The organism is Gymnodinialimonas phycosphaerae, from assembly GCF_019195455.1.
Classification (GTDB): domain Bacteria; phylum Pseudomonadota; class Alphaproteobacteria; order Rhodobacterales; family Rhodobacteraceae; genus Gymnodinialimonas; species Gymnodinialimonas phycosphaerae.
This window is the reverse complement of record NZ_JAIMBW010000001.1, coordinates 3821522-3932667: the sequence shown is the minus strand read 5'-3', so window position 1 is coordinate 3932667 and position 111146 is coordinate 3821522. Positions and strand designations below refer to the sequence as shown.

118 protein-coding genes and 1 tRNA gene (2 of these 119 running past the window's edge) are annotated in these 111146 nt (G+C 63.3%); 64 read left to right on the top strand and 55 right to left on the bottom strand.

Annotated features, from left to right (window positions below; genetic code table 11):
- From xdhA to KUL25_RS19685, 15 genes are all read left to right on the top strand, one after another.
- Nucleotides 1-337, top strand: the 3' end of a protein-coding gene (gene xdhA, locus KUL25_RS19755; protein ID WP_257894455.1) for a xanthine dehydrogenase small subunit. It extends 1106 nt beyond the left edge of the window; the window shows 337 of its 1443 coding nt (coding positions 1107-1443); the start codon falls outside the window, past its left edge; its stop codon occupies nucleotides 335-337.
- Entirely contained in the window at nucleotides 334-2772 is a 2439-nt protein-coding gene (xdhB, locus tag KUL25_RS19750; RefSeq protein WP_257894454.1) for a xanthine dehydrogenase molybdopterin binding subunit, read from the top strand. Before xdhA ends, xdhB begins: the two co-directional genes overlap by 4 nt.
- Complete coding sequence (gene xdhC / locus KUL25_RS19745) at nucleotides 2769-3527, top strand: xanthine dehydrogenase accessory protein XdhC (RefSeq protein ID WP_257894453.1); 759 nt, start codon at nucleotides 2769-2771, stop codon at nucleotides 3525-3527. Before xdhB ends, xdhC begins: the two co-directional genes overlap by 4 nt.
- Nucleotides 3524-5053 carry an ABC transporter ATP-binding protein gene (locus KUL25_RS19740; protein ID WP_257894452.1) on the top strand — a complete coding sequence of 510 codons (1530 nt, stop codon included), beginning with the start codon at nucleotides 3524-3526 and terminating at the stop codon, nucleotides 5051-5053. Before xdhC ends, KUL25_RS19740 begins: the two co-directional genes overlap by 4 nt.
- Nucleotides 5050-6135 (top strand): ABC transporter permease, encoded by a 1086-nt coding sequence (locus KUL25_RS19735; RefSeq protein ID WP_257894451.1) that lies wholly within the window; start codon nucleotides 5050-5052, stop codon nucleotides 6133-6135. The genes KUL25_RS19740 and KUL25_RS19735 overlap by 4 nt, the downstream gene beginning before the upstream one ends.
- Nucleotides 6132-6470, top strand: a complete 339-nt coding sequence (locus tag KUL25_RS19730) for a hypothetical protein (protein ID WP_257894450.1) — start codon at nucleotides 6132-6134, stop codon at nucleotides 6468-6470. Before KUL25_RS19735 ends, KUL25_RS19730 begins: the two co-directional genes overlap by 4 nt.
- Nucleotides 6467-7390, top strand: a complete 924-nt coding sequence (locus tag KUL25_RS19725; RefSeq protein ID WP_257894449.1) for an ABC transporter permease — start codon at nucleotides 6467-6469, stop codon at nucleotides 7388-7390. The genes KUL25_RS19730 and KUL25_RS19725 overlap by 4 nt, the downstream gene beginning before the upstream one ends.
- Nucleotides 7391-7394: 4 nt before the next feature.
- On the top strand, nucleotides 7395-8144 hold the full coding sequence (locus KUL25_RS19720) for an ion transporter (protein WP_257894448.1): 750 nt from the start codon (nucleotides 7395-7397) through the stop codon (nucleotides 8142-8144).
- Nucleotides 8141-9220, top strand: coding sequence for a BMP family ABC transporter substrate-binding protein (locus KUL25_RS19715; protein ID WP_257894447.1), 1080 nt, complete (start codon nucleotides 8141-8143; stop codon nucleotides 9218-9220). The genes KUL25_RS19720 and KUL25_RS19715 overlap by 4 nt, the downstream gene beginning before the upstream one ends.
- A 281-nt stretch (nucleotides 9221-9501) precedes the next feature.
- Nucleotides 9502-10575 carry an NAD(P)/FAD-dependent oxidoreductase gene (locus tag KUL25_RS19710; protein WP_257894446.1) on the top strand — a complete coding sequence of 358 codons (1074 nt, stop codon included), beginning with the start codon at nucleotides 9502-9504 and terminating at the stop codon, nucleotides 10573-10575.
- Between the two features lie 158 nt (nucleotides 10576-10733).
- Nucleotides 10734-11189, top strand: coding sequence for a hypothetical protein (locus tag KUL25_RS19705; RefSeq protein ID WP_257894445.1), 456 nt, complete (start codon nucleotides 10734-10736; stop codon nucleotides 11187-11189).
- Entirely contained in the window at nucleotides 11186-11635 is a 450-nt protein-coding gene (locus KUL25_RS19700; protein ID WP_257894444.1) for a hypothetical protein, read from the top strand. Before KUL25_RS19705 ends, KUL25_RS19700 begins: the two co-directional genes overlap by 4 nt.
- Nucleotides 11635-12309, top strand: coding sequence for a DUF938 domain-containing protein (locus KUL25_RS19695; RefSeq protein ID WP_257894443.1), 675 nt, complete (start codon nucleotides 11635-11637; stop codon nucleotides 12307-12309). Before KUL25_RS19700 ends, KUL25_RS19695 begins: the two co-directional genes overlap by 1 nt.
- Before the next feature lie 109 nt (nucleotides 12310-12418).
- Nucleotides 12419-14224 carry a patatin-like phospholipase family protein gene (locus KUL25_RS19690; protein ID WP_257894442.1) on the top strand — a complete coding sequence of 602 codons (1806 nt, stop codon included), beginning with the start codon at nucleotides 12419-12421 and terminating at the stop codon, nucleotides 14222-14224.
- Between the two features lie 223 nt (nucleotides 14225-14447).
- On the top strand, nucleotides 14448-15449 hold the full coding sequence (locus tag KUL25_RS19685; RefSeq protein WP_257894441.1) for an SH3 domain-containing protein: 1002 nt from the start codon (nucleotides 14448-14450) through the stop codon (nucleotides 15447-15449).
- 90 nt (nucleotides 15450-15539) lie between these two features.
- Here the strand turns inward: KUL25_RS19685 and KUL25_RS19680 are convergent, their stop codons facing one another.
- The 3 genes from KUL25_RS19680 to KUL25_RS19670 form a co-directional block, all read right to left on the bottom strand.
- On the bottom strand, nucleotides 15540-18041 hold the full coding sequence (locus tag KUL25_RS19680) for a GcvT family protein (RefSeq protein WP_257894440.1): 2502 nt from the start codon (nucleotides 18039-18041) through the stop codon (nucleotides 15540-15542).
- A 194-nt stretch (nucleotides 18042-18235) separates the two neighbouring features.
- The gene (locus KUL25_RS19675; protein ID WP_257894439.1) at nucleotides 18236-19066 is read right to left on the bottom strand and encodes a hypothetical protein; all 831 of its coding nucleotides are present in this window, start codon (nucleotides 19064-19066) and stop codon (nucleotides 18236-18238) included.
- A gap of 134 nt (nucleotides 19067-19200) precedes the next feature.
- Nucleotides 19201-20187: a 2-hydroxyacid dehydrogenase gene (locus tag KUL25_RS19670; RefSeq protein ID WP_068352759.1), complete on the bottom strand. Its 987-nt coding sequence runs from the start codon at nucleotides 20185-20187 to the stop codon at nucleotides 19201-19203.
- A 129-nt stretch (nucleotides 20188-20316) separates the two neighbouring features.
- On the opposite strand from KUL25_RS19670, the gene KUL25_RS19665 reads away from it, so the two are divergent.
- Nucleotides 20317-20841, top strand: coding sequence for an SH3 domain-containing protein (locus tag KUL25_RS19665; RefSeq protein WP_068352762.1), 525 nt, complete (start codon nucleotides 20317-20319; stop codon nucleotides 20839-20841).
- Here the strand turns inward: KUL25_RS19665 and KUL25_RS19660 are convergent.
- The 9 genes from KUL25_RS19660 to KUL25_RS19620 form a co-directional block, all read right to left on the bottom strand.
- Nucleotides 20838-21260 carry a hypothetical protein gene (locus KUL25_RS19660; protein ID WP_257894438.1) on the bottom strand — a complete coding sequence of 141 codons (423 nt, stop codon included), beginning with the start codon at nucleotides 21258-21260 and terminating at the stop codon, nucleotides 20838-20840. The two genes, KUL25_RS19665 and KUL25_RS19660, sit on opposite strands and share 4 nt — an antisense overlap.
- Before the next feature lie 60 nt (nucleotides 21261-21320).
- On the bottom strand, nucleotides 21321-23339 hold the full coding sequence (locus KUL25_RS19655; RefSeq protein ID WP_257894437.1) for a M3 family metallopeptidase: 2019 nt from the start codon (nucleotides 23337-23339) through the stop codon (nucleotides 21321-21323).
- Between the two features lie 132 nt (nucleotides 23340-23471).
- On the bottom strand, nucleotides 23472-24269 hold the full coding sequence (locus KUL25_RS19650; RefSeq protein ID WP_068352766.1) for an amino acid ABC transporter permease: 798 nt from the start codon (nucleotides 24267-24269) through the stop codon (nucleotides 23472-23474).
- A 42-nt stretch (nucleotides 24270-24311) separates the two neighbouring features.
- The gene (locus KUL25_RS19645; protein WP_257894436.1) at nucleotides 24312-25100 is read right to left on the bottom strand and encodes a substrate-binding periplasmic protein; all 789 of its coding nucleotides are present in this window, start codon (nucleotides 25098-25100) and stop codon (nucleotides 24312-24314) included.
- Nucleotides 25101-25166: 66 nt separating this feature from the next.
- A complete protein-coding gene (locus tag KUL25_RS19640) occupies nucleotides 25167-26219 on the bottom strand; it encodes a HesA/MoeB/ThiF family protein (protein ID WP_257894435.1) in 1053 nt (350 codons plus the stop codon).
- Nucleotides 26219-26689, bottom strand: a complete 471-nt coding sequence (dut, locus tag KUL25_RS19635; protein WP_257894434.1) for a dUTP diphosphatase — start codon at nucleotides 26687-26689, stop codon at nucleotides 26219-26221. Before dut ends, KUL25_RS19640 begins: the two co-directional genes overlap by 1 nt.
- 29 nt (nucleotides 26690-26718) lie before the next feature.
- A complete protein-coding gene (gene coaBC, locus KUL25_RS19630; RefSeq protein WP_257894911.1) occupies nucleotides 26719-27921 on the bottom strand; it encodes a bifunctional phosphopantothenoylcysteine decarboxylase/phosphopantothenate--cysteine ligase CoaBC in 1203 nt (400 codons plus the stop codon).
- Nucleotides 27922-28012: 91 nt separating this feature from the next.
- On the bottom strand, nucleotides 28013-28777 hold the full coding sequence (locus KUL25_RS19625; protein WP_257894433.1) for a hypothetical protein: 765 nt from the start codon (nucleotides 28775-28777) through the stop codon (nucleotides 28013-28015).
- Between the two features lie 143 nt (nucleotides 28778-28920).
- Entirely contained in the window at nucleotides 28921-29802 is an 882-nt protein-coding gene (locus KUL25_RS19620; protein ID WP_068352780.1) for an RNA polymerase factor sigma-32, read from the bottom strand.
- 102 nt (nucleotides 29803-29904) lie between these two features.
- On the opposite strand from KUL25_RS19620, the gene cobU reads away from it, so the two are divergent.
- The 4 genes from cobU to KUL25_RS19600 all read left to right on the top strand — a co-directional run bounded on the left by cobU (nucleotide 29905) and on the right by KUL25_RS19600 (nucleotide 33391).
- Nucleotides 29905-30456 (top strand): bifunctional adenosylcobinamide kinase/adenosylcobinamide-phosphate guanylyltransferase, encoded by a 552-nt coding sequence (gene cobU / locus KUL25_RS19615; protein ID WP_257894432.1) that lies wholly within the window; start codon nucleotides 29905-29907, stop codon nucleotides 30454-30456.
- Complete coding sequence (locus KUL25_RS19610; RefSeq protein WP_257894431.1) at nucleotides 30450-31025, top strand: histidine phosphatase family protein; 576 nt, start codon at nucleotides 30450-30452, stop codon at nucleotides 31023-31025. The genes cobU and KUL25_RS19610 overlap by 7 nt, the downstream gene beginning before the upstream one ends.
- A gap of 84 nt (nucleotides 31026-31109) precedes the next feature.
- The gene (locus KUL25_RS19605) at nucleotides 31110-31793 is read left to right on the top strand and encodes a glutathione S-transferase (protein ID WP_257894430.1); all 684 of its coding nucleotides are present in this window, start codon (nucleotides 31110-31112) and stop codon (nucleotides 31791-31793) included.
- A gap of 56 nt (nucleotides 31794-31849) precedes the next feature.
- Nucleotides 31850-33391: a YifB family Mg chelatase-like AAA ATPase gene (locus KUL25_RS19600; protein ID WP_257894429.1), complete on the top strand. Its 1542-nt coding sequence runs from the start codon at nucleotides 31850-31852 to the stop codon at nucleotides 33389-33391.
- Here the strand turns inward: KUL25_RS19600 and KUL25_RS19595 are convergent.
- The 4 genes from KUL25_RS19595 to rsmI all read right to left on the bottom strand — a co-directional run bounded on the left by KUL25_RS19595 (nucleotide 33368) and on the right by rsmI (nucleotide 36492).
- Nucleotides 33368-34273 (bottom strand): alpha/beta hydrolase, encoded by a 906-nt coding sequence (locus KUL25_RS19595; protein ID WP_257894428.1) that lies wholly within the window; start codon nucleotides 34271-34273, stop codon nucleotides 33368-33370. The genes KUL25_RS19600 and KUL25_RS19595 overlap by 24 nt on opposite strands.
- A complete protein-coding gene (gshB, locus tag KUL25_RS19590) occupies nucleotides 34270-35208 on the bottom strand; it encodes a glutathione synthase (RefSeq protein WP_257894427.1) in 939 nt (312 codons plus the stop codon). Before gshB ends, KUL25_RS19595 begins: the two co-directional genes overlap by 4 nt.
- Nucleotides 35209-35284: 76 nt before the next feature.
- A complete protein-coding gene (locus tag KUL25_RS19585) occupies nucleotides 35285-35593 on the bottom strand; it encodes a YraN family protein (protein ID WP_257894910.1) in 309 nt (102 codons plus the stop codon).
- Nucleotides 35594-35634: 41 nt separating this feature from the next.
- On the bottom strand, nucleotides 35635-36492 hold the full coding sequence (rsmI, locus tag KUL25_RS19580) for a 16S rRNA (cytidine(1402)-2'-O)-methyltransferase (RefSeq protein WP_257894426.1): 858 nt from the start codon (nucleotides 36490-36492) through the stop codon (nucleotides 35635-35637).
- Nucleotides 36493-36690: 198 nt separating this feature from the next.
- Here rsmI and KUL25_RS19575 point away from each other — a divergent pair, with 198 nt between their 5' ends.
- Genes KUL25_RS19575 through murJ form a run of 3 tightly spaced genes read left to right on the top strand, consistent with a single transcriptional unit; the run spans nucleotide 36691 to nucleotide 42279 of the window.
- Nucleotides 36691-37860 carry an ABC transporter substrate-binding protein gene (locus KUL25_RS19575; protein ID WP_257894425.1) on the top strand — a complete coding sequence of 390 codons (1170 nt, stop codon included), beginning with the start codon at nucleotides 36691-36693 and terminating at the stop codon, nucleotides 37858-37860.
- A complete protein-coding gene (locus KUL25_RS19570; RefSeq protein WP_427854465.1) occupies nucleotides 37820-40657 on the top strand; it encodes a [protein-PII] uridylyltransferase in 2838 nt (945 codons plus the stop codon). The genes KUL25_RS19575 and KUL25_RS19570 overlap by 41 nt, the downstream gene beginning before the upstream one ends.
- The gene (gene murJ / locus KUL25_RS19565; RefSeq protein WP_257894424.1) at nucleotides 40654-42279 is read left to right on the top strand and encodes a murein biosynthesis integral membrane protein MurJ; all 1626 of its coding nucleotides are present in this window, start codon (nucleotides 40654-40656) and stop codon (nucleotides 42277-42279) included. The genes KUL25_RS19570 and murJ overlap by 4 nt, the downstream gene beginning before the upstream one ends.
- Before the next feature lie 4 nt (nucleotides 42280-42283).
- Here the strand turns inward: murJ and KUL25_RS19560 are convergent, their stop codons facing one another.
- Both KUL25_RS19560 and KUL25_RS19555 read right to left on the bottom strand, forming a co-directional pair.
- Nucleotides 42284-42703 carry a hypothetical protein gene (locus KUL25_RS19560; protein ID WP_257894423.1) on the bottom strand — a complete coding sequence of 140 codons (420 nt, stop codon included), beginning with the start codon at nucleotides 42701-42703 and terminating at the stop codon, nucleotides 42284-42286.
- A gap of 11 nt (nucleotides 42704-42714) precedes the next feature.
- A complete protein-coding gene (locus KUL25_RS19555) occupies nucleotides 42715-43398 on the bottom strand; it encodes a rhomboid family intramembrane serine protease (RefSeq protein WP_257894422.1) in 684 nt (227 codons plus the stop codon).
- A gap of 96 nt (nucleotides 43399-43494) precedes the next feature.
- Here KUL25_RS19555 and trpS point away from each other — a divergent pair, with 96 nt between their 5' ends.
- From trpS to KUL25_RS19485, 14 genes are all read left to right on the top strand, one after another.
- Entirely contained in the window at nucleotides 43495-44520 is a 1026-nt protein-coding gene (gene trpS / locus KUL25_RS19550; RefSeq protein ID WP_257894421.1) for a tryptophan--tRNA ligase, read from the top strand.
- Between the two features lie 238 nt (nucleotides 44521-44758).
- Nucleotides 44759-44962, top strand: coding sequence for a hypothetical protein (locus KUL25_RS19545; RefSeq protein WP_257894420.1), 204 nt, complete (start codon nucleotides 44759-44761; stop codon nucleotides 44960-44962).
- Nucleotides 44963-45003: 41 nt separating this feature from the next.
- Nucleotides 45004-45867 (top strand): branched-chain amino acid aminotransferase, encoded by an 864-nt coding sequence (locus tag KUL25_RS19540; protein ID WP_257894419.1) that lies wholly within the window; start codon nucleotides 45004-45006, stop codon nucleotides 45865-45867.
- A gap of 60 nt (nucleotides 45868-45927) precedes the next feature.
- Nucleotides 45928-46383 carry a universal stress protein gene (locus KUL25_RS19535; protein ID WP_068352826.1) on the top strand — a complete coding sequence of 152 codons (456 nt, stop codon included), beginning with the start codon at nucleotides 45928-45930 and terminating at the stop codon, nucleotides 46381-46383.
- A 10-nt stretch (nucleotides 46384-46393) separates the two neighbouring features.
- The gene (locus KUL25_RS19530; protein WP_257894418.1) at nucleotides 46394-46849 is read left to right on the top strand and encodes a DUF2267 domain-containing protein; all 456 of its coding nucleotides are present in this window, start codon (nucleotides 46394-46396) and stop codon (nucleotides 46847-46849) included.
- 101 nt (nucleotides 46850-46950) lie between these two features.
- The gene (locus KUL25_RS19525; RefSeq protein ID WP_257894417.1) at nucleotides 46951-47514 is read left to right on the top strand and encodes a NifU family protein; all 564 of its coding nucleotides are present in this window, start codon (nucleotides 46951-46953) and stop codon (nucleotides 47512-47514) included.
- Complete coding sequence (locus KUL25_RS19520) at nucleotides 47501-47941, top strand: GFA family protein (RefSeq protein WP_282563345.1); 441 nt, start codon at nucleotides 47501-47503, stop codon at nucleotides 47939-47941. Before KUL25_RS19525 ends, KUL25_RS19520 begins: the two co-directional genes overlap by 14 nt.
- A gap of 9 nt (nucleotides 47942-47950) precedes the next feature.
- On the top strand, nucleotides 47951-48586 hold the full coding sequence (gene tsaB, locus KUL25_RS19515) for a tRNA (adenosine(37)-N6)-threonylcarbamoyltransferase complex dimerization subunit type 1 TsaB (RefSeq protein WP_257894415.1): 636 nt from the start codon (nucleotides 47951-47953) through the stop codon (nucleotides 48584-48586).
- 14 nt (nucleotides 48587-48600) lie between these two features.
- Nucleotides 48601-49014: a GNAT family N-acetyltransferase gene (locus tag KUL25_RS19510; protein ID WP_257894414.1), complete on the top strand. Its 414-nt coding sequence runs from the start codon at nucleotides 48601-48603 to the stop codon at nucleotides 49012-49014.
- Nucleotides 49015-49187: 173 nt separating this feature from the next.
- Nucleotides 49188-50183 carry a BMP family lipoprotein gene (locus KUL25_RS19505; protein ID WP_257894413.1) on the top strand — a complete coding sequence of 332 codons (996 nt, stop codon included), beginning with the start codon at nucleotides 49188-49190 and terminating at the stop codon, nucleotides 50181-50183.
- 99 nt (nucleotides 50184-50282) lie between these two features.
- Nucleotides 50283-51839 (top strand): ABC transporter ATP-binding protein, encoded by a 1557-nt coding sequence (locus KUL25_RS19500; RefSeq protein WP_257894412.1) that lies wholly within the window; start codon nucleotides 50283-50285, stop codon nucleotides 51837-51839.
- Nucleotides 51840-51905: 66 nt separating this feature from the next.
- Nucleotides 51906-52991 carry an ABC transporter permease gene (locus tag KUL25_RS19495; RefSeq protein ID WP_257894908.1) on the top strand — a complete coding sequence of 362 codons (1086 nt, stop codon included), beginning with the start codon at nucleotides 51906-51908 and terminating at the stop codon, nucleotides 52989-52991.
- Nucleotides 52992-53627 carry a LysE family translocator gene (locus KUL25_RS19490; protein WP_257894411.1) on the top strand — a complete coding sequence of 212 codons (636 nt, stop codon included), beginning with the start codon at nucleotides 52992-52994 and terminating at the stop codon, nucleotides 53625-53627. It abuts the gene before it with no gap.
- A 3-nt stretch (nucleotides 53628-53630) separates the two neighbouring features.
- Complete coding sequence (locus tag KUL25_RS19485; RefSeq protein ID WP_257894410.1) at nucleotides 53631-54608, top strand: ABC transporter permease; 978 nt, start codon at nucleotides 53631-53633, stop codon at nucleotides 54606-54608.
- A 369-nt stretch (nucleotides 54609-54977) separates the two neighbouring features.
- On the opposite strand, the gene KUL25_RS19480 is transcribed toward KUL25_RS19485, so the two are convergent.
- The 7 genes from KUL25_RS19480 to KUL25_RS19450 form a co-directional block, all read right to left on the bottom strand.
- Nucleotides 54978-56540, bottom strand: a complete 1563-nt coding sequence (locus tag KUL25_RS19480; RefSeq protein WP_257894409.1) for a polyamine aminopropyltransferase — start codon at nucleotides 56538-56540, stop codon at nucleotides 54978-54980.
- The gene (locus tag KUL25_RS19475; protein WP_257894408.1) at nucleotides 56537-56755 is read right to left on the bottom strand and encodes a DUF350 domain-containing protein; all 219 of its coding nucleotides are present in this window, start codon (nucleotides 56753-56755) and stop codon (nucleotides 56537-56539) included. The genes KUL25_RS19480 and KUL25_RS19475 overlap by 4 nt, the downstream gene beginning before the upstream one ends.
- A 48-nt stretch (nucleotides 56756-56803) precedes the next feature.
- A complete protein-coding gene (locus KUL25_RS19470) occupies nucleotides 56804-56983 on the bottom strand; it encodes a hypothetical protein (protein WP_257894407.1) in 180 nt (59 codons plus the stop codon).
- Nucleotides 56983-58263 (bottom strand): DUF4178 domain-containing protein, encoded by a 1281-nt coding sequence (locus tag KUL25_RS19465; protein ID WP_257894406.1) that lies wholly within the window; start codon nucleotides 58261-58263, stop codon nucleotides 56983-56985. Before KUL25_RS19465 ends, KUL25_RS19470 begins: the two co-directional genes overlap by 1 nt.
- Nucleotides 58260-58895: a DUF4178 domain-containing protein gene (locus KUL25_RS19460; protein WP_257894405.1), complete on the bottom strand. Its 636-nt coding sequence runs from the start codon at nucleotides 58893-58895 to the stop codon at nucleotides 58260-58262. The genes KUL25_RS19465 and KUL25_RS19460 overlap by 4 nt, the downstream gene beginning before the upstream one ends.
- 111 nt (nucleotides 58896-59006) lie before the next feature.
- Nucleotides 59007-59528, bottom strand: a complete 522-nt coding sequence (locus tag KUL25_RS19455) for a flavodoxin domain-containing protein (RefSeq protein WP_257894404.1) — start codon at nucleotides 59526-59528, stop codon at nucleotides 59007-59009.
- A 162-nt stretch (nucleotides 59529-59690) separates the two neighbouring features.
- Nucleotides 59691-61061 (bottom strand): aspartate aminotransferase family protein, encoded by a 1371-nt coding sequence (locus KUL25_RS19450; RefSeq protein WP_257894403.1) that lies wholly within the window; start codon nucleotides 61059-61061, stop codon nucleotides 59691-59693.
- A gap of 294 nt (nucleotides 61062-61355) precedes the next feature.
- Between KUL25_RS19450 and KUL25_RS19445 the strand changes: the two genes are divergently transcribed.
- From KUL25_RS19445 to KUL25_RS19425, 5 genes are all read left to right on the top strand, one after another.
- Nucleotides 61356-62534: a M24 family metallopeptidase gene (locus tag KUL25_RS19445; RefSeq protein ID WP_257894402.1), complete on the top strand. Its 1179-nt coding sequence runs from the start codon at nucleotides 61356-61358 to the stop codon at nucleotides 62532-62534.
- Entirely contained in the window at nucleotides 62531-63538 is a 1008-nt protein-coding gene (locus KUL25_RS19440) for a succinylglutamate desuccinylase/aspartoacylase family protein (RefSeq protein WP_257894401.1), read from the top strand. Before KUL25_RS19445 ends, KUL25_RS19440 begins: the two co-directional genes overlap by 4 nt.
- A gap of 196 nt (nucleotides 63539-63734) precedes the next feature.
- On the top strand, nucleotides 63735-64037 hold the full coding sequence (locus KUL25_RS19435; protein ID WP_257894400.1) for a hypothetical protein: 303 nt from the start codon (nucleotides 63735-63737) through the stop codon (nucleotides 64035-64037).
- A 68-nt stretch (nucleotides 64038-64105) separates the two neighbouring features.
- The gene (locus KUL25_RS19430; protein ID WP_257894399.1) at nucleotides 64106-65674 is read left to right on the top strand and encodes an ATP-dependent DNA helicase; all 1569 of its coding nucleotides are present in this window, start codon (nucleotides 64106-64108) and stop codon (nucleotides 65672-65674) included.
- A 50-nt stretch (nucleotides 65675-65724) separates the two neighbouring features.
- On the top strand, nucleotides 65725-66453 hold the full coding sequence (locus tag KUL25_RS19425) for an SDR family oxidoreductase (protein WP_257894398.1): 729 nt from the start codon (nucleotides 65725-65727) through the stop codon (nucleotides 66451-66453).
- A 114-nt stretch (nucleotides 66454-66567) separates the two neighbouring features.
- Here KUL25_RS19425 and KUL25_RS19420 read toward each other — a convergent pair whose 3' ends face one another.
- The 3 genes from KUL25_RS19420 to KUL25_RS19410 are packed head-to-tail and all read right to left on the bottom strand — an operon-like array spanning nucleotide 66568 to nucleotide 68655.
- Nucleotides 66568-66954, bottom strand: a complete 387-nt coding sequence (locus KUL25_RS19420) for a nuclear transport factor 2 family protein (protein ID WP_257894397.1) — start codon at nucleotides 66952-66954, stop codon at nucleotides 66568-66570.
- A gap of 25 nt (nucleotides 66955-66979) precedes the next feature.
- Nucleotides 66980-67735, bottom strand: a complete 756-nt coding sequence (locus KUL25_RS19415; RefSeq protein ID WP_257894396.1) for a TIGR02186 family protein — start codon at nucleotides 67733-67735, stop codon at nucleotides 66980-66982.
- Nucleotides 67732-68655: a sulfite exporter TauE/SafE family protein gene (locus KUL25_RS19410; RefSeq protein ID WP_068352887.1), complete on the bottom strand. Its 924-nt coding sequence runs from the start codon at nucleotides 68653-68655 to the stop codon at nucleotides 67732-67734. The genes KUL25_RS19415 and KUL25_RS19410 overlap by 4 nt, the downstream gene beginning before the upstream one ends.
- 248 nt (nucleotides 68656-68903) lie before the next feature.
- Here KUL25_RS19410 and KUL25_RS19405 point away from each other — a divergent pair, with 248 nt between their 5' ends.
- Together KUL25_RS19405 and KUL25_RS19400 are read left to right on the top strand one after the other, a co-directional pair.
- Nucleotides 68904-69440 carry an RNA polymerase sigma factor gene (locus tag KUL25_RS19405; RefSeq protein WP_257894395.1) on the top strand — a complete coding sequence of 179 codons (537 nt, stop codon included), beginning with the start codon at nucleotides 68904-68906 and terminating at the stop codon, nucleotides 69438-69440.
- A complete protein-coding gene (locus tag KUL25_RS19400; RefSeq protein WP_257894394.1) occupies nucleotides 69437-71524 on the top strand; it encodes a vWA domain-containing protein in 2088 nt (695 codons plus the stop codon). Before KUL25_RS19405 ends, KUL25_RS19400 begins: the two co-directional genes overlap by 4 nt.
- A 55-nt stretch (nucleotides 71525-71579) precedes the next feature.
- Here the strand turns inward: KUL25_RS19400 and KUL25_RS19395 are convergent, their stop codons facing one another.
- The 3 genes from KUL25_RS19395 to KUL25_RS19385 form a co-directional block, all read right to left on the bottom strand.
- The gene (locus KUL25_RS19395; protein ID WP_257894393.1) at nucleotides 71580-72221 is read right to left on the bottom strand and encodes a YdeI/OmpD-associated family protein; all 642 of its coding nucleotides are present in this window, start codon (nucleotides 72219-72221) and stop codon (nucleotides 71580-71582) included.
- 281 nt (nucleotides 72222-72502) lie between these two features.
- A tRNA-Ala gene (locus KUL25_RS19390) sits at nucleotides 72503-72578 on the bottom strand.
- Nucleotides 72579-72659: 81 nt separating this feature from the next.
- Nucleotides 72660-72998: an FYDLN acid domain-containing protein gene (locus KUL25_RS19385; RefSeq protein ID WP_257894392.1), complete on the bottom strand. Its 339-nt coding sequence runs from the start codon at nucleotides 72996-72998 to the stop codon at nucleotides 72660-72662.
- Nucleotides 72999-73239: 241 nt separating this feature from the next.
- Here KUL25_RS19385 and KUL25_RS19380 point away from each other — a divergent pair, with 241 nt between their 5' ends.
- Complete coding sequence (locus KUL25_RS19380) at nucleotides 73240-73824, top strand: M48 family metallopeptidase (RefSeq protein WP_427854464.1); 585 nt, start codon at nucleotides 73240-73242, stop codon at nucleotides 73822-73824.
- Between the two features lie 4 nt (nucleotides 73825-73828).
- A complete protein-coding gene (locus KUL25_RS19375) occupies nucleotides 73829-74482 on the top strand; it encodes a GntR family transcriptional regulator (RefSeq protein WP_282563184.1) in 654 nt (217 codons plus the stop codon).
- Here KUL25_RS19375 and KUL25_RS19370 read toward each other — a convergent pair.
- The 15 genes from KUL25_RS19370 to sucC all read right to left on the bottom strand — a co-directional run bounded on the left by KUL25_RS19370 (nucleotide 74479) and on the right by sucC (nucleotide 88881).
- The gene (locus KUL25_RS19370) at nucleotides 74479-75459 is read right to left on the bottom strand and encodes a Hint domain-containing protein (RefSeq protein WP_257894390.1); all 981 of its coding nucleotides are present in this window, start codon (nucleotides 75457-75459) and stop codon (nucleotides 74479-74481) included. The two genes, KUL25_RS19375 and KUL25_RS19370, sit on opposite strands and share 4 nt — an antisense overlap.
- Before the next feature lie 104 nt (nucleotides 75460-75563).
- A complete protein-coding gene (gene lpdA / locus KUL25_RS19365) occupies nucleotides 75564-76952 on the bottom strand; it encodes a dihydrolipoyl dehydrogenase (protein ID WP_257894389.1) in 1389 nt (462 codons plus the stop codon).
- Between the two features lie 100 nt (nucleotides 76953-77052).
- Nucleotides 77053-77448, bottom strand: a complete 396-nt coding sequence (locus KUL25_RS19360; RefSeq protein ID WP_257894906.1) for an MAPEG family protein — start codon at nucleotides 77446-77448, stop codon at nucleotides 77053-77055.
- 2 nt (nucleotides 77449-77450) lie between these two features.
- A complete protein-coding gene (locus KUL25_RS19355) occupies nucleotides 77451-78020 on the bottom strand; it encodes an HXXEE domain-containing protein (protein WP_257894388.1) in 570 nt (189 codons plus the stop codon).
- A gap of 5 nt (nucleotides 78021-78025) precedes the next feature.
- Complete coding sequence (gene odhB, locus KUL25_RS19350; protein WP_257894387.1) at nucleotides 78026-79531, bottom strand: 2-oxoglutarate dehydrogenase complex dihydrolipoyllysine-residue succinyltransferase; 1506 nt, start codon at nucleotides 79529-79531, stop codon at nucleotides 78026-78028.
- Between the two features lie 4 nt (nucleotides 79532-79535).
- The gene (locus tag KUL25_RS19345) at nucleotides 79536-82493 is read right to left on the bottom strand and encodes a 2-oxoglutarate dehydrogenase E1 component (protein WP_257894386.1); all 2958 of its coding nucleotides are present in this window, start codon (nucleotides 82491-82493) and stop codon (nucleotides 79536-79538) included.
- Nucleotides 82494-82531: 38 nt separating this feature from the next.
- Nucleotides 82532-83107, bottom strand: a complete 576-nt coding sequence (locus KUL25_RS19340) for a hypothetical protein (protein WP_257894385.1) — start codon at nucleotides 83105-83107, stop codon at nucleotides 82532-82534.
- Between the two features lie 47 nt (nucleotides 83108-83154).
- Nucleotides 83155-83574: a DUF805 domain-containing protein gene (locus KUL25_RS19335; RefSeq protein WP_257894384.1), complete on the bottom strand. Its 420-nt coding sequence runs from the start codon at nucleotides 83572-83574 to the stop codon at nucleotides 83155-83157.
- Complete coding sequence (locus KUL25_RS19330; protein WP_257894383.1) at nucleotides 83571-84155, bottom strand: DUF805 domain-containing protein; 585 nt, start codon at nucleotides 84153-84155, stop codon at nucleotides 83571-83573. The genes KUL25_RS19335 and KUL25_RS19330 overlap by 4 nt, the downstream gene beginning before the upstream one ends.
- The gene (locus KUL25_RS19325; RefSeq protein ID WP_257894382.1) at nucleotides 84152-84736 is read right to left on the bottom strand and encodes a DUF805 domain-containing protein; all 585 of its coding nucleotides are present in this window, start codon (nucleotides 84734-84736) and stop codon (nucleotides 84152-84154) included. Before KUL25_RS19325 ends, KUL25_RS19330 begins: the two co-directional genes overlap by 4 nt.
- A 3-nt stretch (nucleotides 84737-84739) precedes the next feature.
- Nucleotides 84740-85621: a succinate--CoA ligase subunit alpha gene (gene sucD / locus KUL25_RS19320; protein ID WP_068352927.1), complete on the bottom strand. Its 882-nt coding sequence runs from the start codon at nucleotides 85619-85621 to the stop codon at nucleotides 84740-84742.
- A gap of 246 nt (nucleotides 85622-85867) precedes the next feature.
- The gene (locus KUL25_RS19315; RefSeq protein ID WP_257894381.1) at nucleotides 85868-86419 is read right to left on the bottom strand and encodes a succinyl-CoA synthetase subunit beta; all 552 of its coding nucleotides are present in this window, start codon (nucleotides 86417-86419) and stop codon (nucleotides 85868-85870) included.
- A complete protein-coding gene (locus tag KUL25_RS19310) occupies nucleotides 86416-87210 on the bottom strand; it encodes a class I SAM-dependent methyltransferase (protein ID WP_257894380.1) in 795 nt (264 codons plus the stop codon). Before KUL25_RS19310 ends, KUL25_RS19315 begins: the two co-directional genes overlap by 4 nt.
- Nucleotides 87211-87236: 26 nt before the next feature.
- Entirely contained in the window at nucleotides 87237-87683 is a 447-nt protein-coding gene (locus tag KUL25_RS19305; RefSeq protein WP_257894379.1) for a hypothetical protein, read from the bottom strand.
- A 4-nt stretch (nucleotides 87684-87687) separates the two neighbouring features.
- A complete protein-coding gene (gene sucC, locus KUL25_RS19300) occupies nucleotides 87688-88881 on the bottom strand; it encodes an ADP-forming succinate--CoA ligase subunit beta (protein ID WP_068352934.1) in 1194 nt (397 codons plus the stop codon).
- Between the two features lie 251 nt (nucleotides 88882-89132).
- Here sucC and KUL25_RS19295 point away from each other — a divergent pair, with 251 nt between their 5' ends.
- Complete coding sequence (locus KUL25_RS19295) at nucleotides 89133-90032, top strand: glycosyltransferase family 2 protein (protein WP_257894378.1); 900 nt, start codon at nucleotides 89133-89135, stop codon at nucleotides 90030-90032.
- Nucleotides 90033-90171: 139 nt separating this feature from the next.
- On the opposite strand, the gene KUL25_RS19290 is transcribed toward KUL25_RS19295, so the two are convergent.
- The 4 genes from KUL25_RS19290 to KUL25_RS19275 form a co-directional block, all read right to left on the bottom strand.
- A complete protein-coding gene (locus KUL25_RS19290; RefSeq protein WP_257894377.1) occupies nucleotides 90172-91053 on the bottom strand; it encodes a hypothetical protein in 882 nt (293 codons plus the stop codon).
- Between the two features lie 3 nt (nucleotides 91054-91056).
- Nucleotides 91057-91515, bottom strand: coding sequence for an FAD synthase family protein (locus tag KUL25_RS19285; RefSeq protein WP_068352943.1), 459 nt, complete (start codon nucleotides 91513-91515; stop codon nucleotides 91057-91059).
- Nucleotides 91516-91646: 131 nt separating this feature from the next.
- Nucleotides 91647-92609: a malate dehydrogenase gene (gene mdh, locus KUL25_RS19280; RefSeq protein ID WP_068352946.1), complete on the bottom strand. Its 963-nt coding sequence runs from the start codon at nucleotides 92607-92609 to the stop codon at nucleotides 91647-91649.
- Nucleotides 92610-92725: 116 nt separating this feature from the next.
- Nucleotides 92726-93058 carry a hypothetical protein gene (locus KUL25_RS19275; RefSeq protein WP_257894376.1) on the bottom strand — a complete coding sequence of 111 codons (333 nt, stop codon included), beginning with the start codon at nucleotides 93056-93058 and terminating at the stop codon, nucleotides 92726-92728.
- 265 nt (nucleotides 93059-93323) lie between these two features.
- Between KUL25_RS19275 and KUL25_RS19270 the strand changes: the two genes are divergently transcribed.
- The 16 genes from KUL25_RS19270 (at nucleotide 93324) to KUL25_RS19195 (ending at nucleotide 105833) form a co-directional block, all read left to right on the top strand.
- The gene (locus KUL25_RS19270) at nucleotides 93324-94181 is read left to right on the top strand and encodes an HpcH/HpaI aldolase/citrate lyase family protein (RefSeq protein WP_257894375.1); all 858 of its coding nucleotides are present in this window, start codon (nucleotides 93324-93326) and stop codon (nucleotides 94179-94181) included.
- Complete coding sequence (locus KUL25_RS19265) at nucleotides 94178-94732, top strand: NnrU family protein (protein ID WP_427854463.1); 555 nt, start codon at nucleotides 94178-94180, stop codon at nucleotides 94730-94732. Before KUL25_RS19270 ends, KUL25_RS19265 begins: the two co-directional genes overlap by 4 nt.
- Before the next feature lie 3 nt (nucleotides 94733-94735).
- On the top strand, nucleotides 94736-94939 hold the full coding sequence (locus tag KUL25_RS19260; RefSeq protein ID WP_068352955.1) for a DUF1737 domain-containing protein: 204 nt from the start codon (nucleotides 94736-94738) through the stop codon (nucleotides 94937-94939).
- Nucleotides 94936-95970, top strand: a complete 1035-nt coding sequence (locus KUL25_RS19255) for a MaoC family dehydratase (RefSeq protein WP_257894373.1) — start codon at nucleotides 94936-94938, stop codon at nucleotides 95968-95970. Before KUL25_RS19260 ends, KUL25_RS19255 begins: the two co-directional genes overlap by 4 nt.
- 101 nt (nucleotides 95971-96071) lie before the next feature.
- Entirely contained in the window at nucleotides 96072-96497 is a 426-nt protein-coding gene (locus KUL25_RS19250) for a DoxX family protein (RefSeq protein ID WP_257894372.1), read from the top strand.
- Nucleotides 96498-96728: 231 nt separating this feature from the next.
- Nucleotides 96729-97112 (top strand): succinate dehydrogenase, cytochrome b556 subunit, encoded by a 384-nt coding sequence (gene sdhC, locus KUL25_RS19245; RefSeq protein ID WP_257894371.1) that lies wholly within the window; start codon nucleotides 96729-96731, stop codon nucleotides 97110-97112.
- A 10-nt stretch (nucleotides 97113-97122) separates the two neighbouring features.
- Nucleotides 97123-97494: a succinate dehydrogenase, hydrophobic membrane anchor protein gene (gene sdhD / locus KUL25_RS19240; protein WP_257894370.1), complete on the top strand. Its 372-nt coding sequence runs from the start codon at nucleotides 97123-97125 to the stop codon at nucleotides 97492-97494.
- Between the two features lie 10 nt (nucleotides 97495-97504).
- Nucleotides 97505-99325, top strand: a complete 1821-nt coding sequence (sdhA, locus tag KUL25_RS19235) for a succinate dehydrogenase flavoprotein subunit (protein WP_068352969.1) — start codon at nucleotides 97505-97507, stop codon at nucleotides 99323-99325.
- A 1-nt stretch (nucleotide 99326) separates the two neighbouring features.
- Nucleotides 99327-99515, top strand: a complete 189-nt coding sequence (locus tag KUL25_RS19230; RefSeq protein ID WP_257894369.1) for a hypothetical protein — start codon at nucleotides 99327-99329, stop codon at nucleotides 99513-99515.
- A complete protein-coding gene (locus KUL25_RS19225) occupies nucleotides 99512-99844 on the top strand; it encodes a succinate dehydrogenase (protein ID WP_257894368.1) in 333 nt (110 codons plus the stop codon). The genes KUL25_RS19230 and KUL25_RS19225 overlap by 4 nt, the downstream gene beginning before the upstream one ends.
- Complete coding sequence (locus KUL25_RS19220) at nucleotides 99844-100173, top strand: hypothetical protein (RefSeq protein WP_257894367.1); 330 nt, start codon at nucleotides 99844-99846, stop codon at nucleotides 100171-100173. Before KUL25_RS19225 ends, KUL25_RS19220 begins: the two co-directional genes overlap by 1 nt.
- A 33-nt stretch (nucleotides 100174-100206) precedes the next feature.
- Nucleotides 100207-101001: a succinate dehydrogenase iron-sulfur subunit gene (locus KUL25_RS19215; protein ID WP_068352979.1), complete on the top strand. Its 795-nt coding sequence runs from the start codon at nucleotides 100207-100209 to the stop codon at nucleotides 100999-101001.
- Between the two features lie 110 nt (nucleotides 101002-101111).
- Nucleotides 101112-101771, top strand: coding sequence for a hypothetical protein (locus KUL25_RS19210; RefSeq protein WP_257894366.1), 660 nt, complete (start codon nucleotides 101112-101114; stop codon nucleotides 101769-101771).
- Nucleotides 101772-102015: 244 nt separating this feature from the next.
- A complete protein-coding gene (creD, locus tag KUL25_RS19205) occupies nucleotides 102016-103440 on the top strand; it encodes a cell envelope integrity protein CreD (RefSeq protein WP_257894365.1) in 1425 nt (474 codons plus the stop codon).
- A complete protein-coding gene (locus KUL25_RS19200) occupies nucleotides 103400-104254 on the top strand; it encodes an urea carboxylase-associated family protein (RefSeq protein WP_257894364.1) in 855 nt (284 codons plus the stop codon). The genes creD and KUL25_RS19200 overlap by 41 nt, the downstream gene beginning before the upstream one ends.
- Nucleotides 104255-104663: 409 nt before the next feature.
- Nucleotides 104664-105833, top strand: a complete 1170-nt coding sequence (locus KUL25_RS19195; RefSeq protein ID WP_257894363.1) for a type III PLP-dependent enzyme — start codon at nucleotides 104664-104666, stop codon at nucleotides 105831-105833.
- Between the two features lie 79 nt (nucleotides 105834-105912).
- Here the strand turns inward: KUL25_RS19195 and KUL25_RS19190 are convergent, their stop codons facing one another.
- The 5 genes from KUL25_RS19190 to KUL25_RS19170 form a co-directional block, all read right to left on the bottom strand.
- A complete protein-coding gene (locus KUL25_RS19190) occupies nucleotides 105913-106908 on the bottom strand; it encodes an aldo/keto reductase (protein WP_257894362.1) in 996 nt (331 codons plus the stop codon).
- Nucleotides 106905-107609 carry a purine-nucleoside phosphorylase gene (gene deoD, locus KUL25_RS19185; protein ID WP_257894361.1) on the bottom strand — a complete coding sequence of 235 codons (705 nt, stop codon included), beginning with the start codon at nucleotides 107607-107609 and terminating at the stop codon, nucleotides 106905-106907. Before deoD ends, KUL25_RS19190 begins: the two co-directional genes overlap by 4 nt.
- The gene (locus KUL25_RS19180; protein ID WP_345791008.1) at nucleotides 107610-107927 is read right to left on the bottom strand and encodes an H-NS histone family protein; all 318 of its coding nucleotides are present in this window, start codon (nucleotides 107925-107927) and stop codon (nucleotides 107610-107612) included. It lies immediately after the preceding gene.
- 110 nt (nucleotides 107928-108037) lie between these two features.
- Nucleotides 108038-110005, bottom strand: a complete 1968-nt coding sequence (locus KUL25_RS19175) for a protein meaA (protein WP_257894360.1) — start codon at nucleotides 110003-110005, stop codon at nucleotides 108038-108040.
- A 140-nt stretch (nucleotides 110006-110145) separates the two neighbouring features.
- The gene (locus KUL25_RS19170) at nucleotides 110146-110721 is read right to left on the bottom strand and encodes a VPLPA-CTERM sorting domain-containing protein (RefSeq protein ID WP_257894359.1); all 576 of its coding nucleotides are present in this window, start codon (nucleotides 110719-110721) and stop codon (nucleotides 110146-110148) included.
- Nucleotides 110722-111069: 348 nt separating this feature from the next.
- Here KUL25_RS19170 and KUL25_RS19165 point away from each other — a divergent pair, with 348 nt between their 5' ends.
- Nucleotides 111070-111146: the 5' portion of a hypothetical protein gene (locus KUL25_RS19165; protein WP_257894358.1), read on the top strand. It continues 493 nt past the right edge of the window; only the first 77 of its 570 coding nucleotides appear in the window; it begins with the start codon at nucleotides 111070-111072; its stop codon lies beyond the right edge, outside the window.

Below are 111146 nucleotides of genomic sequence, written 5' to 3'. Positions count from 1 at the left end.
CAAACTGTCGAAACGGTTCGATCAGGACATCTCGGCCGTCTGCGGGGCATTCAACCTCTCAGTGGAGGGCGGCATGATCAAGACCGCCCGCATCGCCTTTGGTGGCATGGCGGGCACGCCGAAGCGGGCAACGGCTGTGGAGAAGGCACTTTTGGGCGCGGATTTCTCGGAAGCGTCCGCACGTGCGGCGCTGCCTGCTTTCGCCCAGGACTTCGCCCCGCTCTCGGATATGCGCGCGTCCAGCGTTTATCGGTTGGAGGCCGCCCGGAACATGCTCCTGCGTTATGTGGCCGAGATGTCGGGCCAAGCCACCAACGTTCTGGAGGTGCAGCCATGAGCGTGCACAAACCCCTCCCCCACGACGCCGCGCGCCTGCACGTCACAGGCGCCGCGCGCTACGTGGACGATATTCCGACCCCGCCCGATTGCCTGCATCTGGCCTTCGGCTTGTCGACGGTTGCCAAGGGCCATGTCACGGACATGGACCTGCGCGCCACCCGCTCATCCGCTGGCGTCTTCGCAGTTGTGACGGGGGCGGACCTGGCGCAGATCCCCGATTGTTCTCCGTCCAACCATGACGAACCGCTTCTGTCGGACGGCACGATCCACTACGCGGGACAGCCCCTGTTCTTGGTTGCCGCGCGCAGCCATCTGGAGGCCCGCCGCGCGGCTGCCCTGGCGCAGCCTATCTTTCAGGATGAGACACCGATCCTGACCATCGAAGAGGCTCAGGCTGCCAATAGCCGGTTCGAGGACGGGCCGCGCATTTATTCCAAGGGCGACGTGGACGAGGCCCTGCGCATTGCCACTCATGTGGTCGAGGGCCGCCTCGACATCGGCGGGCAGGAGCATTTTTATCTTGAGGGGCAATCCGCTCTCGCCCTGCCGCAAGAAGGCGGCGACATGGTCATCCACTCCTCGTCCCAGCACCCGACCGAGATCCAGCACAAGGTGGCCGATGCCCTTGGCCTGCCGATGCACGCGGTCCGCGTGGAGGTGCGCCGCATGGGCGGAGGGTTCGGCGGCAAGGAAAGCCAAGGCAACCATCTGGCCATTGCCTGTGCCATCATCGCCGCGCAGACCGGGCGGCCCTGCAAGATGCGCTATGATCGCGATGATGATTTCATCATCACCGGCAAGCGCCACGATGCGACAATCGATTACCGCGCGGGTTTCGATGCCGACGGGCGCCTGGTTGGCGTCGATTTCACCCAGCACATCCGCTGCGGGTGGGCGATGGACCTGTCGCTACCCGTTGCCGATCGCGCCATGCTCCATGCCGACAACGCGTATCTGTTGCCTGCCGCCCGGATCACCTCTCACCGCTGGAAAACCAACACGCAGTCCGCCACCGCCTTTCGTGGCTTTGGCGGCCCCCAAGGCATGGTCGGGATCGAGCGGGTGATGGATCACGCCGCCCATCAGTTGGGGATAGAGCCCCTGGCGCTGCGGCGCTTGAATTATTACCGGGAGGCGCCCTTGACCGAGGGCCGAGCCTCCGGCGGGAGTTTTTCTGGCAAGATGAAGGGAGCACGGCTGGAGACGGCGGATCTAAAGGGACGTGGCGCGGTGCGTGTGACCAGCGAAGGGGGCGCGAAACGATTTGGCGGGGCCCATTCGCCCGTTGCGGGGGGGCAAACGCCCAATACGACGCCCTATGGGATGGAGGTGGAAGATTTCCTCCTGAACGAGATGACCGAGCGTTTGGCAGAGCAATGTGATTACACGGCCCGCGTCGCCCGCGTGGACGATTGGAACGCACGCGAACCGGTGCTCAAGCGCGGCATCGCGCTGACGCCGGTGAAGTTCGGCATCTCTTTCACGCTGACCCATCTGAACCAGGCGGGCGCGTTGGTACATGTCTACCAAGACGGCTCGATCCACCTCAACCACGGCGGCACAGAGATGGGCCAGGGCCTTTTCCAGAAGGTCGCGCAAGTGGCCGCGCACCGCTTTGGCGTGGCGCCAGAGCGTGTGAAGATCACTGCAACGGATACCGGCAAGGTGCCCAACACCTCGGCCACCGCTGCGTCGTCCGGAACCGACCTCAACGGGATGGCGGTGCAAGCCGCCTGCGATAAGATCCGTAAACGGATCGCAGAGGGGGTGGCGGCCGAACTGCACGCGGAGCCTGCGGACATCACCTTCGAGGACGGCTTGGTTCGGTCGCCCACCGCCGAAATGCCGTTTGATGAGGCCGTGCAGCGCGCCTATATGGCGCGGATTTCCCTTTCTGCGACCGGCTTCTACAAGACCCCCAAAATCGCCTGGGACCGCCTCAAGGGCCAAGGCCGTCCCTTCCTCTACTTCGCGTATGGCGCCGCCTGTTCCGAGGTCGTCATCGACACCCTGACCGGCGAGAACCGTATCCTGCGCACCGATATTCTCCATGACGCGGGCGCGTCTCTCAACCCTGCGCTCGATATCGGCCAGATCGAAGGCGGCTTCGTCCAGGGCGCCGGATGGTTGACCATGGAAGAATTGGTCTGGGATGCCAAAGGCGCCCTCAAGACCCACGCGCCGTCGACTTACAAGATCCCCTGCGCCTCCGATGCGCCCGATATCTTCAACGTCTCGCTTTACGATGCGGCAAACCGAGAGGACACGATCTACCGCTCCAAGGCGGTGGGCGAGCCGCCCTTCATGCTTGGCATCAGCGTCTTTTCCGCCCTCTCCCACGCCTGCGCCAGCGCTGGGGCGAACTTCCCAGACCTGCAAGCCCCCGCCACGCCAGAAGCCATCCTCGCTGCCGTGGGCCGCGCACGCGCATGACGCCCATTCGTGTCACGATCGCAGAGGTCAAAGGCTCTGCCCCGCGCAACGAGGGCACCTCGATGCTGGTCCATGGCGACCGGATCGAAGGCACCATCGGGGGCGGCGCGCTGGAATGGGAGGCGATGCGCCTCGCCCGCGCCATGCTGGACGGCGGCCCGACCCATGCGCGCCACGTTTTCCCCCTCGGCCCGGCTCTCGGCCAGTGCTGCGGCGGCGCCGTAACACTTGAATTCCAGCCTGCAGCGCGTTGTGCTGAAACAGAAAAGACCGCCCTCTGGATCTGGGGGGCGGGCCATGTGGGGCGCGCTCTTGTCCACAGCCTCTTCCCTCTTCCCGGCTTCGCCCTGACGTGGGTCGACACGGCGCCGGATCGTTTTCCACAGGATATCCCCAGCACCATACACAAGGCCGTCGCCGCCGATCCGCCGCGCCTGATGCCCCACGCGCCGTCCAACGCGCACCATTTGATTGCCACCTACTCCCACGACATCGACCTCGCGCTCTGCCACGCCGCGCTTGCGCACGACTTCGCCACGGCAGGCGTCATTGGCTCCGCCACCAAATGGGCGCGCTTTCGCAAGCGACTCCGGCAGCTTGGCCACTCAGACGCCCAAATTTCACGCATCATGTGTCCAATTGGCGACCCAAGTCTTGGCAAACATCCCCAAGCCATTGCGATTGGCGTGGCCGCACGGCTACTTGGTGGGCAGATGCTGCTAGAATCAGCACAAACTGCGCCCGGGGGGACATGACAACAGCGCTGCTCGACATCCGGGGGCTGACCAAGGCCTATCCCGGCGTCATCGCGAATGACGACGTGTCCTTCGCGATTCAGCCCGGTGAAGTCCACGCGCTTCTGGGCGAAAACGGCGCGGGCAAGTCCACGCTTGTCAAGATGATCTACGGCCTCGTCACCCCCGACAGCGGCACCATGGCGCTGAACGGCGCGCCCTACACCCCGGCCGAGCCGCGCGCCGCGCGCACCTCGGGCGTCGCCATGGTGTTTCAGCATTTCTCACTGTTCGAAGCCCTCACCGTTGCCGAAAACATTGCACTCGGGATGGAGAACCCGCCCAAACCCCGCGATCTCAGCGCGCGCATCACCGAGGTCAGCACCGCCTACGGCTTGCCGCTGGATCCGATAAGCCTTGTGGGCAACCTTTCTGCCGGGGAACGGCAGAGGGTGGAGATCATCCGCTGCCTCCTACAGGACCCCAAGCTTCTGATCATGGACGAGCCGACCAGCGTCCTCACCCCGCAGGAGGTCGAAATCCTGTTTCACACGCTGCGCAAACTCAGCGCCGAAGGCACGGCGATCCTCTATATCTCGCACAAGCTGGAAGAAATCCGCGCGCTCTGCGATGCCGCCACGATCCTGCGCCTAGGCAAGAAAGTAGGCGAATGTGATCCGAAACAGACCTCTGCCGCGCAAATGGCCGAGATGATGGTGGGCAAATCCCTGGCCGTGCCCGCCCGCGCGGCGACCGAACCCGGCGAGGCGCTGCTGTCGCTGAACGCTCTCAGCCAGACCGCTACGAACCCTTTCGGTACCTCACTCAAGGAAGTGTCGCTGGCGGTGCGCGCCGGTGAAGTCCTGGGCATCGGCGGCGTGGCGGGAAATGGTCAGGATGAGTTGCTGGCCGTTTTGTCCGGCGAACGGACAACCCCGCCCGGCACGTTGACGTACCTGGGCCGCGACATCAGCGCAGAGGGGCCAAACGCGCGTCGCGCCAGTGGCCTGCTTTCGGCCCCGGAAGAGCGGTTGGGCCACGCCGCCGCCCCCGACATGTCGCTGACGGAAAACGCCGTGCTCACCGGGCAGGCCCGCAAGGGACTTGCCGCGAAAGGCTTCATCAACTGGCCCAGGGCGCGCGCCTTCGCCGATGACATCATTGCGCAATTCGACGTCCGCACCCCCGGAAATCACGTCGCTGCCCGGGCACTCTCGGGTGGGAACCTGCAGAAATTCGTCATCGGGCGCGAGATCCTTCAGGACCCGAAGATCCTTGTCGTGAACCAGCCCACATGGGGCGTCGATGCCTCCGCCGCCGCCGACATCCGCCAGGCGCTGCTCAACCTGGCCGAGGGCGGTGCCGGTGTCATCGTGATTTCCCAGGACCTCGACGAACTGCTGGAAATCTCTGACCGTTTCTGCGCCCTGAACGAAGGCCGCCTCAGCGATCCCTGCCCCGCGCGCGGCCTCTCCATGGAAGACATCGGCCTGATGCTTGGCGGGGCCCACGGGATGAAAGATGCAAGCCCCGAGGCCCACATATGATCCGCCTCGAAAAACGCCCCACTCCGTCGCGGTTCTGGTCCCTGTCCACCCCGCTTATCGCCGTGATCCTCACGATGATCGCAGGGGGCCTCATGTTCGCGGCCCTCGGCCAGGACCCGTTGGAGGTCATACGCGTGATCTTCTGGGATCCCCTGTTCCACGAACGCTTCGCTGCCTTCTCTCGCCCACAACTGCTGGTAAAAGCCGGACCGCTGATCCTGATCGCCATTGGCCTGTCGCTGGGATTTCGCGCGGGCATCTGGAACATCGGGGCCGAAGGACAGTACATCATCGGCGCGCTTTGCGGTGCCGCGTTCGGCCTTGCCTTCTGGCCGTCCGAGCATCCGCTGATCTTCCCCGGCATGATCGTAGCGGCGCTTGCGGGCGGCATGCTATGGGCGATGATCCCCGCAATCCTGAAGATCAAAGCCAACACCAACGAAATCCTCGTGTCGCTGCTGTTGGTCTACGTGGCCGAGGCCATTCTGGCCTCTGCGGCGACCAATTGGCTGCGTAATCCTGATGGTCAGGGCTTCCCCGGCTCGCGCAACCTGGCGCGCCACGCGGGCACCAACAACCCCGAGATCTGGGACGGCACCGGCATCCACCTTGGTGTTGTTGCCGCCCTGATCGCCGTCATCGCGGCCTACGTCCTGTTCCAAAAACACCTGCTCGGCTACCAGATCAAGCTGGCAGGCCAAGCGCCCCGTGCCGCGCGCTTCTCGGGAGTCAGCCCGGCGCGCATGGTGCTGCTCTGCCTTGGCGTCTCGGGCGCGCTGGCGGGCGTTGCTGGCGTGTTCGAGGCCACAGGCCCTGCCGCTCAGATCACCATCGATTTCAACGTCGGCTACGGCTTTACCGCGATCATCGTGGCCTTCCTTGGCCGCCTCCACCCCATCGGCATCTTGTTTGCGGGCCTGTTGATGGCGCTCACGTATATTGGCGGAGAGCTGGCGCAACTGCTCCTGCAAGTCCCCGCCCCCGCCATCCAGGCGTTCCAGGGCATGCTCCTGTTCTTCCTTCTGGCGCTTGACGTGCTGTCGAACTACCGCCTGCGCATCGGACGGGAGCGCGTGGCATGAGCACCTATCGACCATTCGAGTGTAAAGACATGGTCTGGACCGCCCTGAGCATGGCCCTTGCGCTGTTCTACGGCTTCATGGGCGTCCTCGTGTTATGGTTCGTCCTGTTCGATTTCGGGTGGATGATCTTGCTTCTCGGTCTGCCTTTTCTGCTAGTCCAGCTTGCCGTGATCCTCGGTGCCGACCGCTTCGCAAAATGGCGCCGCCGCAATGATCCGCCACCGCCTCGATCTTCCTGGGCGCGGCACCACGCCCTTTCCCTCGGCGCAAGTGTGGGGGCGTTGGCAGCCTTCGTGTTCCTGTGGGCAGGCATCGTGTTCGGAGCTGGCCGATGATAATTGATCCCGTCACCCTCATCGTGGCCCTTATCACCATTTCCACCCCCGTCCTGCTGGCCGCGCTTGGGGAATTGGTGGTCGAGAAATCCGGCGTCCTGAACCTGGGCGTCGAGGGGATGATGATCATGGGCGCGGTCTGTGGCTTCATCGTGGCGCACAACACCGGCTCGCCCACGCTGGCGTTCATTGCGGGCATGGCGGGCGGCGCGGCGCTGTCGCTGATCTTCGCCTTCCTCACGCAATTCCTGATGTCCAACCAGGTCGCCACAGGCCTTGCGCTCACCCTCTTCGGCCTCGGCCTCGCTGCCCTTCTGGGCGTGGGGTACGAAGGCCAGCCGATCCCCGATGTGGCCAAACCCCTGCCCGAAGCCCTGCGCGAGATGCCCGTCATCGGCCCCATCCTTTTGGGCCATGATCTTGTCACCTACCTGGCCGTGGCCGCCGTTTTCGCGATTGCATACGTGCTGAAGCATACCCGCACGGGCCTGATCATCCGCGCCGTGGGGGAAAGCCACGACGCGGCCCATGCGCTGGGTTACAAGGTGATCCGCATCCGCTGCGCCGCGATTGTCTTCGGCGGGGCGATGGCGGGTCTCGGTGGGGCCTTCCTGTCGATTGTCTACGTCGAGAATTGGGTACAGGGCATGACGGCCGGCGCAGGCTGGATCGCCCTGGCGCTGGTGGTGTTCGCGGCGTGGAAGTCGGGGCGCGTGCTGTTCGGCGCCTGGCTTTTCGGCGGCATCGCGGCGCTGCAACTGCGCCTGCAGGCGGCAGAGGTGCCCGTGCCCGTCGCCCTTCTGGACGCCTCGCCCTACCTTGTGACGATCATCGTTCTGGTCGTGATGTCCTCGGACCGGGCGAAAGCCGCCATCAACGCCCCTGCCTCCCTCGGCAAGACCTTCCATGCGAGCGGTTAAGACGATGAAACGCACGGACATCATCGGCATTCTGGACGGCACGCACCCGCGCTGGGGCCGTGGCGTGGCGCTTGGGATTTACGCCCTGATCTGCGCCTCCGCCGTTGTGATCGCGCTCGAAACGTTACCGGACCTCCCGCCCAGAGTGAACACGGCGCTCGTCATCGCCGAGATCGTGATCCTGAGCCTGTTTGTCGTCGAATATGTCTTGCGCCTGACCTGCTCGGAAAAGCCCCTGAAATATGCGTTCAGCTTCTGGGGCATCATCGATTTCCTTGCCATCGTGCCCGCATTGATCTTCCTGCTGCCGGATTTCGCCACCATCCGCGCCATCCGCCTGCTGCGCATCCTGCGGCTGCTGAAGCTGTTCAAGGCCAATCGTGCGCTGGACCGTATCACCCGCGCGCTGGACCGCGCGAAAACGGAATTTGCGATCTTCTTCTTCATTGCCTGCGTGGCGCTCTATCTGGCGGCCGTGGGCATCTACCATTTCGAGCATGAGGCCCAACCCGATGGCTTCTCCTCGATCCCGGAAAGCCTGTGGTGGGCGATTGCGACCTTCACCACCGTTGGCTACGGCGACGTCTATCCGATTACGGCAGGGGGGCGAATCTTCACCGGCCTCGTCATGCTGATCGGCATCGGCATCATCGCCGTGCCCGCAGGCCTTGTGACGGCGGCCTTGACCGAGGCCAGCCCCACGGACACACCAGAAACCGCAACCGAGACTCCAACAACAGGGGATGACCTATGAAACTGACAACCTCACTACTGGCCGGCGTGGCGCTGGCCACAGGCCTTGCCGGTGCCGCCATGGCGCAAGACGACCCGTTTCAGGTCGGCTTCATCTACATCGGCACGCCCGGTGATTACGGCTGGACCTATGAACATGATCAGGCGCGCCTGGCCGTGGAAGAGCACTATGGCGATGCGGTCGAGACCGTGTTCCTCGAATCTGTGCCGGAAGGTGCCGACGCAGAGCGCGCGATCACCACGATGGTCCTTGGCGGCGCCGACATGGTGTTCACGACGTCTTTCGGCTACGGCGAGGCGACGAACGCCGTCGCGGGCCAGTTCCCGGACGTCTATTTTGAACACGCGACCGGCTACCTGCGCGAGCATGACAACGTCTCCACCTACTCGGCCCGCTTCTACGAAGGCCGCGCCGTCATTGGTCACATCGCAGGCCATCTGACCGAAACCAACATCGTGGGCTACATCGCCTCCTACCCGATCCCCGAGGTCATTCGCGGCATCAACTCCGCCTACCTTCACGCGCGCGAAGTGAACCCCGACATCGAATTCCGCGTCGTGTGGGCCTACACCTGGTTCGACCCGGCTGTCGAAGGCGATGCTGCCCAGGCGCTGATCGACGCAGGCGCCGATGTGCTGATGCAACATACCGACTCGACCGCGCCGCAAGCCGCCGCGCAAGAGGCCGGGATCCTGTCGTTCGGCCAAGCATCCGACATGTTCCAGTTCGCGCCCCGTCCGCGCGTGTCCTCGATCATCGATGATTGGGCGCCCTACTACATCCGCCGCGTCGGCGAGGCGATGGAAGGCACCTGGACGCAATCCGATACCTGGGAAGGTATCGCAGAAGGCATGGTCGCCATTGGCGAAATGACCGAGGCGATCCCGGCCGAAGTCCAGGCGTCGGCCCAAGCGATGATCGATGCGATTGCGGCGGGCGAATACCACCCGTTCACCGGCCCGATCAACCGCCAGGATGGCACCGCATGGCTGGCCGACGGCGAAGTGGCCGACGATGGCACGCTGGCTGGCATGGATTTCTACGTTGAAGGCATCACCGGCGAAATCCCCAACTGATCTCGCTTCCCCGCGAATCCTCACAAGGCCCGCCCCACCCGGCGGGCCTTTCCCATTCGCGGCGCACGAACCGCCGCACCCGGCCGCCGCGCTGCGCACCGCTCCTTCTTTCATCTTGCCAAATACAACTCACCCGCCCTCACCACCCGCAGGATCCGCTGAAACGAAGCGCTGCCCGGAACCACCTGCCATGCCCCCACACTCCATGCCTCCCACTGGCCATGCCCCCACTGACCACGCCCCCCCTTGCCCAAGCCCCCCGCCCATGCGACCCCTTCCCCATGACCTACGATTTCCTGATCATCGGCGGCGGCATTGCGGGCACCTCTGCGGGCGCCCGTCTCGCGGCCCTCGGCACCGTGTGTTTGCTGGAGGCCGAACCCGCGCTCGCGTACCACACCTCAGGGCGCTCTGCCGCCCTATACGAGGCGAACTACGGCCATCCTGTCACGGTTGCGCTCAACAAGGCCTCCGCCCAAGACCACAACACCCTGGATGGCGGGCTGCTGTCGCCCCGGGGCCTCCTGCTGCTTGCGGGTCCCGGCGATGACGACGCAATGGCCCATGACATCGCCACCATGGACCTGACCGAGATCCCGGTCGCCGACGCGAAAGCAATCGTGCCGATCCTCGATACCTCCCACATCAACCGCGCCGCCCACCATGAGGACGCGTTCGATATCGACACCGACCGCATGGTGCAGCATTTCGCCCGTCAGATCCGGGCGAACGGGGCCGTGCACGCGGGCGAAAGGGTCACCGCGATCACCCGCACCGCCCTCGGTTGGGACGTCACAACCCCGACCCAAACGCACCACGCCCGCCATATCGTGAACGCGGCCGGCGCTTGGGCCGACCAGATCGCCACCCTTGCCAACATCGCGCCCCTGGGCCTCACCCCAATGCGCCGCTCCATGGCGCGGATGCCCGCCCCGGGCGGGCATGACGTCAGCACCTGGCCGATGCTGATGGCCCCCGGTGAAAGCTGGTACGCCAAGCCCGACGCCGGTGCCTGGTTGGTGTCCCCCGCCGAGGAAGACCCCACCACGCCCCACGATGCCTTCGCCGATGACATGGTGCTGGCCAAGGGCATTGCCCGCTACCAGCCCTTCGTGACCGAGGAAGTGACCCGCGTCACCGCGACCTGGGCGGGCCTGCGCACCTTCGCGCCGGATCGCTGCCTCGTCATCGGGCCAGACGCGCAAGACCCCACCTTCCTTTGGTCCGCGGGCCAGGGCGGCTACGGCTTCCAGACCGCTCCCGCCGCCAGCCAACTGCTGGCGGACCTCGTTTCGGGCGCGTCCTGCGTGCTGGACGCGGCGACCATCGCGGCCCTCTCTCCCGCGCGCTTCTGATCAAAATGCCGTGTGCGCCAAACCCCGTGCAAAACCGGCACTTTGCGCCCCAAGGTCCCGCGTCAGCACCATGGTGATCGTACAGGTCGGGAAACCCGGAACTTGGAACTCGCCCGGAAGACCCCTATTCTTAGACAAAACGTTATTCGGAGAGATTTATGCCCCGACCCTTCTTGCGTGCCGGCCTTGCCTGCGCCCTGATCAGCCTGCCCTTCGCCGCTGCTGCCCAATCGCAACTTGACCGCTTCGAAGCGTTGAGCGAGCAGATGACAACACTCACCTACGAGGGCCTCGCGGCCCAGTATCCGGTGCTGCAAGGCATTCTGCCGTCCGCCGATTGGGGACGCCCCGAGCGGCGCGCGGGCCGTTGCGCACTGCGTGACTACGAACGCGCCGTCGGAGAAGCCGGGGTCGAAGCCATGCTGGTCGAATTCGAGACCGCCATCGCCAGCGCCCGCCCCTCGGACCTTCTGGACGGCACGTTCAGCGCTGGCGTGCCCGAGGGCCTGACCCCGGCGCAAGTGCAGCAGATCAATACCGAATGCGGCCTTCTGGAGTTGCAAATGCAGCGCCTCGCGGAATCCGGCGCCATGCAGGCGTTGCAAAGCCAATGATCCGCAGCACACTTCTTGCGACAGCGTTCCTGTCTGTCGCCCCGCCCGCCGCCGCGCAGTCCACGTTCGAGCGGTTGGAGGCCGTCGCGGTCACCATCAACGGCATGATGTTCGACACCATGGTGGCCCAGACCCCCGCGCTGGAAGGCAACATGCCCTCGGCCGAGTGGTCTGACGGCCTGCGCGCGGCTTATACCTGCATGTACGACGGCTTCGTGGCCGAAGTCGGCGAGCCCGCCATGGAGGCCATGGTCGCCTCGATGGAAGCGCAACTGGACACGATCACCCCGGAAGAGGTGATGAATGGCAGCGCCGATATCGACAACCCCGAGGGGCTCAGCGACGCGCAAGCCGCCGAAATCGTCGCGGACTGCGGCATGATGGAGGCCTTCATGACACATATGTCCTCTACCGGTGCGTTGCAGATCCTCATGCAGGACGGCTGATGGCCCCGCATCAAGCCGCCGGTGAACCCTCTGCCTATGCCAGCGCGCCCTCGTATGACGATGGGCGGCTGAATGCGCCCGCCGCCCTGCGCAATCGCGATGCGTTGACGGCGGCTCTGTCCCAGGTCGCGCCCCCCTCGGGCCGCGCCCTGGAAATCGCCTCGGGCACCGGGCAGCACGTCATCCGCTACGCCCCTGCGATGCCGGGATTGCAGTGGCACCCTACGGACCCGGACCCAGTGCGGCGCGCGTCGATCTCGGCATGGATCGCGGCAGAACCGTCGCCCAACATTGCCCCGCCCCAGGACCTCGATGCCTGCGCCCCCGGTTGGGCCGCGCAGCACGACCCCTATGCCTTGATCTGCCTCGCCAACCTTTTGCACCTCGTGCCCAAGGAAGCGGCACGGACCTGCCTGACGGAAATGGCGCACGCCCTGCGCCCCGGCGGGCGCGCTGTCGTCTATGGGCCGTTCCTGCGCGATGGCAAAACCACGTCCGAAGGCGACGCGGCATTCGATGCCCGCATCCGGGTGGAAAACCCCGGCGCGGGCTACAAGGATGTCACTTGGGTGCTGGATCAGTGGCGGCGTGCCGGGCTGGAACCAGCCACGCCACAGGACATGCCCGCCAACAATCTGCTGCTGACGGCCGGGAAACCGCCACGAACGACGTAACGTAAAGACACGTTTCGCTTTTTTCTAATCCCGTGTTTAGTATCGTTAAATTCCCGGACCGCGCCTGCGCGCGACCTTACCCCTGACGAGACGACCGGAAAGACGATTGATGCAAAGCGATTTTGCGCCCGAAGGCCTGTTTGATCTGTTACAAGGGCCCGCCTTTGCGCGGTTGTCGCAAACGCCGGTCGAGCGCGGCCACAAGTTGATCACTGCCGGCTCGCCCGCCGAGGCGATGTACCTCGTGTTCTCGGGCCGCTTTCGGGTGGAACGCGACGGCGTGGATCTGGCGGAAATCGGCGCAGGCTCTGTCATTGGTGAGATCGCGTTTCTGACGGGTTCCACCCGCACGGCGGATGTCGTGGCCGCGCGCGACAGCATTGTCTACCGCATCGACCGCCCCGCCTATGACGCGCTCTGCGCCGAGGTCGACGGGTTGCCCCAAGCCATGGCCGCCGAGTTGGCCGACCGTCTCGCCAAGACCTCCGCCCGCGTGATCCCCGATCCGGGCCGCCCGCCCGCGCGCACCTTCTGCATCCTGCCCGCCGCGAATGCCCCCCTGCCGGAACGCTTCGTGCCCGACCTGCGCGCCGCGATGGAAGCCCACCACTCGGTCGCCCTCGTCACCGAGGCCGCCTTCATTGAAGCCATGGGCGCGCGGGCCGACCCCACGAGCCCCGCGTCCATCGCCTGGCTCAACGCGCAGGAACAAAATGCACAGACGGTTCTGTTCGTGGCCAACCCCGACGCCAGCGATTGGTCGAAAGCGGCCCTGAAGCAGGCCGACCAGGCGGTGATCGTGGCACAGGCCGTCCACTACCAGGATCCCTCCGAGTTGGAGGCTTTCGCGCTCCAGATCCTGCCAGAATCGCAACGTCGCCTCGTTTTGTTGCATCCGCACAGGATGCAGAAGGCCCCGGGCACCGGGCGGTGGCTGGATACGCGGCCCGTGTTTTTGCACCACCACGTGGCGCTGACCGGCGATGGCGGCGACATTGCCCGTTTGGGCCGTTTCCTTGCGGGCCGCGCCGTGGGCCTTGTCCTGTCGGGCGGCGGTGCATTCGGGGTGGCCCATGTCGGCGTCTACCGCGCGATGAACGAACTGGGCCTGCCGGTCGACATTGTCGGCGGCACATCGGTGGGGTCCGCCATGGGGGGCGCCATTGCACTGGGGGTCCCCGCCGAAGAAATAGGCCCCCGCGTCGAGCAGATCTTTGTGCGCTCCGGCGCGATGCGCAAGATCACCGTGCCCAAGTTCGCCTTCCTCGATCACAAGGTCCTCGACGCTGCCCTTCAGGAGCATTTCGGCGAAGAACCCATCGAAGACCTGTGGATGCCCTACTACGCTGTTGCCGCCGATCTGTCGGCAATGGACAAGACCGTGATCACTCGCGGCCCCCTTTGGGAGGCGATCCGCGCCTCCTCTGCCATTCCGGGCGTCTTGCCCCCATTCTTTGCCCGTAACGGGCGGATGCTGGTGGATGGCGGCTGCATCGACAATATGCCTTTCCGCACGATGCATGGGATGAAGTCCGGCCCCAACGTAGTGGTCAACGTCCAGAAGGCCACCAACAAGATTGTCCATGTGGACTACGCCAGCCTGCCCGGCCGCGGGCAGCTTTTGCGCCAGACCCTGAACCCCTTCGCCAAGACGCCCCCTCGGGTGCCCGGCGTGATCTCGACGGTCATGCGCTCGCTTCTGGTGGGCCAGTCCGACATGTTGTCCAACCTTGCCCCCAACGATCTGATGATCCGCCCCCCCGGCCTCAAGGGGGCGGGCTTCCTCGCCTGGGGGCAGCACAAATTGTTCTACGAGATGGCCTATAAACACGCGCTCGAGGTCTTCACGGCTCAAGACAGCGACTCGGCAGAGGCCATGGCCGCGCTGCGCACCGCCGCTCAGACGCAAGCCTAAGCACCCGCCAGCCGTGGGCACCCATCGTCCTTCGGCGCAGCGAAATCACGAATTTGCACCACAAAAACAGCCCGACTTGACGCTGCTCAATTCTGACCAGGCCATCTCGGGCGATACTGCTGACCTGCACTGTTTCACCTGCGAATTGAGGCATTCCGCCTCCGCCTGCAGCCTGACGGAGGGTTTCATGCACTACTTATTACCCAAATTTGCACCGTTTCTCTTGGCCACCCTCACAATCGCGTCGGCCACCGCCGCGGTCGCCGAAAATGCCGTAGCTACTACTCATCTCAACGTGCGGTCTGGACCGGGAACTGGGTTCTCGGTGGTCGACACGCTCACCCCCGGTGAGGTCGTGGACATGACCGAATGCCAGCCCAACGGCTGGTGCTACGTCACCCATTCCGGGCCCGATGGCTGGGTCAGTTCCAGCTACCTTACCGCGCCGTCCGGCGCAGGGGTGCCGGGTGCCGGGTGCAGCTTTCAGCTGACCATAGGCCCCGGTGGGCCAGAGTTTTCAATCGTCTGCCCCGGCGGTGTCGACGCCCTGCCAATTCCCGCCGCTGATGATGATGAGGACGAAGCCGGCCCGGTCGTGCCTACCGGCAATCAGGCCTGCTTCTACGATCTGCCCAATTTCACTGGCGGCAGTTTCTGTCGCGGCGTGACCAGGATCGACAACCTGCCACCCGCTGCCAATGACCGTATCACGTCGGTGCAATTGTCCGGCGATGCGCGGGTACGGCTTTGCGTTGATCCGTTCATGTCCGGGTTCTGCCGCAACGTGAACGCCAGCGAGGGCCAGTTAGGCGCCATCATGAATAACGAGGTCTCGTCGCTTCAGGTTTATATCGGCATACCTCCCGGCGGCGTGCCCCCGGTGCTGTCGTCAGGCACGGTCACGATCCCCAACACCCGCCGCGTCGATCTTGATACCGGCAATATCGGTATGGCTGGCTTCGACCTTTGGTACCGGGTGCACGCCCCCGTGGTACCCCGCCTGGCCACCGGCAACGGTGCCCGGATCGGATCGACCCCCGGCCCGGTCTCGAACTACGGCGATTGCCGGGATGCAACCTACAACAGGACTGTCCTGAACATGTCGGATTTCGCTCCCGGCTCACGCATCTGCGTGAGAACCAGCGAGGGCCGCACCGCTATCGTCCGCCGCGACGGGGCGACGCCGTCCAACATCACCCTTTTCTACCGCTTGTTTGACGACTGACCAAAGCTCCGCGCGCGGCACTTGCCTGCGCGCGGAGTATCCCTGCATGTTCATTCGAGCAGACCGTCCAACGCCGCCTCGGCCTTGCGGCTAACCATCCACGCGGATCGTGGCATTGCTCGGATCATAGGGGCTGTCCTCCACCACTTCTGCATCGAACAACTCCCGGAACATGCGCACCTTCAGTTTGGTGCCCACCTCCGCCAGATCGGGCCGCACATATCCCATGCCGATCTGCTTGCCGAACGCGACAGAGTACCCGCCAGAGGTCAAGCGCCCCACCTTTTGCCCATCGACCACAAGCGCCTCACGCCCCCAAGGGTCTGCATCCGCCGGACCGTCGATCAAGACGGTGACGCACTTGGATCGAATGCCCTTCGCGACCATCGCATCCTTGCCGTGGAAGTCCTTCGACAAATCCACGAACCGGTCCAACCCCGCCTCCAGCGGCGTCGCATCCCGGCCCAATTCGGTTCCGAACGCCCGGTACGACTTCTCCTGCCGCAACCAGTTCTGCGCCCTTGCCCCCACCAGCTTCAGCCCGTGTTTCTCTCCGGCATCCATCAATTGATCGAACAGGTAGTTCTGCATCTCCATCGGGTGATGCAACTCCCACCCCAATTCGCCCGTATAAGCCACTCGGATCGCGTTGACCGGGCACATCTTCAACTCCAACCGTCGCGCCGAGAGCCATGGGAATCGCTTGTTCGACAGCACCGTCGACGGCTCGGCGTCGCGGACCAGCTCCTGCAACACATCGCGCGACTTCGGCCCTGCAATCGCGAACACCCCGTGCTGCCCGGTGCAATCGTCCAACCACATCGGGCCGAACCGGTCGACGTTGTCGTTGATCGCCTGCGCCAGGTAGTCGCTGTCATAGGCCTGCCAGGCGCCCGCGCTCACAAGGTAGAACGTGTCCTCGGCCAGCCGCACGATGGTGTATTCCGTCCGCGTCGTACCCGCCGCCGTCAACGCGTAGGTCAGGTTGATCCGGCCCACTTTGGGCAGTCTATTGGTGGTGAACCAATCCAGGAACGCTTCTGCCCCCGGCCCGCGCAACTTGTGCTTGGTGAAGGCCGTGGCGTCGATCAGCCCCGCCGCGCCGCGCACCGCCTCAGCCTCCGCCTTGGCATAGTCCCACCAGCCCCCGCGCCGGAACGACCGCGCGTCGTGGTCAAAGCTGTCGGGCGCGTCCAGCGGCCCGAAATAATTCGGCCGCTCCCACCCGTTCACGCAGCCAAACTGTGCGCCACGCGCCTTCATCCGGTCGTAACTTGGCGCGGTTTTCAGCGGACGGCAGGCGGGCCGCTCCTCATCAGGGTGGTGCAGAATGTAGACGTGGTCATAGCACTCCTCATTCTTGCGCGCCGCGTATTCCGTCGTCATCCAGTCGCCGTACCGCCGCGGATCGAGGCTCGCCATGTCGATTTCCGCCTCTCCCTCCACCATCATCTGCGCCAGGTAATAGCCCGTGCCACCCGCCGCCGTGATCCCGAACGAAAAGCCCTCGGCCAGCCACATGTTCTTCATGCGCGGCGCAGGACCCACCAATGGGTTCCCATCGGGCGTATAGCAAATCGGCCCGTTGAAATCGTCCTTCAGCCCCGATTCCTCACAAGTCGGAATGCGATGGATCATGGCCATGTATTGCTCTTCGATCCGGTCGAGCGCCAAGGGAAACAGATCGGCGCGGAACGCATCCGGCACGCCATATTCAAACCGCGCCGGCGCGTCCTTTTCGTAGACGCCGAGGATCCAGCCGCCGCGTTCCTCACGCACATAACTCTGCGCGTCGGCATCGCGGATCACCGGATGTTCCGCATTGCCCTCAACCCGCCAAGACACCAACGCAGGGTCCTGATCCATGACGATGAACTGATGTTCCACCGGGATCGCCGGGATCTTGATGCCCAACATCTGCGCCGTGCGCTGCGCGTGGTTGCCGCTCGCCGTCACCACATGCTCGGCCGTAATGACCACCTGCTCGTCCGAGGGCACCAGATTGCCCCCCTTCTCCACCATCTTCGTGCAGGTCACTTCCCAGGCCGTGCCGTTCCAATGGAACCCATCCGCCTGCCACTTGCGCACGATTTCCACGCCGCGCTGCCGGGCGCCCTTGGCCATCGCCATGGTCACATCAGCGGGGTTAATATAGCCATCCGTCGCGTGATACAGCGCGCCCTTCAGGTCCTCCGTCCGGATCAGTGGCCAGCGTTCGCCAACCTCGTCCGGCGTCAGGAACTCGAACGGCACGCCCACGGTCTCGGCAGTAGACGCGTAGAGCATATACTCGTCCATCCGCTCATCCGTCTGCGCCATCCGCAAGTTACCCACCACGGCGAACCCGGCGTTCAGCCCGGTCTCTTCCTCCAGCGTCTTGTAGAATTTCACGCTGTAGTCATGGATATGCGTCGTGGCGAAAGACATGTTGAACAGCGGCAACAACCCCGCCGCGTGCCAGGTGGAGCCGGACGTCAACTCGTCCCGCTCCAACAGCATCACATCATCCCACCCGGCCTTTGCCAGATGATAGGCGATCGAGGTTCCAACGGCACCGCCGCCAACAACAAGGGCTTTAACAGTCGTCTTCATGGCGCGCTCCGGCTCAGACAGGATCTCAGGCTCTCATTGCCCTAAAGACACGCCCCGCGCCAAACCCACCCGACCCAAACCCGCAAAAAAGCGACACGCCGGAGATAACGCACGCCGCTCCCCCCTTCATCTTGCCAAATACAACTCAATCCCGTGCGCGCCGCCAGGCACAGCCTCCAGTACGGGATCCGCCCTCACCCCACGCTTTTGCGCAAGACCGCCATCACCGACCACATCAACAGGACGGGCAACACCAACGTGCGCAACACGAAGATCCCGATGATTGTAAGCGTCGCGGAAAACAGCGCATCGGCCTGTTGCGTGAATACGCCCGCCGCCGCGACATAGCTTTGCACCGAGGTCGTCGCATCCGTCAGCGCCCCAAGAAAGCCCGAGAACAAGCCGCCGTCCTCCGCGTCCTCCAGCAATTCCGCCTCGCCCGCGCCAATCAGAACCCGCGCCTCTCCGGTGACCATGTCCAATTCCGCCATCGCCGTGTCCCACTGGGCCGCGGTCGCGCGCTCCCCCAACCAGACGCCGCCTGCGAAGACCAGCGGCAGCACCAGGCCCAAGGCCGCGCCAAGACGCACCGCCCGCAGGCTCGCCGCCGCGACCGAGCCGCCGCCCAAAAATGCCGCCACGCCCATGCCCAACAGGCCAACGCCCAACACCACCAAGCCAATCGCGGCCACCGGCTCCAGCCCGACCGTCACCAAAGCCGCGCCCGCGGCCACCGCGAACACCACATCGGCCACCCGTTCCACGGTGTCATCCACCGGTTCTAACACCTTCAAAGGCTGCAACGAGGCCTGCGCCCCGATCGAGGCGCCGATCTCCACTTCCTGCGCCGCCGAAAGCGCCGCGTTGATCGCCCGCAAGGACACATAGACCCCCGCCGTTACCACGGCGATCTCTTCGGCCGCCTCGACGGCAGGCGGCAGCGCAGGGTTCAACCCGCCGCCGCGCGACAAGTCCAACAACCCCACCGCAAGACAGGCCAGACCCGCCATGACAAACAGGATCATTCGTAGACCGGGCCTTGGCCCGGGACGCCCGGCACCGCTGCGCCGTTCACCCTGCAACCGGGGCCGCGCGGGCTCTGGCGGTCGTTCCGGGGCGTGCAATGGCGGCTCGGGCCGTCTCTCTGGCGGCCGTTCGGTCACAGCATACTCGGCACAACCAGATCAGGCGGTCGGTGCCCATCCGCGAATGTCTTGATATTGATCAGGACTTTCTCCCCCATCTCGATCCGCCCCTCGCGGGTGGCGGACCCCATATGGGGCAGCAACACCACGTTCTGAAGTTCCCGCAACCGTGGGTTCACCTCGCGCCCTTTCTCGAACACGTCCAGACCCGCGCCCGCGATCTCTCCGGCGCGCAGCATCCGAGTCAAGGCGTTCTCGTCGATCACCTCCCCACGAGAGGTGTTCACGATCACCGCCTCCGGTTTCATAAGCTTCAGACGCCGCGCATTCATCAGATGGAACGTCGACGGCGTGTGCGGGCAATTCACGCTGATCACATCCATCCGCGCGATCATCTGGTCGAGGCTTTCCCAATACGTCGCCTCCAGTGCGTTTTCGATGTCCTCGTGCAGCCTGCGCCGGTTGTGGTAATGCACCTGCATTCCGAAGGCCGCCGCCCGCTTGGCCACCGCCTGACCGATCCGGCCCATGCCCAGAATACCCAACCGCTTGCCGCCGACACGACCGCCCATGAACGCCGTCGGGGCCCACCCGGCCCAGTTTCCCTGCTGCATCACGGCCATGCCCTCCGGCACCCGGCGCAGCACGCTCAGGATCAGCGCCATCGCCATATCCGCCGTGTCATCGGTCATCACGCCCGGCGTATTGCTGACCAGAATCCCCCTTTGGCGCGCGGTGGCCACATCGACATGGTCGACCCCGGCGCCATAGTTCGCGATCAGTTTCAGGCGCTCGCCTGCCTGCCCCAACATGCCGCCGTCGATCTTGTCGGCGATGCACGGCACCAGCACGTCGGCGCGGCGCATGGCGTCCACCAATTCGTCGCGGGTCAACGGGCGGTCTTCCTCGCGCAGCTCCACGTTGAACAATTCGCTCATCCGCGTCTCGACGGCTTCGGGTAACCGTCGCGTAACGACAACACTTAATCGCTGAGATGGCATCTGAGGACTCCGTCTTGTGGATTTTTGCCTGTTCCCATGACACTCTCCCATCGTTACCCGAGGCGCAAGATCACGGGAACGATTGAGGACACGTCAGGCCGCCATCGGCCAAGGATTGAGGCAGTACCAATGCGGATCATTCTGATCGGCCTATTCGCCCTGTTCGCGGCGACAGCCGCGCCCGCCACAGCCCAGACAGAGGCCCCGGACGCTGCCTCTCAGGCGCGTGTCGGCCCCGTGACCGGCTTTCCCCTGCCGCGCTACGTCACTATGCGCGCGTCCGAGGGCAATGCCCGCCGCGGCCCCTCGCGGTCCCACCGCATCGATTGGGTGTTCACCCGCCGACACATGCCGATGATGATCGTGGCCGAACACGGCCACTGGCGCCGCGTGGTCGACCGCGACGGCGCGGGCGGCTGGATGCACTACTCGCTCTTGTCGGGTGAGCGCTCCGCCATTGTCGAGGCCGACATGCTGCCACTCTACGCGCGCCCTGACGCAGGCTCCAACATTCGTGCCCATGCCGAGGTCGGCGTGACCGGACACCTGGAGGAGTGCATCCCCGATTGGTGCTTGTTGGAAGTCGGCGGCTATCAGGGCTGGGTCGACGCCAACGCGCTTTGGGGTGTCGAACCCGGCGAGGTCTTCGATTAGGGCCGCGCCCCTGGCTTCAAGCCACCGGCCGCCGCCCGGTCCAGGCAGAAGCGCATCAGCGCAATACGCTCCGGCACAGTTGCCACGACCACGCCGCGCGGGACGATATGGGTCAACGTCGGATCATCGATGCTCGCGCAGGCCAGCACCTCGAACCGATAATCTGGATCGCACCCCGCCGCCTCGAATTCTGGCCCGCCCAAGATGTCGGCCATGATGGCTTCCACGCTGGCGAACGCGCCGAGAGGGCTTGTGCCATCTAACCGCGCAATGGCCTGCGCGATCACCAGCCGCCGACACGCACCACCATCGCCTTCGGCCACCTCCGCGGGGAACCCGTCGTAAGGGGTCTGTTGTGCCGCGATCGGCGCCCCAAGTGCGGCGACGGCCAGCGCGACAATTGCGAATTGATATACCATTGATATACCCCGCGCCCCGTAGACCGGGCTTCAGCCCGGCCTTATCAAGCGTCAGCTACCTCACGCGACCTTGTCCAATCCACGCCCCTTCAGCAGCGCCTCCACCCCCGGCATCCGGCCCCGGAATGCTTTGTAAAGCACGTCTGCCTCTTGGCTGCCACCTGCCGAAAGAATGTTCGTCTCCAGGGACTTGGCCAGCTCTGGGTCGAACGCCCCACCCGCTTCCTCGAACGCTGCGAAAGCGTCGGCGTCCATCACTTCAGACCACATGTAGCTGTAATACCCGCTGGAATAGCCGTCACCGGCGAATACGTGGGCAAACTGCGGCGTCCGGTGCCGCATCTCGATCGCGTGGGGCATCCCCAATCGCTCTAGCGTTTGTCTCTGCGATTCCATGGGGTTGTCGGTCGCGCTGCCGTCGTGAAAATCCAGATCCACAAGGGCAGAGGCGACATATTCGACCGTGGAAAAACCCATGTCATAGGTCTGCGCGGCCAGAAGACGCTCCAACAGCGCCTTGGGCATCGGCTCTCCGGTCTCCACATGAACGGCGAATTTCTCAAGGACTTCAGGGACTTCCAGCCAGTGCTCATACAATTGGCTTGGCAATTCCACGAAGTCCCGCGCGACGGACGTGCCGGAAATCGAGCCATAGGTGACGTCTGAAAGCATCTGGTGCAGTGCATGGCCGAACTCGTGAAACAGCGTCCGCGCATCGTCATATGACAGCAGCGCAGGCTGGCCCTTGGCGAAGTTGCACACGTTCACGACGATGGGCCGCGTATCGCCCCCCAGCTTCTTCTGGGACCGCATGGCAGAGCACCAAGCCCCCGACCGCTTTGATCCACGGGCGAAATAATCCCCAATGAAAACAGCTACATGCTGGCCGTCACGCGTGACCTCCCAGGCCCTTGCGTCGGAATGGTAGAGGGGGATGTCGAGCGGCTCGAATTCCAGCCCGAACAACCGGTTCGCACAGTCAAACGCGGCAGCGATCATCGCATCAAGCGACAGGTAAGGCTTCAACGCCGCCTCATCCAGGTCATGTTCGGCCTTGCGGCGTTTCTCGGAATAGTAGCGCCAATCCCAGGGCTCCAACGGGCCATTCACCCCGTCCTCTGCCATCATGGCGGCCAATTTCTCGCTGTCCGCCTCGGCCTGCGCCTTCGCGGGCTCCCACACAGCCATCAGCAACTCGCGGACCGCATCCGCTGATCCAGCCATTTCGGTTTCCAGCTTGTAGGCCGCAAAATCCTTGTACCCCAACAACTTGGCCCGCTCTTCACGCAAAGCCAGCGTCTCTGCGGCAATCCCGAGGTTATCCGTCTCGCCCCCGTTCGCCCCCCGCGCGCCCCAGGCACGGTAGGCCTTTTCGCGCAGGTCCCGGCGCGGGGAAAACTGCAAGAACGGCACGATCAACGACCGCGACAGTGTTACCACGGGGCCATCCACGCCCTTCTCTTCGCCCGCCGCGCGGGCGGCATCGATGACGAAATCCGGCAGGCCTTCCAAGTCATCCTCCGACAGTTCCATGAACCACGCGCGCTCATCCGCCAGAAGGTTCTGCATGAACGCCGTCCCAAGCACCGCCAACCGAGATTTCACCTCCGTCAACCGCGCGCCTTTCACGCCCTCCAGCGCCGCGCCCGAGCGGACAAAGGAGCGGTGCGTCAGGTGCAACACCCGCGCCTGCTCGGCGTTCAGGCCAAGTGCATCACGGCGCGCCCACAAGTCATCAATGCGTGCGAACAACATGGTATTGTTGGTGATTTCCGAGGAGTACGCGGCAAACTTCGGCGCGTAATCGCGCTGCAACGCCTCGCGTTCCGGCGTTGCATCGGCGCCTGCAAGGTTGAAGAAGACCCCCGCGACACGATCCAGCAACGCATCGGCCAGCTCCAGCGCTTCCACGGTATTCTCAAACGTCGGCGCGGCGTCCTGATCGGCAATCGCCGCGATCCGCGCGCGCCCCTCATCCAGGGCGGCGTCCAGCGCGGGGCCGAAATCCGCGTCCCCGATCCGCTCGAACGGTGGCATCCCGAACGGTGTTTCCCAAGTCTCCAGCAGAGCATTTGTCATCGTGAAATCTCCTTTACGACAGAGATAGCCCCGATCTTCCGCCGCAACACCCCCCATCTTTGTTCCACGAAAATGCCGGGGGGTTCGGGGGGCTGGCCCCCCGTTGCTTCACCACAGTTCGTGCCGCCAGCCCTACCTCCGACCCCCTTGGCGCATCTTCTGTTCCATCCGCCGCAGCAGGATCGAGAGGGTGACTGTGATCGACAGGTAGATCAGCGCCACGACGTTGTAGGTCTCAAAATAGCGGAAATTCGACGCCGCCGTGACCTTGCCTAACTGCGTCACGTCCAACACGCCCAGAACCGACACCAAGGACGAATCCTTCACCATCGCCACGAAATCGTTGCCCAAAGGCGGTAGGATCGTGCGGATCGCCTGGGGGAAGATGATGTGCCGGAACCGGTTCCAGCGGTTGAGGCCCAAGGCATTCGCGGCCTCGATCTGGCCTGGGTCCACCGACTGCAACCCGGCACGGAAGACCTCGGCGATGAAAGCGGAATAGCCCACGGCCAGCGCAATCACCGCGCGCCAGAGCAACGGAAAATCCCTTGTTCTTATGGGATCCAGCCCCACGATTTCCGCCGCCCAATTATAGGCCACAACCACCCCCGGCGCGAACACGAAGGCCACGTAAAGCAGTAGGACAATGATCGGCACGCCGCGTACGACCTCGATATAGAAGCGCGCAACCTGGCGCAGGAACAGGCTGCGCGACAGGCTCATCAGCGCGAGGCCCAGTCCCATAAGGCTTGCCGTCGCGAAGCCCACAAGCGTCACGATCACGGTGATCCAGATGCCCCGCCGCAATGTCGTCAGCACCTGCCAATAGATTTCGCTGGTCCACAGCTGCCAGCCCGCATAGAGGCCCAAGCCGACCAGAGCGACCAGCCACCACGGAAAATCAGTGTCTCGGGGAGAGCGTGAAAGCATCAAAAGCGGCGCGCCAAGGGACCCCGGCGCGCCCGTTTCGGGTTATTGGCCAAGGGCGTAGTCAACGAACCAGCGCTGGTCGAGCGCTTCCAGCGTGCCATCGGCCCGCATGTCTTCCAGGCCCGCATCTATGGCCGCGACCAGGTCACTGTCATTGGGGAAGATGAAGCCGAATTCCTCTGTGCCCAACGGCTCTCCGATCATTTGCAGACGGTCGGGGTTGGCGCTGACGTAGCCTTGCCCTCCCGCGCTGTCGGCCAGCACCATATCCACGTCCCCGGTCAGCAGCGCTTGAATGGCGCCCGGAATGGTCTCCAGCAGGACAAGGCGGGGGTTCGCCTCATCACCGTCCAGCACATCATAGACGCCGACGTAGAACGGCGTCGTGCCCGCTTGGGTGCCGATCAGAAGATCCTCGTCAGCAGCGAATTCCTCGGCCGTGGCGAAGCGCGTCTCGTCAGCCGAGACCAGCATCCGCATCTGGCTGACCATATAAGGCACGGAAAAATCGACCAATTCGTCGCGATCCTCACGGATCGTGATGCCCGTCATGCCCATGTCGAATTGCCCGCCCGAGACGGCAGGGATCATCGCGTCCCAGCTGATATTCTCGATCACCGGGGTGAAATTCAGCCGCTCTGCCAGGATCTCCAGCGCGTCATATTCCCATCCGATGGCCAGGCCCGAGACCGGGTCGATGAACTGCAACGGCGGATAGGCGTTCTCCGTGACAACGACGATTTCCTGGCCCCCGAGGTCAGGCAAATGCCCATCGGCGGCGGCGGTGAAGGGCACAATTGCGGCCAATGCCGCGGCGAGAAAACGAGTCATGTGGAAGCTCCCTGAGGTTTTGCGCCAGTATGGCGTGCCCACGCGCGCCGTCCAGCCCTCGCGCCGCTAATCGGCGCCACAAACCGCGCAATCAGCACGGCGCTGCACAGCAATCACCCGCGCTTCGACGTGCAATGCATCGTAGATCAGCATCCGCCCCCGCAGGCCTTCGCCGGCACCCGTGATCTCCTTGACGACCTCCAGCGCCATCATCGATCCGATAATGCCCGGCAGCGCGCCCACGACACCGGCCTCGGCACAGGTCGCCGACAGCCCCGGCGCGGGCGCGTCGGGGAACACACACGCCATGCAGGGCGCGCCATCGGCGGGATCATAAAGCGTCACCTGCCCCTCCCAAGCCGAGATCGCCCCGGCGATCACGGGGCGGCCCGCCGCCACAGCAGCACGGTTCACCATATCGCGCACGGCAAAACTGTCGGTGCCGTCGACGATCAGGTCATACTCGGCAAACAGCCCCTCGGCGATTTGCGCCGTCAGGGCCCGGTTATAGGGCCGCACATCCACGTGAGGGTTAAGCGCTTTCATCGCGATCTCTGCCGAGAACACCTTGGGCATATCACAGTGCGCATCGGTGTGGATCACCTGCCGCTGCAAGTTCGACAGGCTGACCGTGTCGTCGTCAATCACACCGATCCGCCCAACACCCGCCGCCGCGAGATACAGCAATACCGGGGACCCAAGCCCCCCGGCACCAATGACCAGAACACTGGCGTTCTTCAGCGCCAACTGGCCGCCTCCGCCGATGTCCGGCAAGGTGATGTGGCGCGCGTAGCGCTCCAATTCGACATCAAGAAACGGGCCAGCCGTCGCCGGGGCCTCTGCGTCCCGTGCCGCTTCGATCCCCTCGGCCCGGCCTTTCAGGCGCACCAGCACGGCGCGATACGCCAAGACCAGCGCAAGACCCGCGCCCAAAAGCAACCAAAGCGCGACCGAGCCTCCGGTCAAGGCGCGCACCGGATGCCCATCCGGCAACGCCAGCTGCACCGCCAGAACCGCTACGTAAAGCAGCCCCAAAATGTTCAGCCTCGCCGCGATCGGCACTTTCATCAAGTGGCCAAGCCCCCAAAGAGCCCCCGCCAGAAGCAGCACAAACAGCATCAGCCTGTCCCCGTAGAGCCGAAGCCGCCCCCGCCGCGCGCGGTGGTGTCCAACGCCGCGACCACCTCGAACCGCGCCTGCACCACCGGAGCCACCACCGCCTGTGCAATCCGCGCGCCATGTTCCACCACGAAAGTCTCCGCCCCAAGGTTCACAAGGATCACCCCAAGCGGGCCGCGATAATCGGCATCGATTGTGCCGGGCGCATTGGCCAGCGTGATGCCATGCTTCAAGGCCAAACCGGATCGTGGCCTGATCTGCATCTCGAACCCTTCCGCAATCGCCACCCGCAGCCCCGTGGGCACCAGGGCCCGTACACCGGGTGCAAGGGCAATTCCTTGCCGATCCTCGAAATTCGCGCGCAGATCCGCACCCGCCGCGCCTGCCGTTGCATATTCGGGCAATGCGACGCCGACGTCGGCCCAATCCTCTCGCACCACCTCAACGATCACCACCGACCGCTCCTTCATCTTGCCAAATACAACTCAATCCTGCCCGCTCAACCCGCACCGATCGCTCCCGCGATACGCAGGGCCAGCCGCCGGGCCACTTCCGCCTTCGGCAACCTAGGCCAGATGTCCGCGCCGTCACCATCGATCAACACGATCGCATTCTCATCACCGCCCATGATGCCCGTCTCGGCCGAGACATCGTTGGCCACGATCCAATCACAGCCCTTGCGCAAACGCTTCGCCGTAGCATTGGCGACCACATCATCGGTTTCCGCCGCGAAGCCCACGACCAAACCGGGCCTTCCCGCCCCCATCTGAGACACGCCCGCAAGGATATCCGGGTTCTCCGCGAATTCCAGGGCCGGCGCTTTCCCTGAACCGTCCTTCTTCATCTTCGAGCCGCTGGCATTCTCCACCCGCCAATCGGCCACTGCGGCTGCGAAGACAGCCGCATCGGCTGGATGAGTGGCCTGAACCGCCGCCGCCATCTCGCGCGCTGTCTGCACCCGCACAACGTCCACCCCTGCCGGCGGCGGCACATCCGCCGGGCCGGTCACAAAGGTCACCCGCGCGCCCAAATCGCGCAGCGCCGCCGCCATCGCCGTCCCCTGTGCCCCGGACGACCGGTTGGCGATATAGCGCACCGGATCAATCGGCTCATGGGTCGGCCCGGATGTCACGACCACATGGCGCCCCTTCAGCGGACCGTCCCTCAAGGCCGCGCCGACGGCTGCAATGATGTCCGGCACCTCCGCCATGCGTCCGAGGCCAAACTCGCCGCAGGCCATGTTGCCCGCGTCAGGCCCCACGACCAGCACGCCATCGCCTTGCAAGACGCCCAGGTTTCTCTGGGTCGCCGGATGTTCCCACATCCGCACATTCATCGACGGCGCGATCAACACGCGCTTGTCGGTCGCCATCAAGAGCGTCGAGGCCAGATCATTCGCATGCCCCCCCGCCATCTTCGCCATCAGATCCGCCGTCGCGGGGGCCACGACCACCAAATCTGCGGCGCGCGACAACTCGATATGCCCCATCTCGGCCTCGTCGGTCAGATCGAACAGATCACGGTAGACCTTTTGGGCGGCCAGCGCCGACACACTCAACGGTGTCACGAATTCCTCCGCCGCACGGGTCACGACCGGTACGACGACAGCGCCCGCGTCGCGCAGGCGTCGGATCAAATCCAACGACTTGTAGGCCGCGATGCCGCCCCCGATGATCAAAAGAACTCTCTTGCCCGTCAGCATTTCAAACCGCCCCCCGCTCGACATGTCCAACGGTAGGCGGGCGGCGAGACCCCTTCAATCATAAAAGGTGCGCCGTCATTCCGGGGGCCTGCTATTCGACAACAAGCGCTGGTAGTGTCATGCAACTGCGCGGGTCCCGCATCGGCGCATCCAGACGCAGGAGACGCACCATATCCATGCCGGGCTGCGCCAGAACCATCGTCGCGCACACCCTCTCCACCGGATACGAACCGAAAGTGTCGCGCTGCAACACCGCGCCCGCCATCGCCGCCGCCATCAAATCCGTGTCCGCCGAACCCAATGCCGCAATATCGGGAATACCTTCGCGCACCCAATGCGGCGTGCGCAGAAACGCAATCGGGCCCACCGTCTCGCCGTGGCGCAGATGCGTCATCTCATGCACAAGGTAATACGTCAGGTCGCGCGGATCGGGGATCGGGCCCTCGCTGCCCACTAACCGCCCCGCCTCAAGATCCACATCGCGCAGAAAAATCGTGCGCGTGGACAGGATCGGATACGTTATCCCTCCGGCCCAGGTCGCGGGGCGAAAGAAGACCTGATGCCGCCATCCCGCGCCGCCGGTAACATAGACATCGATCTGGTGGTCGGGTGGGCCGAACGGCGTGTCCTGCATCTCGGCCCAGGCCTCCGCCCCGGCACGCAGGGCGGCCTCTTGCGACAGGGGGCGGGTGGCATGGAACATGATGCGCCCGTCACCTGCGGAATGCGCAAAGGCCAGTTGCGGCGCGGACATCAGGATCGCGACGCCGACCATGACGGATGCGCAAACGCCCCCGACCAGAAGGGCGAGGGCGTTTACAATTCTGTGGGTCCTGCGCGTTATCATCTTACCCATGTGGGGCATCAAGAACGCGAAGTGAAGGCGCTATTCCGACAGGGCGGCGCGCGACAATACGTCGACTGACGCACTCGACGGCGGTGACACAAGCAGCGTCACCGCGAACAACCCGGCAAGCAGTGCCAGCGGCGCGTGATATATCAAACGGCGAGGAATGACCGAACCTCCTTCGACTGTGCTTCAAGGGTCTTGCGCATCTTTCCGAAGGCCGCGGCCTCCAACTGACGCACGCGCTCCTTGGACAGGCCAAGCTCAGTGCCCAGACTTTCCAGCGTCCGGGGGTCTTCGCGCAGCTTGCGCTCGCGTACGATAAACCTTTCCCGCTCGTTGAGGGCATTCATCGACGCGATCAACCATTCGCGCAGCTGTGCGGTGTCGTGGGAATGCTCCACGATATGCTCGGCCTGCTCACCATCGTCTTCCAGCGTATCGATCCACTCACGCCCCTCGTCCTCGGCGGATTGGGTGGCGTTGAGCGAGTAATCGGAGCCCGCCAGACGGCCCTCCATCATCTCCACGTCATGCAGCGGCACGCCCACTTCGGTGGCGATCATCTGGCGCAACTGGTGCTTGTCCAGCGTCTCGCCGGTCTTCATCGCCTCGCGCTCAAGACGGGCCTGGACACGACGCATGTTGAAGAACAGCGACTTCTGCGACGACGTGGACCCGGTGCGCACCATCGACCAGTTGCGCATCACGTGATCTTGAATGCTCGCCTTGATCCACCACACGGCGTAGGTCGAAAAGCGCACGCCGCGGTCCGGGTCGAATTTGTCGGCGGCCTTCATCAGGCCCAACCCGGCTTCCTGGATCAAATCATTCATCGGCGCGCCGTAGCGCTTGAACTTCGACGCCATGGAAATGGCCAATCGCATGTAAGCCGTCACAAGGCGATGCAAGCTCTCCTCGCAACGTTCATCGCGCCACGCGTAGGCCAGCCGCAATTCCGTCTCTGCATCCAACAACTCCGCCTTCATCGCGCGACGAGACAGGTTGTGTTCTCCACCCATATCAAATGCCATAACGACCCCCGGTTTTCTGACTCAGTTCAGACAAGCGTTTACCGCTCGTTCATATGTGTTACGCAGGCATCAGTCGTTTGGATCACGAAACGGGAAAGAAAATTGCGCCTCCCCCCTCTCAGCCTCGTCCTTGGTGGCGCCTCCAGCGGAAAATCGGCCTTTGCCGAACGCATGGTTCGCCAATGCGGCTTGGCCAAGGTCTATGTCGCCACCGCCGAGGCCCATGACGGCGAGATGAACGAGAAAATCGCCACGCACCGCGCAAAACGGGCCGGTCACGGCTGGCGCACGATCGAGGCGCCGCATGAAACCGTTCAGGCGCTGACCCAGATCGAGGCAGGTGAAGTCGTGCTGTTGGATTGCGTCACCTTCTGGCTCACGAACCTGATGATCGATGATGGCGATTGGGATGAAGAATTGGAGATCATGCTCGACGTTCTGGTGCAGATGCGCGCGCCCGTGGTTCTGGTCAGCAACGATGTCTCGGGCGGCGTCGTGCCGGAAAACGCGCTGGCCCGTGCGTTTCAACGTGCACAGGGCGAGGTCAATCAACGCCTTGCCGCCCAGGCCGACCTGGTTGTCCATGTGACTGCGGGCCTGCCGCAGATTCTGAAAGGGCGGCCCATACTCGATGATGTGGATGAACCTTGGTAAGACGCCTGTTCCTGATCCGCCATGGGCCGACCCACCAGACGGTGTTCACAGGCTGGCGCGATGTGCCAGCCGATCTGTCGGATACCGCCGCAGTGGCGCGCATGCGCGACCACCTGCCTGCCTACGCCCCGATCATCTCGTCTGATCTGATCCGATGCGTCGCCACCGCCGACGCCATCGCCGGAGGCCGCGTGCGCCTACCCCATGATGCCAAACTGCGCGAGTTTGATTTCGGTGTTTGGGATGGCTTGGGATTTGAGGAAGTGGGCGCGCGTGATCCCATCCTCAGCCGCGCGTTCTGGGATGATCCGGGCGACGTGACGCCGCCGGGTGGCGAAAGCTGGCATGACGTAGCCGCTCGGGTCAGTGCCTCGATCGACGCTCACATGGCGGCCCACGGCGACCTGATCGTCGTGGCGCATTTCGGCGCGATTCTGTGCCAGATTGGGCACCTCACAGGGCAGCCCCCCAAGCAGATGATTGCCCAGAAGATCGATCCGCTGTCGGTCTCGGAACTGCACTTCGACGGCGTGGCTTGGTCCTTGGCCTCCGTCAATCACAACCCGTGATACTCGGCCCTTATCATTGGCCCTGATCATCCCCATCACGGCCTTTCCATTGACGCGGCAGGCCACCCAACCCTAACTGCGTCCATGACCTATGATCTTCTTATCGGACAACAATCCTATTCCAGCTGGTCCCTGCGCGGATGGCTGGCCTTCGCCCCTTTCGACATCCCCGTCACCCTCCACAAGGTGGAGATCTACGGGCCCACGTTCTACGAGGACGTCGCCGCCTTCGGTGCCGCCCGCACCGTGCCCGCCGCCCGCACGCCCGAAGGCGGGATGCTGACGGATTCCATGGCCATCGTCTGGCATGTGGCCGAGGCCTTTGCAGATCGTGGCGTGATGCCAAAGGGCGCCCAAGAAAGGGCCGAGGCCATGTCGATTATCTCCGAGATGCACGATGGCTTCAAAGCCCTGCGCGCCGCCTGCCCCGTCAACCTGCGTAACGCTTGGGCGGGGTTTGAGGCATCGCCCGAAGTGCTGGCCGACGTCGCCCGGTTCGAGGATATCCTGTCCCGCGTCATCACCCGCTCTGGCGGGCCGTTCCTTTTCGGATCATTCACCTTGGCCGATGCCTTCTACGCGCCGCTGGCCACGCGGCTTTTGACCTATGGCCTGCCCATGTCCAACACGGCGAAGGCCTACGCGAAAGCCATCGTGACCCATCCCTCCTTTGTGGAATGGCGCGAGGCGGGTATGAAAGAGACCCAGGAAATCGCGCGGTATGACAAGGCCCCCCTCGAACGCGTACCGTTTCCGACATTTTCTTAAGGCCGCTGGAGGCACGTTAACCTTTTGCTAACCAAGGAGGGGCAAAGGTTGGCGGCATGTTCGAAGCCGCCAGCCCAGATGCCCTCGCCCTGACCCACACCGTGGCCTTTGAGGGCCTCGATGCCCGCCGGGTCGAGGTGCAGTGTGCCGTGACGGCTGGCCTGCCCGGCTTCGCCATCGTGGGCCTGCCCGACAAGGCCGTGTCCGAGGCGCGCGAAAGGGTGCGCACGGCCCTGCAAGCGATGGCCATCGCCCTGCCCTCGCGCCAGATCACGGTGAACCTGTCGCCCGCCGATATTCCGAAAGAGGGATCTCATTTCGACCTGCCCATCGCCCTGGCCCTGCTGGCAGCGCTTGGGATCTTACCGCGAGAGCGCGTGGAAGGCGCATTGTCGCTTGGGGAACTGTCCCTGAACGGACGGCTGGTGCCGGTCTTGGGCGCCTTGCCCGCCGCCCTCGCGGCGGGGGAGGACAACCGCACGCTGCTGTGCCCCTTAGGCTGTGGCGCAGAGGCGGCTTGGGTAGGCGCGACCCCGGTGTTTGCGGCGGCATCCTTGGGCGATTTGATCGCCCACCTCACGGACCGGGCCCCGCTGGAACCCGCAAAACCGGGCGAAGTCGCCGCCGATCCCGGCCCCAAATGCCTGTCGGAGGTGCGCGGGCAGGAACGCGCCAAACGCGCAATGGAAATCGCGGCGGCGGGGCGTCACCACCTCCTGATGGTCGGCTCTCCGGGGTCTGGCAAATCGATGCTGGCCGCGCGTCTACCGGGCATTCTGCCAGCATTGTCGGCGTCGGAGGCGTTGGAGACGTCGATGATCCATTCCCTGTCCGGGCTGTTGGACGAGGGCGGGATTTCCCGAACCCGACCCTACCGGGCCCCGCATCATACCGCCTCCATGCCCGCGATTGTCGGCGGCGGGCGCGGCGCGAAACCCGGCGAAATCAGCCTGGCGCACAACGGGGTATTATTCCTTGATGAGTTACCGGAATACCCCCGCGCCGTGCTGGAGACCCTGCGCCAACCGATCGAGACCGGCGATGTCGTGGTCGCCCGTGCCAACGCGCATGTGACCTACCCTTGCCGGTTCTTGCTGATTGCCGCTGCCAATCCCTGCCGCTGTGGCAACCTTTATGACGCCGACTCGGCCTGCAACCGGGCGCCGATCTGTGGCCAGGATTACATGGGCAAGATTTCGGGGCCCTTGATGGATCGGTTCGATCTGCGACTCGAAGTGCCACCTGTGGCCTATTCGGACCTCGATCTGCCCGCCTCCGGCGAAACCAGTGCTGTGATCGCTGCGCGTGTGGCAAAGGCGCGCGACGTGCAGTCGGCGCGCTTCTCCGCGCTTGGCGCATCGGCGCGGGTGAACGCGGACGCGGAAGGCGCGCTGCTGGATCAGATCGCAACGCCCGATGCCGAGGGCAAGGCCCTTCTGCTACAGGCCGCCGACAAGTTCAAACTGACCGCGCGGGGATATCACCGCGTGATGCGGCTGGCGCGGACGATCGCGGACCTTGACGGGGTCGAGACCGTCAGCACCCCGCATATCGCCGAGGCCATCGGCTACCGTCTAATCGGCGCGCGGGAGGTCTAGCGCGGCGCGGATGAACGTGGCCGCCTTGGTGATCGCGTCGCGCGCCTCGGGCACGGCCTCTCCAAAAACTTGCCACGTGTGGGGCGCATGGGGCCAGCTCTGCAGCTCGACCCGGCCTCCGGCGGCGCGCAAGACATCTGCCATGCGCAAAGCGTCGTCGCGCAGAATCTCTGTGAGGGCAAATTGGATAAGGGTCGGCGCCGGGTCTTGGAAACTGGCGAAAAGCGGCGAAAGGCGCGGGTCAGTCAGATCCGCGTCGCCCGCCGCGAAACCAATCAGCTCCGGCAAGCGCTCGGCCGGCAAAAGGCAATCGCGCCGTGCATTCTCGACCATCGAAGCGCCGGAGCCAGTGAGATCCGTCCAGGGGCAAAGGGCGACGCAGGCGGCAGGGCGCTGGCCCTCGGCCCCCAATTCGGCCATCAACGACAGGGCCATGCCCCCACCTGCACTGTCGCCCGCCAAGACGATCTGCGAGGGGGCGATCCCTTCGGCGATCAGTTGATCCCATGCGCGGCGGGCGTCGTCCTGGGCGGCGGGCAAACGCGCTTCCGGTCCAAGGGCATAATCCGGCGCAACTACGCGACAGCCCGAGCGGCGGCAAAGCGCCCGGATCAAGGCAATATGCGACTGCGGCGAGCCTGCGATGAAGCCGCCGCCGTGGAAATAAAGCACCACGCCCCGCGCGCCTGCCTGCGGCTCGACAATCCTGCGTGGGGGCGCGCCTGGCTCGTCACGCTGGATCAGGCCACGACCGCGCCCGCCAAAAAGTGTTCCGACAATCTCGAAATCCTTGCGCTGATTACCGGGCCGCTGGACATACCGCAGCCGCGTCTTCCCGATGACACGCGCTCCGAGGTTGAGCAGGGAGAGCCGCAGGCTCACGCCGTCACCTTGCGCTCGATCGCCTCCCAGATCTTGGCAGCGATGTTGACGCCGTCAAACCGCTCCAACTCCTGAATGCCGGTGGGGGACGTCACGTTGATCTCTGTCAGCCAGCCGCCGATCACATCGATGCCGACGAAGACCTGACCCATTTCCTTGAGGCGGGGGCCGATGATGGCGCAAATCTCACGCTCCCGGTCCGTGAGGGCCGTGGCTTCTGGACGGCCGCCGACGTGCATGTTGGAACGCACCTCGCCCTTGGCGGGCACGCGGTTGATGCCGCCGACGGGTTCGCCATCCACCAGGATCACCCGCTTGTCGCCTGCCGAGACGTCGGGAAGAAACTTCTGCATCACCAAGGGCTCCCGGTTGATCCCGGTGAACAGCTCATGCAGCGAGTTGAGGTTCCGATCCTCCGGCGTCAAACGAAACACCCCCGCGCCACCGTTGCCGTAAAGCGGCTTCAGGATCACGTCGCCGTGGTCCTCCTTGAAAGCTTTCAGCATGTCGATATCGCGGGCGATCATCGTCGGTGGGGTCAGGTCGGGGTAGTCGAGAACCATCAGTTTCTCAGGCGAATTCCGCACCCAGAACGGGTCATTCACGATCAAGGTCTGCCCGCGCAGCCGGTCAAGCAGATGCGTTGTCGTGATGTAGCCCATTTCGAAGGGCGGATCCTGGCGCAGCCAGATGACATCGACATCAGCCAAATCCACGATCTCAGGCGCTGTCGCCGTCACGTGATTGCCCTGGACGCGCTGCACGCTGATCCGCCTTGCCCGTGCACAGACCTTGTTTTCCCGGTAAAACAGATCATTCGGAGTGTAGACCATCAACTCATGGCTGCGCGCTTGCGCCTCTTCGGCGAGGCGGAACGACGAATCGGCGTCGATATTCACGTCCTCGATCGGATCCATCTGAAATGCGATCAACATGTTTGCCCCTCCGGTGCTGCACAGACCCTTTACTTGGCGTGGCAAAACCTCGGGCGCAATGGGCGATCTGAGGGGATCAAGCCGCCAGCGCGTTCACAATCACATCGAACTGGCCTTGGCCGTCGATAAGCGCCACATCGAACCGCATCGGGGTGGCAAGGCCCTTGGGAAACGACCCCAAGCAATGTTCTGCACTGCGCAAAAGCCGCCCGATCTGCCTTTGCGACAGCGCAGCCGCCGCCTGCGCATGGGTGCGAGAGGCCTTCACTTCGACGAAAACCACTTCCCCGTCCTTTTCCATGACCAAGTCAATCTCGCCCGCCGGGCCACGCCAGCGGCGCGCTACCAGCCGGTGGCCGTGGTCCATATACACGCGCACCGCAATGTCTTCCGCCGCCTTGCCCTTGAGGTAGGAGACTTGCCCCCTCAGCCGTCGTTTTTCAGCTGCAATCCCATCTGGTAGACGTCGCGTTTGGACATCCCCAGCGCTTCCGCCACTTGGGCGGACGCCGCTTTCAGGGGCATCGTCTGCAATGCCACCAGCAACGCCGCTTCCAAATCCAGCGCCGAGGGTGCCCGCGCCACGGCGCGGCCAATCACCACCACGATTTCGCCCTTCAATACCCGGTCCTGCAACAGGTCGCGGACCTGCCCGCAGGTCCCGCGCAGAACCTCTTCGAAGCGTTTGGTCAATTCCCGGCAAATTGCCACCTCTCGATCATCCCCCAACACCTCGCACAATTCACCTAATAATCGGTGAACGCGTTTCGGGCTTTCATAGGCAATGATCGTGGCCCCCGCCGCATCCAGCCCCTTGATCCATTTCGCCCGGGCCCCGGTTTGGGTCGGGGCGAAGCCCACGAACATGAACCGGTCCGACGCCAACCCCGAGACCGTCAAGGCCGCCAGTGCTGCCGAGGGACCCGGAGCCGAAAACACCGGGAAGCCTGCGTCAATCGCCGCGCGGCCCAGTTGGTATCCCGGGTCAGCCACCAAAGGTGTGCCCGCCTCGGACACGTAGGCAACGGACAGACCCTTCTCCAAGGCGCCCAGAACGCGGGGGCGGGCCTCGGCTCCATTGTGGTCGTGGTAGGGAATCATCGGGCGGCCGTTTACCGGAATTCCGTGTATTTCCATTAACTTACGGGCTGTGCGCGTGTCTTCCGCAGCAATAACGTCCGCCGCGCGCAGGATATCCAAAGCCCGAAGCGTGATGTCGCGCGCCGAGCCGATCGGCGTGGCGACGAAGTGAAGGCCCGGGGCCACAGAAACTGCCATGCTCATGGGCGTTCCTCCGCCTGACAGGACGTTTGCTTGAACTGCGCCATTGCCACGAGAGGGCAATCCGGTCCATTAGCCAAATTGAGGGCCCTTAAGCCCTGGCTGCCACGTTTACTTGAACGGTTATTCGCCGTAGCGTGCATTCGCGGGCCTCCCGCCACGTCTAGATTTGATACGCCTCAAGGGAAGGGCCTTTGTCCTATGGTTTCCGGTTTCAGCATTCTTCGCAACCCAGCTCGCATCCTGATAGCCCTTCTTTTGTCTTTGGTCCTGACAGCCTGCCAAATCGGCGGCGGCCCCATCGGTCTGGGCACCAGCCCCCGTGTTGGCCAAACCGTTCAGGTCGCCATGCTTCTCCCCATGAGCGGCAGCGGCGGTGACGCACTCTTGTCGCGCAGCCTGGAGAATGCCGCACGCCTTGCCGCGGCGGATGTGGCTGCCAACGCGACCATTGAAATCACCGTCTACGACACGGCTGGCAATGCCGCCACCGCCGCCACCCGCGCGCAAGAAGCGGTTTCAGCCGGGGCCGACGTCATCGTCGGGCCGCTTCGCTCGGACGCTGCTGCGGCTGTGGGCGTTGCTGTTGCGAACTCCAACGTGGCCGTGCTCAGCTTCTCCAACAACACGGAAATCGCGGGCGGCAACGTGCTGGTCCTTGGCTATACCTTCGCTAACACCGCCAACCGCATCGTGGGCTATTCGGCTCGCCAGGGCCGGGGAAACATCGTTCTGGTACACGCCAGCAACCTTGCGGGCGAAGTCGCCCGCGACGCCGTGCGCACCGCTGCCACCCGCTCCGGCGCCACCATTTCCGCCACCATTCCCTACGAGTTCAGCCAGGTTGGCGTCGTGAACGTGGTTCCGCAAGTGACCTCGGCCGTGGGCGACAATGGCGCCAACGCCGTGCTGCTGACCTCGGACAGCGCCGGCGCCTTGCCGCTGTTTGCGCAGCTGCTGCCCGAGAACGGGCTCAACACTTCCTCGGTCCAGATGATGGGTCTGACGCGCTGGGACATTCCGCCTGCGACGCTTGAATTCTCGGGCCTGCAGGGCGGCTGGTTCACCCTGCCCGACCCCTCTGCCACGGGCGCATTCAACAGCCGTTATGCCGCCGCCAATGGCGATGCCCCCCATTCCCTGGGGGGGCTTGGCTATGACGCGATCCGCGCCATCGCCGCGGCGGCCCCCTCGGGCCGTATGGGCGCGGCCGATCTGGTCGCTGCAGGCCAGATCGACGGGGCAAGCGGCGTGTTCCGCTTCCTCAACGATGGCACAATCGAGCGCGCATTGGCCGTGGCCGAGATCGTCAACCAACAGGTGAGTGTCATTGACCCTGCCCCTAGACGCCTTGGCGGTGCCGGTCTCTGACCGGGACCAAAGACCAAACCCACGCCTCTCCGCCGCATCCTCTCCGGGCACGCTCCTGTTGCCCGAAGAGGAGATCGTCAACCAACCGGCCCTGGCCGCCCGCCTCGACGCGGCCTGCGCCGAGGCCAGTGACCCTTCCGCGATCCGTGCCGCCACTGTCGCCGAGCTAAGCCTCGCGCAGGATCAGGGCCGTGCCGCCCTTGCCCAGGCCGTCGCCGCGCAGCCCCTCGCCGCGCGCCGCGCCACACGGTCCTATGCTTTTCTGACCGACGCCCTCGTCACCGAGGTCCTGCGGATCGCGACGACCTACCTGCACCCCACCAACATCCAGTCCGAAGCCGAGCGTATCGCCGTACTCGCCGTCGGCGGCTATGGGCGTGCCGAAATGGCCCCCTCCTCGGACGTGGACCTGCTGTTCCTGACGCCCTGGAAAGTCACCGGGAAGGTCGAAAGCATCATCGAGTCCACGCTCTACATGCTGTGGGATCTGCGCCTGAAGGTCGGCCATTCCTCGCGCACGATCAAAGATTGCCTGCGTCTGGGGCGAGAGGACTACACGATCCGCACGACCTTCCTGGAGATGCGCCACCTCAGTGGTGACGCGTCCCTCTCGGCCGAGTTGCAAGAGACCCTGCGCGCACAGTTGTTCGATGGCACCACCGGCGAATTCATCGAAGCCAAGTTGGAAGAGCGTACCAACCGCCACAAGAAACAGGGCGGCCAGCGCTATATGCTCGAACCGAACGTTAAAGAGGGCAAAGGCGGCCTGCGGGATCTGCAAACGCTCTACTGGATCGCGAAGTATGAACATGGCGTCGTGAAAGCCGCCGAACTGGTGGCGCTGAACGTGTTCCGCCCGGAAGAATTCGCCGCCTTCGACGCCGCCGAACGGTTCCTTTGGGCAGTGCGCTGCCATCTGCATCTGATCGCCGGACGCGCCCAGGACCTGCTGTCGTTCGATATGCAGGTCGAGGTGGCCGAGCGTCTGGGCTACGAGGACCATTCCGGCCGCCGCGCGGTCGAACATTTCATGCAGGACTACTTCCGCCACGCCACCAAGGTCGGCGAGCTGACGCGGATCTTCCTGACCGGACTGGAGGCCCGCCACGTCAAGCAGGCGCCCGCCATCTTCGGGTTCCTGCGCGGGCGCACCCGCCGCAAGAAGCTGAAACCGGGGTATGTCGTGTCGCAAAACCGGCTCGACATCGCGGACCCGGAGGCGTTCTTCACCGATCCCCTCAACATCCTGCGGCTGTTCGAGGAAGGCCTGCGCACCGGTTACCTGATCCACCCCAACGCCATGCGTGAGGCGACGGCGCGGCTGGATCTGATCACCGATGAGATGCGCTTGGACCGCGAAGCCAACCGCATCTTCCTCGATCTAATGCTGAAACACGGCAACCCCGAACGGGGCCTGCGCCGGATGAACGAACTGGGGGTTCTATCGGCTTTCATGCCGGAATTCGCGCCGATCGTGGCGATGATGCAGTTCAACATGTATCACAGCTATACCGTGGACGAGCATACGATCCAGGTCGTCTCCACCCTGGCCCAGATCGAGCGCGAGGAATTGCTGGAAGAGCTGCCGCTGGTCTCGGGCATCCTGAAGCGGGGTGTGAACCGGAAGGTTCTGTTCCTGGCCTGCCTGCTGCATGATATCGGCAAGGGCCGGAACGAGGATCATTCGATCCTGGGCGCCCGCATGGCCCGCGTGATCTGCCCCCGTCTCGGCCTGAAACCCGCGGAATGCGACACCGTCGAATGGCTGGTCCGCTACCACCTGCTGATGTCCGACATGGCCCAGAAACGCGACATCGCGGATCCGCGCACCGTGCGCGACTTTGCCAAGGCGGTAAAAACCCGCGAGCGCCTTGATCTGCTGACGGTCCTGACGGTCTGCGACATCCGTGGTGTCGGGCCGAATACATGGAACAACTGGAAGGCGACGCTTCTGCGTTCGCTTCACCGCTCCACCGCGATGGCGCTGGAAACCGGGCTGGAGGACCTCAACCGCGAGCAGTTGGAGGGCGAGGCCAAGAAGGCCCTTCGCGAAGCGCTGGCTGATTGGAAGAAATCCGCGATCAAGACCGAGGTGGACCGCCACTACGGCCCCTATTGGCAGGGGCTCGACCTGCCCACGCAGGTCACTTTCGCCAAGATGCTCAGCACCCTCAAGGATGATGAGATCAAGATCGACACCAAGCAGGACGCCGACCGCGACGCGACGCGGGTCTGTTTCGCCTTGGCCGATCACCCCGGCATCTTCTGCCGCCTTGCGGGCGCGCTCAGCCTCGTGGGGGCCAATGTCGTCGACGCCCGGACGTTCACCTCCAAGGACGGCTACGCGACGGCCGTCTTCTGGGTGCAGGACCGCGACGGCCACCCCTACGAGAAAACCCGCCTGCCGCGCCTGACAACGATGATCCGCAAGACGCTCAAGGGTGAAGTTGTCACCTCCGAAGCGATGGAGAAGCGCGACAAGATCAAGAAACGCGAACGGCCCTTCAACGTGCCCACCACGATCACCTTCGACAACGAAGGGTCCGAGATCTACACGATCATCGAGGTCGATACCCGCGACCGCCCCGGCCTGCTCTATGACCTGACAAAGACCCTGGCCGCTTCGAATATCTACATCGCCTCGGCCACGATCGCCACATATGGCGTGCAGGTCGTGGACACCTTCTACGTCAAGGACATGTTCGGCCTGAAACTGCACTCCGAAGGAAAGCGCGACGCGCTTGAGCGCAAGTTGCGGGACGCTATCGTGCGGGTCGCGGAACGGGCCGGCGCATGAGCGAAACCGACCCCTTCCACGCCCCTCCTCCGCCCCCGAAATCGCCCGCACCCATTCGTCTGATCGCGGGCTTCTTCACCGTAGGCTTCTGGACCATGGCCAGCCGCATCCTCGGCTTCGTGCGCGACATCCTGATCGCGGCGTTCCTGGGATCCGGCCCGGTCGCCCAGGCATTCCTTGTTGCGTTTTCGCTGCCCAACATGTTTCGCCGCTTCTTTGCGGAGGGCGCGTTCAACACCGCCTTCGTGCCGATGTTCTCCAAGAAGGTGGAGGGCGAGGATGACGCGGAACCCTTCGCGCAGGACGCCTTTTCGGGGCTGGCTGCAGTCCTGATCGTGCTGACCCTGGTCGCACAATTGGCCATGCCGTGGCTGGTCTTGGCCATGGCCAGCGGCTTCGCGGGGGATGAGCGGTTTACGCTGGCCGTCGATTTTGGCCGCATCGCCTTCGTCTACATCCTCTTCATCTCCCTCGCGGCGCTGTTCTCGGGCATGCTGAATGCCATCGGACGCTTTGCCGCCGCCGCCGCCGCGCCGATCCTGCTCAACATCATTCTGGTCAGCGCCATGTTGGCCGTCTACTGGACCGCGCCCGACGGTAAGATGACCAATATCATCGACCCCGCCGAGGCCTATGGGCGCGCATTGTCTTGGGGGGTGCCGCTTGCTGGCGTGGCGCAAATGGCGCTGGTCTGGTTTTCCGCGTGGCGCGCGGGCTATACCATCCGGCCTCGCTTGCCGCGCCTGACGCCGGACATGCGCAAACTGGCCGCTATCGCCCTGCCCGCCATGCTGGCAGGCGGTGTGGTGCAGGTGAACCTTCTGGTCGGCCGTCAGGTCGCCAGCTTCTTTGACGGTGCCATCGCGTGGCTGTCGTTCGCCGACCGGCTGTATCAGTTGCCCTTGGGCGTCGTGGGCATCGCGATCGGCATCGTGCTGCTGCCCGACCTCTCGCGCCGCCTGCGCGCGGGCGACGATGAGGGCGGACGCCACGCCCTGTCGCGCGCCGGAGAGCTTGCCCTGGCCCTCACCATCCCCGCCGCTGTCGCGTTGATGGTGATCCCGGTGCCGCTGGTTTCGGTCCTGTTCCAGCGCGGAGAATTCACGGCAGACGACACCGCCTCCACCGCGCTGGCCCTCACGGTCTACGCCGTGGGTCTGCCCGCTTTCGTTCTGCAAAAGGTGCTGCAACCGGTCTATTTTGCCCGCGAAGACACCCGCAGCCCGTTCCGGTTTGCGCTGGTGGCCATGGTGGTGAACGCCGTTGTAGCGATCGGGCTGGCCTCGGCCATCGGTTTTCTGGGGGCGGCGATCGGCACGACCGTTGCGGCGTGGATCATGGTGGCGCTGTTGTCAAAAGGCCGCGCAGACCTTGGGGATGTGGCGCAATTCGATGACCGTTTCCGCGCCCGCATCTGGCGCATCTGCGCCGCCGCCATCGCCATGGGCGCGGTGCTGGTGCTAAGCGAAATCCTGATCGGACCTTTCCTGGGCGAGCCGGGCCTGCGCTACGTCGCGCTGGCCCTCTTGGTGGCGCTTGGCATCGGCAGCTACTTCGGCTTCGCGCGACTTTTCGGCGCGTTCAGCCTGCGCGAGTTACGCAGCACGATGCGGGGCCGCTGAGCGCCTACATCGGCCGCAATCTGACCGAGTAGCGATCCAGATTGCCTGTGCTGCCATAGAAGTTCAGGCCAACGGTATTACCGCGCACCGCGATGTCGAGGCAGTCTTCAGCTTCCGTCGCGCGCAAGACCCCCTGCCCGTTGGGCGTGGCGAAGGTCGTGCAGAACGGTCCCTGCGGGTTGACCCGCCAAAGGGCCCAGCCCTCTTGTTGATCATCACCCTCGAAAGCATTGAACCGGATCCGTGCCGCCCCGGTATCGAACAGGCGCATGTGCACGGTCTCTCCGGTCGGACGCTGCGCGTTATCGTAGCCTCGCAGTGCCATCACCTGACCCGATAGTTGCGCCCGTAAGGCATCGGCACCTTGCGCCGCCACGGAGCCTGCGCAGATTAGCGCCAACGCGGCAATCACCATGTGTTTCATAAGCGCTCCTTTCAACGCTGCCGCATCCGCGCCAGCAACCTGCCCCATCCTCCGGGGCTGACAATGAACGACAGGACAAGACCCGCCACAAAACCCGAGAAATCGGCAACCACGCTGCCGAACTCTCCGTTCAACAGGCCAAACAGAAGCTGGATACCCAAAAGCGCGGCGATCAGGGCAAAGGCCCTCATCTGGCCCGCCCCCTGGGCCTCGGCCCGCATCCACATCAGGAAGGTGAAGGCCCCAATCAGACCGTAGACGCCGGGGTATCCCCCAACCAACGGGTAATCGCTGTCCATGAACACCACAAATCCCAGCGCCCCCATGATCGCCGAGATCCAGAACACCGCCAGGAAGGCCAAGACCGAATAGACCTCAGCCACCAATTTGCCGAGGGCCAGGATGAAGACCACAACCATGGCGGCGTGCAGAAAGCTGCCGTGGATCAGCGGATAGGCGATGAAACGCACCAGATGCTCGGCCGGGAATTGGCCGGTGTCGATCATCCAGTCCCACACGGCATTGAGAACCGCGTAATCCTGGATCGCCGCCAGGCGCCAGCCGATGCCGCCCTGCCCACCAAGCATGCCCGCCGTGGCGGCCTGGAACATCAGTTCCAGCCCGAAGATCACCACCGCGAGGGCGACGACAACGGGCGGAAGCGCGTTGAATGGCGAGACGTTGTTCTGATCCATGGTCGCTCTGCCCTCGGTTGACGAAAGTTGCCCCCATGGGTAAGCCCGTCAGCGCCGAATGGCCAGTGGGGCCGACACGTTTGAAGGACGACACCAATGGCCGAGACACAGTTCAAACCCCGCGTTTTTTCGGGCATCCAGCCCTCGGGCGGGCTGACCCTTGGCAACTATCTGGGCGCCATGAAACGCTTCGTACAAATGCAGGACGCCGGCACCCATGAAACGGTCTATTGCATGGTCGACCTGCACGCGATCACCGCGCGCCTTTTGCCGCCAGAGGAGCTGCGCAACAACACGCGTGAGCTGTGCGCTGGCTTCATCGCCTCGGGCATCGACCCCGAGAAGAGCATTCTGATCAACCAGAGCCAAGTCCCCGAGCACGCGCAACTGGCGTGGATCTTCAACTGCGTCGCGCGCATGGGCTGGATGGGTCGCATGACCCAGTGGAAGGACAAAAGCGGCAAGGACGCCGAAGGGGCCTCGCTTGGCCTTTTCGCCTACCCTGCCCTGATGGCCGCCGATATTCTGGTTTATCACGCCACCCATGTACCCGTGGGCGATGACCAGAAACAGCATCTTGAACTGACGCGCGACATCGCCGCGAAGTTCAACCACGACTACGGCGTGGACTTCTTTCCTATCACCGAACCGGTGATCGAGGGGGCTGCGACCCGCGTGATGAACCTGCAGGATGGCACCAAGAAGATGTCGAAGTCCGATCCGGTTGAGAAGACGCGCATCAACATGACCGACGACGCGGATGCGATCGCCAAGAAGATCCGCAAGGCCAAGACGGACCCCGATCCCCTACCCGATGCGGTGGATGGCCTGTCCGAGCGTCCCGACGCCCGCAACCTGGTGAATATATACGCCGCGCTGGCCGATATTACCCCGCAAGCGGTGCTGGATGAGCACGCTGGCGCCATGTTCGGCCACTTCAAGGTGGCTTTGGCGGATCTCGCGGTGGCCAAGCTGTCGCCAATATCATCCGAGATGTCCCGCCTGATGGACGACCCCGCCGAAATCGACCGCATCCTGGGCCGCGGTGCCGCGCGCGCGCGCGAGATCACCGTGCCGATCCTGGAGAAGACCTACGACATTATCGGCATGCTTCGCAGCTAGCGCCACATCAGGCTTTTGCAAAAGCCTGTACAGACCTTTCAAAGGGTCTGAAGTAGGCTCTTGCAAGAGCCTCCGCACGTCCTTGCAAGGACGTGGCGCGGGCCGGACGGAAGGGCGCTGATCCGTAACGTTGCGAAACCCTGTTGCAGCCGTCCGGGCGTTAACTGGACATTAACCCCCGTGTCGGTATACATACCCTAATCAAACCACACATCGCGATCCATTCAGGGGGAACTGTATGAACAGGCATCTCAAAACACGTGTCGACTCCACCCGCGCCGCAGAGCGTATCATCGCAACTCCAACCACCGACCGTACCAAACACGCCAAAGGCGCGCGGACCGATCACAAGACCAACCGGACCGAAGGTCATACCGCCGCGAAGCCCAAAGCTGCCAGCATGGACTACCAGATGGGCTTCACCTCTGGACCTTCGGTCTAGGCTGCGCTTACCTTCCCCCTGACGTTTCAAGGGGGAAGACCATGGCCAACGGGACCAATATCAAAACCTACTTCGACGGCGCATGGCATGATGCGGATATTCCCGTGATGCGCGCTGCTGACCATGCCACGTTCCAAGGCACCACAGTGTTCGACGGCGCGCGCTTCGTCTATGGCCTCGCGCCCGACCTTCGGGCCCACTGCGACCGTGTGGTCAGGTCGGCCAAAGCCCTCTCGCTGAACCCTGGCAAGACCGGGGCCGAGATCTTCGACATCGTCTGGGAGGGCCTCAAGCGCTACCCCAAGGATACGCCCGTCTACATCCGCCCCAACTTCTTCGGCATCGACGGTGGCGCCTATGGCATCATCCCAGCCGAGACCGAGGCCGGGTTCTACGTCGTCCTTGAAGAAGTCCCCATCGGCGCACCCGACGCCGCCTCCACCTTGACCACGACGCGCTTCCACCGCCCGACGCTGAACACCGCCGTGCTCGATGCCAAGGCAGGCTGCCTCTATCCCAACAATGCGCGCATGTTGATGGAAGCGCGCGCCAAGGGCTACGACAACGCGCTGGTCATGGACGCGCTCGGCAACGTCGCCGAAACTGCCACCGCAAACATCTTCATGGTCCGCGACGGTGAAGCCTTCACCCCGATCCCCAACGGAACCTTCCTCAACGGCATCACCCGCCGACGCCACATCGCCAACCTGCGGGCCGATGGCGTCACGGTCACGGAGACCGTCTTGACCTTCGAAGATTTCCGGGCCGCCGATGAGGTCTTCATGACCGGCAACCTCAACAAGGTCACGCCGGTGCTGGAATTCGACGGCACCCACTACCAGCACGGGCCCGTCACCAAACGCGCCAGGGAACTCTATTGGGACTGGGCTGCCTCGGCGGCTTAAAGTCAGTAGACAGGTCCGCGCGCAATCGTCATGGTCTCGCCTCGGAAAAGGGACAAACTCATGCGCAAATTTCTCGTCGTGCTCGACGACACCCGTGAATGCCTCAACGCCATGCGCTTCGCCGCCATGCGCGCCCACAACACGGGCGCCGGGGTCGAGATCCTTTCGGTGATCCCGCCCGATGAATTCAATCACTGGATCGGCGTTGGTGACATCATGCGCGCCGAAGCCCGTGAGCGAATCGAGGCGCATTTCAACGTCTTCGCCAAATGGATGCGCGACAAGCAGGACATCGACCCCACGCTGGTGATCCGTGAAGGCGTGCCCGAAGAGCAGATCCTGACCCATATCACCGAGGACAAAGAGATCGGGGTGCTGGTCCTGGGCGCAAACTCGGGCAAGGGCGGGCCGGGACCCTTGGTCACGGCGATGACCAAGTCAGCGGGCAACATGCCCGTGCCTTTGACAATCGTGCCGGTCGAATTGAGCAAAGAGCAGTTGGAAGCGATTACCTGAGGCGCCCAACATGCCGATGCCTTGGACGTTTCGCCATCCTCAACGGGAATGGACAGCGTTTCTCGACGACGTGGCCGACGTGCTGGGATCGCCCTCGGCAAATGTGGCCTATACCGCGACCGAGGGCGTCTTTCGCGCTTTCCGCCGGCGGCTGACCGTCGACCAGGCGGTTGCCTTCGCGCAATGCCTGCCAAGCGTCCCGCGCGCGCTTTTCGTGCAGGATTGGCAGCTTGAAGATCCAGTTCCCTGGGCCGAAGCCGCGACGTATATCGCCGAGGCCAAGTCGCTCCGACAAACCCATAACTTCGCCTCCGACCAGGTCATCGAAGCCGTCTCCTTCGCGCTCCACCGCGCCGTGGGGCCGGAGTACCTGCACAAGCGCCTGCAGGACATCGGCCCCGAGGCCGTCGCATTCTGGCACGTCGACGGATACCGCCCCGAAGACCTCGCGGTCCGGTTCCGCTGAAGCCCATGGACCGGTATTTCATAGTTTAGAACGATTCCAGTTCACTTGACTCTTTGCGCAGCCGACCGCATATCTGAGTGAACCAGTAAGGATATGCGCCGATGTTCATCCAAACCGAATCCACGCCCAACCCCGCGACCCTGAAATTCCTGCCCGGCCAGACCGTGCTGGAAGTGGGCACCGCTGATTTCCCCAGCGCAGAGACCTCGGCCAAATCGCCGCTGGCGTCACGCATTTTCGCAGTCGAAGGCGTCACCGGGGTGTTCTTCGGCATTGATTTCGTGACGGTAACAAAGGCCGACGCGGTCGAGTGGGACCATGTGAAACCCGCCATCCTCGGCGCGATCATGGAGCATTACCAATCCGGCGAACCGGTCATGGACGAAGGCCACCAAGCCAGCAGCGGCCATGCCGAGCACACCGGCGAGGACGGCGAAATCGTGGGCCAGATCAAGACCCTGCTGGATACGCGCGTGCGCCCGGCCGTGGCCCAGGACGGCGGCGACATCACCTTCCACGGCTTTGACCGGGGCGTGGTCTACCTGCACATGCAAGGCGCCTGCGCCGGGTGCCCCTCGTCCACGCTGACGCTCAAGATGGGGATCGAGAACCTCTTGCGCCACTACATCCCCGAGGTGGTCGAGGTGCGTCCTGTCAACACCTGAGGCGCCCATCACAGGCCGCTGCTATTGCGGCGGCGTGCAGGTGAACGCTACCGCGCGCCCTCAGACGGTCAGTTATTGCCACTGCTCGGACTGCCGCCGTCTCTCTGGCGCGCCTGTGGCCGCATTTGCGGCCTTCGCTTCGGCTGATCTGCGCTTCACTCCGTCCAAAGGCCCCCGCAGAAGCTTCTCCAAAGGCGTCGACCGTTGGTTCTGCCCCGACTGCGGCACGCAACTGGCGGCGACCTATGATTACTTGCTGGATCAGGTCTATGTGCCCCTCGGACTGCTGGATCAGGCGAATACCCTAGCGCCGGAAAGCCATGGCCATACGGACAGTGCACTCCCGTGGCTGCACATCGAAGATGATCTGCCCCGCGACGGGGCGTCTTCCCGTGTGCGCTTGCAAGAGCCGGACCCAAGCGGCTAAGCCCTGCCCATGATCCTCGGTTTCGATACATCCGGCGCCTATGTCGGCACGGCGCTTTGGCGCGATGGCGACGTCGCCACCGCCCTTTATACCGACATGGCAAAGGGGCAGGCCGAGCATCTGATGCCGATGATCGAAGACACGCTGGCCAACGCTCAGGTGACGCTAGACGACCTCCGGGCCATCGGCGTCGGCATCGGACCGGGCAATTTCACCGGCATCCGCATTTCTGTTTCCGCGGCGCGGGGACTTGCGTTGGCGCTTGGTATTCCGGCGATCGGGGTCTCGTTGCTGGAGGCATTGGCACACGGGGCACAAGGTCCGACGCTTACCTGCCTGAAGGCCCCGCGCGGTGCGTTCTATCTTGAACGCCAGGGTGGTGGGTTGGACAGAGCTGCGGCCCTTGTCGCAGCGAATGATCTGCACGATTGGGCCGCGCCGGGACTGACCGTCATCGGCCAAGACAGCGCGGTCCTTGCAGCGGCCCTTGGCCTGCCAAATGCGCCGTCGGCCTATGCGCCCGCCTCTGCCATCGCGCGCCTTGCCGCGCTGCGCATCGGCACACCACAGCCGCGCCCCGCGCCCCTCTACATCAAAGCAGCCGATGCGGCGCCGTCGCGGGAACAAGGCCCGACGATCCTGTGACACCGGTGGAACACATGGCGGAAACGCTCGCGGCACTTCACGCTGCAAGCTTCGCGCGCGGTTGGTCCGCGCAGGAGTTCGAGGCGCTTCTGGCCAATCCAACGACCCACGCCATCACCTCGCCCCACGGCTTTGCCCTCTTGCAGATCATCGCGCCCGAGGCGGAACTGATCACGATCTCGATCCTGCCCGCCCTGCGCGGGCAAGGTCATGGCCGCGCGCTCCTTGGGAAAACCATCCTCACCGCGCAAGAAAACGGGGCAGATACGTTGTTTCTGGAGGTCGAAGCCACCAACGCCGCCGCCCTGGCGCTTTATGAGAACGCGGGCTTCACCGTGACCGGGCGGCGCACCGGCTACTACGCCTATCCCGATGGCCCCGCCGTCGATGCGATCACCATGACCTGCGCCCTACAAACCGGCACGTAGCGTAAAGCATCGCACCAGTCGCCCGGAAACATCGGAATCGGGTTGACCCCCCGCGCGCCCTTTGCCCTTATTCCCCATGAGGATTCCGTTACTCTACGGAATTTCACGCGTTCGGGGACGCACGGCCGCCATAAGGTCCATCATGCGCCCCGTTTTCAACCGGGAGACTACCTATGACCATGATGAAAACCCTGCTCGGCGCTGCTGCCACGCTGGCCCTGTCCGCCGCTGGTGCGCTGGCCGATGGCCCTGCCGTGATCTTCGACCTGGGCGGCAAGTTTGACCGCTCCTTCAACGAAAGCGCCTTCAACGGTGCCGAGCGTTGGGCCGAAGAGACCGGCGGCACCTACCGCGAGATCGAGCTTCAGAACGACGCTCAGCGCGAGCAGGCCATGCGCCGTCTGGCCGAAGCGGGCTCCAACCCCATCGTCATGGCAGGCTTCAGCCAGGCCTCCGCGCTTGAGGTCGTCGCCCCCGACTACCCTGACACGATGTTCGTGATCATCGACGGCGTCGTGGATGCCCCCAACGTGCAATCCATCGTCTTCTCCGAGCATGAGGGCAGCTACCTTGTTGGGATGATGGCCGCCATGGCCTCCGAGACGGGCACCGTTTCCTTCGTGGGCGGCATGGACATTCCGCTGATTTCGCGTTTTGCCTGCGGCTATGCCCAGGGCGCCGTGGCCGTGAACCCCGACGCGACCGTGATTTCCAACATGACGGGCACCACGCCCGCCGCCTGGAACGACCCCGTCCGCGGGGGAGAGCTGACGCGCGGCCAGATCGGCCAGGGCTCTGACGTGGTCTTCGCTGCCGCCGGCGGCACCGGCCTTGGTGTTCTTCAAACCGCCGCCGACGAGGGGATCCTCTCCATCGGCGTGGATGCCAACCAGAACTACCTCTACCCCGGCATGGTCCTGACCTCGATGATCAAGCGCGTGGACGTGGCCGTTTATGACGCCTTCTCCGCTGACACGATCGAGCCCGGCCTGTTCGTCTATGGCTTGGCCGAAGATGGCGTTGGCTACGCAATGGACGAATTCAACGCCGAACTGGTGACCGAAGAAATGATCGCCGCCGTGGACGAAGCCCGCGCCCAGATCATCGCCGGTGACCTGGCTGTCCACAACTTCACCGACGACGGCACCTGCCCCGTCGCGATGCAGTAAGATCAACGGCTTGCCGGGCGCTCGCGTCCGGCAGACACTGGTCGGGCCGCGCCCCTCACCCGGACGCGGCCCTTCTCATATCCTCTCAAGGACGTGACCATGACGGCACCCGCATCCGCGCGCCCCCCGGCGATCGAGCTCAAAGGCATCTCCAAAGCCTTCGGTCCGGTTCAAGCCAACAAGAACATCTCGATTTCCGTGGCGAAAGGCACGATCCACGGGATCGTGGGCGAGAATGGCGCAGGCAAGTCCACGCTGATGTCGATTCTCTACGGCTTCTACAAGGCCGACGCCGGAGAGATCTGGATCAACGGCACCCTTACCCCCATCCCCGATAGCCAGGCTGCGATCCGCGCGGGCATCGGGATGGTTCACCAGCACTTCAAGCTGGTCGAGAATTTCACCGTCGTCGAGAACGTCATCCTCGGCGCCGAAGACGGCGCGATGTTGCAGCCCTCCATATCCAAGGCGCGGCGCACGCTGACCGAACTGGCCACGGAATACGGGCTGGACGTGAACCCCGACGCGATTGTCGAAGAGCTTTCCGTCGGCCACCAGCAGCGCGTCGAAATCCTCAAACAGCTCTACCGTCAGGCCGACATCCTGATCCTGGATGAGCCGACCGGCGTGCTGACCCCGTCCGAGGCGGATCAGCTGTTCCGCATTCTCGCCCGGCTGAAGGAAGAGGGCAAAACCATCATCCTGATCACCCATAAATTGCGTGAAATCATGGATGTCACCGACACCGTCAGCGTCATGCGGCGCGGTGAGATGACGGCAACGGTGAAAACGTCAGAGACGTCTCCGGCGGGGTTGGCCGAACTGATGGTTGGCCGCAAGGTCTTGCTGGAAGTTGACAAGGCCCCCGCCAACCCCGGCGATGTGGTGCTGGACGTGCGCAATCTGCGGGTTGTCGATGGCGCGGGGGTGGAGCGGGTGAAAACCATCTCGTTCCAGATCCGTGCCGGTGAAATCCTCGGCATCGCGGGTGTGGCCGGCAACGGTCAATCGGAACTGCTGGAGGTTCTGGGCGGAATGATCCCCGCGACCTCGGGCGAAATCTTGCTCCATGGCGAGCCCATCGACATCACCGGGCGCTATAGCAACGGTCAATCGCGCCGCGCGCGCGGCATCGGCCATGTGCCCGAGGATCGTCAAGTCGAAGGTTTGATCATGCCCTATGAGGCGTGGGAAAACGTGGCCTTCGGCTATCACCACGACCCCCGCTACCAATCCGGGCCGCTGATGAACAACGCCGCCATCAAGGCCGACTGCACTGAGAAGATGGCGCGTTACGACGTCCGCCCCCCCAACCCGCGCCTGCCTGCGCGCAACTTCTCGGGCGGGAACCAGCAAAAGATCGTGGTCGCCCGCGAGATGGACCGCGCCCCGGACCTTCTACTTGTCGGCCAGCCCACGCGCGGCGTCGACATCGGCGCGATCGAATTCATTCACAAGCAGATCATTGCGCTGCGCGATGCGGGCAAAGCCGTGTTGCTTGTGTCCGTGGAACTGGACGAGATCCTCGGCCTTTCCGATCGCATCGCCGTCATGTTCGACGGCGCGATCAGCGGCGAGCGTCTGCCCGAGGACACCAACGAAGGCGATCTGGGTCTGCTGATGGCAGGGGTCACCGAAACGCAGGGGGCCGCGTAAGCCATGTCTGATGCAACGTTTTTCGAGCGCGCTTTCCTCGGCAAGGGCAAGACCACGCCCGGCGGCATGCCGATGTGGGCCGACGTGACGCTGATCCCCTTGATCTCGGTCATTCTGGCGCTTCTGGTCTCCGGTCTGGTGGTCTATTTCCTGATCGGAGAAAACCCGTTCGCGGCGATGCGAATCATGGTCAACGGCGCATTCGGCTCGGCCTATGGTTGGGGCTACACGCTGTTCTACACCACCAACTTCATCTTCACCGGCCTCGGTGTGGCCGTCGCCTTCCATGCGCGGCTGTTCAACATCGGCGGCGAGGGGCAGGCCTATGTCGCAGGCCTGGGCGCGGCCATCGTCTGCCTGCTGATGCCTTGGCCGCATTGGTCGCTCGCGCTTCTGGCCACGACCGCCATGACAGCCCTTTTCGGGGCGGCCTGGGCCGCGATCCCCGCCTATTTGCAAGCCAAGCGCGGCAGCCACATCGTGATCACCACGATCATGTTCAACTTCATCGCCGCCTCGCTGATGATCTACATGCTCAACAACGTCTTCACGATCCCCGGCTCTGCCGAGACCGCCTCCATCCGCTTCCCCGAAGCGACGCATCTGCCCAACGCCGGAGAGTTCGCCGGTTTCCTCGGCTTCCGCGCCTCCACGCCACTCAACATCAGTTTTTTCCTGGCCCTTCTGGCGGCCGTCTTCGTCTGGATTTTGATCTGGCGCACCCGTCTGGGGTATGAGATCCGCGCCTTCGGCCATTCCGAGACCGCCGCCGTCTACGCCGGCATCAGCCCGGTGAAGATCACCATGATCGCCATGCTCATCTCAGGCGCGTTGGTGGGCCTCATGGCCGTGAACGCGGTGCAGGGCGAAAGTGAGCAACTGCGCCTCGATTTCGTGGGCGGCGCGGGGTTTGTCGGCATCGCCGTGGCGCTGATGGGCCGCTCGCACCCGGTGGGTGTCTGCCTCGCGGCCCTTTTGTTCGGGATGCTCTACCAGGGCGGGGCCGAACTTGCGTTCGAGATGCCCGCCGTCTCGCGCGAGATGATCCTGGTGATCCAGGCCCTGGTGATCCTGTTCACCGGCGCGCTCGACAACATGGTGCGCATGCCGATCGAAAAACTGTTCCTGGCGCTGCGCCCGAAAGGAAGCTGAATGGAAATCCTGCTCCCTTTCCTGCCCGCCTTCGCCATCGCATACAGTATCCTTTTGGTCGGTGCCTCTTCCCCCGGTCCCGCCGTGGCGATGCTTATGGGCATCTCCGTCGGCCAGGGTCGCAGCGCTGGGTTGTTCGCCTGTGCCGGGATCGCGACAGGATCCGCCACGATCAACGTGTTGACCATAGCCGGTGTCGGATTGATCCTGTCGCAAGCCGCATGGGCAATGATGATCCTGAAAGCTGCGGGCTCCGCCTACTTGGCCTATTTGGCCTATGGCGCTTTCAAGAAGGCCCTCCACCCTCCTCGTATCGCGGCACAGGTCGTCGCGCGCCAAAGCGGGACGGCGCTATTCACCAAGGGCTACCTGCTGCAAGTCACCAACCCCAAAGCCATCACCTTCTGGCTGGCCATTGCGGGTGTGGGTGCCACGGCCCATGCGCCACTTTGGGTCATCGCGCTGTTCGTGGCCACGATGTGGGTTATTTCCTTCGCGTGTCACGCGGCCTGGGCCTTGGCGCTCTCGGCGGCGCCCGTGCGCACCGCCTACAACCACGCACGCCGCTACATCGAGGGCGCCTTGGGCGCGTTCTTCGCCTTCGCAGCGTTCAAACTGATCACGGCCCGGAGCTGACCCATGGACTTCATGACCATCCTGCAACTTCTGGACTCGACGGTGCGCCTGGCCACGCCGCTTCTGCTGGCCTGCCTCGCGGGCCTGTTCTCCGAGCGAGCAGGGATCTTCGACATCGGCCTGGAGGGCAAGATGCTGGCAGCCGCCTTCTTCTCGGCGGCGATCGCATTTGTGTCGGGCAACGTCTGGATCGGCTTGGCGGCGGGGGTAACGGCGTCCGTCGCCCTGTCGCTCTTGCATGGACTGGCTTCGATCACCTTTCGCGGCAACCAGCTGATTTCGGGCGTGGCGATTAACTTCCTCGCGGCGGGACTGACGGTAGTGATCGCCCAGACCTGGTTCCAGCAAGGCGGTCGCACGCCGCCGCTGACAGGCGACGCGCGGTTCAACGAGATCGTCCTGCCAGGCGCGGCGTCGCGCATCCGCGACATCGCACAGCAAGACCCGTTGATGCAGATCTATTCCGAGCTGATTTCCGGCCACTCCATCCTTGTCTATATTTCCTTCCTGATCGTGCCGCTGTCGTGGTGGGTGCTTTACCGCACCCGCTTCGGCTTGCGCCTGCGCGCCGTGGGCGAGAACCCCGGCGCCGTGGATACGGCGGGCATCTCAGTCGTGGCCCTGCGTTTCGCGGCTGTAATGATCTGTGGCGTCCTCTGCGGACTGGCGGGCGCCTATCTGGCGACAGGGCTGTCGACAAGCTTCGTGAAAGACATGAGCGCGGGGCGTGGTTTCATCGCACTGGCGGCGTTGATCTTCGCGAAGTGGCGGCCGTGGTACGCGCTCTATGCCTGCCTTCTGTTCGGCCTGCTGGATGCCGTCGGCAACCGCTTCCAGAACATCGAGATCTTCGCGATCACCGTGCCAGTCCAGTTCATGCAGGCCCTGCCCTACATCCTGACCGTCGTGATTCTTGCCGGCTTCGTCGGCCGCGCCATCCCTCCGCGCGCAGGTGGCGAGCCGTATGTGAAAGAGCGCTAGACACCAGACGCCGCGCCCTTGGGTCGGCGTTGTGTTTGAGTTGTATTTGGCAAGATGAAGCAGGGAAGCGCGCGCCTTTCGATGGACGCGCCCAGAGTTTTCGCAGCAAGCTCCGCCTCGGTCCCGGCCTTTCCGGATTGGCTGCCGGGTTGTCCGGGTCCCGAGGCTTCACCTTGCACGCCGCTTCACTCTCCAGCTATCGGCGCAGATTCAAGCTAGTGCGTTAACCTTAACGAAGCGTTGAAGACGGCGCATGTTTGCGGATGGGGCATACCGCTCCCCCCTTCATCTTGCCAAATACAACTCAAACACAACGGCGGCAAAACCACGCTCCTTCAAAGATGATGCGCGGCAGTTGCCACGCTGCCATTATCGAAACCAGAACTCCCAGCCCCGTTGATACGCCGCCACCAGCGGGTGGCCCTGGATCGTGTTCACCGGCACCTCGGCCGGACGCGACTGATCTACGCCGAAGGCTTGTGAAGCCGTCCAGACCTCGGGCGTCATGTAGCGCAAGCCGTCGGGCAAGGCGGGCACCCGCGCGTCGGCGGGCAGCATCTGGCCCGCCATAACGAAGCCCCAGTTCCCGAAGCTCGGCAAATACGTCTGGTAGGCGATGGTGTCCAATGTCCCGCCCGGCATCGTCGGATTGCGGGTCGCGCCCAGCGTCGCCTCGGTGATCCAGAACGCCTCCGTCGCGAAGGTGGGCGATCCCGCCTGCGTTACCAACAAGCCCTGCGCCGACAGCCGCTCGACCAGCATCGCGTAGAATTCGACTGAATAAAGCTTCGACAAGGCAATGCTTTTGGGGTCCGGCAGATCCGCGATAATCACATCGTAGGTGCCATCAGCTTCTGCCGCCCAAACCCAGGCGTCCTCGTTCACCACCTCAACCCGCGCGTCCTGCAAGGCGCCCCCGTTCAGGGCCACCAGGTCCGCGTTCGTCGCGAACAACTCCGTCACGCGCGGGTCCAGGTCCACCAGCGTCACATGCTCCACACCTTCGTGGCGCAGCACCTCGCGCACGGCCATGCCGTCGCCGCCCCCCAGAACCAGTACGCGGCGTGCATCCGCCACAAGACCCATCGCCGGATGCACCAACGCCTCGTGGTAGCGATGCTCATCAAGGCTGTCGAACTGAATGGAATGGTCCAGAAACAGCCGATACCTTTCGTCAAATCGGGTGATCACGATCGATTGGTAGCCCGTCGTTTCCGAGAAGATCACCTCGTCCTGAAACAGGCGGGCATCGACGGCCGAGACCATCCGCTCACTCAGGGCAAATGCGAGGAGCGTAGCGAGGAGGAGCCCGCCCCAGGGCAGCCAGAGCCCCCTCCCCAGGCGGTCGCGGAACAGATAGATCGAAAATCCTGCGACCAGCAGGTTCAGCGTGCCGAAGGCCAAGGACGCGCTCATCAGCGGCAGGTTCGGTACGATCAACAGCGGAAAGGCCAACGACGCCGCGAGGGCACCAATGTAATCCGCCGTCAGCACGTTCTCGAACCGAAACTCCGCCGCGCCGATCTCTTTCATCACCCGCGAAATCAGCGGGATCTCCATCCCCGACAGGATGCCGATAGCGATCAACCCGCCGTACAACGGCAGGCCCACCGCGCCATAGATCGCGTAGCTGAAAAACAGCACTGGCCCAAGGGCACCGCCAATCGCGCCCAAGGCGATCTGCGCGCGCACGAAGCCGCTCAGGGCATCGCCCACGAACCGCGACGCCCAGGCGCCGACGCCCATGGCGCTCAGGAAAACACCGATGACGAAAGAGAACTGGCGGATCGAATCCCCCAGCAGATAGGATGATATCGTCGCCGCGATCAGCTCGTAGATCAGGCCCGCGACAGCCACGATGAACGTGGCTGCCAGCAGCCACGCCACCTTGGGCGTCAACTCGGGGCGAGCTGCCCCATCATCTGCGTTCAAGACAGGATAACAGCCGCAATTATGATCGACATCGCCACGAAGACGGACCCGATCAGGATCGCCAGCGCCGTGTTCTGATCTTCCTCGATCTCCTTTACGATCGGGAACGGCGACAGGAGTTCGATGATCTTGTAGGCGGCGTACATCAGGACCATGCCGATGACGCTGTAGAAGAACGTCGAGATCAGCTCGGCAAGGATAATTTGGTCAAACATAGGCAGGGGCTCCTTTTCCCATGGTCACTTTATGGGGCATTCTGAAACTCATTTGATCCGACCGAAGGCAAAAAAGCCCCCGCCCGAACCGGTTGATCCGGTGCGCACCGAGGGTGCGCTGGCGGTCAGGTCGCGGGTCTCGCGCCCCACACCGTAGTAGCTGAGGTAGCTGGCCCCCATAAGAGCGATCACGGCGCCGCCGATGATGACAAGGCGGATAGGTCCCATCAGTCGTCATTCCAATCAGAGCCGGCGAACCGGCGTTTCGAATGCATCGCGCGGCGTCCGGCCACAAATAGCCAGCCCAAAGCGGCAACAACCGCCAAGGCGAACACCCAGAAACCCGTGGGTTTGCCTTGGCTGACCCGCAAGCCGACATCGCCCACCGTGGTGCTGGATCCCTGCGTGACCGCAAGCGATGCCGTGTAGGTCCCGGACTGGGTGGGGCGGAACAGGATCGCGCCGTTGCGGTTGCCCTCGGACCAGCTTTCACCGCCCGAGCGACCGGCGTAATAAGAAATCGTCCGCTCTGCGGACAGGACGACGTCCCCACCGGGGCCGCGCACTTCGGTCCCGAAGGTCGTCCACTGGTTGTTCAATGTCGTCTCGAGGTTCAGACGCGCCAACTGTCCGGTATTCTCGATCTGGAATTCATAGGTCTGCGGCAAGGCAGGCAGCGCAACCCGGTCAGAGGCAAAGACCTCTTGCCCGCTGTTGAACCAGAACACGATCCCTATCAGTGCCGCGATGATCGCCGTGGCCGCCAGGACCTTTCGCAAAAGCCCCTCCTCGGGCAGGGGCTGATACGGCGTCAACGGATGCGCCGAACCGACACGGCCGAGGGCGCTTTCGGGGATGCCCAGATCTTTCGCCGTCTCGGCACGCGGCAACAGGCGGGTCAGTTCGACCTCGCGCTCGGTCTGGGATTTCACCAACGACAGCATTGCGTCGGGGCCCAGCAGGTTCACGACGCTCTTCTTTTCTCCCAGCTTGGGAATCCAGTTGAATTCGCCCTCCATGAAGTCGATCTGCGTGACCGACATGTCATAGTAGCGGTATTTCTCGCCGTCATACATGCGCGTGGGTGGCACTTCCGAGCGTTCCACCGTCGAGGCGCTCAGCCAATGGCCCATGTTGAAATCGCGCACCTTGCGCGTCCAGGTCAGCTGGCCTTCCTCAAAGTTCAGCCACAGGTATCCGTGGGTGGGTGAGAAGATCTGATGCTCCACCCATTTCCACGTCTGTCCGCCATAGCGTTCGACGACGCCGAGGGTCCCGATCACGGTGAATTCCACCCCGTCCAGTGTCAGCGTCTGGCCGATCTTTACTGGGCTGTCGGGGTGGTTGCGCTTGCCGATACTGTCGACTTGCTTGTAGCCGTCCTGGGTGTCCAGAACCGCGCCGCAATAGCCGCAGACATGGGATAAAACGCGCCCGCCGCCCAGAACGGACAGCCCCGCGCCGCAGGACGTGCAATTGACGGAACCAAGGCCAGCCGTGTTCGTCATCGCCCGCTGCTCCCGTCCTGGCGGTCCACCTTCAAGGTGAAGGGATCAAGCCATGTGCCCTCGTACCACTGGTGCCCACCTTCCCAGAACTCGCCGGACAAAAGCTGCCCCGAGGGGCCCGAGGCGTTGATGAAATAATGCTCGTCATCCACCTGCACCAGTTCCGGGAACTGCCCGCGCACGGCAACGCATTTGGCGGTATCGGCCTCGGTCACGGTGTAATCAGTCTTCGCATAGGTGATCTTTTCGCCCACCGCGGGCGGATCCGTGCGGCGCGGGCCTGCGTTGCCATGATAGGGGTACTGGACGACAACGTCGCCCTCATCGATGGAGATCCAGGCGCCCTTGCCGTCGCCATCCTCGCCGTACATCTCATCCCATGTGCCGCGCCCGTAGTCGTAGCGCGCGTGGCCCTGAATGACGTATTTGCGCCCCTCTGCGGTGACCGCATCGCCAAGACCGAACAGCATGGGGTAGTCGTGCATCTCGCCATTGTTGCCCATGGGCGCCAGGGTGTTGTCCTCGCGGTACAGCGTGGTGCCGCAGGCCGGGCAATCGAACATCCGCGTGGATTTGCGCAGGTTCTCGTAGCCGTAGCCGCAGTTGGGGCAAGTGACGTGCGTGTCAGGCATAAAGGGAATAGGTCCGAAATCAGGTTAAACAATAATCGTTTAAGCCTAACGAAGGGTTTGAATCCTCGCAAGGGGGAAGCCGGGCGGCGCGCTCCCCCGAAGGCGCGCATCCTAGCCCTTCAGGAACGCTTTCAAGGCCGTGGCCAAGGCGTCCCAATCGGTGAACTCATGCTCATCGACCGAGCGGTCGTAGTCCCGACCGCGCATCACCACATGCTCCACAACCTGCTTGGCAAAGTAATCATATTCGCCGGTGCGCACGGCACCCGCGACCAAGAGTTCCGCAGTGGGCTCCAGCCCGGTGCGCATCTTCATCTCCAGCAGATAATCTGCGGCTTCCTCACGGCCCTCGGCGAAGGCCGCGTTCAGGCTGACAGTCAGCATCAGCACCTTGCGCGCGGCCAGATCATCCTTGCGGGCGCTCACCAGCGCTTCGAAGTTTCTTGGGTGACGCCGCTGGTGAACCGGTGCTGCCAGCACCACGGCATCCGCTCCGTCTATCGGCAATTCGGCAGGGTCGTCGGCGTTGGCCAACGTGGCCTCGTGCCCAAGCGCTTCGATCTGTTCCTGAACAAACCGCGCGATTTTGCCGGTTTGCCCCTCGACGGTTGCATAGAGGATCAAGACTTTCATTGCGGCCTCCTGTCCAGATGCGTCGACCACGGAAGATGCGGCCAGACGCCTGCCGGGTCATACCAGTCCGGCAGGCCAGGGGGCTTTGTTCTGGATCATTGACACCGTGAGCGCACCGAGGGAGGCGTACCTCGGCACACATTGGGGGGCGCATCGGGCCGATCAGCCCAGCACCTCTGCTACCGCCTCTGCCGTGACGCCGACGATGGTGTCGGCCTCGGCGCGGGTCAGGCACAGGGGCGGAGAGAAGCCCACGATATCAGCCTGGGGCATGGCGCGGGCGATCACCCCGCGCCTGGCCATGGCAGCCGCGATCTGCGGGACAACCTTGGCGGCCGGATCGAACCCTTCGCGGGTGCCGGGCTTGGCGACCAGCTCCAGCGCCGTCAACATGCCAACGCCCCGGATCTCACCCAAGTGCGGATGCTCCCCCAGTGCCGCACGCATCTGCGCCGTCAGGTAGGGGCCGACGTCGGCGGCATTGTCCACCAACCCAAGGCTATCGAGCAGCTTCAGGTTCGCCACCCCCGCCGCGGCCCCGATGGGATGCGCCGAATACGTCCAGCCGTGACCCAAAGGCCCGTTCTCATCGGTGCCGCGCGCCAGGACCTCGAACACCCGGTCATGGACGACCGAGCCCGACAGCGGTGCATAAGCACTCGTCAGCCCCTTGGCGATAGTGATGATGTCGGGGTCCATCCCATAGAAGGGCGAGCCGAACATGGTGCCCAAACGCCCGAACCCGGTGATGACCTCGTCGGCGATCAACAGGATATCGTGCTTCTTCAGGATCGCGCCGATGGCCTCCCAATAGCCCTCGGGCGGGGGGACGATGCCGCCGGTTCCGATGACCGGCTCCGCGATGAACGCGGCGATAGTATCGGCGCCTTCGCGGGCGATCATCTCTTCCAGATCGGCGGCACATTGGGCTGTGAACTCTTGTTCGGTTTGTGCAACATTTTCACGCTGGAAGAAGTATGGCGCTGTACTGTGGAGCACTTTGTCCAAGGGAAGATCAAACTTCTTGTGGAAAAGCGACAGGCCCGTCAGGCTTCCACTCATCAGGCCCGAGCCATGATATCCCCGCCAGCGCGAGATGATTTTCTTCTTCTCGGGCCGCCCCAGGATGTTGTTGTAGTACCAAACCAGCTTGATGTTGGTCTCGTTCGCGTCCGACCCACCCTGCCCGAAATAGACGCGGTTCATGCCGTCCGGCGCACGGTCCGTGACCATCTTGGCGAGCGTGATCGAGGCCTCCGTGCCGTTGCCCACGTAGGAGTGGTAATAGGCCAACTCGCGCGCCTGCGCCGCAATGGCCTCGGCCACCTCTTGGCGGCCATAGCCGATGTTCACGCAGTAAAGCCCCGCGAAGGCATCCAGCATCCGGTTGCCGTTGCGGTCCGTGATGTGACAGCCCTCGGCCGTCTTGATGATCATCCCCGGCGCTTCGCCGCGTGCGTGGGCCCCCAGCGCGGTGGAGGGATGAAAGAAGTGGTCCTGATCCCACCGGCTTAGTTGGTCGTTCGTCAGCATCGCGTGATCCTCCTTGCGTTGGGGACAGGCTATCACCGTGGCGCGGGAACGAAAGGCCTGTTCCCGACAATCGCGCAACGGCACGCGTCGGCGTGCCACGGCCTGACGGCCTTTGGACACGACCGCGGTGGCACCTTCGGTGCGACGCGGGGGGAAGACCCCCCGGCCCCCCATGGCGCATGACCTCGGTGCCACGCAGATCCACGACGCCGATCCAACGCCACAGGATGTCGCAAAGAGGCTGGACCCCTCTCGGTTTTGCGGATCAACCTCCTGGCGAAAAAGGAAACACCCATGGCCAGCAACAACCTCGCTTTTCCGACCTCTGACTATCTCGCACGCCTCGACAAGCTGCGCGCCGCAATGGAGGCGCGAGAGATCGACTGGCTTGTGATCACCGACCCGTCGAACATGGCGTGGATTTCCGGCTATGACGGCTGGTCGTTCTACGTGCATCAGGCGGTTGTCGTCGGGACCTCGGGCGTGCCGCTGTGGTGGGGCCGGGCAATGGACGGGCTGGGGGCGCTTCGGACGGTCTACATGCCCGATGATCACGTGATCGGCTATGATGACACCTACGTTCAGAACCCCGAAAAGCACCCCCATGAAACGCTAGCGGCGCTGTTGCGTGACAAGGGCGCAGGGTCTGCGCGTATTGGCGTGGAACTGGACAACTACTACTATTCAGCGGCTGCCCACGCGGCCCTTGTGGCGCATCTGCCAGACGCGACGCTGGTGGACGCGACAGGCTTGGTGAACTGGCAACGCGCCGTAAAATCCCCAGCCGAGATCGACCGGATGCGCAAGGCGGCGGGCATTGTGGAAGCGATGCATACCCGTATCCTGGAGGTCGCAGAGCCGGGCCTGCCCAAGCATCACCTGGTGGCCGAGATCCTGCGCACGTCCGTTCTGGGCACCGACGACGCCTGGGGCGACTATCCGGCCATCGTGCCGCTGACGCCCTCGGGCATGGACGCCACCGCGCCGCATCTGACGTGGGACGACAAGCCGATGCGCGAAGGCGAGGCCACGTTTTTCGAGATCGCAGGCGTCTACCGCCGCTACCACTGCCCGCAATCGCGTACGCTTTTCCTCGGCACCATGCCCGACGCCTACAGGCGGGCCGAAGACGCGGTGTTGGAGGCCAGCGCGCAGGCCCTCGCGCAGGCCAAACCCGGCAATACCTGCGAGGACATCGCCACGGCGTTCAACAGCACGCTTAACCGCCTGGGGTATGAGAAAGACAGCCGCTGCGGCTACGCCATCGGCCTTAGCTATCCCCCCGATTGGGGCGAACGCACGATGTCTTTCCGCGCCGGCGACACCACCGTGCTGGAACCCGGCATGACCTTCCACTTCATGCCCGCCCTTTGGCTTGATGACGGCGGGATCGAGATCACCGAACCCATCTTGATTACCGAAACGGGCGCAGATTGCCTATCCTCCCTGCCGCGGGAGGTCTCGGTGAAATGATCGTGTTCGAGAAGGACAACGCCGCCCTCGACATGCCCGGCAAGCACTATGGCCACATCCGGCTGCCCCACTCCGCCGATGACAGCGCCTGGGGACACGTGATGATCCCGCTCGTGGTGATCAACGGCACCCGCCCCGGCCAAACGGCGCTGGTGATGGGTGGCACCCATGGCGATGAATACGAGGGGCCGATTGCCATCCGCCACCTGATCGACGCCGCCACGCCCGAAACCATCTTCGGCCGCCTCATCGCGATCCCCGCCCTCAACGCACCTGCGTTTCGCGCCGCCACGCGGACCTCGCCCCTCGACGGCGTGAACCTTAACCGGGCGTTCCCCGGCGCAGCCTCCGGAACGATCACCCAGAAGATCGCCGCCGTCATCAACGATACGCTGATCCCCATGGCCGATCTGGTGATTGATCTTCACTCCGGCGGCAAAACGCTCGACTTTCTGCCCATGGCCGTGTCCCACATCCTCGATGATGCCGACCAAGACCACCGCTGTGCCACCGCCGCGCGGGCTTTCGGCGCGCCCTGGACCGCCCGCCTGCGTGAAATTGACGACACCGGCATGCTGGACGGCGCGGCCGAGAGGGCGGGCAGGACCTTCGTGACGACAGAGCTTGGCGGCGCGGGAACGGCCACCGCCGTCAGCGCCGAGATCGCGATCTCAGGTCTACGCAATGTCCTTGCCCACCACGTTCACTACGATTGGCCCGCCGGCGCACGCCCCTCTCGCGGGCTGGACCTCTCTGATCCTGGCGGCTTCCACTTCGCCACCCACGGCGGGCTGTTTCACGCCCACGTGGCCCTTGGCGATACGGTCGAACAGCACCAGAAGCTGGCGGATATCTATAACGTCGATGATCTCTGCACCGTCCCGAAATCCATCCACGCGCAGCGCCCCGGCATCCTTGCCGCGCGCCATGTGCCCGGCCTGATCAAACCCGGCGATTGCGCTTTCGTCATCGGGACCGATGAAGGGCCCATCGGATTTCCATAGCGAGCTGATTTCAGAAGCCGGAAACGTTAACTGTTTCGCGCAAATTGTCTGTTTCCAATGCGACGCTTGCCTCCCCAGGCGCCCCCGGATAGCCCGGGCCTGCTCACCAAAGCAGACGCCGATGAAACCGGCCATCATGCGGGAGAACCCCGGTCATCCCTTCCCCTTCAAAAGGACGGCCCTGACCGAAACCCCGATGCGCAAAGATACTGAATCCCTACTCGAACACGTTCTCGCAGCCGTCATGGCCCCCGACAACGACGCCCTCACCCTTGCTACCACCCTACGCAATTCCGTCCCGGAAGAGCCCGCCATCGCGGTGATCCGTGCGCTTCTTTCAGCGGACCGGGTGATCATCGACACGTTCAACGGCAGCGGTCCCAACCGCATCGACGCACAACTGGCCCGCTCGCTGGCGTTAACCCTGGCAGTGGCAACAGACGACCTTTCGCATGTCCGCGACGCCAATCCGATCTTGCTTGGCGACGTGTTACTCTAGGCGCAAGATCCCTTGATCCTGGCCTTCGCCCCTACCCCTCGCCCACAGGCGCGGGTAGGGTCGCGCCCATGACAGCTCCCGTTGCCTCTTCCGATTCATCTTCGGCCCCCACCTTCTCCGAAGATCAGGCCCACGCCCACGATCGCATCGCCGAGGTCCTGCGGGAGATGGGCGTTGATATCGACGACGACACGCTGGTGCCTGCCAAGGAAACTCAGGGTGCCGTGCTCGCGGTGACGGGCAAAGCGGGCTCGGGCAAGACGCTGCTGCTTGCGGAACTGGTCAAGGCGCTGGAACGCACGGGGGTCGAAATCGTTTCGGGCGATTGGGAAGGCAAGCGCCGCAAGGAACGCCGCACCGTGGCGGTGCTGGCGCCGACCAACAAGGCGGCTTCCGTCCTGCGCAATCGCGGCGTGCCCGCCACGACGATCCACCGCATCCTCTACACGCCGATGTATGACCCGGAATTCGAGAAGGTTGCCGAATGGCTGGCTGGAAACGGCGAACGCCCGGTGATCGAGGCGCTGACCGACGCCGCCATGGACCGCGCGAAAGAGGTCTATGAGGCGACGAAATCCGTGCCCGCCGCGCTGGCCTCTGCCGGGCTGCGGGGGTCAGACTTCATCACCGGCTGGAAGCGCCGCGAAGATGGTTTGGATATCGGGCTGGTGGACGAGTCGTCCATGCTGGACGACAAGCAGTTCCAAGACCTCAAAGAAATCTTCCCCACCCTGATCCTCTTTGGCGACCCCGCGCAGCTGGCCCCCGTCGGCCAATCCGGCGAGATGATTTTCGACCGGTTCAAGGGCGACAACCTGCTGCACCTGGGCCGCGTCCACCGCCAGGACGCCGATAATCCGATCCTTGACCTCGCCCACGCCCTGGGCGATCCACAACTTGAATTCCGCGACTTCGAGCAGATGATCGAAGAGGCCGCCGCCCGCGACGACCGCGTCGTCATCAGCCCCCGCGCCAACGCCGACATGATGGCGCGCTCGCCGGTTCTGGTCTGGCGCAATGCCACCCGCATCCGCCTGATCGCCGCCTTCCGCGCGGCCTTCGGCGCAGGCGACGATGAGATCCTGCCCGGAGAGCCGCTGATCTGCGACGGGATCGAATTGCCCCTGAAACACCGCAAGAAGCGTATCGACCTGGAGGCGCGTGGCCTGATCAAGGGCGCGCCCGTGGTCTACTTGGGCCCCGGCAACAAACCGGGCTTCTCGCGACTGCACGTGATCGGCGCCGAAACCCCGCGCTTCTCCGCCGCCTCGATCGTGAAGATCGAGAAACCGGGCGAGGAAGAACCCTTCCTGCCCTATGCCGCCCGCATGGGGGCCGCCTTCCTGCACGGCGCGGCGGTGACGATGCACAAGGCGCAGGGATCGCAGTGGCCCGAGGTTCAGGTCTTCGCGCCGGATCTTTATGCCGCCTCCCGCGCGGGCCGGATGGAGGCGGGGCAGGCGCTGTGGAAGCGGCTGGCCTACGTCGCGATTACCCGCGCCGAAGAGCGGCTGTTCTGGGTCACGCGCTACATGCTCTCTCGGCCTGTGAACGGCCTCGGCACCGACGACCTGATCGTCAAGGCAGCCCCCCTGGAACTGAGCGCTGAGGAAGACGTGGACACAACCACGATGTAGTTACAGAAAAACTACATGAAAACTGCGCGATAATTACGAAGCGGAAGCCCATGAAAACCATCCTGATCACCGGCGCCAGCTCGGGCATCGGCCGCGCTACCGCCGAGGCCTTTTTGGCCTCCGGCTGGAACGTGGCACTCCTCGCGCGTCGCAGCGCGCTCCTCGCGGAAGTGGCCTCCGGTCAGCCGAACGCCCTCGCCCTGCCGGGCGACGTCACGCAACTGGATCAGGTCGAGGCCGCGGTCACAGCTGTGGTCGCCAATTGGGGCCGACTGGACGCCGTATTCAACAACGCAGGCATTTTCACGCCCCAGGGCACAATCGATGAAATCGACGTAACGGATTGGCATCAAAGTCTTTCCGTGAACCTGACAGGCATGTTCAACGTGGCCCGCGCCGCTTTCGCCCAAATGCGGGCGCAAGACCCCCAAGGAGGTCGGATCATCAACAATGGCTCCCTCTCTGCTCATGCGCCGCGGGAGGGCAGCATCTGCTATACGACCACCAAACACGGCGTCACGGGTCTCACCAAGACCCTTAGCCTCGATGGCCGTGCCTTCAATATCGCCGTGGGTCAGATCGACATCGGCAACGCCAGGACAGACCTGGTAGATGCCCTGAACGACCGCCGCATTGCCGACGGAAAACCCTTGATGGATATGATGAATGTCGAGGACGCCGCACAATCCGTCCTGCATATGGCCAACATGCCCCTCAGCGCCAACGTGCTTTTCCAGACCGTTTTGGCCACCAATATGCCCTTCGTCGGGCGCGGCTGAGGCATCCCCCGACTGTCACGCATAGCCTCACCCCATCTTTGTTCCAAAAATATGAAATTCTGGCCCCTGCCAAACCAATGCACGCGGACGAAAAGATCCATATACCCAACAAAATCAATCGGTTGGGTGCCGCACCCAGGCCGAGCGCCACGTCGGTGCCTCGAACGGATCTGGCCAGAATTCCCGCTGCAACGCGATCAGATCGCCCCTGACCGTGTGAAACGTCAAGGCGGTGGCCCGCACCACGCCGTCGCTGACCCCAACCTCGGTCACGATCTGGCTACCCTCCCCCACGATCCGGCGCAGATCGAAGGTCCACAACCCATTGGCCGGGTAAGCCGCATTGAGGGCAGCAAAGTTTTCCCTGCCCTCGATCATTTCATCGGATTGCGGCCATTGCAGGCGAAAATCTTCGGTTAAACAAAGGCTTGCCGCGCTGAAGTCATTGGTGGCCATCGACTGCCAGAACCTGCGTACAACCTTCTGGGCCGAGGTACTCATGCGCGATCTCCGGGGATCGCGCGCCTCACGCGCGAATGTAGCGGAAAACGGCAGAGGCCAGCCACCCCGCCAGAATGGCAATGGTCAGCGACAGAATGCCGTAAACCAGGGGCCGTTCGTGGGCGAGATTGTAGATGAACCGTTCCAAACCAACTTTCCGCACTGCGATATCTTGCTCATACACGTCGAGGACAACGCCCCCACGGGTCAAGAATATGCGTGTCCGGTAGTCCCCTTCAACCAGGTTTGCAGGCAATTGGATGGATGTGTCGAACAAGGTTTCGTTACGAAGGGTCACGCCGCCCTCGTTCAATTGGTACAGATCCTCGGATTCCCGGATCCGGATCAACGCCTCGGTGAAGGAGGCGCCATCTGCCACGCCAATGCCCACGGCCCTGATCGCGCGCGGGATCGAGACCCTGTGGCGCAAATCCTCCGTCGCCGAAATCACCTCACCGAAGGCCGACGTCGTGGCCACAGCGTAGAACGATGGGGCTTCATCGACTTCAATCGCATCGGTATTGACCCAAATCCCGAACCTGCGGTCCTTGCGGCGGACGGCGACCGGCAGGGACGGCCCCTCGACGGTGATGATCACCTGTAGATCGCCCTCGGGCGCAGGCGCGATCCGGCTGACCGCGCCGAAAATCAGAATTTCTGATCCCTCGAAATTCGCCGTGATGTTGATCGCATCTTGTGACAGACCCGCCACGACCTCCTCGGACGTCGCGGGCCCGACACCTGCGACAAGCGCCGCGAGGAGGAGTGCGATCACCCTCAATGGCCCGCCCCCGCGCCAATGGAATAAAGTTCCGACGGCATCACCAGCAGATCGAACGCCAGCTTGCCGCAGACCGCAAGGACCATGATCGCCAGCAAGATCCGCAACTGTTCGGCCTTCATCTTGGTGCCGATCCGCGCCCCGATCTGCGCGCCCACAACGCCGCCCACCAGCAGCAGCACGGCCAGCACCATATCGACGGTGTAGTTCGTCGTCGCATGCATCAGGGTAGCGAAGCCGGTGACGAAAATGATCTGGAACAGCGAGGTGCCGACCACGACCTTCGTGGGCATCCCCAGAAGGTAAATCATCGCGGGCACCATGATGAAGCCACCGCCCACGCCCATGATCGCGGCCAACACGCCCACGAAAAGGCCCACGACCAGCGGCGGAATGACCGAGATATAAAGCCCCGAGGTCCGGAACCGCATCTTGAATGGCAGCGCATGGATCCAACCGCGTTGACGCCGTTTAGGCGGCACGACACCCCCGGCCTTGCGCGATTTCCGGATGGCGTTCAGGCTTTCGACGAACATCAAGGCGCCGATTATCCCAAGGAAAACAACGTAGCACAGCTTCACCAGCAGATCGACCTGGCCAATCGCAGTCAGCATCGCAAAGACTTGCACACCGATCGCGGCCCCTATGAGGCCACCGACCAACAGTACCAGCCCCATCTTCAGATCGACGGTCTTTCGTTTGAAATGCGCCAGCACACCTGAAAATGACGAGGCCACGATCTGGTTCGCCTCGGTCGCCACGGCGACGGCCGGGGGAATGCCGATGAAGAACAAAAGCGGTGTCATCAGGAAGCCGCCGCCAACTCCGAACATGCCCGAAAGGATGCCCACAAGTCCCCCCAGCCCCAGCAGAAGGAACGCGTTCACGCTCACCTCGGCAATGGGTAGGTAGATTTGCATAACGGCAGGGCCTCTGAGTCGCGGTAATTGCGTGTAACCTGCCTCCTGCCCCCAGCGCCAGTGCGACGGCTGCGGCGAAGTGCCTAAACGCAGTAAGGTCTTTGCTTTGGCCCCCGTGCGCCCCTCAGGTCAAGGGGTTTTTGAGATTGATGGTCTCAATTTCAACAACAACCACATTCATCGCGATAGTATTCCGTGCCCGCCCCAAGGATTCCCGTTCGGGCCCCGTCATAGGCTATGACATGCGCATGAATGTGAATGATGAGGACCTGGCCCTTGCGGCCGCGGGGGGCGATGGCGCCGCGTTTCAGCTATTGCTGAGCCGCGTCTACGACCGCCTCTTCGCCCTCTGCTTCCGTCTGACCGGCAGCCGCGCCGAGGCGGAGGACCTGACGCAAGACATCTGCCTTGCCCTGCCGGGCAAGCTCTCGGGCTACCGCGCGCAGGCGAAGGTGACGACATGGCTCTACCGGGTCGCCGTTAACGCGGCAACGGACCGGCGCAGGCGACAGGCCAGCTATGCCCGCGCCACGGACGGGTGGGCCGATTGGGAAGTGGACCGGGTGAAATCCGCCGAGCAAGGCGCAGAGGCAATGGCCTGGCTGTACGGCGCGATGGCGGGTCTGTCCCCGTCCCTGCGCGACACGCTGGCACTGGTGCTGGATGACGTCACCCACGCGGATGCGGCAGAGATTTTGGGCGTCACGGAAGGCACGATTTCATGGCGCGTGGCCGAGGCAAAGAAGAAATTGCGCGAGATGAGAGAACAGGAGGAGGATCAATGACCTCCAACGAATTCAACGACTTGGACGACCTGAAGCGCGCGATGGCGGACGTCACGCCTGCGCCCGATGCCGCGGGCAAGGCCGAGGTCATAGCCCGGTCGATGGAAATTTTCGAGACGACCCAAGAATCACGGGACTCGGCCCGTCAAAGCTCTGAGACCCCGACCAATCGTGGCTTTTTAAAAGGAGCTTTTGAAATGTTGATTTCCAAGACCCCCATTCTCAAAGCGGGTGGCGCATTGACCGCAACCACCGCCCTCGTTGCCGTGGGCTTTCTGTTCCTCAGCCCGCAAGGCCAAGAGATGCTGCAAGGCCCCGCGCCCGTTCTGCAAGAGCCTATCGCCGCAGAACACGACGTAATCGTGATAGCCGATGACACGAGGGAAGAGGTGGACGCCGCCCCCATGCCGCAGATGATTGCGGCCGAAGTGGCGCAGACGCCCGCCCCGCGCGCGCTGGTCACCGATGGCGATGGCCGCATCGGCGATGCCGAGGGGGCCACCGCCCTTGACCTCGGGGGCACCGACATCACCACCGGGTGGGGCAACACGGCCACTGTGGGTCGCATTGCGCCAACTGGCGACGTTGCCACCGGCGTGCCCGCCCAGAACGGCTGGAATTCCGGCGCGATCATCCAATCCGGTGGCTTCAATGACCACGTGCAACCGCCCGCACCCCTGCGTGAAGAATTCGCAAACGCCGACACCAACCCCTTGCAGATCGTCGCGGAAGACCCCGTCTCGACCTTCTCGATTGACGTCGACACGGCCTCTTATGCGCTGCTGCGCGCGACGCTGAACCGGGGGCAATTGCCCACGCCGGATGCCGTGCGGATCGAGGAGATGGTGAACTACTTCCCCTACGACTACCCCGCCCCCACGGCGGATGACGTCAGCCCATTCCGCCCGACCGTGCAAGTGTTCCAGACCCCCTGGAACCCCGACACGCAGCTTCTGCATATCGGCATTCAGGGTGAGATGCCCATGGTGGAGGACCGCCCGCCCCTGAACCTGGTGTTCCTGATCGACACGAGCGGCTCTATGAATGACCCGGCGAAGTTGCCTTTGCTGATCCAGTCGTTCCGCCTGATGCTGGACCGTCTGAACCCAGACGATGAGGTCGCCATCGTGACCTACGCGGGCAGCGCTGGTGTCGCCTTGGACCCCACAGCAGCTAGCGATACCGCCACCATCAGCGCCGCGCTCACGGCCCTGCAAGCGGGCGGCAGCACCAATGGCGTCGGCGGGCTGGAGGAAGCCTACCGCCTTGCCGCCGAGATGACGGAAGAAGGCGACATCAGCCGCGTATTGCTGGCCACCGACGGAGATTTCAACGTCGGCCTCAGCGATCCCGGTGCGTTGGAGGATTACATCGCAGAACAACGCGAGACGGGCATCTACCTGAGCGTCCTCGGCTTCGGGCGCGGGAACCTGCAAGACGACACGATGCAGGCCTTGGCGCAGAACGGCAACGGCACGGCGGCCTATATCGACACCCTGCACGAAGCGCAGCGGGTGCTGGTGGACCAATTGGCCGGCGCCCTCTTCCCCATCGCCGATGACCTGAAAGTGCAGGTGGAGTTCAACCCCGACGTCATCGCCGAATACCGCCTGATCGGCTACGAGACGCGCGCGCTGGCCCGCGAGGATTTCGCCAACGACGCCGTGGATGCCGGTGACATCAGCGCGGGGCATTCCGTCACCGCGATCTACGAGATCACGCCCGTGGGATCACCTACGACACTGGTGGCCCCGCTGCGCTATGCGGCTGACGATGAGGCGGAGGTCGAATACGGCGATGAGTTGGGGTTCATCTCGCTGCGCTGGAAAGAGCCGGGCGCACAGGAGAGTCAGTTGATCGACTTCCCCATCGCCGCCGCCGTCGCCGAACCCGGCGCAGACGCCCAATTCGCCGCCGCCATCGCGGGCTTCGGGCAACTGCTGCGCAGGTCGGACTTCCTTGGCGAATGGGACTACGCCGATGCCATCGCGCTGGCCAACGCCAACCGCGGCACAGACGAGTTCGGGTACCGCACGGAGGCTGTGCAACTGATGCGCTTGGCGCAAAGCCTCTCGGGCCAATAACGCCACTGCCCCCCCTTCGCGCCGCAACTTGGCGCGCGGGGGAAACCGCCTTGACCTAACGCTCCAGCGCGCCCTTGCCCGCCAAAATCTTCGGACGATACTTCTCGAGTCGCGCCACGCGGGTTTCGGGCTTCTTGGCCGAGTTCAAGGCGATCACGTAGCTTTTCTTCCGACCGGGCGTCAGGGCGTGGAAGGCTTCCGCCAGCTCAGAATCCCGGTCCAGCGCGTGAAGCAATTCGTAGGGGAGCGTCAGCTCGCTGACCTGCTTGACCGGCTTCAGCCCTTGATCGGCATATCCCTTGGATTCTTTCATGTAGGCCGCGATCACGCTTGCACGGGCGCGGACCTGTGCCGCATCGGTGAAGAACATGGTGCCCGCCGTGCGCGTATTGGGCCCTCGCCTCTCCAGCAAGCCCTCCGGATCCGTCATGAGGGACGGGTTGAAGAAGCCGATCGTGAAATTGGCACGAAAGGCGCCGAGAATCGCGATATTGTGACTGGCGTGAGTGTAGCAGGGCTGGCCCCATTTCACCGTCTCTTCCAGCCCGGCCTCCCGGCAGATCTGGCGCAGCAGGGCGATGCCTTCCCCCCAGACCAATGCCGAGCACTGAGGCGTGGCGAAGCGGTCGCAACGACCACAGCCTTTGGTGAAATAGTCCTCGATCTCGGTGATCATGGCGCGCGGGCTCCGGGACATCGATACACCACCCTAGCGTGGGGCGGCGGATGCGGGCAACTCGGCGCGAAGAGGAGTTGCACCGAAGATGAACTGCGCTGTGCTTATGTTCTGGGGGATTGGCCTTTCGGGACATTTTCTCTCAGAAAACACCCTATCGGCCGCACGCTTTTGCTTGGCAAAAGCGCTTGGTGAAGCCTAGCGGGATCGAACCGCCGACCCCGGCGCGCTTGGCAAAAACCGCAAGGGTCATGCACGCGCCATACCGTGGAACCCACGAAGCACATACCGCGTATGGAAAATGGTGGAGCCTAGCGGGATCGAACCGCTGACCTCCTGCATGCCATGCAGGCGCTCTCCCAGCTGAGCTAAGGCCCCATTGGCGGGCGGTGTAAGGCCGGGCTGCGGGCCGTGCAAGCAAAAAATCAGGTTGCTGCCAACAGAACCCCGGCCAAACCGTCAGTCGTCGCTGTCATCCGATGCCACGTCGGCAATATCGTCCAGCGCAACGGTGTCCTCGTCGTCATCGTCGAGCACATCATCATCGGGCAGATCGGCGTCATCTTCATCATCGATGTCGATGTCGTCGTCCAACACCAGATCATCATCTGCGTCTTCGACTTCCTTGGCTTTTGTCGCGGCCTTATCGGCCACCAGGCTCTGGGCGCCGCCCTTGCCGGTTTCAAGCACGACGACTTCGCCCGTGTAGGGGCTGACAATCGGGCTTGCGCCCAAGTCGTAGAAACGTTTTCCGGTGGTGGGACAGACGCGTTTAACGCCCCATTCCTCTTTGGGCATGAAACCCCCTTCAATCATCGGTATCGCGGGAACTCGGGCTCTGCCATAGTGTCTGGGGACTGTCAAAGGCTTTCACAGCCCCCGCGCCGTCCTGCAGTTTGGAGCTTCGCACTTGTCCGCCAGATCGCCCGTATCAACCCATACCCTCCCCGGGGACCCTCCGGTGGAGGTCTTGCTGCGCCGAAACGCCCGCGCCAAGCGGTTTTCCCTGCGCGTGAGTCGCTCGGACGGGCGAGTCTCATTGAGCCTGCCCACCTGGGCGCCAGAGGCTGAGGCCTTGGCGTTTCTACGCGACCGCGAAGCGTGGGTGCGCGAAAATCTCGACCGCGCACCGGGCGTGAAAAGGGCCGCGATCGGTGCAGAGATTCCGGTTTGCGGTGTCGCGCGCCCTGTCTTTGCTGGCCCTGGAAGGGCCGCGCACTTTTCAGAGGGCGCGGTCCACGTCCCCGAAGGCCCCCGCGAAGGTCCCCGGATCAAGGCCCTTCTGACTGCCATGGCGCGCGAACGCTTGGCACAAGCCGTCGCCGTGCACGCGGGCGCCATCGGCAAACGCTATGGCCGGATCACCCTGCGCGATCCACGGTCCCGGTGGGGCAGCTGCTCGTCCAAGGGCGACCTGATGTTCTCGTGGCGGCTGATCATGGCCCCACCAGAGGTGCTGGATTATGTCGTCGCCCACGAGGTCGCGCATCTGGTCGAGATGAACCACTCCCCCCGGTTCTGGGCGCTTTGCAAGCAGCTTTGCCCCAAGACGGACCAAAACCGCCGCTGGATGCGTGCCCATGGGGCAGAGCTTCAGGCGTGGCGATTCGAAGCCCGGGAGTGATGCAATGCTGATGAACCCTCGCCCTACGGAAACCGGCGCCGCCGTCGCCCACGACCGCGTCTACCGCGCCCTGCGCTCTCGCATCATGTATGGCGAGGTCCCGCCCGGAGAGGCGATGACATTACGTGGTGTCGGGCGCGAGTTTGGCGTCTCGATGACGCCCGCACGCGAAGCCATCCGCCGCCTTGTCAGCGAAGGTGCGCTGTTCTTGTCGGTGTCTGGCCGGGTCTCGACGCCCGAATTGTCCAATGAGCGCATCGAGGAGCTGGCCTCCATCCGGGCGCTGCTGGAGCCCGAACTGGCCTCCCGCGCATTGCCCCGCGCCCACCCGGCCCTGATCGAGCGGATGGAAGCGATCAACGCGCAGATCGCCCAGGTGATCGCAAAACGGGACGCGGTAGCCTACATCCGACTGAACCTTGAGTTTCACCGGACATTGTACCTGCGCGCCCAGGCCCCCGCGATGCTGGCGCTGGCGGAAACGGTCTGGCTGCAAATGGGCCCGACGATGCGCGCGCTTTACGGCAGATTGGGCCGCACCGAATCGCCGCCGCACCACAAGCTGATCCTTGCGGCGCTGAAGGCGGGCGACGAACCCGGCCTACGCCTCGCGCTGCGCGCGGACGTCACTCAGGGCCTGCGGTTACTGGCGAACTAGGACACGGCAAGGCATGCCTCATGGGCGCGCAGGATCGGGCGCGCGGGCACCATTGGGGCAGAGGCAAGCTCTGGGAACAACATGCGAAGCTCATCAGCTGCGTCCATCGCAAAGCCGGTCAGGGTGCGGTCATTGGCCAACAGGCTTTCGCTGGGGGCGCCTTCGGCCAGCACGATCTCGTGGGTGTCGAACATCACATGGTGGTAGGTCACTTGCGCCTGCGGCACCACGCACGCGACGCCCAAATCCGCCAATTGGCGCGCCGAAACCAGCGCGCTGTCGCAGCCCAACGTCAATTCGCAGCCCGCCCCCGTCACCAGCATCCGGTGCTGCGGCGATACCGACAGGTCGCGCATCAGTCCGTTCCACCCAGCCGGGATCTTTACCGGCGCCAAAGGCCCGACGCCGCGGACCCGGCGCTTGCCAGTCCACCGCAAGGGCATGGCCCCGCTATCCAATGTGCTGACCAGATCACCGGGCCGCAATGCCTCGACAGGGACCAGTCCCTGCGGTGTCAGCAGGCGGCTTCCCGCCACGAAACACGCCACGTAGCCGTCATAGGGATTCGCCTGCAAATGAGACGTGCGTTCCGTGTTGAAGGTGTAGGGCGTGCTTGGAATCAGTTCGACCGTCGAAACAAGGCCATCCACCGCGCCTTGTTGATAGCCGTCGCCACCGAAATGGAAGCTGGTGACCTTGTGGCCATTGGCGGTGTTGATCAGATCATAGGCGGTGTTGATCGTGGTGCCCGACCCGTAGGTCGTGCCATCGATCGTTGCCGCCACGTCGAGCGATTGCGTCGCGTCGACCTCATCAAAGATGGTGTCATCGTCATTGACGGCGATCACCGTGGGCACCGCCCCTGGAAGCAGTTGCAACGTGAATGTCGGCGTGCCCGCAGCTGCGGCGCTGACTTCATCCGGCAGGCCCCCAACGAAATCAGAAGGCGCGTAGACGTAAAGATAGTAGACGGGCATGAGATCGCTCGATCGGGGTTAATCAAGCGTTACCATGTTGCGGAAAACAAGCAACAATGTGGCCGGGAGGGGACCAAAACAGGTATCGTGGCCCCCGCCCAGGATCAGGCGTGGATCGCCCCGTCGCCGCAGGCCAATGCCGCTTCGCGCACGGCTTCCGAGTACGTCGGATGTGCGTGGCACGTCATGGCGAGATCCTGGGCCGAGGCGCCGAATTCCATTGCCACACAGATCTCGTGGATCAGATCACCCGCCATCGGCCCGATGATATGGGCACCCAAGATGCGGTCCGTTTCGGCATCGGCAAGGATCTTCACGAAACCGTCGCCCGCGAAGTTCGCCTTGGCACGCCCATTGCCCATGAACGAGAACTTGCCGACCTTGTACGCGCGCCCGGCCTCTTTCAGGTCTTCTTCCGTGGCCCCGACATTCGACACTTCGGGGTGGGTGTAGATCACGCCGGGGATCACGCCGTAGTTCACGTGGCCATGCTTGCCTGCGGCCACTTCCGCGGCGGCCATGCCCTCATCCTCGGCCTTGTGGGCCAGCATCGGGCCCGCGATCGCATCGCCGATCGCCAGAATGCCCGGAACGTTGGTGCGGTACTGGCCGTCAACCTCGATCTGGCCGCGATCCGACATCTTCACGCCCAGCGCCTCAAGGCCCAAACCATCCGTGTAGGGCTTGCGCCCGGTCGCCACCAGAACGACATCCGCGTCCACCGTGGCCTCGCTGTCATCCTTGCGCAGCTTGTAGGTCACTTTCGCCTTGGTCTTCGTGGCGGAAACGCTTTGCACCGCAGCCCCGAGGGTGAAGTCAATGCCTTGTTTTTTCAGGGTTCTCTGGAACACCTTGGAAGTCTCGGCATCCATGCCCGGCGTGATGTGGTCGAGGAATTCAATCACCTGCACCTCGGACCCCAGCCGCGAATAGACCGAGCCCAATTCAAGCCCAATCACGCCCGCCCCGATCACCACCATCTTCTTGGGCACCTTCGGCAAGCTCAGCGCCCCTTCGCTGTCCACGACGACCTTCTGGTCGATTTCGATCCCAGGCAGCGACGACGGCTCAGACCCGGACGCCACGATGATCGTCTTGGCTTCGTGTACCTCGTCGCCCACCTTGACCTTGCCCGCCTCGGGGATAGAGCCCCAGCCCTTCAGCCAGTCTATCTTGTTCTTTTTGAACAAGAATTCGATCCCCTTGGTATTTTGGCCAATGGTGTCCTTCTTGTATTCCTGCATCTGCGCCCAGTCGACCGAGGGGCTTTTGCCCTTCAGGCCCATGGCAGCGAAGTTGTGCTCCGCCTCATGCAACATGTGGCTCGCATGCAGCAGCGCCTTGGAAGGAATGCACCCGATGTTCAGACAGGTTCCGCCAAGGGTCTCTCGCCCCTCAACAACAGCGGCTTTCAGGCCCAGTTGCGCGCAGCGGATCGCGCAGACATAGCCGCCGGGGCCGGAACCGATTACGATGACGTCGTAGCTGGACATGGAACTGTCTCCTGTAAGGTCAGCTTCAGTGTTTCGATATCTTGAAGCTGTCGTGAACCTGTAGTTGTTCTGTTGGTACTCATGTAAGGCCGCCGCGCCCCTAAATCAGCGCCGCCCCCACCATAAGCATCGTCGCGAAAAACCCAACCGCCCAGACGATCGATCGCCAGGGCCGCAGGTCAAAGGCATAGGCCGGGATATAGATCACCCGTGCGCCGAGGTAGACCCAGGCGCAGGCGGCGGTGAAGCCGGTGGATTGACCGCCGAGCGTGACGACCACCACAGCGACGGTGAAGAGGATCAGCCCCTCGAAATGGTTATCCATTGCCCGGCCAAGCCGCCCGGTGACGTCCGACATCTTCCGGGACGGCTCCCGGTCACGGGCCGACATGGTGTAACCCGGCCCAAGATCCCGGTTGGCCGGCACCGCGTAGAGCACGAATTGCACCGCTTGCAGCAGGGCCGCAAGAGCAAGGGCGGTGAGTTCGGGGGTCATGGTCATGTGGCGGTCGCACCGGGGTTGGGCGGCGGCACCGCCGCCTTGCGGGCATGGACGATGATGGCCCCGTGCAATGCAATCACCGCCGCCAGCGATACGCCATGTTGGACCAGGGATGCGTCGCAGGTCATCACGATTGCCACGCCGAGCGGCAGGAAGGTGATGATGGCAGTGATCAAACCGGGGTTGTATTTGCGCAACGCGAGGCCTTGGACGATATGCGCCACGGCGTTGATCACCAGAAGATATCCCGCAAGCGCGCCCCACCCGGGCGACCCTTCGCGCACAAGCCAGATCGCCGCCATTATGAAGAGCCAGACGCCAACGTAGTTGATGACAAATACGGCGCGATGGGACAGCCCGCGCACGGACGGTCCCATCATTCCGTTGACGAACAGGCGAAACCTGTCCGCGTCATGTTCTTCGAACTGGTGGATCATGTAGATGGGCAACGCAAGAAATACCAAAAGCGCAGGCAAGGGCCACCCGAGCAGCGGCGCCAGCAACAACAGGATGGAGGCGGCGAGGATCCCGCCGTACACCCAGTTTTGGTAAATTCGCTCCATCATGACGATCACAAGTCCATCAGCAACCGCCGCGGATCCTCCAACGCCTCTTTCACCCGCACAAGGAACGTCACCGCGCCTTTGCCGTCCACGATCCGGTGGTCATAGGACAGCGCCAGGTACATCATTGGACGGATCACGACCTGACCGCCAATCGCCATGGGACGTTCCTGGATCTTGTGCATGCCCAGGATACCCGACTGCGGCGGGTTCAGGATCGGCGAGGACATCAGCGAGCCATAGACCCCACCGTTGGAGATCGTGAACGTGCCACCCTGCATCTCGGCCATGGACAGCTTGCCATCACGGGCGCGGGCGCCCTTCTCGGCAATTGCCTTCTCGATATCAGCAAAGCTCATCCCATCCACGTCGCGGATCACCGGCACCACAAGGCCCTGGGGCGTTCCCGCCGCAATCCCCATGTGGATGAAGTTCTTGTAGACGATTTCTTGCCCGTCGATCTCGGCATTCACCTCGGGCACTTCGCGCAGGGCATGGACACAGGCCTTGGTAAAGAACGACATGAAGCCAAGCTTTACCCCGTGCTTCTTCAGGAACAGATCCTTGTACTCGTTGCGCAGCGCCATGACCTCGGTCATGTCGACCTCGTTGTAGGTGGTCAGGATCGCCGCCGTGTTCTGCGCGTCCTTCAGGCGGCGCGCGATGGTCTGGCGCAAGCGGGTCATCTTGACCCGCTCTTCACGGGCCTCGTCGCTGGCCGCGACGGGGGCGCGAGGCGTTTGGGCAGGCGGGGCGGGCGCGGTCGCCGCAGGCGCCGGGGCCGCTGCCGCCTTCATCACATCTTCCTTCATGATCCGCCCATCGCGACCGGTACCCTGCACCTGGTCCGCCGACAGGCCCTTGTCTGCCATCAACTTCTCCGCCGAGGGCGCATTGGACACGTCCTTGCCACCGTTCCCCTGCGAGGAGGGCGCTTGAGCGTCCGAAGAGGCATCTGCCGCGACAGCGCCACCAATCACAGCCAGCTTCGCCGAGGCTTCAACCGTGGACCCTTCCGCCGCCAGGATCTCACTCAACACGCCTGCCGCAGGCGAGGGCACCTCGACCGAAACCTTGTCGGTCTCCAACTCGCACAGCATTTCGTCCTGCGCGACCGTGTCGCCAACTTTCTTGAACCACGTGGAAACCGTCGCCTCTGTCACGCTTTCCCCCAGCGTGGGAACCATCACATCAACAGCATCGGCCGCATTCGCGTCCACAGGGTCGGCAACGGCGGGCGCTTTGTCCTTCCCCTTCGGGGCAGCTGCGGCGCCTTTGCCTTCACTCAACGTCGCCAGAAGCGCGTCAACGCCAACGGTCTCGCCTTCTGCGGCCACGATCTCACCCAGCGTGCCGGCGGCGGGCGAGGGCACTTCCACCGTCACCTTGTCGGTCTCCAACTCGCACAGCATTTCATCGACGGCCACGGCATCGCCAGGCTTCTTGAACCATGTCGCCACGGTCGCCTCGGTCACGGATTCGCCCAGAGTGGGCACACGAACTTCTACAGACATTTTATTACCCTTCGATGGTCAGCGCACTGTCGATGAGTGCTGCTTGTTGGGATTTATGGGCGGAGGCCAAGCCCGTCGCGGGCGAGGCCGAAGCGTTGCGACCCGCATAGCGCGGGCGTGTCGTATCCGAGCCGATGCGCGTCAGCACCCACTCAAGGTTCGGCTCGATGAACGACCACGCCCCCTGGTTCTTCGGTTCTTCCTGGCACCAGACGATCTTGGCTGCCTTGAAGCGCTCAAGCTCCTTGGTCAGGGCCAGCGCAGGGAACGGGTAGAACTGTTCCAGCCGCAGCAGGTAGACGTCGTCGATCCCCCGTGCGTCGCGCTCTTCCAGCAGGTCGAAGTAGACCTTGCCCGAGCATATCACGACCTGCTTGATCTTCTCATCGGCCACCAACTCGGTGTCCGAGTTGCCCTTCTGGGCATCATCCCAGAGGCAGCGGTGGAAGCTCGATCCGGTGGTGAAATCCTCGGCCTCGCTGATCGCCAGCTTGTGGCGCAGCAGGGATTTCGGCGTCATTAGCACCAGCGGCTTGCGGAAATCACGGTGAATCTGGCGGCGCAGAATGTGGAAGTAGTTCGCCGGCGTCGTGCAATTGGCGACGATCCAGTTATCCTCGGCCGACATCTGCAAGAAGCGCTCCAGCCGTGCCGACGAGTGTTCCGGCCCCTGCCCCTCGAACCCGTGAGGCAACAACATGACCAGACCACTCATCCGCAGCCACTTGCGTTCTCCGCTTGAGATAAACTGATCGAACATGATCTGCGCGCCGTTGGCGAAATCGCCGAACTGCGCCTCCCACAGGGTCAGTGCGTTGGGCTCGGCCAGCGTGTAGCCATATTCGAACCCCAGCACCGCGTATTCCGACAGCATCGAGTCGATGACCTCGTAATGCGCCTGACCCTCCCGAATATTGTTGAGCGGGTAGTACCGATCCTCCGTCTCCTGGTCGATCAGGCCCGAATGCCGCTGGCTGAACGTGCCCCGCGTGCTGTCCTGGCCTGACAGGCGCACCGGGTAGCCCTCGGTCAGCAACGACCCGAAGGCCAGGGCCTCTCCGGTCGCCCAGTCAAAGCCTTTGCCGGTCTCGAACATCTTCGCTTTCGCGTCCAGCAAACGCTCCACGGTCTTGTGCAGGCTCACGCCCTCGGGCGCGGTGCTCAGCGCCTTGCCGATTTCTGCGAAGGTCTCGGGCTTGATGGCGGTGGCTCCGCGCTCATAGGCGGCCTCGTCCTTGCGGTCGAGGTGCGACCAGCGCCCGTCCAACCAATCCGCCTTGTTGGGTTTGAAGTCTTTTCCGGCCTCGAATTCCTCGTTCAGATAGGACTGGAACGAGGCCTTCATGTCCTCGATCTCGCCTTCGGGGATCAGACCATCCTTGACCAGCCGCTCCGTATAAAGCGCCAGCGTTGTGCGTTGGGTCTTGATCTTCTTGTACATGATCGGGTTGGTGAACATGGGCTCGTCGCCCTCGTTATGACCGAACCTGCGGTAGCAGAAGATGTCGATGACCACGTCCTTGTGGAACATCTGACGGAATTCCGTCGCCACGCGGGCGGCGTGGACCACCGCCTCGGGATCATCGCCGTTCACGTGGAAAATCGGCGCTTCCACCATCAACGCGATATCCGTCGGATACGGAGACGACCGCGAAAAGTGCGGCGCCGTCGTAAAGCCGATCTGGTTGTTGACGATGATGTGGATGGTGCCGCCGGTGCGGTGCCCGCGCAGGCCCGAAAGGCCAAGGCCTTCCGCCACAACGCCCTGCCCCGCAAAAGCCGCATCACCGTGCAACAAAATACCCATGACCTTCGTGCGGTCGCTGTCGCCCTTCTGATCCTGCTTGGCGCGCACCTTGCCCAACACGACCGGGTTTACCGCCTCCAGATGCGACGGGTTCGCGGTCAGCGACAGGTGTACGACATTGTCGTCAAATTCCCGGTCACTTGACGCGCCGAGGTGATATTTCACATCGCCCGACCCATCGACATCTTCGGGCTTGAACGACCCGCCCTGGAACTCGTTGAAAATCGCGCGGTAGGGCTTGGCCATCACGTTGGCCAGAACCGACAGACGGCCCCGGTGCGGCATGCCGATGACGATCTCTTCGATGCCCAACTGACCGCCGCGTTTGATGATCTGCTCCATCGCGGGGATCAGGCTTTCGCCGCCATCAAGGCCAAACCGCTTGGTGCCCATGTATTTGACGTGAAGGAACTTCTCGAACCCTTCCGCCTCAACCATCTTGTTGAGAATCGCCTTGCGGCCTTCCTTGGTGAAGGCGATCTCCTTGCCGTAGCCTTCAATCCGCTCTTTCAGCCACGAGGCTTCCACGGGGTTGGATATGTGCATGTACTGCAACGCAAACGTGCCGCAGTAGGTCCGCTTCACAATGTCGATGATCTGCCGCATCGAGGCCATTTGAAGACCCAACACGTTATCGATGAAGATCGGGCGGTCCATGTCGGCATCGGTGAAGCCGTAGGACGCCGGGTCCAGTTCCGGATGCGGCGTCTGATCGCGCATCCCCAGCGGATCCAGATCTGCCACCAGATGCCCCCGGATGCGGTAGGCGCGGATGATCATCAGGGCGCGAATGCTGTCGAGCACGGCGCGCTGGATCTGGTCGTCGGTCAACTCGACGCCCTTTTCCTCGGCCTTCGCAGCGATTTTCTTACCCGCCTCTTTTCCCTCGGCCGCGACCGGGTATTCGCCGGTCAACGCCGCTGTCAGGTCATCGCCCGGCATGGGCGGCCAGTCGGTGCGCGCCCACGAAGGCCCGGTGGCTTCGGCCTGTGCATCCTCGGCGTCGCCAAGTTGCGCAAAGAAGTCCGCCCAGGCCGCATCCACCGCAGCCGGATCCTTGGCATATTGGGCGTAAAGCTGCTCCAGATATTCCGCATTGTGCCCCTGCATGAAGCTGGAGGCGTGGAATGTATCGTTGGGAGATTGGTCATTCATCGGTCAAATCCTCGGGTGGAGGGGGGAAAGGGAAACACTCATCCCGGCAAGGTGTATTCAAAGGCGACGGTGATGCCCTCGCGCCCGGTGATCGGCGCAAGCACGGTATCCGAGCCGTTAAAGCGGATGGCGGTCACGTCAAGCGAGACGGCATTATCGGGCAGATCAGGTTCAAGAAAGCCCATGGAAATGCCGATCTCATCCATGCTGCGTTCATCGATGGCAAAGATCGCATCGGCATCCGGCACGGAAGGCCCCGCGAAGGTGCACAGAACACTGATCACGCCCGGATCCAACTCCACCGTCGACACGGCGGCGGAAAGATCGCCCCGTGTGAAGATTTCATTGACGCTCATGCTCGGCTCGAAAGCAGTCAGGGCGCGGTCGGCGAAGTCCTGAGCCTCGGCCGCATTGCGGAAAGGCGACGGCAGAAACCGCGAGCCAATCGAGATCTCTGCCAACGGGGGGGCTGCGCTGGTGCGCATCATCTCCCACGTGCGGTGATTCCAGCCTGCGTCTTCCATGGCGGCGATCCAATCCGTCATGTCGGCAAACTCGCTTGGCGCGGGAAACTGCATCAGGCAGGGGGCGTAGATGGGATCATCCTGAGCCATTGCGGGACCGCAAGTTGCAAGGACGGCCAAGATCGAAACCAAACGTCTCATGCCAGCGGATCCTCCCCGTATGGGTTGGAACCCGACGTTCCGCGCGATGCCCAGAAGACGATATTCACGATGCAGAGCACCACGGTGCCCGCCACCCCGACCCAGAACACCGGACCGAATTCTTCAAAGCTTCGCGCACTTGCAACCCCGATAAAGGCCACCACCATCGGGACCAGCGGTGCCAGAGTCCACAGGCCCGTGCGGTCGGTATCGTGAAGCCGCCGCCACGCCACGGCGGCATAAGGTAGCACGGTGGCCAGGTTCCAGACGCCCGAAAGCGCCTTGGACACCAGTGACAACGACAGATCCACGATCGCCAGAAACAGCGCAAACCACCAGAACTCGGATCGCGCGGCGCGGCCCGAGAAGGAGGCGTACTTCCTGAAACAGGTACTGATGGACTCCGTGAACGTCATGCCAGCGGGTCCTCCCCATACTGGTTCGGGCCGTTCGTGCCCTTGGAGGCCATCCAGATAATGACCAACAGGCTCGGCAGGGTCTGGATGCCCGACAGGATCGAGGACGTGCGGTTCAGGTCTTCCATGCGCGCCATCATCGCGTTGATCTCAGACATCGAGGGGTTCGGATCGAAGGCGATCATCATCATCTCGGCGGACTGCGGGCCCACGACCTGGAACACGACAATCGACATGATCGTCACAAAGACCACCGTCGCGATGAACCACCAGCCGGGGCGGTCACAATCGTGCATCCGGCGCACGCCGACGGCCAGCATCGGCAGGTAGTTCAGCAGATACCAGAAGGTCGTGATCGGCATGATGTTGATGTAGAAATCACTGATCGACCCGAAGCCTTCAATCAGAAACGGACCCATTTCTTCAAGCGGGGGCCAGAAGATCATGAAGTCGAGAATGAACGTCACGATCGAGCCGAGCGAGATGAACAGGATGTACCACCAATAGGCCGAGCGCGGCGCGCGGCCCTGGAAATTGAGGCATTCGACGATGTTGGTGCGGATGGCTTCGGAAAAGGTCATACAAGAATTCCAGTCGGCTTGGGTCCAAATTCATTTATCTCCGGCTCACCTTCATTGGCCGTCCAGAGCACCAAAACAATAAGAGCTGCGCTCGATAGAACAAAAGTGGGGAAACCCAGAAGCAACGAAGCGACAAGAGCCACAATGGGAACTGACAGCGCAAGGAATTCTATCATCGCCCGAACTAGAGGCTCCAAGCCGAACAGCAAGAACAACGCAACAAAGGCCCACCAGCCGGATCGCCCTAAATCATGCAACCGCCGCACCAGGGCCGCTAAAAGTGGCACGATGACGACGCAAAGCGGAACGATCGTCACCCAGGAGCCCTCGACTGAGAAGAGGGTCAAATAGACATTGGTCACCTGCTCCTGAAAGCGCGTCGTTTCCCCTGTGACAAAGCTGCTTCGCGTGACCTCAGCCGTGTATTCGTGGGTTGTCCAAAACAGCCATCTGAATTCCGTCAGGAATGCAGGCAACATGACCGCAAAGGACAAACCAACTACGGCCCAGAACTCCGCATGACCAGCTCGTCCCCGAAAGGAGACGAGCCGTCCGAAAGTCTGGGCCGACGATGCATTCATCTCTTAGCCAATCGCCTCGACAACAGCCTCACCCAACGTCGCCGGGCTGTCGGCCACGATGATGCCCGCAGACTTCATCGCTTCGATCTTGTCTTCCGCGCCGCCCTTGCCACCGGCAACAATTGCACCGGCGTGACCCATGCGACGACCCGGAGGGGCCGTGCGACCAGCAATGAAGCCCGCCGTGGGCTTCCAGCGGCCGCGCTTCTTCTCATCAGCGAGGAACTGTGCGGCTTCTTCTTCAGCGCTGCCACCGATCTCACCGATCATGATGATGCTTTGCGTCTCATCATCGGCCAGGAACCATTCCAGCACGTCGATATGCTCGGTCCCCTTGATCGGGTCACCACCGATGCCCACGCAGGTGGACTGGCCCAGACCCACATCGGTGGTTTGCTTCACGGCCTCATAGGTCAGCGTGCCCGAGCGCGAAACGACGCCGCAAGACCCACGCTTGTGGATGTGACCGGGCATGATGCCGATCTTGCAGGCGTCCGGCGTGATGACACCGGGGCAGTTGGGGCCGATCAACTTCGACGAAGACCCCTCCAGCGCGCGCTTCACGCGCATCATGTCGAGCACCGGAATGCCTTCGGTGATGCAGATGATCAGCTCCATCTCGGCATCGATCGCCTCAAGGATGGAATCAGCGGCGAAGGGCGGCGGCACATAGATCACCGAGGCGTTGGCTTCGGTCACGTGCTTGGCCTCATGGACCGAGTTGAACACGGGCAGATCCAGGTGCGTCATGCCACCTTTGCCGGGGGTGACGCCGCCGACCATCTTGGTGCCATAGGCAATCGCCTGTTCCGAATGGAACGTGCCTTGGGATCCGGTGAAACCTTGGCAGATCACCTTGGTATTTTCGTCAACGAGTACGGCCATCGGGGCCTCCTGTGGTCGTTTGGGATAGAGAATGGGTCATGGGGTTCGGTCGGGCAGTTGGGCCAGACCGCCATGGGCGATGGAATGCATGAGGCGATTGCGCGCCTGATTGCGCCGCGTGAAAACGCGCGCGCGGGGCGGCGGGGCGACAAAGCTGCTCCGGGCGACCAGACGCCCTCAGCCGAATGCAAGACGCCGTTGTGTCCGCTGGCCGGGCCGAAGCCACATCATATGCGTCACGGCCCGTCATTGGACGGGCTCAAGCGGGGTCATCCGCTCGACCATCAGGAACGTCTCGATGCCGTTTGGACCGGAGCGGGTGCCCACATGGACGACCGCGACGCGGCGCGGGTTAAGGAAGCGCGCGCCCAGAAGGGCCGTGCCGTCCGTATGCGCGTAGCGGTCGGGCACCGGGGCGACGTTGTCGATCCCTTCCATCTCCAACCCCGCCACGGCGGCGCTTGTTGTCAGCTCTGCGTGATCGCCGTCAAAGGCCACCTCACAGCGGCGGTCCGTGCCCGGGGTCGCCGCGCGGCCTGTCACGGGGCTGGGTTCGACCCGGGAGAACGGGTCAAGATCATAAAAATCCACCCGCACGCCAGGCGATGCCAAGACCTCCTGCGCGCGCGCGGCGGTCATGAAAGGACTGAAACAATGGCCCGCGAAAGCCGCGCTGCCTGCTTGCGGGACGGTGGCATCTTGGGCCTCCACACGGCAGCCCGCCAGGGCAATCAGCCCGACGGCGCCGACCAGTTTCAGCGCGCCCCACAGGGCGCTTTTGCGGTTCGGGTCCATCATGTGGCGCGCCTCTCGAAGAGGGCATTGATGTTGTCGTCCATCGGCAGGCGCAGCGGGTTCAGCAGCCGCACCGTAAACCCGGTACGCTCCGCGAGGTCACGCAGAGTGGCCAAGGTGAAATACTGCACATGATCGGGATACCGCAGGCCCACCCAATTGCGCCCGAAGATCCGTTTGCCAAGGCTGCCGAAATTCGGCACCCGCACATAGGCGCGGCCCCCGGGCTTGAGGATGCGAGCGGCCTGTTCCAGCACCGGACGGGGGTGTTCCTCATGCTCCAGATAGGAGCGTAGGATGATCCCGTCGAACATCGCGTCGGGGAATTCTCGGATCGCCTGTGCGCCGGGGCCGTGGATGCAATATCCGCCGTGGGGGGCAAGGTTGGTGTTCGCCAGCTCGGCCAATTCCGCCGAAATCTCGATCCCGTATTGGGTGAAACCGGGGAACTGCGCGCTTGCGCCCGCACATCCCACGTTCAGCAGGTTGCCGCTGCCAAACCACTCCGCATAGCGCACCGCATCGGGCTTGCGCCCGATCTTGTGACGCCAACGCGTCGCCAGGTCAGCGCGCTGCATCAGCGGGCGGGCCTCCAGCCGTGCGGCCTTCTCGAAAACCCAGGTCTTCTCCCAGGCGAAGTCCTCGACCAAAGCCTCGTAGCCCGGCGGGTTCAACAAATAGACAAGGTCACAGTTGCGGCATTGCCCCATGCGCCAGTCGTCCCGGTGCAAATCAGGGTAGTCCGCCGGGTCCTCTGCCGCGCAATTGGGACAGGGCCGCGTCGCTGGCGCCATGGCCTGCCTATGGGAGTGCGTCGCGCTCACCACGACACCTCGATCCGGGCGCGCACATAGCTTTCGCCGCCGGTTTCACGAACGTTCATCGCGAACGTCGGCACGTGGGCGCCAACCGCCTGCACCATCGACGCCTCAAACGCTGCCATCGCTGCGTCGTCGTCCAGGTCCGTCACAAACACCATCGAGCATCCGCCGCCCGTGGGGCTCACCGACAAGTCGAAAAGCTGGTGGAAATATGTCCCCGTCTCGGGGCTGGGGACCATGCCGACCGCGTCCAATGACGCCTCCACCCTCGGCGCATCCGTCGCCGCCACGCAGACGTTCGCAAACATCCGCCCCAGCACCACCGGGTCGGCGATGACCGACCCCACCGACGGCGCTTGCGCCGCGGCGGGGCTTGCCGCCGCGCTGACGCAGGCCGCCATGGCGACCCGCTTTGCACTCAGGAAGTTGAGACGTGGCAACGCCATCGTGTCAGCCTTTCACAGCCTTCACGATCTTCTGCGCGCCGTCCTTCAGGTCATCCGCCGCGATCACATCAAGGCCGGAGTTGTTGATGATCTCCTTGCCCTTCTCGACGTTGGTGCCTTCCAGGCGCACGACCAGCGGCATCTGAAGACCCACCTCTTTCACCGCCGCGATCACGCCTTCGGCGATGATATCGCAGCGCATGATCCCACCGAAGATGTTGACGAAAATGCCCTTCACCTGCGGGTCCGAGGTGATGATCTTGAATGCCTCTGTAACCTTCTCCTTCGTGGCGCCACCGCCCACGTCAAGGAAGTTGGCGGGCTCAGCACCGTAAAGCTTGATGATGTCCATCGTCGCCATGGCAAGGCCCGCGCCGTTGACCATGCAGCCGATCTCACCGTCCAAAGCGATATAGTTGAGGTCGAACTTGGAGGCCGCCAATTCCTTGGCATCCTCTTCCGTTTCATCGCGCAAGCTGGCCACATCGGCGTGGCGGTAGACGGCGTTGCCGTCAAAGCTGACCTTGGCATCAAGAACTTTCAGGTCCCCGCTGTCGGTCACGATCAGCGGGTTGATCTCCAGCATCTCCATGTCCTTCTCCTGGAAGGCCTTGAAGAGTTGCCCCATCAGCTTGACGCATTGCTTGACCTGCTGGCCTTTCAGCCCCAGCGAGAAGGCGACACGGCGGCCATGGAACGGCTGGTAGCCTGTCGCGGGATCGACAGAGAAGCTCAGGATCTTTTCAGGCGTCGCGGCAGCGACTTCTTCGATGTCCATGCCGCCCTCGGTCGAGCAGACAAAGCTGATGCGGCTGGTCTGGCGATCCACCAGAAGCGCCAGGTACATCTCGGTCTCGATGCCGGACCCGTCTTCGATGTAGATGCGATTGACCTGTTTGCCTGCGGGCCCGGTCTGGTGCGTCACCAGAGTGCGGCCAAGCATCTTCTTGGCCTCATCGGCCGCTTCCTGCGCCGATTTCGCAAGGCGCACACCGCCAGCTTCACCGGCGTCGGCTTCCTTGAATTTGCCTTTGCCGCGTCCGCCCGCGTGGATTTGTGCTTTCACGACCCACAAAGGCCCGTCCATTTCGCCCGCCGCCGTCTTGGCTTCTTCCGCCCTCAGGACAACGCGTCCATCAGACACCGGAGCGCCATATTGCGCGAGGAGGGCTTTCGCCTGGTACTCATGAATGTTCATGAAAAAGGTCCGTTCATTTGGTCATGGTCGTCTGACGTAAACACAACCCACGCGGGCAATGGAACGGTAAAGTGCCCTATTCAATAGGATTTGCGGCAAAATCCGACATTTGTGATCACAGGCAAAAAAAGTGTGATCACAAATATTGTGGGAATCCCCTTACCCTACCCCGACTCACCGCTTTCCCTTGCGGCACCCCTGATCCGGCGCAAGCTTCGAGCGACCGGATACAAAGCGGCGAACAGCGCGCAATGTCAAAGCCACAGCCCAAGCGCACACCGACATGGGGCATTGTCGCCACCATCGCGGAACCGGCGCCCCTTGTCCTGGCTTTCGTGGCCCATCACCTGGCTTTGGGGGCGCGGGAAATCCGCCTCTACTTCGATGATCCCTATGATCCGGCGGCCGATACCCTCGACTGGATCCCCCCGGCCCATGTCACTCGCTGCGATCGGGTCTATTGGGCCACCGCCGCGCCGCGCCGCCCACGGCGGCAAAACAACCGCCAGTCGATCAACGCAACGCGGGCCCAGGCCCGGTGCAACGTCGACTTTCTGCTTAGCTGCGATGCCGACGAATTTCTGCGCCCCGGCTCGGATGTGGCGCTGCAATTGTCCGAGATCCCCGAGGCGGCGACATGGATGAAGGTCTTCAACCTCGAACGCACGACGATAAAGAGCGCACGGCAAACGACGATTTTCGATGGCGTCTTCAAGGTTCACTATCAGGGCCGCGAGGACACACCCCTACGCACCTCGGAGCTTGCGCCCTTCGGGTTTACGGGGCACGCGGCAGGCAAGCCGTTCGTGCGCACGCGGATTGGCATGAACATCGGCATCCACGTGCCCCGCCACGGGCACATCAAGGACCGCGTGGTGCCGCCACATTACCCCGCCGACCAGATCGAGCTGGCGCATTTCGACGGGCTGACCCCGCTGCATTGGGCGGCCAAGTTCGTGCGACAGGCCGCCAACTCTCCGGAATTCCTGGCGCAGCTACCCCCCCTTCCGCATCGCGCAATGGCGCGAGATCCTTGGCTGTGTGAACGATGCGGACGCACTACGCGCGCCTTACGAGCAGCTCACCGGATATCACCCAACCGAGATCGAGGCGCTGGAAGACAACGGCCATATCACAAGGGATCGATATGACCTTGGGCCTGCGCTGGCTGCCGCGTTTCCAGGGCAAACGGTGCACCTCAGCCCAGAATACTTCGATGCGCTGTTGCGACCGAAGGTCGACAAATGGCTGCGCAAAGCGCGCAAGAATGGCGTGATTTAAGCCCGCCCCCTAACCAATCGCCTTTTCGACCTCATCCAGAAAACCCGCGAAGTTCTCATTCGCGGTCTTCCAGCCAAAGGTCCACCCGGCATTGGGCACGCGCCAATCGGTGCCGTAATTGCACACCAGCATCGCCTCTGCATCGGCGGGCAGGCACAGGCCGGTGGCCGCGTGGCGGGTGTAGGGCAGAAGCTGCGGCCGCGTCATCGCCCCAAAGGTGTGCGGGTAGACGTACAACTTGTCGTCGCCGTCGATCCAGGCCGGGAACAGGTCCACCCCGAAGATGCCGATTTTCTGCAACTTCAGCGTCACCTTGCTCCAGGAAGACCGCTCCACCGCGACGCCGTCCTTGATCAGCCGATCGCACAGCGCCAGCCACTCCGTCGCCGCGTCCTTTTCCGTGCGCGCCTCCAGCAGGACACCCAGATCGATGTCGTTGTCATGCTCCAGAAGGGTGCCTTCGCGCACGATCCCCAGAAGCGTGCCGGAGTTCGCGAAGACCTCTAGATCCAGCTCGGCCAACTGGTCGGCCAAGTCGCTGCACTTGGCGATCACCGCCTCTACATCCGCCGTTCGGAAACTTTCGGTGTAGGCGCTGCCGTTGGGCAGGTAGAAGCCCAGATCGTCCTGCAAATACCGGAGAAATTCGTTGAATTCATCCATCGCGTCGCGCTTGAGGCACTGCTTGGAATACCGCGACATCAGCCGTTGGGTGGCAAAAGCCTTTTGCCGCGTGGCGCAGTTCAACGCGATCCACGCCTGCACCCATTTCGGGTCGCGGGGGTCACGCACGGCCTCCAGCGCTTCGTGCATCTTTTGCCAATCGTCCTTCGGGATCTTGTCGCCCCGAACCCTGTCCCACACCGTGTCAATCAATTGGGTACTGTCCATCGTTCAGAGCCCCGCGGCTTTGCTGTTCAGCGTCTCGATCAAATGCTTGACCTCTTTCAACTGCTCATCGCGCAGCGCTTCCATGAAGGCCTTGAGCGACGTCGAGGACACGTCCTCGGTGCGGGGCAAGTAGAAGACCTCGCACAGGTCGCCAAGGTCGTTGAACTTGCCGCTCCAATCGTCGCCCATGGCGAAAATGTCGATCTTTTCGCGCACGATGTCGTCGCGCTTCTGGTCCCAGTCATGTTCGGGCAGCACGTTGTCCACGTAGCGACACGCGCCCACGATCTCGGCCCGTTGCGCGTAAGGGATCACAGTTTTCTTGCCCTTGATGGCGTTGAATTCATCCGAAGACACACAGACCGTCAGGTGATCACCCAAGGCCGCCAACCGCTTGAGCAGCCGCACATGGCCGATGTGGAACAGGTCGAACGTTCCGTAGGTGATGATCCGCTTGCCCAAGGTGCTGCCTCTTTCGCGTTATTTTGCGCGATTGAATCAACTTCGCCCCAGACCCGCAAGGGTTTTGGGAAAAGCGCACAAAAAAGGGCCGGATGCACGCACCCGACCCCCTTGGCTCAAGTCGAAACGGCTTAGGACAGCGTGTCGTCGATGGCCTTGCAGGCATCGACAAGGCCGTTCACAGCGGCGACCGAATTGTCGAACATCGCCTGCTCGTCCTTGTTCATCTTGATGTCCACGACGCGCTCCACGCCACCGGCGCCAATCACGGTGGGCACGCCGACGTACATGCCCTTCAGGCCAAACGCACCGTCCACGTAGGCCGCACAAGGCAGCACGCGCTTCTGGTCCTTGAGGTAGGCTTCCGCCATTTCAATCGCCGAGGTGGCGGGGGCGTAGAAGGCCGACCCGGTCTTCAGAAGACCCACAATCTCGGCACCGCCATCACGGGTGCGCTGGACGATCGCGTCCATCTTCTCCTGCGTGGTCCAGCCCATCTCGATCAGGTCGGGCAGCGGAATACCGGCAACGGTGGAATAGCGCGCCAGCGGCACCATGGTGTCGCCGTGGCCGCCCAGAACGAAGGCCGTGACGTCGCGCATGGAGACGTTGAATTCTTCGGCCAGGAAATGACGGAAGCGGGCCGAGTCCAGCACGCCTGCCATGCCGCAGACCTTGTGGTGCGGCAGGCCCGAAAACTCGCGCAGCGCCCAAACCATCGCGTCCAGCGGGTTGGTGATGCAGATCACGAAGGCGTCGGGCGCGTGGTCGCGGATGCCTTCGCCGACCGATTTCATCACCTTCAGGTTGATGCCCAGAAGGTCATCACGGCTCATGCCCGGCTTGCGGGCAACGCCTGCGGTGACGATGCACACATCGGCGCCCGCGATGTCGGCGTAGTCGCTCGTGCCGCTCATGGCGACGTCGAACTTCTCGGAAGGACCCGATTCCGCGATGTCCAGCGCCTTGCCCTGGGGCAAGCCGTCCGCGATGTCGAAGAGGACGACGTCCCCCAATTCCTTAACCGCCGCAAGATGGGCAAGCGTGCCCCCGATGTTGCCTGCGCCGATCAGCGCGATTTTGGGTCTGGCCATATCTCAAGATCCTCGGATTCAGAGTTTTGTCGGGCGGAGGGGTAGACCCAGCACGGCTCAGGCGCAAGGAGACTGTGCGCGGCGGATAGCCCCAACCCGACGATCCGAGGGGTTTGTTACAGGTCTTCGCCGGGTATCGCCGGGGGCATCTGGGCGAAATGCTGACCCGCCGCCATCAGGCATGTGGTGCCATCCGCCGAGGTCACGGTGATCGTCCAAGACCCTGTTTCTTCTGAAACATAGACCTCCACGATGCGGTTCTGATGCGCCAATCCCATGCCGTGAACCTGCTCGCCGTAGCGACCGGTCAACTCGCCCACGATGATGCTGCGATCCGCGCAGAGCATTTGAAGGCCTCGATTTTGGGCATTTGCGGGCATGGCCGTCAAAACGGCCAGAACAACCCAGGCGCCCAGGGCGAATTTGGTATTGGATGCGATTCTTTTCATAGCGTTCGTCCCTTTTCAAAGCGGGACGCCGTTGCGTGCGGTAAGCATTGCGTGCGTGAAGCGACCCGGTCCAGGTGGACCTCCCTCCAATCGCGCTGCACCTCTGGTCGGGTGCCTGCGGGTCGACTTTGCGGGATCGGGGTTAATATCCGGTAAAATCGTTGCGAAATTTTGTTGCGCGACATTCTGCGTTGCAGCAAGACCCTTGCGTTTCCCTTGGCCATGTGGTCCCAAAAGGGCCAAATCAAGCAACTCGCGGTGCCCGATGACACAGCCCTGCCGATCCGTCCTGTATATTCCCGCCTCCCGCACCCGCGCGTTGGAGAAAGCGAAGACGATTCCCACCGATGCGATCATCTTCGATCTCGAAGATGCCGTCGCCGCAGATGAGAAGCCCGCCGCGCGAGACACCCTGAAGACCGCGCTGCAAGACGGCGGCTACGGCGCGCGTCTGCAAATCACCCGCATCAATGGCTTCGATACCCCATGGGGCGCCGATGATCTGGCCACCCTGGCCGAGGCCGCGCCCCAGGCCGTGCTGCTGCCCAAGGTCAACAGCGCGCGGGATATCGAGGCGCTCGCCGCCCTGCTCGATGCGAATCCCAAGACCCAAGACACCCGGATCTGGGCGATGATGGAAACGCCCCAGGGCATCCTCAACGCCGCCGAGATCGCAAGCGCCCCGCGCATGGCGGGCTTCGTGATGGGCACCAATGACCTTGCCAAAGACCTGGGCGCGCGGACCCGTGACGCGATGATGATGTCGCTTCAGCTATGCGTTCTGGCCGCCCGCACCCATGGCATCCTCTGCATCGATGGCGTCTACAATGCTTTCAAGGATGAAGACGGCCTGCGCGCGGAATGCCAACAGGGCCGCGATTTCGGCTTCGACGGCAAGACCCTGATTCACCCGGCGCAAGTCGCCATCGCCAACGCGGCCTTCGGGCCCACGGCCGAGGATATCGACCTCGCCCGCCGCCAGATCGACGCCTATGTTGCCGCGCTTGCCAAGGGCGAAGCTGTGGCCGTCGTGGACGGCAAGATCGTCGAGAACCTGCACGTCGAAACCGCCCGGGCGACCCTCGCCAAGGCCGACGCCATTGCCGCATTGGAGGCCGCATGATGTCCTGGATCCTACTTATCGCAGGGCTCCTGCTCTGGTCCGGCGCGCACTTCTGGAAACGCCTCGCCCCCGACAGCCGCGCAAGGCTTGGTGACAAGGGCAAGGGCATCGTTGCGGGCCTTATCGTCGTCTCCATCGTACTTATGGTCGTGGGCTATCGTGGTGCCTATGGCCCGTTCTGGTGGGGCCGCACGCCTGCGCTGGTGGGTATCAATAACCTGTTGATGGTCTTCGCCTTTTACCTTTACGCGGCCTCCGGCGCGAAGACGTGGATCACCACAAAGGTGAAAAATCCGCAACTGACGGGGTTCAAGATCTGGGCCGTGGCGCACCTGTTGGTGAACGGCGACCTAGCGTCCTTCGTGCTGTTCGGCGGGCTGCTCGCATGGGCCGTGGCAGAGGTCATCATCCTCAAGCGGATGGGGGAGCCGTGGACGCCGCCCCACCCCGTGCCGATCAAGAAAGAGATCACCGCCATCGTCGCCACCGTCGTGGTCATCGTGGTCGTCATGCTCATCCACTACTGGCTCGGCTATCAACCCTGGGGATAAGCAATGCAGATCTACCGACTCCTGACCGAGGATGACACCTCGGCGTTCTGCCACAAAGTGTCCGAGGCCTTGGCCAAGGGGTGGGTCCTTCACGGATCGCCCACCATGTCCTTCGATGCGGCCCGCGGTGTAATGCGCTGCGGACAGGCCGTGGTGAAGGACATCGACGCCCCCTATTCCCCTGACATGAAACTGGGCGCGCAATGACCTCTAAAACCAACGCCGGCTACTTCTTCGAGGATTATCGCGTCGGCCAGATCCTGCGCCACGCCACGCCCCGCACCGTGACCCAAGGCGATGTGGCCATGTATCAGGCGCTTTACGGCCCCCGGTTTGCGATGCACTCCTCCACCGAGTTCGCCTCGCCCGGCGCGGTGATCCAGATTCCGAAACTTGATGATCTGATCACGTTCCACACTGTCTTTGGCAAGACCGTGCCCGATATCTCCCTCAACGCGGTCGCCAACCTGGGCTACGCCGAGGGGCGTTTCCTGGAACGGATCGAAGCGGGGGATACCATCTCTGCCACATCCGAAGTCATTGGCCTGAAAGAAAATTCCAACGGCAAGACCGGTATCGTCTGGGTTCGCACGACGGGCATCGTCCACAGCGACATTCCGGTACTCGAATACGTGCGCTGGGTCATGGTCCGCAAACGCGACGCCGCCGCCCCTGCGCCCACGCCCGTCGTGCCGGACCTCGCCAAAGTCGTCCCCGCCGACGCGCTGCACATCCCCGAGGATCTGGACTGGTCCGCCTACGATTTCGCCCTCGCCGGAGAGCCGCATCGCCACGGAGATTACACCGTGGGCGAGATCATCGACCACGTCGATGGCGTCACCCTCACCGACCCCGAACATATGATGGCCACCCGCCTGTGGCAGAACACGGCGAAAGTCCATTTCGACGTCACTGCGCGGCCCGACGGCAAGCGCCTGATCTACGGCGGCCACATCATCTCGCTTGCCCGTGCCCTGTCGTTCAATGGCCTCGCCAACGCGCAACTTCTGGCAGCGATCAACGCAGGCGCCCACGCCAACCCGGCGATGGCCGGCGACACAATCCGCGCTTGGTCCGAGGTCCTTGACACGGCCCCCACCTCCAACCCCCACGTCGGCGCCCTGCGCTTGCGGCTCGTGGCCACCAAAGGCGAGGCCGGAGCGTTGCGGGGCGAGGATGGCAAATACCTCCCCGAGGTGCTGCTGGATCTGGACTACTGGGCGTTCCTCCCGACCTGAGTCTACAAATCTGCAAATATGCACACAAACTGCGCTTTGCATGAACTTCTGCGCGTCGCTATGTCCCCGGCATCGAAACATTGATCGCCGGAGACATCATCATGGCAACCCTGACCACCAACACCACCGCCTCCTCCTCTGACTGGTTGGCGCAAACCCACTGGCTTCTGCGCCTGCCCGTCGCAGGGGTGTTCCTTTATCATGGCATCGACAAGCTTCCCGCGCTGGAAGCGGGCGCGGCATTCATGGGCCTTCCTCTGTGGCTCTGGACCCTCGTGGCCGTGACCGAGGTGCTTGCGGGCATCGCCTTGATCGCCGGTGGCGCGCTGCGCACCACATTGGGTGATCTGTCGACTCGTGCAGGCGGCGCGATCATCGCGGCCATCATGATCGGCGCAATCGCTTTGGTCCATTGGGGCCAGTGGAGCGCCCTCCCCTCTGAAAGCCACCCCTTCGGCGGCATGGAGTTCCACACCGTCGTCCTGTTCTTGGGCGCATGGTTCATCGCGCGTGGGAATCGCATCTGATTCACGGGTCCTGCGACCCCAAGGGCGCCCGGGTCAAAAGCCTGGGCCTCCTTAACTTGTGATCACACCTGCTTTACCTGTGATCACACTACCCCATTCTGCGGCGTTAAGCCCCACACTTGCTTTCAATTTTACCCCCCTAACGCGTGACTACACCGGCAAATCCCCTTATTCCTACGTCAACGACTGGCACTAGCTAGACACGGCACACACTTAAGGGGAACCGTCGCCATGGCAGACGTCAACCGCGGCAATCGTCCGCTTTCACCTCATCTGACGATCTACAAACCGCAGCTGAACTCCATCACCTCGATCCTCGTGCGGATCACCGGCAACGCCATGCTGGTCTCGGGCATCCTTGTGGTCTGGTGGCTGATGGTGGCGGCTTCGGGGCCAGAGTACTTCGCCACGGTAGACGGCTGGGTGACCAGCTTCCTTGGCGATATCGTCATGTCGCTCAGTGTCCTTGGGCTCTGGTATCACGCGCTTGGCGGTGTGCGGCATCTGGTGTGGGACGCGGGCTACGGCCTGGATGTCGAGACGTCTGACAAGATGGGTTGGGGCATGCTGATCGGCTCTGTCGCGCTCACCTTCCTCACGCTCATCGCGATTTAAGGGGCATAACATGGCATATCTTACCGACCGCAAACGTGTTTCCGGCCTCGGCTCCGCCCATGGCGGCACTGCGCAGCATTGGACGATGACCGTCACCTCCGTGGCGCTTCTGATCCTGACGCCGTTCTTTCTGGGCATCATCGGGTCCGCCCTTGGGTCCGAGCATGCAGACGTCATCGCCACCCTTGGCAAGCCGGTGCCTGCGCTGATTGTCGCGGCCTACCTTGTCGTTGGCGCCCACCACCTACGTTACGGGATGCAGACCCTGCTGGAAGACTACACCCACGGGCTGACCAAGAAGGTCTCGATCATCGCGACCACAATCATCTGTTACGGGCTGGCCGCTGGCGGCCTTGTGGCCCTGATGCAAATCGCGCTTTGAGGAGCTGACGATGAAAGATACGACCTCTCCCGCCTATGCCTTGACCCACCACACCTATGACGTTGTCGTCGTAGGCGCGGGCGGATCGGGCCTGCGTGCAACGCTTGGCATGGCCGAGCAGGGCCTGAAGACAGCCTGCATCTCCAAGGTGTTCCCGACCCGCTCGCACACTGTGGCAGCCCAAGGCGGCATCGCCGCCAGCCTTGGCAACATGGGGCCGGACCACTGGCACTGGCACATGTATGACACCGTGAAGGGCTCGGACTGGTTGGGCGACACGGACGCGATGGAATACCTCGCGCGCGAAGCGCCCAAGGCGGTCTATGAGCTGGAGCACTACGGCGTGCCGTTCTCTCGCACCGAAGAGGGCAAGATCTACCAGCGCCCCTTCGGTGGCCATACCACCGAATTCGGCGAAGGCCCCCCCGTGCAACGCACCTGTGCCGCCGCCGACCGGACCGGTCACGCGATCCTGCACACGCTCTATGGCCAGTCGCTCAAGAACGACGCGGAATTCTTCATCGAGTACTTCGCGACTGACCTTCTGATGAACGATGAAGGCCAATGCGTCGGCGTCGTCGCGTGGAAGCTGGACGACGGCACGATGCATGTCTTCCATTCCAAGATGTGCGTTCTGGCGACAGGCGGCTATGGCCGCGCCTATTTCTCCGCCACCTCGGCCCACACCTGCACCGGCGACGGCGGTGGCATGGTCGCGCGCGCAGGGCTGCCGCTTCAGGATATGGAGTTCGTGCAGTTCCACCCCACCGGCATCTACGGCGCGGGTTGCCTGATCACCGAGGGCGCGCGGGGCGAAGGCGGCTACCTGACCAACTCCGAAGGTGAGCGGTTCATGGAACGCTACGCGCCCACCTACAAGGATCTGGCGTCACGCGACGTGGTTTCGCGCTGCATGACGATGGAGATCCGCGAAGGCCGCGGCGTGGGCGAGCAGAAGGATCATATTCACCTGCACCTCAACCACCTGCCCAAGGAAACGCTGGACCTGCGCCTGCCGGGTATTTCCGAGAGCGCGCGCATCTTCGCAGGCGTCGACCTGACGAAGGAACCGATCCCGGTTCTGCCCACGGTGCATTACAACATGGGCGGCATCCCCACGAACTACCTGGGCGAGGTACTGAACCCCACCGAGAAAGACCCAAACCGCATCGTTCCGGGCCTCATGGCCGTGGGCGAGGCCGGGTGTGCCTCTGTCCACGGGGCGAACCGCCTGGGCTCCAACTCCTTGATCGACCTGGTGGTCTTTGGCCGCGCGGCCGCCATCAAGGCGGGCGAGATCGTGGACCCGAACGAGACCAACCCCGATGTGCCGCAAAGCCAGATCGACAAGGCGCTGGCACGCTTTGACGACGTGCGCCATGCCTCGGGCAGTCTCTCCACGGCCGAGTTGCGCCTGGAAATGCAGAAGACCATGCAGGCCGACGCTGCCGTGTTCCGCACCGACAAGACGCTGGCCGAAGGGCTGGAGAAGATGACCTCCGTCGCGGGCAAGATGGACGATATCGCCGTCACGGACCGGTCGATGATCTGGAACTCGGACCTGATGGAAACGCTGGAGCTGACCAACCTGATGCCCAACGCCTTGGCGACGATCGCCGGGGCCGAAGCGCGCAAGGAATCCCGGGGCGCCCATGCCCACGAGGATTATCCCGACCGCGACGACAAGAACTGGCGCAAGCATTCGCTGGCGACGGTCGATGGCAACAAGGTGGACCTGGATTATCGCGCCGTGGGCCTCAGCCCGCTGATCGGCCATAACGAGGGCGGGATCGACATGGACAAGATCAAGCCAAAGGCACGGGTGTATTGATATGAAACGCATGATTCTAACTGCGGGCTTTTTGCTGGCGGTGACCAGCGTCTCGGGCTGCAACCTATTCAACAGCGATGAGACCGTAATCGTCCCGCAAACCTACGCACCGCCGCTGGGTCGCGGCTGCGTGGACGGCTTTGGCCCGATCCAGTCGGGCACGGCAATCTGCGTTGGGGCCTCTGGATGAAGGCTGCCGCCCTGATCCTTGCTGCCTGCGTGCCGTTGACCGCTTGCGTGGGGTTTAAGGACGTGGCCGACCAACTGGCCCGACAACAGGCGCGAACCTTCGTGAATGCCGAGGTCGAAAGCCGCTTTCCCGGCGTGGACGCCACGCCGATTACCAATTGCGTGATCGACAATGCCTCGGCGCAGGAGATCGTGACCATCGCGGGCGGCATTGCCCTGGGCAACACCGAGGCCGCGTCAAACACCGTCAGCACGATCCTTCAGCGCCCCGCGACCCTGCAATGCACCGCCGGAAACTACTTCGACGGCTTTTTCCGGGGGCTTGGCTGATGCGCCTCTCGGCCCTCCTCGCGCTGTCACCAGCGCTCTTCGCAGGTGTCGCGGCCTGTGGCCCGGCGCAGCCGCCCTCCCGGGCGACGGCGGAACGGCTCTGCGCGGAAGAGGCACGGCAAGCCGACGGCATTTCCGGCAACATTGGCATCGCGGGCGGCACCGGTGGCCCGTCCACCAGTGGCCGCGTGACCATCACGTCGGACATCCTGAACCCCAGATCCGAGGCAGACGCGCTGCGCGATTGCGTGGCCCGCCGCATGGCAGGTCAGCCCAACCCGCGCGGCGGCGGCCTGACCTTCGGCATCACGGCCAGTGGCCGCACATGACACAACAGAACACCCCCCGAGGAGACATCCCCCATGGTTGAACTCGCCCTCCCCAAGAACTCTCGCATCACGCATGGCAAGACCTGGCCGAAGCCCGAAGGCGCGACCAACCTGCGCAAATTCCAGATCTATCGCTGGAACCCCGATGACGGAAAGAACCCCTCCATCGACACCTATTGGGTCGACATGGACACCTGCGGCCCGATGGTTCTGGACGCGCTGATCAAGATCAAGAACGAGATCGATCCGACCCTGACCTTCCGCCGTTCCTGCCGCGAAGGGATCTGCGGGTCCTGCGCGATGAACATCGGCGGCGTGAAGTCCAAGGGCACCAACACGCTGGCCTGCATCTATGGCATGGACGAAGTCGACGGCGATATCGCCATCTACCCCCTGCCCCACATGCCCGTGGTAAAGGACCTGATCCCAGACCTGACGCATTTCTACGCCCAACACGCCTCCATCATGCCATGGCTGGAAACCAAGACCTCCCGGCCCGAGAAAGAGTGGCGTCAAAGCATCGACGATCGTGAGAAACTCGACGGTCTCTATGAATGCGTCATGTGCGCCTGCTGCTCCACGTCCTGTCCGTCTTATTGGTGGAACGGCGACCGCTACCTCGGGCCCGCCGCCCTTCTGCACGCCTACCGCTGGATCATCGACAGCCGCGATGAGGCCACCGGAGAGCGTCTGGACGAGCTGGAAGACCCCTTCAAGCTCTACCGTTGCCACACGATCATGAACTGCACCAAGACCTGCCCCAAGGGCCTGAACCCGGCCAAGGCGATTGCCTCGATCAAGAAGATGATGGTCGAACGGACGCATTAAGCGCCCGGCGCCAGCCCAACGGCTGGCGCGCCCTAGCCCCGGCCACGCCCTGCATCTCGGTCGCAATCCCCTTTCCCATCGGGCCCTTCCACTCGGGAATCCCTTCCCTCATGCCACAGCCCCCGACCACGCTGACGAAGGCGAAACCCGCGTTCGCCTCACTCATCACCCTAAGGGATATTCAGGCGCTGGCGGCGGTCTCTTCGGGCAAGGCGGACCACCCTTTCCTCCACATCCCCAAGAACGCCGGCGTCTCGATGCGCAGAACGCGAGAGTTGCGTTGGAAAATGGTCGGCGTGCATCGTCAGTTCCTGCGCGATCGCCGTTATCTGCGCGACCTGCTCAAGACGATGGGTGACGCGAACAAGCATCACGGCATCGCCCACGCGCGCCTGCGAGATGTGAAGCCGTGGTTGGCGGCCCGCCTGACGCCGGTCGCCGTGATCCGCAACCCCCGGGCGCGCACCGTTTCGCGCTACCGCTTCGCGCAGATGGCCGCGCAACAGGGCAACTCCCTCGACAGCGCCCGCGTCATGAGTTTCGAGGCCTTTCTCGACACCCGCTTCGCCGACGGGAACAAGCCGTTCTTCTGGCACCGCGCCGTGCGGGGCTGGTATCCGCAACGCGATTACGTGGTGGATGATGACGGAAACATCGCCGCCGACCTCTTGCGTCAAGAACACTGGGGCGACGAGGCCCGGGCCTATTTCGATCTGGCCAAGCCATTGGAAAGACGCAACACGACCCGAACCGACGCGTCGCAGGATTAGAAAAGCCACTACACCGCCAAGACGATTCAGGACATCGCGGATTGGTACGCCGACGACATCGATAGCTTCGGCTTTGACTTCGATACCTCGGCGACGCGCAACATCTGGACCGCGCCCGCCTAGCGCGGCCTAGCCTCTGGGAAGGCCTGCGCAAAAAGACCCGAAAACCTGCACATCTGCGCCGTTGCCCGCAAGCCGACCCCGGGCCACCCTTGCCTGGACCATTCGCAAAAAGGGTATTTCCATGCGCAGCCTCGGCACTCGTTTCCTGATCGTCGGCCTTTTGGCCGTTCTGATGTATATCCCGGTGTTCTTCGTGTCGCTGGTCGTCGATGACCGCGCCCGCCTGGCAGAGCGGACGTTGCAGGACGTCGGCGCGGAATGGGGCGGCGCACAGCTTTTGTCCGGCCCCATGCTGATCCTGCCCGTGCAAGGCCCCGTCACCCTGACCGAGCGCGTGAACGTCACCGACCCCGAGACCGGCGAGGTTCGGGTCGAAGACCGCCCCGTCACCCGCATCCGCAGCGCCGCGCCAATCTACCTGCTGCCCGAGGATTTCTCGCTCGCCCTCGACACGCAAACCGAGATCCGATCCCGCGGCATCTTCGATGTGCCCGTGTTCCAGGCCCTCGCGACGATGGATCTGACCTATGACCTCGCCGCCGCCGATGACCTGCTGTCGGGCCAGGAAGAGATCTTGTGGGATCAGGCGCAACTGCGAATCACCGTCTCGGCCAACCGGGCGCTACGCGGCGATGCGACGCTGCGCGCAGGCAACATCGCAATCCCGCTGGAACCACGCGCAGACGGCACCGCAGGCATCATCGCCGACCTTGGGGACCCGCGCGATCACGACGGCTACACCATGTCGCTGGGGTTCAACGGCGCCGCCGACCTGCAGGTTACGCCCGTGGGGCGGGCGTCTAACGTGACACTCACCTCCGATTGGCCCCACCCCAGTTTTCAGGGCGCCTTCCTGCCCAACACCCGTACCATCACCGATGCGGGCTTCTCGGCCACCTGGTCGATCCCTCACCTCGCCCGCACGCTGCCCCAGGCCGCGCGTCAGGACTATGACGCCACGGCCCGCCAGCAAACAGCATTCGGTGTACAGTTCTTCCAACCCAATGATTTCTACCAAAAGGCGTACCGCGCGGCGCGCTATGGCATCCTCTTCATCGCGCTGACCTTCCTGACGATCCTACTGGTCGAAGGCGCCACCAAACGCCCGACTCACCCGGTGCAATATATCCTGATCGGGTTGGCGCAGTCCGTGTTCGTGCTGCTGATGGTTTCCTACGCCGAACAAATCGGCTTCGGCGCGGCCTACGGCGTCTCGGCCGGGGCCACGACGCTGCTGCTGACACTGTTCGGGGCGCTGGGGTTGAAGCTTGGGAACCGGTCGTTGATCCTCGGATGCATGCTGGCGGTGACTTACGGCGTCCTCTACCTGATCCTGCGCTCTGCGGATTATGCGCTGCTGGCCGGATCCACTCTTGCATTCTTCGCGCTCGCGTTGACCATGTTCATGACACGGAACGAAGATTGGTACGGCCCGCCGCGTGACCCCGCCAAGACGATGTGGGGAACGCCGCGCCACGGCGTACCACAACAGAAGAAAGCACTCGATGCCCAACCGACGCCCCAAGCTGACGCCCCCGCCCCCTGACACCGAGGCGCGCCGCGGCATCCCTCCTGTCGTCTGCTATCCGCCCGAGACCTTGCAAACGCCGCAAGGCCTCGGGCCCGCCACGCCCACGGGAACCATCGTGGGCGTTCAGGCCGACGCCCGCGATGCCGCCACCTTTACCGCCCGTGCGGGCCAGACCGTGCGCATCCGCTCGATCGAAGGCCCCCAGGTGGGCGATCTGAACCTGTGGAACGCCCATGACATCACCGAGCATTTCTACTCCGGCAAGACCCGCGCGCTCCACGGCACCCATGTGACGACGGGCGATTTCCTCTGGTCCAACCTGCCCCACCTGCGCCCAATGGCCACCGTCACCCACGACAGCCTCGATTGGTACGGCATCGACGACTACGGCGGCGCGGTCCACGACGTGATCGGCACCCGGTGTGATCCCTACACCCACGCGCTTCTGTCGGACGGCGGACAGTACCACCATTGCTGCCACTCCAACCTGACCCGTGCCTTTGCCGACGAAACCGGCCTGCCGCTGGACCAGGCCGAGCCGTTCATCCACGATGTCCTCAATGTTTTCATGTGCACCGGCTTTACCCGCGACACCGGGCAATACTTCATGAAAGCCTCCCCCGTCCGCCCCGGCGACGTGTTTGAATTCCGCGCCGAAATCGACCTGATCGGCGCGCTCTCTGCCTGCCCCGGTGGCGACTGCGGGGCCGAGCATTCAAGCGACGTGACCCCCTGCTACCCGCTGCTGGTCGAAATCTTCGACACCGCCCACACGACCACACATCAGCCGCCCGGCGCAAATCCCTACGACCGCACCCACGGCCGTTAACCCCCTATCAAGGTTAACGCGCCGCGCCCCCGCGCGCGCCTGCTCCCTTCATCTTGCCCAATACAACTCAATCCGACACGTCCCCAAACGCGCCACTGGTCGGCGATAGACGGGTTCCCGACGTCACACGCCAGGCTCCCGGTGACACGATCAAATCGTGTCCGATTCCCCCGGAACTCGAAAAAGTCACGCTGCGCGAAAAAATCTCTTGATCCGAATCCACACTTGCCCCAAATGCGCATTTATAGACGCCAACGCACGCGCCTCTGTCACGGGTGGTAAGTCGGGTCTGCGCACTTCAGGTGCTCTGACCCGGGATAACCATCGCAGTTACGTAGCGACGGTAACGTCTCCCTTTGAATGCAACACGTCCCCTTGCATGGGGCGTTTCGTCCACTTGGAGATCGTGATGACCGCTACGTTCCTCGGGCTTTCGCCCGCCCATTCCGCATCCGCTTCCCGCGCCGAGGCCTACGCCCGCGCCCACACGTTCGAGCGTCCGACACTGGTCCTCGACCTTGACCGCGTCGCGCAGCAATACCTTGCGCTCGAAGCCGGCCTCGGCAACGCCCACATCCACTACGCGATCAAAGCCAACCCCGCGCCTGAAATCCTGTCTCGCCTCGTGGCCCTCGGCTCCGGGTTCGACGCCGCGTCCCGCGTGGAAATCCAGATGTGCCTCGATGCCGGTGCCGCACCGTCGCACATCTCCTTCGGCAACACTGTCAAGAAACCCTCCGACATCGCCTTCGCCCACTCCGTCGGCGTCGATGTCTTCGCAGCCGATGCGTCGGAAGAGCTTGAGAAAATCGCCCAGCACGCCCCCGGCGCGCAGGTCTACATCCGCCTTCTGGTCGACGCCTCCGGCGCCGACTGGCCGCTGACCCGCAAGTTCGGCACCACCCGCGATAACGCGCTGGCCCTGATGGCCGAGGCGCGCGCGCTGGACCTGCGCCCCGTCGGCCTGTCGTTCCACGTCGGTTCCCAAACCCGTGACCCGATGATGTGGGCGCCTGTGCTCGACGGCATCGCCGCCGTCTGGGACGCCGCCCATGACGCGGGCTTCGCGCTGGACCTGCTCAACATCGGCGGCGGCTTCCCCGCCTTCTACGGCGACGACATCCCGCACCCCACGGCCTATGCCGCCCGCGTGATGGAACTGGTGCACGCCCGCTTCGGCGACGTCCCCCGCGTGATGGCGGAACCCGGTCGCTCCATGGTGGCCGAAGCCGGCATGATCGCTGCCGAAGTCCTTCTGGTGTCTCGCAAATCCCCCGACGACCTGCACCGCTGGGTTTACCTCGATATCGGCAAATTCTCGGGCCTGGCCGAAACCATGGACGAGGCGATCCGCTACCAGTTCGCCACCGACCGCGACCATGAGGCCATGGGCCCCTGCATCCTTGCAGGCCCCTCGTGTGACAGCGCCGATGTGCTCTATGAAAAGCGCCCCGTCGCCCTGCCGCTCGGCCTGAAATCAGGCGAGCGGATCTGGATCCGCAACTGCGGCGCCTACACGACAACCTACGCCTCCATCGGCTTCAACGGCTTCCCGCCGCTCGATGTCGTGATCGTGTAACGCGCAACGGGACGGTGGGAGGGGCGACGCAGGCGTCTTTTGAAACTCAAAAGACCGCATGCAAGCGTCTCCCCCGTCCCTAGCCGTAAATCTCGATCCCCGGCCAACTCGCACCGCCATAGCGTGCGCCGTGGGCGAAACCTACCGGCAACAGCCCCTCGATCTCGGCCAGATCCGCGTCACTCAGGTCGATCTCGGTGGCTGCACCCCACTCCGCCAGATGCGCCGCGGACCGCGTTCCGGGGATCGGCACGATGTGTTCCCCCTGCGCCAGAACCCAAGCCAGCGCCACGGACGATGTCGCCCATCCCTTCGCGGCGCACCAGGCCTTGAAGCCCGCAATCGCGGCCATGTTCGCCTGGTAATTCGGGTCCGAGAAGCGCGGCGAGCCTTTGCGGAAATCGCCGTCGGCAAAGGCCTCGCGCCCTGGGAATCTATCGCTCAACATGCCGCGCGCCAGGGGCGAGAAAGCCACGAACGCCACGCCCAACTCCGCGCAGGTCTGGATCATGCCCAATTCGGGCTGCCGCGTCCAAAGTGAGTATTCCGATTGCACCGCCGCGACAGGGCCAACGGTGGCCGCGCGGCGCAGGGTGAAAGGCGCGATCTCCGAAAACCCGATGCCGCCGATCAGCCCTTCGTCCCTGAAGCCCATCATGGTCTCCATGACCGCTTCGACTTCGATCGAATGATCCCTGCGGTGGATGTAATACAACTCCACCGACGACCGCCCCAATCGCTTCAACGACCCCTCCAACGAGGCGCGCAACCGGTCACGCGCATTGCTGAAATGCCGTTCCGGCGTGCGGTAGATGCCGCCCTTGGTGGCCAGCGTCACCTGCGCGTCGGTCTGGGCCAGGAACCTGCCGATGACGCTTTCCGACACGCCATCGCCGTAGACCTCGGCCACGTCCCAATGGGTCACGCCCAGATCAAGCGCCGCCTGCATGCAGGCGGCGCTTTCTTGTTCATCCGTGGCCCCGTAGATGCCGCCAAAGCTCATGCACCCAAGGCCAATCGGCCCGACATTCTGCCCGACTATTCGCCTTTCGCGGTGTCCCGCGGGCGCGCTCATGCGAATGCCGCCTCCAGCGCGATCTCCACCATGTCCGAGAAGCTGGACTGCCGATCTTCCGAGGGCAGTGCCTCTTCCGTCAGCAAATGGTCCGAGACGGTCAGAACCGCCAGCGCCCGCGCGCCGTAACGCGCCGCCAGGTTGTACAGTTCTGCCGCTTCCATCTCCACGGCCAGCACGCCGTGGCGCACCATCTGCTCGTTGAGATCCGGGCGCTCATCATAGAACACGTCGGACGAGTAGATCCCGCCCACGTGGATGCCCGAGCCCTTGCCCGCAGCCGCCGTGTAGGCCGCCTGAAGCAAGCCATAGTCGGCGCAAGGGGCGAAATTCAGCTCTCGGAAGGTGCCCTTGGAAGGCGTCGACAACGACGACGCCGTCATCGCCAGGATCACATCCCGCAACTTCACCGAGGTCTGCATCGCCCCGCACGAGCCGATCCGGATCAACGTCTTGGCCCCGTAGTCGCGAAGCAATTCGTTGGCGTAGATCGACAGGCTTGGCATGCCCATGCCGGACCCGTGGATGGTGACGCGATTGCCGCGCCACATCCCCGTGAACCCCAGCATCCCCCGAACTTCATTGACGCAGACCGGGTTTTCCAGAAACCGCTCTGCCGCCCATTTCGCCCGAAGCGGATCGCCCGGCATCAAAACCGTTTCCGCGATGTCGCCCTTTGCGGCGCCGATATGAACCGTCATTTAAATCGCGAACTCTTCGAGTGATTTGCCAGCGGCAAGCGCCGATTTGATCCAGTTGGGCTGACGCCCACGCCCGGTCCAGGTCTGGCTGGTATCCGCCGGGTTGGCGTATTTCGCCACCCCCTTGGGTCCGGACTTCGACGCGGGTTTGCCGCCGGTGAAATCGTCGAGTGTGAACCCGTGCTTCTTGGCGACGGCCTTCAATTCCGCAAGGCACTCGGACCTGCGCTTTTTTTCATAGCCTTTGATCGTAGCCTCCACGTCCCTTTGATGGGCTTGAAGCTCTTCCAGGCTCATTTTTTCCAGTGATTTTGCCACAACGATCTCCCCTTCACTTATGGCGTCCAGTGAGCAGCCACTTGCAGAAAAGACACACAAAAGGCAAGTATCCTTTTAGACATGTCCTTTTTGGTCAAGAGAGCTGAATGCTATTCAGCGGCAATTGCCGTAGGGTCAACCAGCGCAACGATATCCATCATGATCCGGTTCAATTCGAAATCCTTGGGCGTATAAACCCGCGCAATACCGTATCCCAAAAGCGTTATCCGGTCATCGTCGGGGATAATACCGCCGACAATTACCGGAATATCCAATTCCTCTTTGCGGATCAACTCCATCACTTCTTTGATCAGCGGCACATGGCTGCCCGACAGGATCGACAGGCCGATCACATGGGCGTTCTCGGCTTTCGCGGCCGCAACGATTTCCGCGGGCGTCAGGCGAATACCCTCATAGCTGATATCCATGCCGCAATCCCGCGCCCGGAAGGCGATTTGTTCCGCGCCGTTGGAATGCCCATCGAGGCCCGGTTTGCCGACCAGGAATTTCAGGCGACGACCCAGCTTGTCGCTGACCAGATCGACCGCCTCGCGGATCTCTTCCAGGCCTTCCGTCTTGTTGGACACCGCGCCCGAGACGCCCGTAGGCCCCCGGTATTCCCCGTGAACGGCCCGCATCACGCCCGCCCATTCACCCGTCGTGACCCCCGCTTTCGCAGCGGCGATGGACGCAGGCATGACGTTCTTGCCGTCACGGGCCGCCGTGCGCAGCGCCTCCAGCGCGGCGCGGACCGCGTCGGCATCGCGGCTGTCCCGCCACGCGTCCAGACGCGCGATCTGGTCCTGCTCGACCGCCGGATCCACGACCATGATCCCTCCGTCTTCCCCTAACAGCGGCGATGGCTCGGAGGCGGTGTATTTGTTCACGCCAACCACCACGGTCTCGCCCCGCTCGATCCGGTTCACACGGTCGGCGTTGCTTTCGACCAAGCGTCCCTTCATGTAATCGATCGCATCAATGGCGCCGCCCATTCCATCGAGATTGGCCAATTCAGCGCGCGCGCCCTGCTTCAATTCCTCGACTTTCGCGTCGACCACCGGGTTGCCGTCGAACAGATCGCCGTATTCCAGAAGATCCGTCTCGAACGCCATGATCTGCTGCATCCGCATCGACCATTGCTGATCCCAGGGGCGCGGCAATCCCAGCGCCTCATTCCAGGCGGGCAATTGCACGGCGCGCGCGCGGGCTTTCTTGGAAAGCGTCACCGCCAGCATTTCGATCAGAATGCGGTAGACGTTGTTTTCGGGCTGCTGTTCCGTCAGCCCCAGCGAGTTGACCTGCACCCCATAGCGGAAACGGCGCATCTTCGGATCAGTGACGCCGTAGCGCTCCTCACAAATCTCATCCCACAGATCGACGAAAGCGCGCATCTTGCACATCTCGGTCACGAACCGAATGCCCGCATTCACGAAGAAGGAAATCCGGCCCACCAGAGTTGGGAAATCTTCTTCAGGCACACGGGGACGCAATTCATCCAGGACGGAAACGGCCGTGGCCAACGCGAATGCCAATTCCTGCTCCGGCGTCGCGCCGGCCTCTTGCAGGTGATAGGAGCACACGTTCATCGGGTTCCATTTCGGAACCTCCTTGTAGCAATACTCCGCCACATCCGCGATCATCGCCATGCTTGGCTTTGGCGGGCAAATGTACGTGCCGCGCGACAGGTATTCCTTCATCAGGTCGTTCTGCACCGTGCCTTGCAGCTTGGCCACATCAGCCCCTTGCTCTTCCGCCACGGCAATATAGAGCGATAGCAACCAGGGCGCCGTCGCGTTGATCGTCATCGAGGTGTTCATCTGTTCCAGCGGGATATCGCGGAAAAGCATCCGCATGTCGCCCAGATGACTGACTGGTACACCGACCTTGCCGACCTCACCGCGCGCCAGCACGTGGTCGCTGTCGTATCCCGTCTGCGTCGGCAGATCGAAGGCCACCGACAAGCCCGTCTGGCCCTTCGCCAGATTGCCGCGATAAAGTGCATTTGACGCCTCTGCCGTTGAATGGCCTGCGTACGTGCGGATCAACCACGGGCGGTCTTTGGCATTTGCATCTGTCATGGCGCGGACTCACGTTTGAACAACAAAGTTGCGCCCTTAAAACCACATGCGCAATAAAGTTCCAACAGGTTTTCGCTGCAACGCGGCAAAAAAAGAGGGCCGCGAAAACGCGACCCTCAACATTTCAGATTTTTCCGCGTTCAGGATGCGGCGCGACGCCGCCGGGCCACGGCCATCGCCCCAAGCGCGCCCACCAACAGCAAACCGCCTGCAGGCAGCGGAACGGCTGCGATGGTGTAGCTGAAGTTATCAGCGTAGACACTGTTGTTCCCCTCAAAGCCAACGCCGCCGAACAACACATAGCTGATGTTGTTCGCTGACAGGCTCAGGGTCCGATAACCATTAACATCCCTTGGGATCGTTTCCATGGCCGATGAAAGCAGCCCGCCCAGGCTGTCGAAGGCCAACAGGAAGATCCGGTCCTCATCGGCGCCAAAATCACCCAAGTCCACCGACACGTTCGTCACGCCCAAAACAGAAAAGTCCGCGCGGTACGGATATTCGGTCGTCACAGGCCGTCCGATTATGCCCAAGCTACCGTCAGGGCCAGTCTCGATGCTGACAGCATTGCCACGCGCGGAAAATACGACGTCGTTTACGGTTTGACCGTCAATATTGTCGAACGCGTTGAACTGCTCGAAATCAATGGTCACTGTGGTGGCGGATGCAATTGTACCTGTCACAGCCATTGCGGCTGCAAGAAGAAGCGTCTTCATTTTAAACTCCAAACTTACTAAACTTTTGATGAAATCTTAAACCATTCCCGCCGCATTTGAAAGAGATTCCGCATTGTTTCCGGCGCGCACACAATGCTCGGAATAGGGGCTTTTCTTGCGCAAAATCGCTTCACCGTAAATGCGCCGAGGCATCGTGCCGTTCGGACGACACATCGCCAAACTTGCTGTCTGGCCGACGCAAGACGCCCGGATGCGCACCCAAATCTCCTGCCCCTCGACTTCGCTTTCGCGCGGTGCCCCATCTTCCCGGGTTCAAAGATTTTCTTCTGTTTTCACGAGAATCGATGTAAGTTAACATATTATTTTTCATTTTTAGGAGTGTATTCTATGAAGTTCCCGATACTTACTGCTTTGGCTGCGGGCGTTCTTGCCTTGTCGGTTTCTGCCGCCAGCGCGACCACGCT

What these genes read in the sequence shown, in the direction of transcription:
- KUL25_RS19290 (WP_257894377.1), bottom strand. Translation starts at nt 91,053, where the DNA reads ATGGACAGTACCCAATTGATTGACACGGTGTGGGACAGGGTTCGGGGC.
- deoD (WP_257894361.1), bottom strand. Translation starts at nt 107,609, where the DNA reads ATGACGGTTCATATCGGCGCCGCAAAGGGCGACATCGCGGAAACGGTT.
- KUL25_RS19535 (WP_068352826.1), top strand. Translation starts at nt 45,928, where the DNA reads ATGCGCAAATTTCTCGTCGTGCTCGACGACACCCGTGAATGCCTCAAC.
- sucD (WP_068352927.1), bottom strand. Translation starts at nt 85,621, where the DNA reads ATGGCCGTACTCGTTGACGAAAATACCAAGGTGATCTGCCAAGGTTTC.
- dut (WP_257894434.1), bottom strand. Translation starts at nt 26,689, where the DNA reads ATGAAGGAGCGGTCGGTGGTGATCGTTGAGGTGGTGCGAGAGGATTGG.
- KUL25_RS19265 (WP_427854463.1), top strand. Translation starts at nt 94,178, where the DNA reads ATGATGTCCTGGATCCTACTTATCGCAGGGCTCCTGCTCTGGTCCGGC.
- KUL25_RS19430 (WP_257894399.1), top strand. Translation starts at nt 64,106, where the DNA reads ATGACAGCTCCCGTTGCCTCTTCCGATTCATCTTCGGCCCCCACCTTC.
- KUL25_RS19225 (WP_257894368.1), top strand. Translation starts at nt 99,512, where the DNA reads ATGAAGGCTGCCGCCCTGATCCTTGCTGCCTGCGTGCCGTTGACCGCT.
- xdhB (WP_257894454.1), top strand. Translation starts at nt 334, where the DNA reads ATGAGCGTGCACAAACCCCTCCCCCACGACGCCGCGCGCCTGCACGTC.
- KUL25_RS19275 (WP_257894376.1), bottom strand. Translation starts at nt 93,058, where the DNA reads ATGAAAAGAATCGCATCCAATACCAAATTCGCCCTGGGCGCCTGGGTT.
- trpS (WP_257894421.1), top strand. Translation starts at nt 43,495, where the DNA reads ATGGCCGAGACACAGTTCAAACCCCGCGTTTTTTCGGGCATCCAGCCC.
- KUL25_RS19310 (WP_257894380.1), bottom strand. Translation starts at nt 87,210, where the DNA reads ATGGCGCCAGCGACGCGGCCCTGTCCCAATTGCGCGGCAGAGGACCCG.
- tsaB (WP_257894415.1), top strand. Translation starts at nt 47,951, where the DNA reads ATGATCCTCGGTTTCGATACATCCGGCGCCTATGTCGGCACGGCGCTT.
- creD (WP_257894365.1), top strand. Translation starts at nt 102,016, where the DNA reads ATGCGCAGCCTCGGCACTCGTTTCCTGATCGTCGGCCTTTTGGCCGTT.
- KUL25_RS19495 (WP_257894908.1), top strand. Translation starts at nt 51,906, where the DNA reads ATGCCGATGTGGGCCGACGTGACGCTGATCCCCTTGATCTCGGTCATT.
- KUL25_RS19330 (WP_257894383.1), bottom strand. Translation starts at nt 84,155, where the DNA reads ATGACCTTTTCCGAAGCCATCCGCACCAACATCGTCGAATGCCTCAAT.
- KUL25_RS19200 (WP_257894364.1), top strand. Translation starts at nt 103,400, where the DNA reads ATGCCCAACCGACGCCCCAAGCTGACGCCCCCGCCCCCTGACACCGAG.
- KUL25_RS19360 (WP_257894906.1), bottom strand. Translation starts at nt 77,448, where the DNA reads ATGACCCCCGAACTCACCGCCCTTGCTCTTGCGGCCCTGCTGCAAGCG.
- KUL25_RS19195 (WP_257894363.1), top strand. Translation starts at nt 104,664, where the DNA reads ATGACCGCTACGTTCCTCGGGCTTTCGCCCGCCCATTCCGCATCCGCT.
- KUL25_RS19345 (WP_257894386.1), bottom strand. Translation starts at nt 82,493, where the DNA reads ATGAATGACCAATCTCCCAACGATACATTCCACGCCTCCAGCTTCATG.
- KUL25_RS19705 (WP_257894445.1), top strand. Translation starts at nt 10,734, where the DNA reads ATGCCCCGACCCTTCTTGCGTGCCGGCCTTGCCTGCGCCCTGATCAGC.
- KUL25_RS19455 (WP_257894404.1), bottom strand. Translation starts at nt 59,528, where the DNA reads ATGAAAGTCTTGATCCTCTATGCAACCGTCGAGGGGCAAACCGGCAAA.
- KUL25_RS19305 (WP_257894379.1), bottom strand. Translation starts at nt 87,683, where the DNA reads ATGGCGTTGCCACGTCTCAACTTCCTGAGTGCAAAGCGGGTCGCCATG.
- KUL25_RS19370 (WP_257894390.1), bottom strand. Translation starts at nt 75,459, where the DNA reads ATGCCCGTCTACTATCTTTACGTCTACGCGCCTTCTGATTTCGTTGGG.
- KUL25_RS19710 (WP_257894446.1), top strand. Translation starts at nt 9,502, where the DNA reads ATGACCTACGATTTCCTGATCATCGGCGGCGGCATTGCGGGCACCTCT.
- KUL25_RS19650 (WP_068352766.1), bottom strand. Translation starts at nt 24,269, where the DNA reads ATGCTTTCACGCTCTCCCCGAGACACTGATTTTCCGTGGTGGCTGGTC.
- gshB (WP_257894427.1), bottom strand. Translation starts at nt 35,208, where the DNA reads ATGTTGATCGCATTTCAGATGGATCCGATCGAGGACGTGAATATCGAC.
- KUL25_RS19255 (WP_257894373.1), top strand. Translation starts at nt 94,936, where the DNA reads ATGACCTCTAAAACCAACGCCGGCTACTTCTTCGAGGATTATCGCGTC.
- sdhC (WP_257894371.1), top strand. Translation starts at nt 96,729, where the DNA reads ATGGCAGACGTCAACCGCGGCAATCGTCCGCTTTCACCTCATCTGACG.
- KUL25_RS19190 (WP_257894362.1), bottom strand. Translation starts at nt 106,908, where the DNA reads ATGAGCGCGCCCGCGGGACACCGCGAAAGGCGAATAGTCGGGCAGAAT.
- KUL25_RS19645 (WP_257894436.1), bottom strand. Translation starts at nt 25,100, where the DNA reads ATGACTCGTTTTCTCGCCGCGGCATTGGCCGCAATTGTGCCCTTCACC.
- KUL25_RS19735 (WP_257894451.1), top strand. Translation starts at nt 5,050, where the DNA reads ATGATCCGCCTCGAAAAACGCCCCACTCCGTCGCGGTTCTGGTCCCTG.
- KUL25_RS19210 (WP_257894366.1), top strand. Translation starts at nt 101,112, where the DNA reads ATGCCACAGCCCCCGACCACGCTGACGAAGGCGAAACCCGCGTTCGCC.
- KUL25_RS19540 (WP_257894419.1), top strand. Translation starts at nt 45,004, where the DNA reads ATGGCCAACGGGACCAATATCAAAACCTACTTCGACGGCGCATGGCAT.
- KUL25_RS19295 (WP_257894378.1), top strand. Translation starts at nt 89,133, where the DNA reads ATGTCAAAGCCACAGCCCAAGCGCACACCGACATGGGGCATTGTCGCC.
- KUL25_RS19375 (WP_282563184.1), top strand. Translation starts at nt 73,829, where the DNA reads ATGCTGATGAACCCTCGCCCTACGGAAACCGGCGCCGCCGTCGCCCAC.
- KUL25_RS19270 (WP_257894375.1), top strand. Translation starts at nt 93,324, where the DNA reads ATGACACAGCCCTGCCGATCCGTCCTGTATATTCCCGCCTCCCGCACC.
- sdhD (WP_257894370.1), top strand. Translation starts at nt 97,123, where the DNA reads ATGGCATATCTTACCGACCGCAAACGTGTTTCCGGCCTCGGCTCCGCC.
- KUL25_RS19500 (WP_257894412.1), top strand. Translation starts at nt 50,283, where the DNA reads ATGACGGCACCCGCATCCGCGCGCCCCCCGGCGATCGAGCTCAAAGGC.
- KUL25_RS19470 (WP_257894407.1), bottom strand. Translation starts at nt 56,983, where the DNA reads ATGGGACCTATCCGCCTTGTCATCATCGGCGGCGCCGTGATCGCTCTT.
- KUL25_RS19230 (WP_257894369.1), top strand. Translation starts at nt 99,327, where the DNA reads ATGAAACGCATGATTCTAACTGCGGGCTTTTTGCTGGCGGTGACCAGC.
- KUL25_RS19340 (WP_257894385.1), bottom strand. Translation starts at nt 83,107, where the DNA reads ATGGCTCAGGATGATCCCATCTACGCCCCCTGCCTGATGCAGTTTCCC.
- KUL25_RS19675 (WP_257894439.1), bottom strand. Translation starts at nt 19,066, where the DNA reads ATGATCCTGTTTGTCATGGCGGGTCTGGCCTGTCTTGCGGTGGGGTTG.
- KUL25_RS19170 (WP_257894359.1), bottom strand. Translation starts at nt 110,721, where the DNA reads ATGAAGACGCTTCTTCTTGCAGCCGCAATGGCTGTGACAGGTACAATT.
- KUL25_RS19600 (WP_257894429.1), top strand. Translation starts at nt 31,850, where the DNA reads ATGTTCGAAGCCGCCAGCCCAGATGCCCTCGCCCTGACCCACACCGTG.
- KUL25_RS19175 (WP_257894360.1), bottom strand. Translation starts at nt 110,005, where the DNA reads ATGACAGATGCAAATGCCAAAGACCGCCCGTGGTTGATCCGCACGTAC.
- KUL25_RS19405 (WP_257894395.1), top strand. Translation starts at nt 68,904, where the DNA reads ATGAATGTGAATGATGAGGACCTGGCCCTTGCGGCCGCGGGGGGCGAT.
- KUL25_RS19715 (WP_257894447.1), top strand. Translation starts at nt 8,141, where the DNA reads ATGAAACTGACAACCTCACTACTGGCCGGCGTGGCGCTGGCCACAGGC.
- sdhA (WP_068352969.1), top strand. Translation starts at nt 97,505, where the DNA reads ATGAAAGATACGACCTCTCCCGCCTATGCCTTGACCCACCACACCTAT.
- murJ (WP_257894424.1), top strand. Translation starts at nt 40,654, where the DNA reads ATGAGCGAAACCGACCCCTTCCACGCCCCTCCTCCGCCCCCGAAATCG.
- KUL25_RS19485 (WP_257894410.1), top strand. Translation starts at nt 53,631, where the DNA reads ATGGACTTCATGACCATCCTGCAACTTCTGGACTCGACGGTGCGCCTG.
- KUL25_RS19460 (WP_257894405.1), bottom strand. Translation starts at nt 58,895, where the DNA reads ATGCCTGACACGCACGTCACTTGCCCCAACTGCGGCTACGGCTACGAG.
- KUL25_RS19575 (WP_257894425.1), top strand. Translation starts at nt 36,691, where the DNA reads ATGGTTTCCGGTTTCAGCATTCTTCGCAACCCAGCTCGCATCCTGATA.
- KUL25_RS19425 (WP_257894398.1), top strand. Translation starts at nt 65,725, where the DNA reads ATGAAAACCATCCTGATCACCGGCGCCAGCTCGGGCATCGGCCGCGCT.
- KUL25_RS19440 (WP_257894401.1), top strand. Translation starts at nt 62,531, where the DNA reads ATGATCGTGTTCGAGAAGGACAACGCCGCCCTCGACATGCCCGGCAAG.
- sucC (WP_068352934.1), bottom strand. Translation starts at nt 88,881, where the DNA reads ATGAACATTCATGAGTACCAGGCGAAAGCCCTCCTCGCGCAATATGGC.
- KUL25_RS19625 (WP_257894433.1), bottom strand. Translation starts at nt 28,777, where the DNA reads ATGGGTAAGATGATAACGCGCAGGACCCACAGAATTGTAAACGCCCTC.
- KUL25_RS19335 (WP_257894384.1), bottom strand. Translation starts at nt 83,574, where the DNA reads ATGACGTTCACGGAGTCCATCAGTACCTGTTTCAGGAAGTACGCCTCC.
- KUL25_RS19475 (WP_257894408.1), bottom strand. Translation starts at nt 56,755, where the DNA reads ATGTTTGACCAAATTATCCTTGCCGAGCTGATCTCGACGTTCTTCTAC.
- xdhC (WP_257894453.1), top strand. Translation starts at nt 2,769, where the DNA reads ATGACGCCCATTCGTGTCACGATCGCAGAGGTCAAAGGCTCTGCCCCG.
- KUL25_RS19660 (WP_257894438.1), bottom strand. Translation starts at nt 21,260, where the DNA reads ATGGTATATCAATTCGCAATTGTCGCGCTGGCCGTCGCCGCACTTGGG.
- KUL25_RS19410 (WP_068352887.1), bottom strand. Translation starts at nt 68,655, where the DNA reads ATGCAAATCTACCTACCCATTGCCGAGGTGAGCGTGAACGCGTTCCTT.
- KUL25_RS19670 (WP_068352759.1), bottom strand. Translation starts at nt 20,187, where the DNA reads ATGCCATCTCAGCGATTAAGTGTTGTCGTTACGCGACGGTTACCCGAA.
- KUL25_RS19700 (WP_257894444.1), top strand. Translation starts at nt 11,186, where the DNA reads ATGATCCGCAGCACACTTCTTGCGACAGCGTTCCTGTCTGTCGCCCCG.
- KUL25_RS19505 (WP_257894413.1), top strand. Translation starts at nt 49,188, where the DNA reads ATGACCATGATGAAAACCCTGCTCGGCGCTGCTGCCACGCTGGCCCTG.
- KUL25_RS19680 (WP_257894440.1), bottom strand. Translation starts at nt 18,041, where the DNA reads ATGAAGACGACTGTTAAAGCCCTTGTTGTTGGCGGCGGTGCCGTTGGA.
- KUL25_RS19400 (WP_257894394.1), top strand. Translation starts at nt 69,437, where the DNA reads ATGACCTCCAACGAATTCAACGACTTGGACGACCTGAAGCGCGCGATG.
- KUL25_RS19260 (WP_068352955.1), top strand. Translation starts at nt 94,736, where the DNA reads ATGCAGATCTACCGACTCCTGACCGAGGATGACACCTCGGCGTTCTGC.
- KUL25_RS19690 (WP_257894442.1), top strand. Translation starts at nt 12,419, where the DNA reads ATGCAAAGCGATTTTGCGCCCGAAGGCCTGTTTGATCTGTTACAAGGG.
- KUL25_RS19325 (WP_257894382.1), bottom strand. Translation starts at nt 84,736, where the DNA reads ATGAATGCATCGTCGGCCCAGACTTTCGGACGGCTCGTCTCCTTTCGG.
- KUL25_RS19640 (WP_257894435.1), bottom strand. Translation starts at nt 26,219, where the DNA reads ATGCTGTTTGTGCTGCTTCTGGCGGGGGCTCTTTGGGGGCTTGGCCAC.
- KUL25_RS19420 (WP_257894397.1), bottom strand. Translation starts at nt 66,954, where the DNA reads ATGAGTACCTCGGCCCAGAAGGTTGTACGCAGGTTCTGGCAGTCGATG.
- rsmI (WP_257894426.1), bottom strand. Translation starts at nt 36,492, where the DNA reads ATGAGCATGGCAGTTTCTGTGGCCCCGGGCCTTCACTTCGTCGCCACG.
- KUL25_RS19395 (WP_257894393.1), bottom strand. Translation starts at nt 72,221, where the DNA reads ATGTCCCGGAGCCCGCGCGCCATGATCACCGAGATCGAGGACTATTTC.
- KUL25_RS19445 (WP_257894402.1), top strand. Translation starts at nt 61,356, where the DNA reads ATGGCCAGCAACAACCTCGCTTTTCCGACCTCTGACTATCTCGCACGC.
- KUL25_RS19315 (WP_257894381.1), bottom strand. Translation starts at nt 86,419, where the DNA reads ATGATGGACCCGAACCGCAAAAGCGCCCTGTGGGGCGCGCTGAAACTG.
- KUL25_RS19695 (WP_257894443.1), top strand. Translation starts at nt 11,635, where the DNA reads ATGGCCCCGCATCAAGCCGCCGGTGAACCCTCTGCCTATGCCAGCGCG.
- KUL25_RS19450 (WP_257894403.1), bottom strand. Translation starts at nt 61,061, where the DNA reads ATGCTGACGAACGACCAACTAAGCCGGTGGGATCAGGACCACTTCTTT.
- KUL25_RS19620 (WP_068352780.1), bottom strand. Translation starts at nt 29,802, where the DNA reads ATGGCATTTGATATGGGTGGAGAACACAACCTGTCTCGTCGCGCGATG.
- KUL25_RS19560 (WP_257894423.1), bottom strand. Translation starts at nt 42,703, where the DNA reads ATGAAACACATGGTGATTGCCGCGTTGGCGCTAATCTGCGCAGGCTCC.
- KUL25_RS19605 (WP_257894430.1), top strand. Translation starts at nt 31,110, where the DNA reads ATGACCTATGATCTTCTTATCGGACAACAATCCTATTCCAGCTGGTCC.
- KUL25_RS19740 (WP_257894452.1), top strand. Translation starts at nt 3,524, where the DNA reads ATGACAACAGCGCTGCTCGACATCCGGGGGCTGACCAAGGCCTATCCC.
- KUL25_RS19655 (WP_257894437.1), bottom strand. Translation starts at nt 23,339, where the DNA reads ATGACAAATGCTCTGCTGGAGACTTGGGAAACACCGTTCGGGATGCCA.
- KUL25_RS19720 (WP_257894448.1), top strand. Translation starts at nt 7,395, where the DNA reads ATGAAACGCACGGACATCATCGGCATTCTGGACGGCACGCACCCGCGC.
- coaBC (WP_257894911.1), bottom strand. Translation starts at nt 27,921, where the DNA reads ATGCTGACGGGCAAGAGAGTTCTTTTGATCATCGGGGGCGGCATCGCG.
- KUL25_RS19725 (WP_257894449.1), top strand. Translation starts at nt 6,467, where the DNA reads ATGATAATTGATCCCGTCACCCTCATCGTGGCCCTTATCACCATTTCC.
- KUL25_RS19490 (WP_257894411.1), top strand. Translation starts at nt 52,992, where the DNA reads ATGGAAATCCTGCTCCCTTTCCTGCCCGCCTTCGCCATCGCATACAGT.
- KUL25_RS19385 (WP_257894392.1), bottom strand. Translation starts at nt 72,998, where the DNA reads ATGCCCAAAGAGGAATGGGGCGTTAAACGCGTCTGTCCCACCACCGGA.
- KUL25_RS19510 (WP_257894414.1), top strand. Translation starts at nt 48,601, where the DNA reads ATGGCGGAAACGCTCGCGGCACTTCACGCTGCAAGCTTCGCGCGCGGT.
- KUL25_RS19250 (WP_257894372.1), top strand. Translation starts at nt 96,072, where the DNA reads ATGGCAACCCTGACCACCAACACCACCGCCTCCTCCTCTGACTGGTTG.
- KUL25_RS19665 (WP_068352762.1), top strand. Translation starts at nt 20,317, where the DNA reads ATGCGGATCATTCTGATCGGCCTATTCGCCCTGTTCGCGGCGACAGCC.
- KUL25_RS19525 (WP_257894417.1), top strand. Translation starts at nt 46,951, where the DNA reads ATGTTCATCCAAACCGAATCCACGCCCAACCCCGCGACCCTGAAATTC.
- mdh (WP_068352946.1), bottom strand. Translation starts at nt 92,609, where the DNA reads ATGGCCAGACCCAAAATCGCGCTGATCGGCGCAGGCAACATCGGGGGC.
- KUL25_RS19530 (WP_257894418.1), top strand. Translation starts at nt 46,394, where the DNA reads ATGCCGATGCCTTGGACGTTTCGCCATCCTCAACGGGAATGGACAGCG.
- odhB (WP_257894387.1), bottom strand. Translation starts at nt 79,531, where the DNA reads ATGTCTGTAGAAGTTCGTGTGCCCACTCTGGGCGAATCCGTGACCGAG.
- lpdA (WP_257894389.1), bottom strand. Translation starts at nt 76,952, where the DNA reads ATGTCCAGCTACGACGTCATCGTAATCGGTTCCGGCCCCGGCGGCTAT.
- KUL25_RS19355 (WP_257894388.1), bottom strand. Translation starts at nt 78,020, where the DNA reads ATGATGGAGCGAATTTACCAAAACTGGGTGTACGGCGGGATCCTCGCC.
- KUL25_RS19545 (WP_257894420.1), top strand. Translation starts at nt 44,759, where the DNA reads ATGAACAGGCATCTCAAAACACGTGTCGACTCCACCCGCGCCGCAGAG.
- KUL25_RS19730 (WP_257894450.1), top strand. Translation starts at nt 6,132, where the DNA reads ATGAGCACCTATCGACCATTCGAGTGTAAAGACATGGTCTGGACCGCC.
- KUL25_RS19465 (WP_257894406.1), bottom strand. Translation starts at nt 58,263, where the DNA reads ATGACGAACACGGCTGGCCTTGGTTCCGTCAATTGCACGTCCTGCGGC.
- KUL25_RS19435 (WP_257894400.1), top strand. Translation starts at nt 63,735, where the DNA reads ATGCGCAAAGATACTGAATCCCTACTCGAACACGTTCTCGCAGCCGTC.
- KUL25_RS19555 (WP_257894422.1), bottom strand. Translation starts at nt 43,398, where the DNA reads ATGGATCAGAACAACGTCTCGCCATTCAACGCGCTTCCGCCCGTTGTC.
- KUL25_RS19220 (WP_257894367.1), top strand. Translation starts at nt 99,844, where the DNA reads ATGCGCCTCTCGGCCCTCCTCGCGCTGTCACCAGCGCTCTTCGCAGGT.
- KUL25_RS19215 (WP_068352979.1), top strand. Translation starts at nt 100,207, where the DNA reads ATGGTTGAACTCGCCCTCCCCAAGAACTCTCGCATCACGCATGGCAAG.